We start from the raw sequence: 115,343 nt of genomic DNA, 5'->3' as shown, positions 1-115,343 counted from the left end.
CCGGGGGTACCCCAACTGGGCCCGAATCGTTGGTCGAATGGGTGGCCGAGAGACCGGCCACTGCCTAACATCGATCACCGCAAGACTTTGTGCGCCCGCCCGTCGCCCGACCACCACCCCAGGTGGAGGCGCTGCGCGCCGCAGGTTTAAGCACAATCTCCTCAGGAGGCTCACTTGCACCGCCGCCGTCGCACCGCGCTCGTTCTCTCCGCCGCAGCCGTCGCCGCGGCTCCCCTCCTCACCGCATGCGGCAGCGAGGCCCATCCGGGCGCCGCGGCCGTCGTGGGCGACGAGCGGATCACGGTCTCGCAGCTGGAGAGCCGGGTGAACGAGGTGCGCGACGCGCAGCGCGCCGCGATCCCGGACGAGCAGCAGTACGAGCAGGCCATCGCCAAGACCGGCGGCCTCACCCGCAGCACCCTGCACACGATGGTCCTGGACAAGGTCCTCCACCGCGCGGCGGCCGACGCGGGCGTCAGCGTCTCGCGCCGCGAGATCCAGACCCTGCGGGCCGGCCTCGAACAGCAGCAGGGCGGCAAGAAGGCCTTCGAACAGGGCTGGCTCCAGCAGTACAGCGTCGCACCGTCCCGTCTGAACGACAGCCTCCGTACGGAGATCGAGGCCCAGAAGCTGGCGAAGAAACTGGGCGCGGACATGAACGCCCCCGAGGGCCAGGCGATCTTCTGGAAGGCGCTCTCCAAGGCCTCCCGGAAGATGGACGTGGACCTGAACCCGCGCTACGGCAAGTGGGACGTGAAGAAGAGCCAGCGCGCGGACGCGAAGACGCCGTGGGTGCGCGAGGTGTCCGCGGACGCGTCGGCCAAGCCGCAGCAGGCGTAACCGCGGTGGCGGCGATCGCGGCAGGCATGACAAGCGCGGGGACAGTGCTGTCGGCGCTGTCGGTGGTGTCAGCGGCGTGGGTTACGTTCGACGGGTGACGAACGAAACCACGCCCCCGGCCGACGCCCACGGCCGCGTCATCCTGCTCACGACCAGCCACCGCGTGGCCCCCGGCCTCCTCTCCTGGCCCGCGTGGCAGGCCCTGCACGGGGCGGACGAGGTCCTGTGCGCCGACGCCGCGCACCCTCAGCTGCCGTATGTGCGCGAGGCGGGCGTGGACGTGGCCGTGGCATCCCCCGCGGCACAGGACCTGGTGGACGCCTGCGCGGGCGGCCGCACGGTCCTGGTGATCGCCACGGCCGAGGGCGACAGCGCCCTGACGGACGGCCTGGCGAGGCTCGCGGGCTCGGGCCGGGTCTCCATGCCGGACCTGGAACTGCTCCCGGCGTCGTACGACCTGCCGGGCGCGCGGCTCCTGGACCTCGTCCAGGTCATGGACCAGATCCGGGTGGAGTGCCCGTGGTCGTCCCAGCAGACGCACAAGGGCCTGGCGAAGTACGCGATCGAGGAGGCGTACGAACTCGTCGAGGCGATCGAGGAGGACGACAGGGAGGAACTGCGCGAGGAGCTCGGCGACGTCCTGCTCCAGGTGGTCTTCCACGCGCGGATCGCGGAGGACGACGAGGAGTCCCCGTTCTCGGTGGACGACGTGGCGGGCACGATCGTGGAGAAGCTGATCCACCGCCACCCGCACATCTTCGGCGACGACTCGGCGGACACCCCCGAGGAAGTGAAGGCGCACTGGCTGCGCACCAAGGCCGAGCAGAAACAGCGCTCCTCGGTCACGGAGGGCATCCCCCTGGGCCAGCCCGCCCTGGCCCTCGCCTCCAAACTGGCGTCACGAGCACGAACAGCGGGCCTCCCGGTGACACCCCCCTCGGGCGACGGAATCGGCTACGACCTCCTCGCACTGGCCCTGCGGGCAGAGTCGGAGGGCGTAGACCCCGAGGCGGCACTGCGAGCGGCGGCGCGTGCTTACCGGGATGCGGTGCTGGCGGCGGAGGGAGCGGAGGGGTAGGGGCCCCGGCCGCGGGTTTCCGGTCCACTCGCCGTTCCAGCCCGTCCGGCGTTTGAGGACGAACCCGGCGGAGCCGGTGATGACGGCAACCAAGGCCCAGGGGCCAGTAAAAAGCCGGGATAACGTCGACCCCATGCAAGACCAGCCACCAGCCCCCGCAGGGCACGCCGGGAACACCCCCGCAGCCTGCCCCGCAGGACCGCACGACCCCGCGCCCGAGGCCAAGGGGCCAGTACCCGAGCTCTTCTCGTGGGAGTTCGCCACCGACCCCTACCCCGCCTACGCCTGGCTCCGCGAGCACGCGCCCGTGCGCAAGACGCGGCTGCCCAGCGGTGTGGAGGCCTGGCTGGTCACCCGGTACGGCGACGCCAAGCAGGCTCTCGCCGATCCGCGGCTCAGCAAGAACCCGGCCCATCACGGCCAGCCCGCGCACGCGAAGAGCAAGACCGGCATCCCCGGCGAGCGCAGCGCCAACCTCATGACGCATCTGCTCAACATCGACCCGCCGGACCACACCCGGCTGCGCCGCCTCGTCTCCAAGGCCTTCACTCCCCGCCGCGTCGCCGAGTTCGCGCCCCGCGTGCAGGAGCTGACCGACCGGCTGATCGACCAGTTCGCGGAGAAGGGGCAGGCCGACCTCATCCACGACTTCGCCTTTCCGCTCCCCATTTACGCCATCTGCGACCTGCTCGGGGTGCCCCGCGAGGATCAGGACGACTTCCGCGACTGGGCGGGGATGATGATTCGTCACGGGGGCGGGCCGAGGGGCGGCGTCGCCCGGTCGGTGAAGAAGATGCGCGGCTACCTCGCCGAGCTGATCCACCGCAAGCGCCTCGAACCCGGTGACGACCTCATCTCCGGACTCATCCGTGCCTCCGACCACGGCGAGCACCTCACCGAGAACGAGGCCGCCGCGATGGCCTTCATCCTCCTTTTCGCCGGCTTCGAGACGACCGTCAACCTCATCGGCAACGGCACCTACGCCCTCCTCACCCACCCCGAACAGCGCGAGCGCCTCCAGGACTCCCTCAAGAGCGGCGACACCGGCCTCCTGGAGACCGGCATCGAGGAACTCCTCCGCTTCGACGGTCCCGTCGAACTCGCCACCTGGCGGTACGCCACCGAGCCGCTGACCGTCGGAGGGGAGGACATCGCCGCCGGCGACCCCGTCCTCGTCGTCCTCGCCGCCGCCGATCGCGACCCGGAGCGTTTCCGGTATCCGGACACGCTCGACCTCTCTCGCCGCGACAACCAGCACCTCGGCTACGGCCATGGCATTCATTACTGTCTCGGTGCTCCGCTCGCCAGGCTGGAAGGACAGACCGCCCTCGCGACCTTGCTGCGGCGCCTCCCTGACCTGCGACTCGCGGCGGAACCTGGTGATTTGCGGTGGCGCGGAGGGCTCATCATGCGTGGACTTCGCACGCTTCCCGTGGAGTTCGCACCCGCACAGCGGAGCAAATAGCAGACGTCTGTGACGCCGTCCAGCTGACATGCCGTCAAGACTGTGACTTTCACGTGATCTCCGCTGCATCGACTTGTGACAAGCGTTCGACTGCCGCTACGTTCACCGACGACTCGGCATCCCGTGCCGCAGTCGTCGCTCCAGTCACGCGAAAGGCAACCGCATGCTCTCCGGCAATGGTCGTCACCGACGCCCCCGCCAGGCCCCGGCCCTGATCGTCGCGGCAGGAGTCGCGGGATCCGCGATCGCCATCCCGCTGCTCGGCGCCACCAGCGCGAGCGCGGCGTCCACCGCCACGTGGGACAAGCTGGCGGAGTGCGAGAGCGGCGGAGCCTGGAGCGCGGACGAGGGTAACGGCTACTACGGCGGGCTCCAGCTCTCGCAGGAGGCATGGGAGAACTACGGGGGCCTCGACTACGCGCCGAGCGCCGACCAGGCCAGCCGCTCGCAGCAGATATCCGTCGCCGAGGCGGTTCTTGACGACCAGGGCCCCAAGGCCTGGCCGAGCTGTGCACCGATCGCCGGTCTTACCCAGGACGGCGCCGCCGCCGACGTCGATCCGGGTGCGCCGATCACCACGGTGCCTTCCGACGAAGCCTCGGAGTCCTCGGGTTCGTCTGATTCACCTGATGCGCCTGATTCACCTGATTCATCGGACTCGGCGAAGTCCGGCGGGTCGAAGGAGTCGGACGAACCGAGCACGTCGCCGAGCGAGTCGGCCGACCCCTCCGACAGCACCGACAGCACCGACAACGCCGAGTCTTCGGACAAGTCGCGAGACAAGAATCACGACGAGTCGGGCAAGTCGGGCGCGTCGGATGACTCCGCCAAGTCCGGGCGTGACGATGCCACTTCGTCCGACCCCGACCCCGACCCCGCCCCCTCCGCCGACGACGGCGCGGGCCGCCACCGCGGCGGCAGCGCGGACGACGAGGCGTCAGACGGCGCCTCTCGCGAGGGTTCGGGCCGGCATGCCTCCCGGGGCGACGAGCGTCAGGAGAACGGCTCCGAGGGGACGTACACGGTCCGCTCCGGGGACAACCTCTGGGCCATCGCCGACGACTTGGACGTGAAGGGCGGGTGGACCGAGCTGTACGCCGAGAACGAGGAGTCGGTCGGCTCCGACCCCGACCTCATCCTTCCCGGTCAGAGCCTCGATTTGGGCGAAAAGTAGGGGTAGTTGGCGAGTCGCTTTGCGCTTGTTGTCCCAATTGGCGCAAGTGAGACATGGGTCTCAGAAGCCCTGATCGTCTTTGGAATTCGGCCGTCGGCATGCCTACGGTCGTGACCGCTCGCCACAGCGGGCCCCGCCGGTCGGTACGCCGAGTCCTGCCAACGGCCGTTCGGGAACAGTCGTCGCGCAAGCGCCGTAGGCAGGAGCGGGGGACCCAAGGTTTCCGCCGGGCCCGGCCGTTGAACGGCCTCGCGAGAGCGAGGCGGGGAGACGGACGGGAACGGCTAGGGGTTAAGTCGCACTCAACGGAGTGCGGCCGGGCAACTTCATCGGCCCGAACCCGACAGCTCACCTCGCAGGCGTCGGTGAGGGGATCACTCATGCTGTTTTCCAGCAAGGGCAAGCACCGCCGCCCGTCCAAGGCCACCCGTGTCGCCACGCTCGCCGGCGTCACCGGTGTCGCGGTCGCAGCCCCGCTGATGGCGGCCGGCCAGGCCTCCGCCGCCACGAACTCCGAGTGGGACGCCGTCGCGCAGTGCGAGTCGGGCGGCAACTGGTCGATCAACACCGGCAACGGCTACACGGGCGGCCTGCAGTTCTCGTCGTCCACCTGGGCCGCGTACGGCGGCACGAAGTACGCGCCCACCGCCGACAAGGCCTCCAAGGCCCAGCAGATCGAGATCGGCGAGAAGGTTCTCGCGGGTCAGGGCAAGGGTGCCTGGCCGAGCTGCGGCGTCGGCCTGTCGAGCGCCTCCAACGAGGGTGGCGGTGCGCAGGAGAGCGCCCCGCAGCAGACTCAGGAGCAGCCCAAGAGCCAGCCCACGCCGCAGACGGAGCAGCCGCAGCAGAAGGCCGCTCCCAAGGCCGAGGCGCCCAAGACCGAGTCCAAGAAGACCGTCGAGACCCCGACCGGCAAGACGGTCAAGAAGGGCGACGGCGAGTACAAGGTCAAGAAGGGCGACACCCTCTCCAAGATCGCCTCGGCCGAGAAGGTCAAGGGCGGCTGGCACAAGGTGTACAAGCTCAACGGCGACATCATCGACAACGCCGACATGATCTACCCCGGCCAGCAGCTCCACCTGAGCTAGTCGTCGGCCCTGAGCCAGTCGCCGGCCCTGAGCCGGTCACTGGCGGGGGCGCCTCGCGGATCTTGTTGTCCGCGGGCGCCTCGTGGTTTGTCGCGCAGTTCCCCGCGCCCCTTCGGGCGCACACCCCGTCCCCACGGGTCCACCCCGCCCCGGTGCGCGTATCCCCCGTACGCACCGGGGCGGGGTATGTTTGTTCCGTTCGTAAACATTTTGCTCTCGGTTTGTCCACAGGACGGTCGGTCGGCTGGCTGTTGTCCGGGAGCCGGTTAGGCTCGTGTCCGCGAGGCCAACGCCTCGCGTACCCGCGTCACATCCCAGAAGGAGATGCTCGTGCCGTCCATCGACGTCGTCGTAGCCCGGGAAATCCTGGACTCCCGAGGCAACCCCACGGTCGAGGTCGAGGTCGGCCTCGACGACGGCAGCACGGGTCGTGCCGCCGTTCCGTCCGGTGCGTCCACCGGTGCTTTCGAGGCCATCGAACTCCGTGACGGTGACCCCAACCGTTACATGGGCAAGGGCGTGGAGAAGGCCGTCCTCGCCGTCATCGAGCAGATCGGCCCGGAGCTCGTCGGGTACGACGCCACCGAGCAGCGCCTGATCGACCAGGCGATGTTCGACCTCGACGCCACCGACAACAAGGGCTCGCTCGGCGCCAACGCCATCCTCGGCGTCTCGCTCGCCGTCGCGCACGCCGCGTCGGAGGCCTCCGACCTCCCGCTCTTCCGCTACCTCGGCGGCCCGAACGCGCACCTGCTGCCCGTTCCGATGATGAACATCCTGAACGGCGGGTCGCACGCGGACTCGAACGTCGACATCCAGGAGTTCATGATCGCGCCGATCGGCGCCGAGTCGTTCTCCGAGGCCCTGCGCTGGGGCACCGAGGTCTACCACACGCTGAAGAAGGTCCTGAAGGACAAGGGCCTGTCCACCGGCCTGGGCGACGAGGGCGGCTTCGCCCCGAACCTCGACTCCAACCGCGCCGCGCTCGACCTCATCCTCGAGGCCATCAAGCAGGCCGGTTACGTCCCCGGCGAGCAGATCGCGCTCGCGCTCGACGTCGCCGCGTCCGAGTTCTACAAGGACGGCAGCTACGACTTCGAGGGCAAGTCCCGCTCGGCCGCCGAGATGACCGAGTACTACGAGGAGCTCGTCGCCTCGTACCCCCTCGTCTCCATCGAGGATCCGCTGTTCGAGGACGACTGGGCCGGCTGGAACGTCATCACCGAGAAGCTGGGCGACAAGGTCCAGCTCGTCGGCGACGACCTCTTCGTCACCAACCCGGAGCGCCTCGCCCGCGGCATCGAGGAGAAGTCGGCCAACGCCCTCCTGGTGAAGGTCAACCAGATCGGCTCGCTGACCGAGACCCTCGACGCCGTCGAGATGGCCCAGCGCAGCGGCTTCAAGTGCATGATGTCGCACCGCTCCGGCGAGACCGAGGACGTCACCATCGCCGACCTCGCCGTCGCCACCAACTGCGGCCAGATCAAGACCGGCGCCCCGGCCCGCTCCGAGCGCGTCGCCAAGTACAACCAGCTCCTGCGCATCGAGGAGATCCTGGACGACGCCGCGGTCTACGCCGGCCGTTCGGCGTTCCCGCGCTTCAAGGGCTGAACATCGCGCGTCCTCGGCTCCGCTGAGTAGATACGTACGTCCCCGTACTCGGTCCCGTACCGTGTGCGGGGACGTTCGTACGTATCGGGGAGGCGGCACACATGGCCGTGAAGGACCGCGACCGGTTCTCCACCGCGACCAGGCTGCGGCTGCTCGGCGAGCAGACCGCGGAGCGTGTCTACCGCTCCCAGACCAAGCGCCAGGCGCGCCGCTCCCGGCTCACGGGCCGCGCGGCGCTGCTCGCGCTCGTGCTCTGCTCGCTGGTCGTCGCGCTCGCGTACCCGATAAGGCAGTACGTCTCCCAGCGCGCGGAGATCGCCGACCAGCGCAAGGAACAGGCCGAGCGGCGCGAGCACGTCGAGAGGCTGAAGGACGAGAAGGCCCGCTGGCGGGACGACGCGTACGCGGAGCAGCGCATCCGGGACCGGCTGCACTACGTGATGCCGGGCGAGACCGGCTATACGGTGATCGATCCCGCGGCGGCGGACAAGAAGCGGACCGACCAGGGGGCCGCCGCCAGGCCCTGGTACTCGAACGTCTGGGACGGCGTCGACAAGGCCGACCGCCCGGCCGACGACGACTGATTCAGCAGCACCTCTACGGAACCGATCGAAAGACAGGCATGGAAACGCCCCCGCCCACCACCCCGCGCACCGAGCCCACCGACGCCGACGTCGAGGCCTTCAAGCAGCAGCTCGGCCGTCCGCCGCGCGGCCTGCGGGCCATCGCCCACCGCTGCCCGTGCGGGCAGCCGGACGTCGTCGAGACGGCGCCGCGCCTGCCGGACGGGACGCCGTTCCCGACGACGTACTACCTGACGTGCCCGCGGGCCGCTTCCGCGATCGGCACCCTTGAGGCCAACGGCGTCATGAAGGAGATGTCGGAGCGGCTGAAGACGGACCCCGAGCTGGCCGCGGCGTACCGCGAGGCGCACGAGGACTACATCGCGCGCCGTGACGCCATCGAGGTCCTGGAGGGCTTCCCGAGCGCGGGCGGCATGCCGGACCGCGTGAAGTGCCTGCACGTCCTGGTCGGCCACTCCCTGGCCGCGGGCCCCGGCGTGAACCCCCTGGGCGACGAGGCGATCGCGATGCTGCCGGAGTGGTGGGCCAAGGGCCCGTGCGTCACGCCGTGCGCCGACAAGGAGCCCGCCAAGTGACTCGCGTGGCAGCCGTCGACTGCGGCACGAACTCGATCCGCCTGCTTGTGGCGGACGCCGATCCCGCGACCGGCGAGCTGGTGGACCTGGACCGCAGGATGACCATCGTCCGCCTGGGCCAGGGGGTGGACAAGACGGGCCGTCTTGCCCCGGAAGCCCTGGAGCGGACCTTCGCGGCCTGCCGCGAGTACGCGAGCGTCATCAAGGAGCACGGCGCCGAACGCCTCCGCTTCGTGGCGACCTCCGCCTCCCGCGACGCGGAGAACCGCGACGACTTCGTACGCGGGGTCCTGGACATCCTCGGCGTCGAGCCGGAGGTCATCACCGGCGACCAGGAGGCCGAGTTCTCCTTCACGGGCGCGACGAAGGAGCTGGCGGGCAGCGGCCACCTCGACAGGCCCTACCTCGTGGTGGACATCGGCGGCGGCTCGACGGAGTTCGTCGTCGGCGACGACCGGGTCCGCGCCGCCCGCTCCGTCGACATCGGCTGCGTACGCCTCACGGAGCGGCACATCCGCACCGACCCGCCCGCGCCCGCCGAACTCGACGCCGTCCGCGCCGACATCACGGCCGCGCTCGACCTCGCCGAGCAGACCGTGCCGATCGGCGATGCCCGCACTCTGGTGGGGCTCGCGGGCTCGGTGACGACGGTGGCCGCGATCGCGCTCGGCCTCGACGCGTACGACTCCGCGGCGATCCACCACTCCCGCGTCTCGTACGAGCAGGTGAGCGAGATCGCCGACCGCCTGAGCCGGGCGACGCACGACGAGCGGGCCGCGATTCCCGTGATGCATCCGGGCCGCGTGGACGTCATCGTGTCGGGCGCTCTCGTACTGCTGTCGATCATGGACAGGACCGGCGCGCGGGAGGTCGTCGTCAGCGAGCACGACATCCTCGACGGCATCGCCTGGTCGATCGCCTGAGCGCGTGATGTAGCGTCTGAGCGGCTGGTGGAGGGGTCGAAAGGCCCCTCGGCGACTTACTGTCGGGAAACTTCGTGAAGTTCTTCACAAGGAATTCGGCTCAGTTGGTCGATGTTCAGGGCCTCCGAGCCCCTGAATGTGACCTCTGAGGGCCTCGCGACCCATGACAGTGAAGGTTCAGGAGTGTGGCCGGAGCGTGAACCGGGGGAGTGGTCCACTGTCCCCGGGGCGCCAGAGCGGCAGCTCACAAGGGGTGCACAACGTCTCGGGTCGTGTCGTGGTTCCCCCGGGGCGCTATGGCCTGTGTCACGTGGGCGGCGAAGTGTAGCAGAGGGCCCACCCAAGCTTGTGAAGGGGCGCACGAGCGACCCCCCTCGGGCAGGTGGATACTCGATGGCATGAGCACCACGGAGCGTCCCAGGATCCTCGTAGTAGGCGGTGGGTACGTAGGCCTGTACGCAGCTCGGCGCATCCTCAAGAAGATGCGCTACGGAGAGGCGACCGTCACGGTCGTCGACCCCCGGTCGTACATGACCTACCAGCCCTTCCTCCCCGAAGCCGCCGCCGGCAGCATTTCGCCTCGGCACGTCGTCGTCCCGCTGCGACGCGTGCTGCCCAAGGCGGAAGTTCTGACCGGCCGGGTCACCACCATCGATCAGGACCGCAAGGTCGCCACGGTCGCCCCTCTCGTGGGCGAGGCGTACGAGCTGCCTTTCGACTACCTGGTCATCGCGATGGGCGCGGTCTCCCGCACCTTCCCGATCCCCGGCCTCGCCGAGCAGGGCATCGGCATGAAGGGCATCGAGGAGGCCATCGGCCTGCGCAACCACGTCCTCGAGCAGCTGGACAAGGCTGACTCCACGACGGACGAGGAGGTCCGCCGCAAGGCGCTGACCTTCGTCTTCGTCGGCGGTGGCTTCGCGGGTGCGGAGACCATCGGCGAGGTCGAGGACATGGCCCGCGACGCGGCCAAGTACTACAACAACGTGAAGCGCGAGGACATGCGCTTCGTGCTCGTCGACGTCGCGGACAAGATCCTCCCCGAGGTCGGCCCGAAGCTCGGCCAGTACGGCAAGGAGCACCTCGAGGGCCGCGGTGTCGAGGTCTACCTCAAGACCGGCATGGACTCCTGCGTGGACGGCCACGTGGTCCTGAACAACGGCCTGGAGGTCGACTCCAGCACCATCGTGTGGACGGCCGGCGTCAAGCCGAACCCGGCGCTCTCCCGCTTCGGTCTGCCGCTCGGCCCCCGTGGCCACGTCGACACCCAGACGACCCTCCAGGTCCAGGGCACCGACTACATCTGGGCCGCGGGCGACAACGCCCAGGTGCCGGACATGGTCGGCCGCAAGGCCGGCAACGAGAACGCCTGGTGCCCGCCGAACGCCCAGCACGCGCTGCGTCAGGCCAAGGTCCTCGGCGACAACGTGATCTCCGGTATGCGGGGCTTCCCGCAGAAGGAGTACAGCCACGCCAACAAGGGTGCGGTCGCCGGTCTCGGCCTGCACAAGGGCGTCGCGATGATCGTCATGGGCAAGATGAAGATCAAGCTCAAGGGCCGCCTGGCCTGGTACATGCACCGCGCGTACCACGGCATGGCGATGCCGACGTTCAACCGCAAGATCCGCGTCTTCGCGGACTGGACGCTCGCGGTCTTCCTCAAGCGCGAGGTCGTCTCGCTCGGCGCCATGGAGACTCCTCGCGAGGAGTTCTACGAGGCCGCCAAGCCCGCGCCGAAGCCCGCCGCGGCCAAGGCCGAGCCGGTCGCCGCCGGGTCCGAGGAGAAGGCCAAGGCCTCCTGACCTCCGGTCACTGAACGGTCCCGGAGGGGCCGCCCGCCATCCGTGGTGCGGGCGGCCCCTCCGGGTTTTTCCGGACCGTATACATGGCGGCTACATGTATTTTGCCGATCCGTGACGCGGCAACGGGACTGCGCAAGCGCCCCGTTGGTGTTTACGTGGTGTCGAACCTGTCCGGGATATCCCCGTCACGGAGGTGTGCACCATGCCCGATGCCGCGCTGCGGCTGAAGCACCTTGCCGAACAGATGCTGGGGGCTCCGCTCCCCGTACGTATGCGTGCCTGGGACGGTTCCGAAGCAGGCCCGCCGGACGGCCCCGTACTCGTCGTGCGCAATCGCCGGGCCCTGCGCCGCCTGATGTGGAAGCCGGGCGAGCTGGGTCTGGCCCGCGCCTGGGTGGCCGGGGATCTGGACGTCGAGGGCGATCTGTACGCGGCCCTGGACCGGCTCGCGGAGTTCATCTGGGAGCGGGCGGAGGACGCGAAGGGGCTCAGGGAGTCCCTGCGCGACCCGCGGTTCCGCGCCGCCGCCCGCTCCCTGATCGGCCTCGCCGCGCCCTTCCTGCCGCCGCCCCCGCCGCAGGAGGAGATGCGCGGGCGCAGCCGCCTCCATCTGCACACCAAGGGCAGCGACAAGCAGGCCATCAGCCACCACTACGACGTGGGCAACGACTTCTACGAGCTGGTGCTCGGCCCCTCGATGGTCTACTCGTGCGCATACTGGGGGGCCGGTGAAGAGGAAGCGTCCACCCTCGAAGACGCTCAGCGCGACAAGCTGGAGATCGTCTCCCGCAAGCTCGCCCTGAAGCCCGGCATGCGGCTGCTCGACGTCGGCTGCGGCTGGGGCTCCATGGCCATCCACGCGGCGCGCGAGCACGGCGTCACCGTCGTCGGCGTCACGCTCTCCCACGAGCAGGCCGCGTACGCCAGGAAGCGCATCGCGGAAGAGGGTCTGACCGATCGGGTCGAGATCCGCGTCCAGGACTACCGTGACGTGCGCGACGGTCCGTACGACGCCATCTCCTCCATCGGCATGGCCGAACATGTCGGCGCCGAGCGGTACTTGGAGTACGCACGCGACCTGCACGCTCTCCTGGCGCCGGGCGGCAGGCTCCTCAACCATCAGATCGCCCGGCGGCCGCAGGCCGACGAGTCGGCGTACGAGGTCGACGACTTCATCGACGCCTATGTCTTCCCCGGCGGCGAGCTCGCCCCGGTGGGGTCCACGGTCACGCAGCTGGAGCGCGCGGGGTTCGAGGTGCGTGACGTGGAGGCGATCCGTGAGCACTACGCCCTCACCCTGCGCCAATGGGTCGCCAACCTGGAGGCCCGCTGGCAGGAGGGCCAGCGGCTCACCTCGCCGGGCCGCGCCCGTATCTGGCGGCTCTACATGGCGGCCTCCGCGCTGTCCTTCGAGCGCAACCGCATCGGCGTCAACCAGGTCCTCGCGGTGAAGACCCCGGAGGCCGGCGCCTCCGGAATGCCGCTGCGGGCCCGCACCTGGCAGTAGGACGTACGCGAGCGGGGCCCCGGACGAAGGGTCGTCCGGGGCCCCGCTCCTGTCGCCTGCCGCCGGGGGCTACTCGCTCTTGATCGCCATCAGCGGGTTCAGCTTGGCCGCGCTGCGGGCCGGCCACATCGCCGCGAGGACACCCACGAGGCCTGCGATGCCGAGGAAGATCACGATGCGGCCGACCGGGACCTCCATGGTGTACGTCGCCACTGTGTCGGCGACGCTGTTGCCCACGGCCCAGCCCATGAAGAGGCCGAGACCGATGCCGAGCACCGCGCCGAACAGGGAGATCAGGATCGCCTCCAGGCGCACCATCTGCTTGACCTTCGCGCGGTCGAGGCCGATGGCCCGCATCATGCCGATCTCGTGCTTCCGCTCGAAGACCGACATGGCCAGGGTGTTGATGACGCCGAGCACCGCGATCAGGATGGCCATCGCGAGGAGGCCGTAGAGCATGTTCAGGACCATGTTGATCGCGCCGCCGACCTCGTTGCTGATCGCGTCCTTGTCCTGGATCTTCAGCGCCGGGTTGTCGCCGAGGGCCTTGACGATGGCGTCCTCGGCCTTGTCGGACGTGCCGCCCATCATCTTCACCAGGACCTGCTCGTCGGTGATCTTGGACAGATGCGGGTTCACGACGGACAGCGGCGTGAAGAGACCGCTGACCATCTCGTTCTGCCGGTAGATACCGGCGACCGTCAGCCGGGCCGTCTTGTCGTCCTCGAACTTCACCGGGACGGTGTCGCCCGTCTTGAGGCCCTGCTCGTCGGCGGTCTTCTTGTCGACGAGGGCGGAGTTGCCCTTGAGACCCGCCAGGGAGCCGCTGGTGAAGTCCAGGCTCGTCAGCTCGCCGAACGCCTTCTCGTCGACGCCGGACACCTGGCTGTACGAGCCGTCCACCTCGCCGTAGGCCGTGCGCAGCGGGCTGCTCGCCTCGACGTCCGGGAGCTTGGCCAGCTTCTCGCCGACCTCGGGGGCCAGCGGCTGGTAGTTCGCCATGGAGACGGTGTAGTCGGCCTTCAGGGAGCCCGCGGCCATCTTGTCGATGGCGCTGCTCATGGAGGTCGCCACCACGGTCATCGCGGTGATCAGGGTCAGGCCGATCATCAGGGCCGACGCGGTGGAGGCCGTACGGCGCGGGTTGCGCACCGCGTTGAGGCGGGACAGCTTGCCCGTGACCCCGAACGGCTTCAGGAGCGGGGCCGAGGCGGCGATGAACGGGCGCGACAGGAGCGGTGTGAGGACGATGATGCCGACGAGGATCACGGCGGCGCCCGCGGCCATCACGTAGTTGTCGTCGTTGAAGAGCAGGACCGTGCCGAGGGCGACGATGATCGAGCCGATGGTGTTGCGGACGACGAGACCGCGCGTCGTCGGCGTCGCGTGGACGCTGTTCATCGCGGCGACCGGCGGGATCTTCGCGGCGCGGCGGCCCGGCAGCCAGGCGGCCAGCATCGTCACGCAGACACCGATGACCAGGGCGACGGCGATCGTGGTCGGGGCGATGACGATCGGCCCGTCCGGCAGCGAGGCGCCCCCGGCGTTCATCAGGGACTCAAGGCCCATCGCCACGCCGATGCCGAGCGCGAAGCCGGTCACCGCGGCCACCAGGCCCACCAGGAACGCCTCGATCAGCACGGAGCGCGTCACCTGGCGGCGCGAGGCGCCGACGGCGCGCATCAGGGCCAGTTCCCGGGTGCGCTGGGCGACGAGCATGGTGAAGGTGTTGGCGATGATGAAGATGCCGACGAACAGCGCGATACCGGCGAAGATCAGCAGGACCTGGCTCATCGAGCTGGTCTGCTGCTCGATCATCCGCTCCTGGTCGTCCGAGAGCTGACCGCCGGTGACGGCGTCGATGCCCTCGCTGTCCTTCGGCAGGATCTTCTCGACCGAGCTCTTCAGCGCCGCCTCGGAGGTGCCCGCGGCGGCCTTCACGTCGATCTCGTCGTACTCGCTCTTGCCGAGGACCTTCAGCGCGGTGTCGTTGTCGAACACCACCAGGCTGCCGCCCGCGAGGACGCTGCCGTCCTCGGTGTCGAAGATGCCGCTGATCTTCGCCTGCTTCACCGGCCCGTCCGTGGAGTAGCGGACGGAGTCGCCGACCTGGTAGCCGGTGCGCCCGGCGGTCTTCGAGTCCAGGGCGATGTCACCGGCGGACTTGGGCGCCGCGCCGTCGGTGAAGTCGTACCGGGGGTCCTTGCCGTCCTTGCCGGGGTAGTAGTTGGCGCCGGTGGTGCCCCACTCCCCGCCGACGAGCTTGCCGTCCTTGTCGGCGACCGCGGTGAATCCGGTGACCGTGCCGATGGCCGATTCGGCGCCGGGCAGGTTCTGGCTCTTTTGGAGAAGGGCGTCGGTCAGGCGCGGCGGCTTCTTGGCCTCTTCTTCGTCGCTGCCGCCGGGCCCGTAGAAGGACGACCCGCCGTCGCCCTGGATGGCGACGGAGACGTGGTCGAAGCTCTTGGCCGACTTGTTCTTGTAGGCGTTGCCGAAGGTGTCGGTGAAGACCAGCGTGCCGGAGACGAAGGCGACGCCGAGCATGACGGCGAGCACGGTCATCAACAGCCTGGCCTTGTGCGCGAGCACGTTGCGCAGGGCGGTACGGAACATGGGTGTGAGTCCTGGTGGGGGAGAGAGGGAGAGCCCCGAAGGGGCGCGGGGAACTGCGCGACAAGCCACGGCGTACCCGCGGGCAAGAAAACCCGCCGACGCCGCTCGGCGCGCTAGCTCGTACGACCCTTGGCGTCGAAGTCCTTCATCCGGTCGAGGACGCCGTCCGCCGTCGGCGAGAGCATCTCGTCGACGATCCGCCCGTCGGCAAGGAAGATGACGCGATCCGCGTAGGCGGCGGCCACGGGGTCATGCGTGACCATGACGACCGTCTGTCCCAGTTCCCGTACGGAGTTCCGCAGGAAGCCGAGGACCTCCGCACCCGAGCGCGAGTCCAGGTTTCCCGTGGGCTCGTCGCCGAAGATGATGTCGGGCTGCGAGGCGAGCGCGCGGGCCACGGCCACGCGCTGCTGCTGGCCGCCGGAGAGCTCGGTGGGCCGGTGGGAGAGCCGCCCGGCCAGGCCGACCATGGAGATGACCTGCTCCAGCCACTGCTTGTCGGGCTTGCGGCCCGCGATGTCCATCGGCAGCGTGATGTTCTCCAGGGCCGTCAGCGTCGGCAGCAGGTTGAAGGCCTGGAAGATGAAGCCGATCTTGTCCCGGCGGAGCTTGGTGAGCTGCTTGTCCTTGAGGGTGGACAGCTCGGTCTCGCCGATCCGCACGGAGCCGCCGCTGAAGCTGTCGAGCCCCGCGACGCAGTGCATCAGGGTCGACTTGCCGGAGCCCGAGGGGCCCATGATCGCGGTGAACTCGCCCTGCCGGAAGTCGACGGAGACATGGTCCAGGGCGACCACCTGGGTCTCGCCCTGGCCGTACACCTTGGAGAGATCCGTGGCGCGCGCGGCCACTGCGGTGGTGCGGGCGGCGTAGGGGGTGGTGGTCACGGGGTGGTGCTCCTGTCGGGACGACGAGTGGGGACGTAATCCATCGTCCTTGCGGATCCGCGCCGTGTAGTCAGCCGCTGTTCCGGTTCCGGGGGCCCTCTCCAGTCGGACTCGAGTCGTCTGTGTCATACCTGGGGATGACCTCGGCCCCTGACACGGGTACCACCCGCCAGTGACGCGACGACATTCCGGAGGCAGCTAAATTACGTCATTCCGTACAGGAGGCCGCATGGCGGCGGAAGGGCCTGCGGCATGTACCGATGGCCAGGGCCGGTGGCTGATGCACCCTCAGACGTCAATAAAATAAGACAACATCGGGCTGTTGTTCCGCTGTTCGGGGGACGCCTCCCGATAGGGTCGAATCACCTTATGCGGAGCCCATTGCCTGCCCGGATGGTGGAATGCAGACACGGCGAGCTTAAACCTCGCTGCCCCTAGCGGGCGTGCCGGTTCAAGTCCGGCTCCGGGCACCTCCACTGTGACATCGGCGGGTACGTCCGCTACGGCATCGGTACGCCGTTGAAGCGTGCCGCCGTGTGCAGATCCGCCTCGATCGCCGCCGCCGTCCCGCGCAGCGCGGGCAGCAGCGCCTCGACGGTTGCTTCCAGCGGCGCGTTTCCCGCGTGCTGGGCCACGTTCAGCGCGGCGACCACGCGCCCCCGCGCGTCCTTCAGGGGTACGGCGACCGAGCGCAGCCCCTCTTCCAGTTCCTCGTCCGCGGTGGCGTACCCGTCGGCGGCGGCCCGGTCGAGCAGCCGCTCAAGAGCCGCCGGGTCGGTGACCGTGCGCCGGGTGAGGGGGCGGGGCGGCGCGGTCTCGATGACGCGGGCGCGGTCCCGCTCCGGGAGGCCGGCAAGGAGAACCCGGCCCATGGCGGTGGGATAGGCGGGGAAGCGGGTGCCGAGCGTGATGTGGACGCTCATGACGCGCGTCGTCGCCGCCCGCGCCACGTACAGGATGTCCGTGCCGTCGAGCACCGTCACCGACGCCGACTGGTGGACGCGGGCGGTCAGTTGGCGCAGATGCGGGTCGGCGATGTCGGCGAAGCCGAGGCCGGAGAGGCGGGCGTGGCCGAGCTCCAGGATGCGGGGGAGCGGGCGGTAGAGGCGGCCGTCGTGCGCCGCGTACCCCTGGAGTTCCAGGGTGTGCAGACAGCGGCGTGCGGTGGCCCGCGGCAGGTCGGTGGCGGCGGCGATCGCGGTCAGCGGGAGGCCGTCGCCGCGTGCCTCGCCGAGGGCGCGCAGGACGGCGAGGCCGCGGGCGAGCGACTGGAGGTAGCCGGGGCCGAGCTCGGCCTTGGCGTCGCCCGGCCGCTCACGCGGAGCGCCTTCATGAGCCTCCGTCACCTGGCTTGATACGCCGGGCAGTTGACCGGTCGGCAGGGACTCCAGATGCGCGGCCTCCGCCCGCAGGCGTGGCAGTACGAGCTCCGCGAGGCCCTTGGCCGTATGCCTGCTGGTGTGGCTCACCGCGGAAAGGGCGTACCGGACGCGGCCCGCCGCGTCGCGCACCGGGACCGCCGCCGCGATCAGGCCCGGCTCGATCAGCTGGTCGTCCAGGGCCCAGCCCGTCACGCGCGAGCGCTCCACGCGGTCCGCGAGATCCGGCGGCGGGCAGGCCGGGCCCGGCGGCAGCGCGGGGAAGGCCTCGCCCGCGGGGTCGGCGGCCAGCCGGGCCCGCCATGCCGCCCAGGCCGCCTCGTCCCACTCGGCGGCGAACAGAGCGCCCGGCGCGCACCGCTCGGCGGGCAGCAGATCGCCGATGCGGAAGGCCACCGACATCGCGCGGCGCCGGGCGGCCTGCGTGACGAAGCGGACCCCGTCGCCGTCCGGCACCGCGAGGGACACCGACTCGTCGAGGTCGTCGGCGAGCCGGGCGGTGCGCGCCGCGACCTCGCCGCTCAGGCCGCTCGCCGCGAGATAGGCGTTGCCGAGTTCCATCAGGCGGGGCGTGAGGCGGAGTTCCTGGCCGTGCTCGCGTACGTAGCCGATGCGGACCAGGGTCGCCACGACCCGGTCGACCGTCGAGCGGGCCAGGCCGGTCGCGCGCACCAGATCGCCGGCTCTGACCTGATCGCCGACGGCGAGGGCGCGCAGGACGGCGAGGCCGCGCTCCAGAGGGCGTACGGACTCTTCCGGCATGGCACTGCTCCTCGCACGGGTGGAAATCGGGGGCCCCGGAACCGTTGACAGCCGATGGGTCCGGTCGGAGACTCCCGTTCAGCACATTATGAACGAAAGTTCACCAGACGAACAAGGGGAGAGGTCGGCCGATGCGCACCACCGTCGGAATCATCGGAGCCGGACCGGCGGGGCTGCTCCTCGCCCGCCTGCTGCACAACGCCGGCATCGACTCCGTCGTCCTGGAGACCAAGGACCGCGCCTACGTCGAGCAGCGCCAGCGCGCCGGAATCCTGGAACAGGGCACCGTCGACGTCCTGCGCGAGGCGGGCGCCGCCGCGCGCATGGACCGCATGGGCATCCCGCACGACGGCATCGAGCTGCGCTTCGACCGCCGCAGGCACCGCGTCGACTTCCCCGCCCTCACCGGCGGCCGGTCCGTGATGGTCTACGCCCAGACCGAGGTCTGCAAGGACCTCATAGCCCTCCAGCTGGCCGCGGGCGGCCCGCTGCTCTTCGAGGCCGAGGCGCTGGCCGTGGAAGGCGCCGAGACGCGGAAACCCGGCATCCGCTTCCGCCACGAGGGCCGCGAGGACGTCCTGGAGTGCGACTACGTGGTGGGCTGCGACGGCTCCTGGGGCGTGGCCCGCAAGGCAGTGCCCGCCGATGTCTCGCAGGTCTTCGAGCGGACGTACCCCTTCGGGTGGCTCGGCATCCTCGCCGACGTACCGCCCTCGCACGACGAACTCGTCTACGCCCGCCACGACCGCGGCTTCGCCCTGCTCTCCATGCGCTCGCCGACCGTCACGCGCGCCTACCTCCAGGTCCCCGCGGGCACGGACGCCGCCGACTGGGGCGACGAGGAGATCTGGGACGAGCTCGACCGCCGTCTGGAGACCGACGACCCCGCCTGGACGCTGAAGCGCGGGCCCATCACCGCCAAGTCCGTCACGCCCATGCGCAGCCTCGTCCACGAGCCCATGCGGCACGGTCGCGTCTTCCTCGCCGGGGACGCGGCCCACATCGTCCCGCCCACCGGCGCCAAGGGCCTCAACCTCGCGGTCGGCGACGTCGTCACCTTCGCCCGCGCACTCGCCGAACTCCGCGAGACGGGCTCCGACGCCCGCCTGGAGGCGTACTCGCAGACCTGCCTGCGCCGCGTCTGGCAGGCCGAACGCTTCTCGTACGCGATGACCACGATGCTGCACCGCTCGCCCGAAGCCACCCCCTTCGACGACCGCGTCCAGCTCGCTCGGCTGGACCGCATCGCCACCTCGCGCTCGGCAGAGGCGGACCTCGCCGAGAGCTACACCGGATTCCCGCTCGACTAGCCCAGCACCCCCGTCCCCCACCCCCGTCCCCCGCCTGCGTCCCCCACCAGGTCCCACAAAGAAGTGAGAACCCCGTGACCGCTCCCCGAGGCGCCGCCCCCGAACGGACCTTCAGATCCGTCGCCCCCGTCATAGCCCTGTGCTGGCTCGTCGTCTTCTTCGACGGCATGGACGTCAACATCTACGGCGCCGTGATGCCCCACCTCATCGACGACAAGGGCTTCGGCTTCACCGCGTCGACCGCGGGCACCATCGGCTCCTGGACCACCTTCGGCATGCTCGTCGGCGCCCTCGGCTGCGGCACGCTCACCGACTGGATCGGCCGCAAGCCGATGGTGACGGGGAGCGTCGCGCTGTTCTCGCTGGGCTCCGCGGTCTGCGCGCTCGCGCCGAGCGCTGCCGTCTTCGGGGGCGGACGGTTCATCGCCGGGCTCGGGCTCGGCGGTCTGATGCCGATCAGCCTCGCGATCGTCGCCGAGTTCGCGCCGCCGCGCAGGGCCGCGCTCGCCACCGGCCTGATGATGACCTCGTACCACGCGGGCGGCATGGCGGCCACGGGCCTCGGGCTCTGGCTCGGCCCCGACCACGGGTGGCGCGTCGTCTTCTGGGCGGGCGTGATCCCCGCCGTCGTCGCCATCCCGCTCGTGGTGAAGTGGCTGCCCGAATCGCCGGGCGTGCTGCTCGCCAAGGGCAGGGCGAGCGAGGCCGAGGCCGTCGCCGCCCGCTACCACCTGCCGTCCCCGACGCCCGCCGAAGCCCCCGAAGCCGGCGCCAAGGGCCGCTTCGCCGCCGTCGCCTCGCTCTTCGCCCCCGGTCAGCGCCTTGCGACCCCGCTCCTGTGGCTCGCGTCCTTCGCCGGCCTCCTCCTCGTCTACGGGGTCTCCACCTGGCTTCCCGAGCTGATGCGCGCCTCCGGCTACTCGCTCTCCTCCTCCGTGACCTTCCTCATGGTGATCAACGCGGGCGGCATCGTCGGCATGCTGGTCGCGGGCCGGGCCGCCGACAAGTTCGGCGCCGTACGGATCTCCGCGATCTGGTTCCTGCTCACCGCCTGCGGAACCTTCCTCCTCAGGGCCGAGCTGCCCCTGGGCGTCGCCTACGCGATCGTCTTCGTCACCGGCATCTGGCTCTTCTCGGCGCAGGTGATGGTCTACGCCTCCGCGCCGTCCGTCTATACGCCGGCCCAGCGCGCCACCGGCCTCGGCTGGATCACCGGCGTCGGGCGCACCGGCGCGGTCGTCGGTCCGTGGCTGGGAGGCGCCGTCGTCTCCGGCGGGAACGCGTCCCTCGGATTCACCACGTTCGCCGTGGCCGCCGTGCTCGGCGCCGTCGCCATCTCGCTGGTGCCACTCGTCCGGCGCAGCCGCCCGATCCCCGCGAACGAGGGACCGTCCGCGCCCTCACCGGGAACAGAGAGCACCGGGTCAGGCGTTCTTGGTCACAAGGAGGGAAAGATCCTCCCCAAGCACTAGGGTCTTCCTTTTGCCTACGCATTACTCTTGAGCCAAAGCCACACACGGTGGCCATGGAGGAGTGAGATGAGGAGCAGTAACCCGGTCTTCTCGCGACGGGGGTTCAGCCGCGACAACGGCTACGCGGGCTTCGGCACGCAGCAGCCGCAGGCCGGGGGACCCGCGGGCGGGACACAGACCCAGCAGGGCAATCCGTACGCGACCGCGGGCCAGCAGGCCCCCGCCAACCCGTACGCGACGAATCCTTACGCCCAGCAAGACCTTCAGTACGGCGCGCCGCAGGCCCCCGTAACCACCGCGGGCCGCATGACGATGGACGACGTCGTCATGCGTACGGCCACCACGCTCGGCACGCTCCTGGTGACGGCCGCCCTCGCCTGGGCGCTGCTGCCGGTGGACGACGCCAACATCGGCAAGTCGTACGGCATCGCGATCGGCGCAGGTCTGATCGCGATGGTGCTCGGCCTGGTGCAGGCCTTCAAGCGCAAGGCATCGCCCGCGCTGATCCTGACGTACGCCGCCCTGGAAGGTGTCTTCCTCGGCGTCGTCTCCAGCGTCGTCGACAACCGCATCGCGGACGGCGCGGCCATGCAGGCCGTGCTCGGCACGATGGCCGTCTTCGCCGGTGTCCTGATCGCCTACAAGGCGGGCTGGATCCGCGTCAACCGTCGCTTCTACGGCTTCGTGATGGCCGCGGCGATGGGTTTCCTGCTGCTGACCGCCGTGAACCTGCTGTTCATGGTCTTCGGCGGCGGTGACGGTCTCGGCTTCCGCAGCGGCGGCCTCGGCATCGTCTTCGGCATCGTCGGCATCCTGCTCGGCGCGTGCTTCCTGGCCCTGGACTTCAAGCAGGTCGAGGACGGCATCGCGTACGGCGCGCCGAAGGAAGAGGCCTGGCTCGCGGCCTTCGGTCTGACGATGACGCTCGTCTGGATCTACCTCGAGTTCCTGCGCCTGATCGCCATCCTTCAGGGCAACGACTGACGCGGTCGGCACAGACAGCTGACACAGACAGCGGCGAAGGGCCCCGCGGAACGCACGTTCCGCGGGGCCCTTCGCCGTTGTTGTGAGGGGGACAGGGAGAGGGGCAGAGGAGTCAGCGCAGCTTGCGCGCGGCCCGCCGCAAGTCGTACTCGTGGATGATTGCCTTGGCGTGCCCGTACGCCAGGTTGTGTTCCGCGCGGAGCCAGCTGACCTTCTCTTCGAAGCGGAAGAGAGAAGGGCCTTCGTCTACGGCGCGAAGCCAGTCGGAAATCTCACGACCGGTGCAGTGGGGGATGCGGGCGATCAGATTGCGGTGGGTCTCCTCGGAGAAGACTTGGGACATCGGCGCCTCCGGACGCGTCGCGATGTGTTCCGTCCTTCACGACACCGTGCCTCAGCGTTGGGGCGTTGGCAACAGTCCCGTCCGGGCGCATAAGGTCGCCGGGTGCTTGATACGACGCCTTTGACGGCCGCAGTGGACCAATTCGCCGACCGCTTGCGGGCCGCCCCGCAGAGTCGCCTTCAGCGGGGGGCGGCGACCGAGGCGCTCGCTCTGGCCAGGGAACTGGCGGCGTGGGCACAGCGGATCGAGGTACCGGACGCGGAGCCGCGGGAGATGCCGGACGCCGGGATGTTCGCGGCGGCCGATCAAATCACGGTCGCGGGGCGGGATTTGGCCCTTGTGCTCGAGGATTCCGGCCAGCTCGCGGAAGCACTGACGCTCGTGGAGGAGGCGCAGAAGCGCGCCGGAGTGTGACCGGCGCGAGTGCCGGAGTGTGCTCCGACCCCGGCGGGTGCCGGGGTCGCTCCGGTCAGACCGAGGCGATGACGCGGTCGGCCAGGATGTAGACGTTCTCGGTGCCGCACTCGAAGGTCAGGGCGTAGGCGCCGGAGACTCCGGAGCCGCCGAGCAGGACCGGGGCGTGGCCGTCGCGCAGGGCGTCGGCGAGCAGCTCCGCGGTCTCGCGGTGGCCGGGCGTCATGCACAGCGTGGTGCCGTCGGCGAAGACGTAGACGTCCAGCGTGCCGAGCGGTCCGGGGCGGACGTCGGCGAGTGCCGTGCGGGCGCCGGCCAGTTCCTCGAGACAGGCGACGGTGCGCTCGTGGTCGCCGTTGACCGGCGACTGGACCGGGACGAAGTCCGGGTGCGAGGGGTGGCGGCGGCGGGCCGCGGCCAGCTCGGGGGAGTCGGCGGCGAACTCGTCGGCCGGGTCGCCGTACGGCTCGATGACCGGTTCCAGGCTGTCCGCCTCCAGGCCGCTGAGGTCCGCCTGGCGGGGCAGGAACAGCTCGTCGGCCATGTCGGAGAGGCCCGGCAGGCCGCTGAGCAGGGAGGGGGCGTCCGAGGCGTCGCGGGCTTCCTGGGCTGCCCAGAAGGCCCGCGCCTCGGCGAGCTCGCGCTCGCGCTCCTCGGCGAGGGCTTCGGCGACAGCCGTGCGTATCTCCTCGGTGTCCGCGGCCGTGCGGGCAGCGGGGACGGCGGCGTTCGCGTTCTCCGAGCGGCTCTCGGCGAGCTCGGCGCGCAGGGCGGTGATCTCTGCGAGCTGCTTTCGCAGGCCGTGTACGGCGTGCAGGGCGGCGGCGCCCACGACCGTGGCAGCGGCCGTGGAGAGCAGCAAGGCAATAGGCATGGCGCTCACTGACGTACTCCCGGTTTCAAGTCGACCCCCGACTTCCTACATCAGCTTGAAGGCTGCACGATCCACCTGTCAGTGCATTACGTCACGAATTGGACAGGTCTTTCGGCCCGGGGTTTTATCGCAGATGTGCTCTGACCTGGGCATATGCCTCTCCCCCAGGAGATAGGTCACATCCTGGGGGAGATTGAGTCACGAATCAATGGAGACGTGAGGGGTTTTCGGGGCCGGACGGGGCTCGTGGGGCGCCTGGCCGGGGGGCTTTAGCTGAGGCGCTCGATGACCATGGCCATGCCCTGGCCGCCGCCGACGCACATCGTCTCCAGGCCGAACTGCTTGTCGTGGAACTGGAGGCTGTTGATGAGCGTGCCGGTGATGCGGGCGCCGGTCATGCCGAAGGGGTGGCCCACCGCGATGGCGCCGCCGTTGACGTTCAGCTTGTCGATCGGGATGTTCAGGTCGCGGTAGGAGGGGATCACCTGGGCGGCGAAGGCCTCGTTGATCTCGAAGAGGTCGATGTCGTCGACGGTGAGGCCGGCGCGGGACAGGGCCTGCTTCGACGCCTCCACCGGGCCGAGGCCCATGATCTCGGGGGAGAGGCCGGTGACGCCGGTGGAGACGATGCGGGCCAGCGGGGTCAGGCCGAGCTCGCGGGCCTTGGTGTCGCTCATGATCACGAGGGCGGCGGCGCCGTCGTTGAGCGGGCAGCAGTTACCGGCGGTGACGAGGCCGTCGGGGCGGAAGACGGGCTTGAGGCCCTCGACGCCTTCGAGGGTGACGCCGGCGCGGGGGCCGTCGTCCTTGCTGACGACGGTCCCGTCGGGGGTCGTCACCGGGGTGATCTCGCGCTCCCAGAAGCCGTTCTTGATGGCTTCCTCGGCGAGGTTCTGGGACCGGACGCCGAACTCGTCCATGTCGCGGCGGGTGACGCCCTTGGAGCGGGCCAGGTTCTCGGCGGTCTGCCCCATCGCGATGTACGCGTCCGGGATCAGGCCGTCCTCGCGGGGGTCGTGCCAGGTCGAGCCCTCGGTCTTGGACACGGCCTCGGTGCGGGCCTCGGCGTCGGCGAAGAGGGGGTTGTGGGTGTCGGGCAGCCCGTCGCTGGAGCCCTTCACGCTGCGGGACACCATCTCCACGCCGGCGGAGATGAAGACGTCGCCCTCGCCGGCCTTGATGGCGTGCAGGGCCATGCGGGAGGTCTGGAGCGATGAGGAGCAGTACCGGGTGATGGTGCAGCCCGGCAGGTGGTCCATGCCCATCTGGACGGCGACGATACGACCGAGGTTGTGCCCCTGCTCGCCGCCGGGCAGACCGCAGCCGAGCATCAGGTCGTCGATGAGCTTCGGGTCCAGCTCGGGGACCTTGGCGAGGGCGGCCTCGATGATCGTGGCGGTCAGATCGTCCGGCCGCAGGTCCTTCAGGGAGCCCTTGAAGGCGCGGCCGATCGGTGTGCGGGCTGCGGAGACGATCACGGCTTCGGGCATCACGGCACTCCAGTGACGAGGGGGCGGGACTCCTTGGGAAGTTACCTGTACGTACAGCGGCGAGTCATCGTGCTGGGACTGTGATGCGGACCGCATTTTTCTAAGCGCTTGCTCAGCGTGGCGCCTGGCAAACGGGAAGCGCCCCGCAGCGCCCCACTGGCCAGGTGCGGGTCCGCTCAGCCGCCCGCAGGACTACCGCGGCAACGGGGACGGATCCTGGTCCGGAGCATGGTGAATACGGCGACGGCGCCGGCGCTTGAGGAGGGCCCAGGGACCGCGCGGACCCGTGGGCATCGCGGCCGCGACCTCCGTACCGCCCTCCGACGCGGCCTGCGCGGCCGCCCGGGCCACCGGCAGGAACCCCTCGCGCCGCGACACGTCGGGGCGCTCCTCCTCCGGCCACACGCCCAGCGCCGCGCACAGAGTCGGAAGCACCGCCATCGCCGCGGTGGCGTACCCCTCCGCGGAGGGGTGGTAATTGTCGGGACCGAACAGCTCCCGCGGATTCGCGAGGAACTCCGGACCGAGCAGGTCCCCGAGCGACACCGTCCGCCCGCCCTGCTCCACCACGCCGATCGTCTGCGCGGCGGCCAGCTGCCGCGAAACCCTGCGCGCCATCCACCGCAACGGCTGATAGACGTTCTCGACCGTCCCCAGGTCGGGACAGGTGCCGACCACCACTTCCGCCCCGGCCGTACGCAGCCTGCGCACCGCCGCCGAAAGATGGCGCACCGAGCGCGTCGCGGGCATCCGGTGCGTCACGTCGTTCGCGCCGATCATCACGACGCAGACGTCGGGCACCCAGCCAGGGGCTTCGGAGAGGATCAGCGTCGTCTGGCGGTCGAGGTCGTCCGACTGGGCCCCCGGAAGCGCCACGTTCCGCAGCTCCACCGGCCGCTCCGCCACCGCGGCGAGCCCCGCCGCGAGCAGCGACGCCGGAGTCTGCCGGGCCCGGTAGACCCCCTGACCCGCGGCGGTCGAATCGCCGAGCATCGCGAACCGCAGGGGCTCCGCGTCACCCGCGAACCCCCAGCCGTACAGCCCGTCCGCCCGCGGGGGAGCCGGATGCACCCCGCTGTTCCCGACCGACCGCTTCGCCAGCTGCACCTCGGCGAGGACCACTCCCACGGCCGCCGCCCCGAGCAGCCCGATGCCTCCGCCGCCGTACGCCGCGCCCGCCGCGATCCGCCTCGCCACCCTCGCCCTCGACATGCCCCGCAGCCACCTCCTCGTAGCCAATCCGCCATACATCAACTAATTGCCCCGTTAGGACGGTCGGCCAATCGCATACGGAGGTGAACGACTGAACGGGACCCTTACGCTGACGACACCCATTCGTCGCACTACATCGCAGCCCGGAGACAACGGTGCAATTCCACGACTCGATGATCAGTCTCGTCGGCAACACCCCGCTGGTGAGGCTCAACAACGTGACCACGGGCATTCAGGCGACCGTCCTGGCCAAGGTCGAGTACTTCAATCCCGGCGGTTCCGTGAAGGACCGCATCGCGCTGCGCATGATCGAGGCGGCCGAGCAGAGCGGGGAGCTCAAGCCCGGCGGCACGATCGTCGAACCCACGTCCGGCAACACCGGGGTCGGGCTCGCCATCGTGGCCCAGCAGAAGGGCTACAAGTGCATCTTCGTGTGCCCGGACAAGGTGTCTCTGGACAAGATCAATGTGCTGCGGGCCTACGGCGCCGATGTCGTCGTCTGCCCCACGGCCGTCGATCCCGAGCACCCGGACTCGTACTACAACGTCTCGGACCGTCTCGTGCGCGAGACCCCCGGCGCCTGGAAGCCCGACCAGTACAGCAACCCGAACAACCCGCTCTCCCACTACCACTCCACCGGCCCCGAGCTGTGGGAGCAGACGGAAGGGAAAATCACCCATTTCGTCGCGGGCATCGGGACGGGAGGCACGATCTCCGGTACGGGCGGCTACCTGAAGGAGATCTCTAAGGGCGCGGTCACGGTCGTCGGCGCCGACCCCGAGGGGTCCGTGTATTCCGGCGGTTCCGGGCGGCCCTATCTCGTCGAGGGCGTCGGTGAGGACTTCTGGCCGACGGCGTACGACCGGAACGTCACGGACGAGATCATCGCGGTCTCCGACAAGGACTCCTTCCAGATGACGCGGCGCCTCGCCAAGGAGGAGGGGCTGCTCGTCGGCGGCTCCTGCGGCATGGCCGTCGTGGCGGCGCTGCGGGTCGCGGAGCGGCTCGGTCCGGACGACGTCGTGGTCGTGCTCCTGCCGGACTCCGGGCGCGGCTACATGAGCAAGATTTTCAGCGACGAGTGGATGAACGACTACGGCTTCCTGGAGCAGGCGGGCGACCAGCCTCACGTGGGCGACGTACTGAGCCGCAAGGTCGGCGGCCGACTGCCCTCGCTCGTCCACATGCACCCGGAGGAGACGGTCGGCGAGGCCATCGACGTACTGCGTGAGTACGGCGTCTCGCAGATGCCGATCGTCAAGCCGGGCGCGGGTCACCCGGACGTGATGGCGGCCGAGGTCATCGGCTCCGTGGTGGAACGCGAACTCCTGGACGCCCTGTTCACGCAGCGCGCCTCGCTCTCCGACCCGCTGGAGAAGCACATGTCCGAGCCGCTGCCGCAGGTCGGCTCCGGTGAGCCCGTCGCCGACCTCATGTCGGTGCTCGGCGGGGCCGACGCGGCGATCGTCCTGGTCGAGGGCAAGCCGACCGGCGTCGTGAGCCGTCAGGACCTGCTGGCGTTCCTGGCCGAGCAGCAGGGCCAGTAACCGCAGGGGCGTGTGGTGAGCCGTGGTGAGCCGTGGTGCGAACTTCGCGGAAGTGGTACGAGCGCGTCACGTCCGCGCAGCACCCGCTTAACACGGCTCGGGCACATTGGTTGTTGTCGGCGTACAGGAACTCCGGAGCGGCTCCCGGACCTCTGAACGCCAGGACGCAGGCCCGGTCCTGACCCGGCCGGCGTCCCCCGCGGGGACCGCCGTCGTCCCGCCCCCTGGTTCATCCGGGGGTGCGGCGGTCCCCGCGCACGAACTTCGTATACGGCAACGGCCGGACGTGACGGTCGCAGGCAGGCTCAGTCGTCCCACTCCGACTTGCGGTCGCGGTCCTTGCCGCGGCCGAAGTTCACGCCGCGCAGCGAATGCACCGCGTTCACGCCGACGATGCCGCCCCAGGTGACGAAGAGGCCGGGCAGGTCCGCGTTGACCACGCCGATCGCCGAGAGCGGGATCGCCAGGATCAGCGAGACGATGCCGAAGCCGAAGCGCTCGCCCCAGGAGTCCACCGGGCTGTTCGGCGCGCGGGAGCCCCGGGCGACGACCATCTGCTGCTCGGCCATGTGCCGGCGCATCCGCCGGTCGATGGTGCCGTCAAGGCGTTGCTCGACCTTCCCGAGGAAAGAGTCGACCAGCGCGGACTCATACTCCTCGCCCAGTTCCCTGCGGGCGTGCAGAGTGGCGTCGAGTTCTTTTTTGAGTTCGGCGTCTCGGGCTTCCATAGCCTTTTAAGGTACGCAGCCGGTGCCGCCCTGACAGTGGGGCTATCCCCCCATTCTCAGCGGGCCCCAGCACCAGCCCGGGCCGCCGGCTCATGGCCCTCGGCGGGGATGTGCGACGTGTCGCGGCGGGCGAGCAGCCAGTACAGGGCCGCCGGGACCACCAGCCCCACGATCCAGGAGATGTCCGCCCCGCCGAGCGGCTCCACCAGCGGGCCGGTGTAGAAGTGCGTGACCAGGAAGGGGAGTTGGGCAAGGAGCCCGATCCCGTACACCGTCAGCGCGTCCCAGCGCCAGGCCCCGTAGCGTCCCTCGGGGTCGGAGAGGGCCGGGATGTCGTAGCGCTCCTTGGAGATCAGGTAGTAGTCGACCAGGTTGATCGCCGACCACGGCGTGAAGAACGTCAGGAGGAAGAGCAGGAAGTCCTTGAACGACGTCAGGAAGCTGTCCTTGCCGAGCAGCGCCACCACCGTGCCCGCCACCATGATCAGGGCGATGTACGCCGCCCTGCCGCGCGGCGACAGTGTCTTCTGGCCGCGGAATCCGCTGATGCTCGTCACCATCGACATGAAGCCGCCGTAGGTGTTGAGCACGTTGATGGTGAGCTTGCCGAGCGCGATCACGAAGTACAGGAACGACGCGATCAGGCCGGTGCCGCCCAGGCCGACGACGTATCCGACCTGGTTGTCGAGGAAGGCGCCGCCCGCGCTCGCCGCCACCAGGACTCCGAACGTCATCGACCACTGCGAGCCGATTGCGGAGCCCGACAGCGTCCACCAGAAGGTGGCCCGTCCCGACGTCGTACGCGGCAGATAGCGCGAGTAGTCCGCGACGTAAGGGCCGAAGGCGAGCTGCCAGGACGCCGAGAGCGAGACGGCGAGCAGGAACATCGGCAGGTCGAAGTGCGCGTCGTTCAGGAGCGCCGAGAGGTCCACGCGGTCCAGGAGGCGGATGCCCAGAAAGACGAAGGCGAGCGCGCAGATCACGCTCGCCACCCGGCCCAGGACGTGGATCACGCGGTAGCCGACGGCCGCCACGACCGCGGTGATCACCGCGAAGACGATGATGCCGGTGGTGTCGTTCGTGTGCGACAGCTGCGCCGTGGCCTGTCCGGCGAGGACGCTGCCGCTGGCGAAGAAGCCGACGTACATGAGGATGACGAGCAGGAGCGGCACGACCGCGCCGCGCACCCCGAACTGGGCGCGCGACTGGATCATCTGCGGCAGGCCGAGCTTCGGGCCCTGCGCCGAGTGCAGGGCCATCACCGCCCCGCCGAGCAGATTGCCGAGCAGCAGGCCGGTCACCGACCACACCACGTCGCCGCCGAAGACGACGGCGAGCGCGCCGGTGACGACCGCGGTGATCTGGAGGTTGGCGCCGAGCCAGAGCGTGAACTGGCTGAACGCGGTGCCGTGCCGTTCGTCGTCGGGGACGACGTCGATGGAGCGCCGCTCCACGAGGTCTTCAGCTGCCATGATCCGGTGAACTCCCTGCTGCCTGGTGGGCTGCCGCCCGGCGGATGGGCTACTTCTCGCTGATCCCGTGCCGCGCCGCCCAGTCGTTCGCGACGTCCTCGGGGTCCTTCTTGTCCTTGTCCACCAGGCGGTTCAGCTCGGTGAGGTCCTTGGTGGTCAGGGCGTTGCCCAGGCGCGCGAGCGCCTTGCGGACCGTCGAGTCGGCCTTGCGGTCGGCGATGAGCGGCACGACGTGCTGGCCGGGGATCAGGTTCTTGGGGTCGGTGAGCACGACCCACTTCTCGGCGACGATGTCCGTGTCGGTGGTGAAGAGGTTCGCCACGTCGACGTCGCCCTTCTTCAGGGCGCCCTTGACCAGCGGCCCCGAGGAGTCGAGGGACTTGAACTCCTTGAACTCCACGCCGTAGACGTCCTTGAGGCCCACCGAGCCGACCGTGCGCTTCTTGACCTCGGGGGCGGCGCCGATGACGAGCTTGCCGTTGTGCTTCGCGAGGTCCCCGAGGGTCTTGAGGCCGTACTTGTCGGCGGTCTCCCGGGTGACGGCGAAGGCGTCGGAGTCCTCGGCCTTTCCGTACGGGAGGATCTGCAGGCCGCGCGGCAGGACCATGGCGAGGGCGTTCTGCATCTCGCCCTCCTCCGTGGCCTTGGACTTGGCGTCGAGGTAGTGCAGGAGCGCGCCCTGGTACTCGGGCAGGAGGTCGATGTCGCCGCCCTTGAGGGCGGGGATGAGGATCTCGCGGGTGCCGAGGTTGGGGCGGACGGTCGTCTTGACGCCCTCCGCTTCGAGGGCGGCGGCGTAGAGGTAGCCGAGCACCTGGTTCTCGGTGAAGTTGGCGGTGCCGATGGTGACGCCGTCCTTGCTGGAGCCACCGCCTCCGGCGCCGGAACCTCCCCCGTCGAGGGAGGTGATGCCACCGCTGCATGCGGCGAGGGCGGGGACGGAGGCCGCGGCGAAGAGTCCGCCGAGGAGCGTCCTGCGGTTGATGCTGCTGGGGGCCATCTGGTGTGCTCCTAGGCCGACTTGGCGGGGCGGTGGCGGAAGAGGGCGCGCTGCAGTGCGGAGAGCGCGAGATCGAGGACGACGGCGACGACCGCCACGAGTACGGCACCGCCGAGCACCTGCACGAGGTCGCGCTGGGCGAGCCCGTCGAAGACGTACCGGCCGAGCCCGCCGAAGGAGACGTACGCGGCGATGGTGGCCGTCGCGACGACCTGGATGAGCGCGAGCCGGAGCCCGGTCATGATCAGGGGCATGGCGAGGGGCAGTTCGACCTGGAAGAGGACCTGGTGCCAGCGCATGCCCTGGCCGCGTGCCGCGTCCCGCACCTCGGGATCGACCGCGGTCATCCCGGCGTACGTGTTGGTGACGATGGAGGGGATGGCGAGGGCGACGAGCGCGATGTAGACGGGCCACATGGACAGGCCGCTGGCCAGGAAGACCAGCACGACGAGGCCGACCGTGGGCAGCGCGCGCCCGAAGCTGGAGAGGTTGATCGCGACGAAGGCGCCGCGCCCGGTGTGCCCGATGAGCAGCCCGACCGGCAGCGCGATCGCGGCGGCGATCAGGGTCGCGAGCAGCGAGTACTGGAGGTGCTCGGCGAGGCGGTGCCCGATGCCGTCGGACCCGGCCCACTGCTCGCCGCTGACCAGCCAGGCGCCGAGGTTCTTGAAGAGTTCGTACATGTCACGCGCTCCTCTTGCGGCGGGTCCAGGGCGTCAGGACGTACTGGAGGGTGACGAGCAGCGCGTCCGCGACGAGCGCGAGGAGCAGGGTCAGGACCACGCCGACGATGACGGGGGTGGGGAAGTTGCGCTGGAACCCGTCGGTGAAGAGCTGGCCGAGACCGCCGTCGCCGATGTACGTCGCCACGGAGACGAGGGAGATCGCCATGACCGTCGCGATCCGTACGCCCGCCATGATCACGGGGAGCGCGAGGGGGAGTTCGACGGTGAGGAGGGTGCGCAGGGGCCGGGTGCCCATGGCCTTGGCCGCTTCCTTCGTCTTCGCGGGGACGGAGTCCAGGCCCTCGACGGTGTTCCGCAGGAGCACGACGAGCGTGTAGATCGTCAGGCCGATGACGGTGGTGGTGCGGGTGAGTCCGCTGACCGGCAGGAGCAGCACGAAGATCGCGATGGAGGGGATGGTGAACAGGACGTTCGACAGGCCGAGGAGCAGTCCGCGCAGGGGGCGCACGCGGTGTGCGACGACGGCCAGGGGGAGCGAGACGACCAGGCCGAGGAGTACGGCGGTGAGGGCGGCCTGGAGGTGGGAGAGGGTGAGGGTGGTGAGGTCGTCGGTGTGGTCGGATATCCACGACCAGTCGACGGTCATGCGGAACGCTCCGCTGTGGTGGGAGCAGGGGCGCCGTCCGCGTCCGTGTCGCCGGTGCCGTCCTCCGCGCGCGGTTCCGTCTGCCCCGGTCCCTTCACCGGCGTGTGCGGGTCGTCTTGGGCCGCTCGCGCGGTTCCCCGCGCCCCTGACGGGACGCCCTCGCGGCCCTGCTCGTGCGCCACGCCCGCGTGCTCATGAATGTCGTCCCGGGACGACACTCCGGTCAGGACGCCCGCCGCGTCGACACGGGCGACCAGGCCGCTGGGCGCGGCTATCGACTCGTTGAGGGCCGACAGGAGCGAGTCCGTGTCGCGCAGGGGGCGTACGGGGATGTCCGCGGACTCGGCGTCCTTGTGCCGCCACGCCACCGGGGCCCCGGTGGCGTCGAGTCGCAGCGTCCAGGCGCCGCCTTCCGGGGCCGGGGCCTGCGGGACGTCCGCCAGGGTCGTCAGCGAGAGCAGCTTCAGGCCGCGCTCGGCGCCGAGGAAGTCCGCCACGAAGTCGTCCGCCGGGCGGGCCAGGAGCTCCGCGGGGCTCGCGCACTGGACGAGGTGGCCGCCGGTGCGGAAGACGGCTATGCGGTCGCCGAGCCGTACCGCCTCGTCGATGTCGTGCGTGACGAAAACAATGGTCTTGTTCAACTCGCGCTGGAGGCGCAGGAGTTCGTCCTGGAGCTGGGTGCGGACCACGGGGTCGACCGCGCCGAACGGCTCGTCCATCAGAAGCACCGGCGGGTCCGCGGCGAGCGCCCGCGCCACGCCGACCCGCTGCTGCTGGCCGCCCGAGAGCTGGTGCGGGTAGCGCTTCCCGGCGTCGGCGGCGAGGCCGACCGTCTCCAGGAGTTCCGCCGCCCGGGCCCGCGCCTTCCTGCGGCCCCAGCCGAGCAGCAGCGGCACGGTGGCGATGTTGTCCAGGACCGTGCGGTGCGGGAAGAGTCCGGACTGCTGGATCACGTAGCCGATGGAGCGGCGCAGCTCGGCTGCGTCCTGCTCCAGGACGTCCTTGCCGCCCACCCTGATCGTCCCTGAGGTCGGGTCGACCATTCGGTTGATCATGCGGAGCGTCGTCGTCTTGCCGCAACCGGAAGATCCGACGAGGACGGTTACGCCGCCTTCCGGCATATCGAGGGTCAGGTCGTGGACCGCGGTTGTGCCGTTCGGGAAGCGCTTGTGGACCGTATCGAATTGGATCATGAGGAGTCCCTTGCCCGGCTGTATATCGTCATGCAGAGTTCTTGGTGACTGAATAGATTGTCAATAGTTAGTCGGCGCCCAGGCGTAAATCGCGGGTTACAAGTAGCCGCTGGGCAAGACGAAGCGTCCGTTTGAGGAGGAAATTCGAGTGATGTCGTCTCATATCGCGGACAGGGTGACCGGCGACAGCGGCTCGGTCGTCGTCCTGGACGGACGCGGATTGATGGTCGCAGATGTCGTACGCATGGCCGAATCCAGTGCACGACCCGTCCCCGGTACGGACGGCATGAAGCGCGTGGAGAGCTCGTGGAACGCCGCGCGGGAGATCGCCTCCTGGGGTCGCGTCTACGGCCGCTCCACCGGCGTCGGCGCCAACCGGAACGAGTCCGTGCCGACCGAGGCGGCCGCCGACCACGGCCTGCGCCTGCTGCGCAGCCACGCCGGCGCGATCGGCGACGAGCTCCCGGCCAGGGAGGTGCGCGCGATGCTCGCGGTCCGCGCCAACCAGCTGCTCGCGGGCGGGGCGGGGCTGCGCCCCACCGTCGTCACGGCGCTCTGCGACGCCCTGACGACGGGCGCGTATCCGAAGGTCAACGAATTCGGCTCGGTCGGTACGGGCGACATCGCCGCGCTCGCGCAGATGGGCCTCGCGCTCGCGGGCGAGCACCCCTGGCAGGGGGCCGGTCTCGCCCCCGAGCCGCAGCCCCTCGACAACAACGACGCGCTCGCCCTGATCAGCAGCAACGCCCTCACCCTCGGCCAGTCCGCGCTCGCCCTGCACGAACTGCGCGGCCTCGTCGCGGCCACCCAGCTGGTGGCGGCGCTGACCCTGATGGCGGTGGACGGCTCGTACGAGGCGTACGCGCTGCCCGTGCACGAGGCCCGGCGCCACGCGGGTTCGTACGCCGTCGCCGAACGCATGCGCCGGATACTCGGCGCGCCCGACCGCCCCACGCCGCCGCTCGGCCGCATCCAGGACCCGTACGGTCTGCGCTGCGTGCCGCAGATCCACGGGCCCGCGCACGACGCGGCGGACGCCCTCGAAGAAGTCCTGACGGTCGAGATCAACGCGGCGGCCGAGAATCCGCTGATCTCGGCGGACGACATGGCGGCCTACCACCACGGCGGCTTCTATCTCGCCCAACTCGCCCTGTCCCTGGACCACTTCAGGCTCGCGGTGACGCAGGTGGCGCGCCTTTCGACCTCGCGCCTGTCCACCCTGAACGAACCGGGCTTCACGCGCCTGCGCCCTTTCCTCGCGGACGGCGAGCCGGCGTCGTCGGGCGTGATGATCCTGGAGTACGCGGCCGGGGCGGCGCTCGGCGATCTGCGGGCCTTCTCCGCGCCCGCCTCGCTCGGCCACGCGGTGCTCTCCCGCGGCGTCGAGGAACAGGCCAGCTTCGCCTCCCTCGCGGCGCGCCAGACGCTGCGGGCCTGCGGGGCGTACCGCATGGTCGTCGGCTGTGAACTGGTCGCTGCCGTACGGGCGTTGCGGCAGCGGGACATGCGTCTTGACCCGGAGCTGCCCGTCGGGCGGGCCTTCGCCCTGGCGGACTCGGTGCTCGACCCGGAGCTGGCCGACCGGCCCTTGACGGATGATGTGACGGTGGCGGCCGGGCTGCTCGACCGGTTCACGGAGCTGTGTCTTGACCTCGGGTCCGGTGACGGAACGGCCCACGAGGGCCAGGGTGTTGTGAGGGGAACGGCATGAGTGACAGTCCTGCGGCGCGGCTGCAAGTGCTCTTCGAGGGGCACCGCCTCACGCCCACGCAGCGGCGCATCGCGCACTGCATGGTGCGGCGGGCGGCGGACGTCCCCTTCCTCTCCAGCGTCGAACTGGCGGAGCTCGCCGGGGTGAGCCAGCCCTCGGTGACCCGGTTCGCCGTGGCGCTCGGCTTCGACGGCTATCCGGCGCTGCGCAGGCATCTGCGGGAGCTCGCGCCCGCCGAGGCGGCGGGCGAGGCCTCCCTCAACGAGTATCAGCAGGCGGTCGAGGCGGAGATCGAGAACCTGCGGCATCTGGCGGAGGTGCTCGCCGATCCCGCGCCGGTGGAGCGCGCGGGGCGCCTCCTCGCCTCCTCGCGCCCGCTTCCCGTACTCGGGCTGCGGGCCGCCGCGTCGCAGGCGTACGGGTTCTCGTACTTCGCGTCCAAGGTCCACCCCGACGTCCGTCTCCTCCACGAGGGCGGCACGATGCTGGCCGACCGGATCGACGGGGCGGTACGGGCGGGGGCGTCGGCGCTGCTCTGCTTCGCGCTCCCGCGCCATCCGCGTGAAGTGGTGGACGCGCTCGCCTACGCGCAGGGGGCGGGGCTCTCCGTGGTCACGGTCGCCGACTCCGCGTTCGCCCCCGTGGCGGCACACTCCGACCTCCTCCTGCCGGCGGCGGTCGGCACGGGCCTCGCCTTCGACACCGCGTGCGCGCCGATGCTGCTCGGCCGGGTGCTGCTTGAGGCCATGTGCGACGGGCTGCCGGACGCGCAGGCGCGGTTGGAGGAGTTCGACGCGGGCGCGGCGGCGCGGGGGCTGTTCGTGGAGTAGGGGCGGCCCCGGCGGTTCCGCGCGGCGGACTCTCACCGTCCCCTCAGAATTCCGCGCTAGCCTCCTGCGCCAAAAGCGAGGAGGAGGCGGCGACGTGGGACGCGGCGGGCAAGGGCTGGCGAGGGTGTCGGTGATCGTGCGGGCGGGGGCCGCGCCCCTGTGGTGGCCGGGGGTGCTCGCGGCAGGAATCGGGACGCTGCCGCCCGGCCTCACCGGGCGCCGTATCGGCGTGCTCGCGGGTGCGGCCCTGTTCATCCTGACGGCCGTCGCCGTCACGTACAGCCGCCGGAAGCGCTGCACCGCCCTGACCGCCGAGGCAACGCGCGCGGCCAAGCAGGACATCCTCCAGGACCGCGCCGTCACCGTACGGAACTGGCGGCGCGCCCATCGCTGGTGGCTCGCCGCGGGGTTCCTCGCCGCGCTGGCGAGCGCCTTCGTGGTGCCTGCCGCCGGCGGGATGGTCATGGCGGGGGCGGGTGCCGGGCTGTGGGCCAAGGCCGCCTGGCTCGGGCGCCGGGAGCGGGAACTCGACGCGCTCCTGTGGGTACGCGTCGACTGGCTGGGCCGCCGCGCCGGAGCCCCCGCGGGCAAGCAGGTCAAGGGCTACCGCTCCACCGGACTCTCCGCGGGAGACGCCGCCCCCGGCGGCGCCCGCCGCCGCCCGCAGCGCGTGGCCGCCTGAACGGCGTCCGGACCGCACGGCGGGCCGGACCCGAAGGCCCGGCCCGCCCCGCTCCGTTCACTCGGACGCCGTACTCAGACGTCGAGATTCGTCTCGATGCGCTTGAGCTGGTGCCGGGCCATGGCCAGATTGGCCCGGTCCTTGTCGAGGGCCACGTAGAGGAACAACCCGTTGTTGTTGCGCCCCTTGATCAGCCGGATCAGGTGGTACTGGCTGCTGAGCGAGATCAGGATGTCCTCGATGTCGTCCTTGAGGTTGAGCATCTCCATCGTGCGCAGCTTGGCGCGCACCACGTCGGTGTTCCCGGCCGCGGCGACGGACAGATCCAGATCCTTTCCGCCGCCGATGGTGCCCAGGGCCATGCCGCTCGTGTAGTCGACGAGGGCGGCGCCGATGACTCCTTCGATCGAGGTGGTGACTTCCTTGAGCGACGTTTCTGTGTTGGCCATGAATTTCGCACTTCCTTTCCGTCTGCTGGGTGTCCGCGGTGACGAGGACGATGAGGGTGTGGTGGGGGACATGGGTCAGATTTCCTCCGCTCGTTCGACGGCGGCGTCGACCAGCTCTCCGATGACCGCACTGGAACGGCGGCCCTCCAGATGGAGCCGGCCCACGTTGACGCGGGGCTCGGCGAGCAGGGTCAGCACGGCGGAGGAGCCGGCGGTGTACGTCGCCACGTAGCCGTCCTCGCCGCGGATGAGCAGTTCGCGGAAACCGCCCTGGCCCGTCGCGTCGGACAGCCGCAGGGCGACCCCGAGCGCCGCCGCGGTGAGGGCGCAGACGCCCTCCGCCTCGACGTCCGTCGCGTCCTGCGCGAGCAGGAGCCCGTCGACGCTGGCCGTCAGAGCGCCCCTGAGCTGAGGAATCCTGGTCCGCAGCCGTTTCAGTTCCACGAGTACGTCGGCTTCGGCAGCCATCAGCTCTCTCCTCCCGGGGCGCTTGAAGAGCGCGCGGAACTTCATGGGAACGGGGGCCAAGTCCATTGGCCCGTAAGGAGATTCACAGGCTCGCCTCCAGCGCGTCACGGACCCGGCGCAGCAGGGCGATGTCCGGCTCGGGGTTGTCTTCGGTCAGCGGGGCGGGGAACACCGGCGGAGCCGGGCCCTTTGTCCGCGGCGGTTCCACGAGACCGGCCGCGGCCAGCCGCCTGACCTCGATCAGGGTGTGGAAGGTGGGCCGGCCCAGGGCCCAGGCGATGGCCGTCGGCGTGCGGACACCGTCGGCGAGCCGCAGCAGCGCGACCTGGCGCCCGGTGAGCGTTTGGCCGGGCGCGGGCGGGCGCGGCACGACGGGGGAGGTGTCCAGCTCCGGGCAGGGCCAGACCCTGTCGAGCAGCGCCCTGCGCCGCCGGGTCTCGCGCTCCACGGTCTCGGCGGCCACCGGGCGCACCCGGCCGAGCCAGTGCGCGACGCCGTAACGGAACCGGGTAGGTCCGCTCGCCGGGCCGAGGACGAAGAACGCGGCGTCGAACAGCGCCCCGATGTGGCACATCTCCAGCTCGCCCGCCGTGACCCGGCCGCTGTCGACCAGGTGCCGCCCCACCTCGTGCCGGGTGCCCGCGAGCGAGAGGGCCTCCTGCCAGCCCTGCGGGGGCAGCGCCCCGCCGGCCGTGAGCAGGACGTCTATGCCCGGTGCCGCCGGGCTCTCCGCGTGCACGATGCGGCCGTCGACGAGATAGAGGGTGCCCTGGTCGCGCAGAAGGGCGCCGGTCGCCTGCTCGGCGGCCAGGCGCATCAGCATGGGCGAGATGGCGGACGCGGTGATGCGCATGGCGTTCACACCAGGACCAGTCGTTCGGAGAGGTCCCGCAGCCGTATGCGTGCCAGCGCGAGGTTGCCGGTGTGCCGGTCCAGCCAGAGGTAGAGGAAGACGCTGCTGTCGAAGGTCGTTTCGACGAAGCGGATCAGATGGAATCCGGTCCGCGTGGTGACCATGAGGTCCTCCACGGGGAGTCCCTTGCGGTCCGTGTCGCCGCGCGCGGTGTCCAGCGGGTCGTCCTTGGGCGCGAACGCCTGGTACTCGGCCGCGGACCGTGCCACCTCCGCGGTCTCCGCCGCGGTCGCCTCGTGGTCGCCGCCCGGCGGATCGCCGACCGAACCGAGGGCGAGCCCGCTGGTCCAGTCGACGATCGCCGCTCCGCGGGCACCGGGCAGTGTCATGGCTTCCAGCAGACACTCATCGATTCCGGGCACGCGGCTCCCCTTCCCCAGGGTTGAACCGGGTGGCCCCTACCACCCGACCGGGAGCTGCGCGCTTCCCGGTGTGAGGAAGGTAGGCGGAAGACGTGGAGTTTCCAGGGAAATAGGCACTTTCCAGGGGAACATGCCCGACCCCGACGGGATCGGTGCCAGGCGGGTTCGGGTAGGGCCCGAGCCTGACCGAATGTAGCGGCCTAGCGACCGATACGCCCCGGGGTCATTCCCACCGGGTCAACCCAGTGGTGTCACTTTCACCGGGTCACTCCTCGCCGCGCGCCTTGAGCACCACCTTGTTCACGATCCACAGGCCGATGCCGACGGCGAGCAATACCCCGGCCCGGACATAGACCTCCGCCGGGCGGTCCGCGAGGGGGCTCGCGAGGACCAGGGCGGTGGCGGCGCCGAGCACCGGCAGGATCGTCGGCGCCCGGAAGTGCTTGTGCTCCACGGGGTCGCGGCGCAGCACCAGGACCGCCACGTTGACCACCGCGAACACGCACAGGAGCAGGAACGCGGTCGTGTCGCCGAGCCCCTCGATCTCCCCGGTCGTCACCAGGCCGATCGCGATCAGCGAGACGAAGACGATGCCGACCACCGGCGTACGGCGGCGGGGCAGGACCCGGCCCATCGCGCGCGGCAGGATGCGTTCGTTGGCCATGCCGTAACAGAGCCGGGAGGCCATCATGATGTTGATCAGCGCCGAGTTGGTGACCGCGAACAGGGCGATCAGCGCGAAGAGTTTGTGCGGGAAGTCGATGCCGCCCGCCTTCACGACCTCGAGCAGCGGGCCGCTCGATCCTTCAAGGACCTTGTAGTCCACGAGCAGCGACGACACCAGCGCCACCAGGACATAGATGGTGCCCGTCACCGTGACACCGATGAAGATCGCCCGCGGGAACGTGCGCACCGGGTCCTTCGTCTCCTCGGCCATGTTCACCGAGTCCTCGAAGCCGACGAACGCGAAGAAGCCGAGTGCCGTCGCGCCCAGGACGCCCGTCATCAGGGCATAGCCCGTGCCGCCTCCGGCCTCGAACTCCGTCAGGCGGGACGGTTCGCCGTCCCCGCTCAGGACCGCGTAGGCGCCGATCGCGAGGATGACGGCCAGACCGGTCACCTCGACGAGCGTGAGGACCACGTTCGTCTTCACCGACTCCGAGACGCCCCGCAGGTTCAGTGCCGCGAGCGCGAGGATGAAGAGGATCGCGACCAGCGTCGGCGGGAGGGCGTTGCTCGTCAGCTCTCCGAGATAGTCGCCGCTGAACGCGCGGGCCGCGGCGCTCGCCGACGACAGGCCCGAGCACATCACCATGAAGGCGATGATGAAGGTCAAGAAGGGGACCTTGAAGGCCTTCTGGGTGTAGAGAGCGGCGCCCGCCGCCTTCGGATACTTGCCGACCAGTTCGGCGTACGACGCCGCCGTGAGGATCGCCACGACGAAGCCGATCGCGAAGGGCAGCCACAGCGCGCCGCCGACCTTTCCCGCGACCTTGCCGGTGGTGGCGTAGATACCGGTGCCGAGGATGTCGCCGATCACGAACAAGATCAGGAGCTTGGGTCCGATCGCGCGGCGCAGCGCGGGTTCTCCGTCGGGCGGTGGGGTGTCGGTGGTGGCATTGGGTGTCGTCACAGGATCATCTCCCCCGAGCGTGGGCCTGGAGGGAGGATGTGCCCCACAACGCCCGTGGCATGCGGGAGTTGAGGAACGTCAGAGGAACCTCAGGGGAATCCCGGGGGGCGCCCCGGAGGCAGCGGGACAGAACTTCGGGGGCGCCCCGGAGCGATTCAGAGGTCGCGCAACGCGTCCCGCCGCGCGCCCCCCGACTCGGCGACGATCTCCTCCAGCGTCTGCGGCTCGCGCACGGTCGCGAAGATGACCGACTCGGCCGCGCCCGCTTCCGTACCCACCCCGGTACCCGCCCCGGTGCCCGCCACCGTGTCCGTCTTCGTCGCGAAGCCGTAGATCCCCGGCCTGGCAAGGCTGTTGTACGAGTAGTGGTGCGCGAAGTAGTACGCGCCCGTGTCGAGCACCGCCGCGTAATCACCCTGTTCGAGCAGCGGGAGCGGCCGGTTCTCCGCGAGCAGGTCGCCCGCGAAACAGGCCGGGCCCGCGATGTCCTGGCCGACGTTCGGGCCGCTCTTCGGGCGCCCCTTCGCGTCGAACGCGGCGATCCGCAGCGGCCAGGACGCGGGCGCGTAGACGGTGCGCGCCGCCACCTGGACGCCCGCGTGCGTCACCGCGATGGGCCGGGTGCCCGCCGTCTTGGCGTACTCGACGCGGGCCAGGATCGTGCCGTGCTTGGCGAGCAGCGAGCGGCCGAACTCGGTGACGAGGCCGTAGCGCCCGTCGAGCAGCCCCGGCACGCGGGACTTCAGGCGACGCGCGTACTGCGCGTGCGTCGGAGTCTCCTCGTCCGAGCCGAAGTTGACCGGCAGACCGCCGCCGATGTCGATGGTGTCGATCTGCTGCCGCCCGGCCCGCCCGTTGATCTCCTCGGCCAGTTCGTACGTCGCCGCCACGCCCCGCACCATCATTTCGAGCGGCATGCCCTGCGACCCGGAGTGGGCGTGCAGGCGGGTCAGCCAGGGCCGGTCCAGGTACGCCTGGACGACCCACTCGCGGGCGCCGGCGTCGAGCAGTGCGACGCCGAACTTGGAGGTCGCCGTCGCGGTGGAGAGGGCGCCGATGGAGCCGCCGCCGATCTGCGGGTTCACGCGCAGGCCGATGGGGGAGGTGGTGGGCGCCGACCGGGTCAGCGCGTCGATGCGGGCGAGCTCCTGCGGATTGTCCGCGTTCACCGCGATGCCGAGGGCGAGGGCCTCGCGCAGTTCGGCCGGCGTCTTCGCGGGCGAGTCGAGGACCGTGTGCCCGGGCGGCACACCGGCGGCCCGCGCGAGAGCCAGTTCGCCGGGGCTCGCCACCTCGGCGCCGATGCCGGCGTCGCGGAGCAGCCGCAGGACCGGGACCAGGGGCGAGGCCTTCACCGCGAAGGCGTGCAGGACGGGTGTGCCGGGCGGTGTGACGGCCTCGAAGGCGGCGCGCAGCGAGGCGGCGGCCGAGCGGATGCCGGTGACGTCGAGGAGGCCGATGATCGGGGACGCGGGGTCCACGAGGCCCTGTTCGACTGCGGCGCGGACGGCTTGGTCCCGCCGGACGGCGCGGTCCGTCGGATCCTCTCTGTCCACTTCGGTTGCGTGTGCGGTCTCCGTGCCCTGATCGCTCATGTGTTCCAGCCAATCATCCGATACGTGGTATCGCTGCCCCGTCAACGTATTGACTAGCTCTATTCAACATCGCAGGATGTGAATAACAACGTCACAACAGAGCTTCACGCGAGGAGGCATCGCCATGTCAGGACCCCGCCCCGTACGGGCACCGCGCGGCAGTGGACTGAGCGCCCTGGGATGGCAGCAGGAAGCCGCCCTGCGCATGCTGCAGAACAACCTCGACCCCGAGGTCGCCGAGCACCCCGACCAGCTCGTCGTCTACGGCGGCACCGGCAAGGCGGCCCGCGACTGGCGCTCCTTCGACGCGATGGTCCGCACCCTGAAGACCCTCAAGCAGGACGAGACGATGCTCGTCCAGTCCGGCCGCCCCGTCGGCGTCATGCAGACCCACGAGTGGGCGCCGCGCGTCCTGATCGCCAACTCGAACCTCGTGGGCGACTGGGCGAACTGGGAGGAGTTCCGGCGCCTTGAGGCCCTCGGCCTCACGATGTACGGCCAGATGACCGCAGGTTCGTGGATCTACATCGGCACGCAGGGCATCCTCCAGGGCACGTACGAGACCTTCGCCGCCGTCGCCGCGAAGAAGTTCAACGGCACGCTCGCCGGGACGATCACGCTCACCGCCGGTCTCGGCGGCATGGGCGGCGCCCAGCCCCTCGCGGTGACGATGAACGACGGCGTCGCGATCTGTATCGACGTCGACCCGCGCGCCATCGAGCGCCGCATCGAGCACCGCTACCTGGACGTGAAGGCCGACTCCCTGGAGCACGCCCTTCAGCTGGCGGTAGAGGCCCGCGACCAGCGAAAGCCGCTCTCCATCGGCCTGCTCGGCAACGCGGCCGACCTGCTTCCGCGCATGCTCGCCGAGGGTGCCCCGATCGACATCGTGACCGACCAGACCTCGGCCCACGACCCGCTCGCCTACCTCCCCACCGGCGTCGACTTCGACGACATGCAGACGCTCGCGGCGAAGGACCCGGCGGGCTTCACCACCCGCGCCCGTGAGTCCATGGCCAAGCACGTCGAGGCGATGGTCGGCTTCATGGACGCGGGCGCCGAGGTCTTCGACTACGGCAACTCCATCCGCGGCGAAGCCCAACTCGCGGGCTACGGACGGGCGTTCGCCTTCCCCGGCTTCGTCCCCGCCTACATCCGCCCGCTCTTCTGCGAGGGCAAGGGCCCGTTCCGCTGGGCGGCACTCTCGGGCGAGGCATCGGACATCCACAAGACGGACAAGGCGCTCCTCGACCTCTTCCCGGAGAACGAGTCGCTGCACCGCTGGATCAAGATGGCGGGCGAGCGCGTCCACTTCCAGGGTCTGCCCGCGCGCATCTGCTGGCTGGGCCAGGGCGAGCGCGACAAGGCCGGCGACATGTTCAACGACATGGTCGGCAACGGCACCCTCGCCGCCCCCCTCGCCATCGGCCGCGACCACCTCGACTGCGGCTCGGTGGCCTCCCCGTACCGCGAGACGGAAGCCATGCTCGACGGCTCCGACGCGATCGCCGACTGGCCGCTCCTGAACGCCATGGTGAACGTCGCGTCCGGCGCCTCCTGGGTCTCCATCCACCACGGCGGCGGCGTCGGCATGGGCCGCTCGATCCACGCGGGCCAGGTCTCGGTGGCCGACGGCACGAAGCTGGCCGGCGAGAAGATCCGCCGCGTCCTCACGAACGACCCCGGCATGGGCGTCATCCGGCACGTCGACGCGGGCTACGACATCGCCGAGTCCGTGGCGGACGAGAAGGGCGTACGTATCCCGATGCGCGAGGGTGACGACGGCAGCGAGGGTGACCAGGCGTGAGCGACACGTTCCACGCCATGTGGCGCTCGCTGCGGCCCATCGGCCGCAGCGACGCCACGGGCGGCTACCGCCGTTACGCCTGGACCGCCGCCGACGCCGAGTGCCGCGTCTGGTTCCAGGCGCAGGCGGAGGCACGCGGCCTCGACTACGAGGTCGACCGCAACGGCAACCAGTGGGCCTGGCTCGGCGACCCGTCCCGCGGCGACGCGGTGGTCACGGGCTCGCACCTGGACTCCGTCCCGGACGGCGGCGCCTTCGACGGCCCGCTCGGGGTGGTCTCCTCCTTCGCGGCCCTGGACGAACTCCGCGCACGGAAGGTGTCGTTCCGCCGCCCGCTCGCCATCACCAACTTCGGCGACGAGGAGGGCGCCCGCTTCGGCCTGGCCTGCGTGGGCTCACGCCTGACCGCCGGACAGCTCACGCGGGAGAAGGCGTACGAGCTGACGGACGCGTCCGGAACCACGCTCCCGCAAGCCATGGAGGCGGCGGGCTACGACCCTTCGGCCATCGGCCCGGACCCGGAACGCCTCGCCCGCATCGGCGCGTTCGTCGAACTCCACGTGGAGCAGGGCCGCGCCCTCGACCTCACCGGCGACCCGGTCGGCATCGCCTCCGCCATCTGGCCGCACGGCCGCTGGCGCTTCGACTTCAGGGGCGAGGCCAACCACGCGGGCACCACCCGTCTGGCGGACCGCCGCGACCCGATGCTGTCGTACGCGGAGACGGTCCTCGCGGCCCGCAGGGAAGCCGAACTGGCGGGTGCGGTCGCCACCTTCGGTAAGATCGCGGTCGAACCGAACGGCGTCAACGCGATCCCGTCCCTGGTCAGGGGCTGGCTGGACTCACGTGCCGCGGACCAGGAGTCCCTGGACACGGTCGTGACGGGCATCGAGAAGGCGGCCCGCGAGTACGCGGACCGGCACGGCATCGACCTCGACGTCGTACGGGAGTCCTTCACGCCGGTGGTCGAGTTCGAGGACGCGCTGCGGGACGAGCTGGGCAGGCTTCTGGGCGGGGAGCGGCCGGTCCCGGTCCTCGGCACGGGCGCCGGACACGACGCGGGTATTTTGTCCGGCTCGATCCCCACCGCCATGCTGTTCGTACGGAACCCCACGGGCGTCTCGCACTCCCCGGCGGAGTTCGCCGCCGAGGACGACTGCGTCGCAGGGGTGACCGCACTGGCCGACGTACTGGAAGGGCTGGCGTGCAGGTGACGACGGATACGGCGAAGGCGACCACGTACTGGCTGGAGCATGCCTGGCTCGACACGAATGTCGAGCCGGGGGTCGCGGTCGATGTGACGGGCGACCGGATCACGGCCGTCCGCAAGGGCGTCGACGCGCCGCCGCCCGGCGCGACGGTGCTGCGCGGCCTGACGGTCCCCGGCCTGGCCAACGCCCACTCCCACGCCTTCCACCGGGCCCTGCGCGGCACGGTCCAGGTGGGCTCGGGCACGTTCTGGACGTGGCGCGAGGTCATGTACTCGGTGGCGGACCGCCTGACGCCGGAGACGTACCACGCCCTCGCCCGCGCGGTGTACGCGGAGATGGCCCTGGCGGGCATCACTACGGTGGGCGAATTCCACTACGTGCATCACGCGCGGGGCGGCGCTGCCTATGCGGACCCCAACGCGATGGGCGAGGCGCTGATCGAGGCGGCGGCGGAGGCGGGGATCCGCATCACGCTCCTGGACACGGCGTACGTGGCGTCCGGGCTGCTGACGGAGTCCCGTGGCGAGCCTCCGAACCGCCACCAGCTGCGCTTCTCCGACGGCACGACGGAGGCGTGGGCGGAGAGGGCCTCGGCCCTCAAGGACCGCGAACACGCACGGATCGGCGCGGCCATTCATTCCGTACGGGCGGTTCCCGCCCGGCAGTTGGGGGTCGTCGCTGAATGGGCCTCGTCCCGCCGGGCCCCCCTCCACGTACACCTCTCCGAGCAGAAGGCGGAGAACGAGGCGTGCGAGGCGGTGCACGGCTGCACCCCGACCCGCCTACTGGCGGACCACGGGGTCCTCGGCCCCCGCACGACGGGCGTGCACAACACGCACCTCACGGACGAGGACATCGCGCTGCTCGGCCGGTCCTCCACCGGCACGTGCATGTGCCCCACGACGGAGCGGGACCTGGCGGACGGCATCGGCCCGGCGGTGGCCCTGCAACGGGCGGGCAGCCCGCTCTCCCTGGGCAGCGACAGCCACGCGGTGATCGACATCCTCGAAGAGGCGCGGGCCATGGAGCTGAACGAACGCCTGCGCTCGCACACGCGGGGCCACTGGACGGCGGCGGCGCTGCTGCGGGCGGCTACCGCCGACGGGCATGCGGCCCTTGGCTGGCCTGACGCGGGCGTGATCGAGCCCGGCGCCCTCGCCGACTTCGCGACGGTGGCGTTGGACTCGGTCCGCACGGCGGGCCCGCTGCCTCGCCTGGCGGCGGAGACGGCGGTGTTCGCGGCCACGTCGGCGGACGTCCGCCACACCGTGGTGGGGGGCCGCCATGTCGTACGGGACGGGGAGCATGCCTCGATTCCGGACGTGGCCGGAGCGTTGGCCGGGGCGGTGGGGGCGCTGCGGGACTGACTCTCCCCGGGGGGCCGGGGCTCGACCCCGGCGCCCTTTCGCCGCCGCTCACGCGGGAACCTCCCCACCCACCCACCCGATCACCCGGCATCGATCCCGCACCCTGTCCCGACGCTTCGCGCGGGGACCTTCCCACCCACCCACCCACCCACCCGATTGCCCGGCATCCGTCCCGTGCCCCGTCCCGACGCTTCGCGCGGGAACCTTCCCGCCCACCCGCCCGATTGCCCCGCATCGACCCCGTGACCTGTCCCGACGCTTCGCGCCGGAGCTTTCCCGCCCATCCGCCCGATTGCCCCGCATCGCGCCGCGATGTCTTTTCAGCCCGTCCGGCGTTTGAGGACGAACTCGGCGGAGCCGGTGATGACGGTACGTACAAGGCCCTCGCGCCGGCGAGTTTTCGGGAAGGGGCGGGGTTGGGGAAAAGGAAACCGTCCATACCGCCACCGCCACCCCCCCCGGAGCCCCACATGCCCACCACCCTCATCACCAACATCGCCAGCCTCGTAACGAACGACCCCTCCCAGGGCGACGAAAGCCCCCTCGGCCTCCTCACGAACGCCGCCGTCGTCCTGGACGGCGAAAAGATCGTCTGGACAGGCCCCGCCGCCAAGGCCCCCGCGGCGGACGAGACGTACGACGCCGACGGCCGCGCCGCCATCCCCGGCTTCGTCGACTCCCACAGCCACCTCGTCTTCGCGGGCGACCGCACCCAGGAGTTCAACGCCCGCATGTCGGGCCGCGCCTACTCCGCGGGAGGCATCCGTACGACGGTCGCCGCCACCCGAGCCGCCACCGACGCGACCCTCGAAGCGAACCTCACCCACTACCTCGACGAGGCCCTCCGCCAGGGCACCACCACCTTCGAGACGAAGTCGGGCTACGGCCTGAACACGGACGACGAGGCCCGCGCCCTCCGCATCGCGGCACGGCACACCGACGAGGTGACGTTCCTCGGCGCCCACATCGTCTCCCCGGACTACGCGGACGACCCGGCAGCGTACGTAGACCTCGTCACCGGCGAGATGCTGGACGCCTGCGCCCCCCACGCCCGCTGGATCGACGTCTTCTGCGAGAAGGGCGCCTTCGACGGCGACCAGGCCCGCGCGATCCTGACGGCGGGCAAGGCGAAGGGCCTGCACCCCCGTATCCACGCCAACCAGCTCTCCTACGGCCCCGGCGTCCAACTGGCCGTAGAGCTGGACGCGGCGTCAGCAGACCACTGCACGCACCTCACGGACGCGGACGTCGACGCCCTCGCGAACAGCAACACCGTCGCGACGCTGCTCCCCGGCGCCGAGTTCTCCACCCGTGCCGAGTGGCCCGACGCCCGCCGCATCCTGGACGCGGGCGCCACGGTGGCCCTCTCCACGGACTGCAACCCCGGCTCGTCCTTCACCTCGTCCGTCCCCTTCTGCATCGCCCTCGCCGTACGGGACATGGGCATGACCCCGGACGAGGCGATCTGGTCCGCCACAGCGGGCGGCGCGGCGGCCCTGCGCCGCACTGACATCGGCGTGATCCGCGAGGGGGCCCGCGCCGACCTCGCCCTCCTCGCCGCCCCGAGCCACGTCCACCTGGCGTACCGCCCGGGCGTCCCGCTGGTCAGCGAGGTCTGGCGCCGGGGGACGCGGGTGGCGTGACGGGCCCGACCTGACGCCGATTGCGGAAAAGTCCCGCTGGATGGGCGGTATGCCCGTTATCCAGCGGGACTTTCCTGCAATACGTCGCTACTAGGCGCCCAGACGGCCGTGCGTGACCGCCGCGATGAAGGGGGCCCAGGCGGAGGCGGGGACGACGAGAGCGGGGCCGTGCGGAACCTTGGAGTCCCGAACGGGAACGACACCGGGGAGGCCGTCGGCGACCTCTAGGCACAGACCGCCGGAGCCGTTGCTGTAGCTGCTCTTACGCCAGGTGGTGTTGCTGAAGCCAGCGCTCGTACTTGCCATTTCCGTAGGCCTCCGCTGCCGTCTCGATCATCTTCAGGGATTGTTTTGGGGGCAATGCAGCAGCTCTGAGTCGACCGTATGCCCCCGCGTACTGCCCCACGAGCTCCGGTTCGTCGATGATCTGTCCGCTGTACATGCCCTCCGTGTACATGAGTGGCGGGGCGTCGGTGAAGGTCATGAGCCAGGTCGTGCCCATCATGAAGGGGTGCGGTCCGGCGTTCCACGGAAGGATCTGTGGAATGAAGCGGCGGTGTTGAGCGACGGCGACGATATGAGCGAGTTGCTCAGCCATCGCGTCCTCCCCGACGAGCGGCTGCCGAAGGATCGACTCGTGCAGGACGGCCCAGCACTCGGGTCCCTTAGGATCTTCAAAGAGCCAGGCTCGTTCCCGCCGCGCCTCGACCTTCGCCTTGACGGACTCCTCGGCCTCCCAAGGGTGTGCAGCGCGAATAACCGCCCGGATATACGGCTCTAGTTGCAGCGGACCAGGGATCAGGGTGGGGTTCCACTCCTCGATCTCCTTCGCGCGCTTCTCCAGCTCCACGATGTGCGCGAAGTACTCGGCGTGCTTGCTCCTCCGCGCCTTCTGCACATCTCCGCACCGCCGTTCGAAGAAGCCGTCCGTTTTTAGTAGCTGATCCACGTGCCGCGCTAGATCCACCGGCATTCGCCGCTGGCCTCGCTCGATCTCACTCAGGTACGACGCCCCGAAGTAGCTGCCCTCCACGGTCTCCGCGAGCGTGCGGCCCGCCGCCTCCCGCTTCCAGCGCAGCTCCTTGCCGTAGAAGGCGGGGACGCTCGCCGAGCCGTCGATGTCCTTGCGTGACGCCACAGTTGACCGCCTCCACACTTCGCGCTGTGGAACCCAAACCCCTGTCACGTTACGCCGAGCCACTGCACTGTGTGACCGAAACATCACAGAGCGCACGGAAGGCGTACCCCCCATGCCAGACCCCGCCCCCACCTCCAGGCCCGCCCCCACCTCCAGGCCCACCCCCGCCCCCACCCCCGACTTCGAACTCTCCCTGCTCGCCGTCCCCAAGGCAGTCCCCGAACTCCGCCGCACCCTGAGCTCGCGCCCCTACGGTCATGGCCCCCGCCCCGACCTCCAACTCTGCGTAAGCGAATTGCTCAGCAACGTGATCCGGCACCTCGGCGAGGGAACCCCCGTCACCGTCCGCGTCACCGGCGCGCAAGACGGCGGCCGGATCCGCGTGGCCGTCACCGACCCCGACCCCCGCGCCTGGCCCCTGCTGCGGCGGGCCGGGAGCGACGACGAGACGGGGCGCGGCCTGGCCCTGCTGGACGCGGTCTCCCTGCGCTGGGGCGTGGAGCAGGGGCCCGACAGCAAGACCGTGTGGTGCGAACTGGGGGAGGGGTAGATGCTGCGCCGTTCATTGCGACGCCTCCTCGCCCGGCTGCTGCCCGGCACGGGTACGCGCCGGCCCCGGGCCACCGCCGAGGCCCCGCCCCCGGAGCCCCCGCCCCGCCCCGAGCCGCCTGCCCGTCCCCTGCCACGCAGCCCCTACGCCCGCGAGGCCGCCGAGGACCGCCCTGTCGACGTCAGCGGCGTTCCCCTCGCGCGGCCCTACTACCGCGCCGCCGAGCGCTGCCTGCTCCAGGCGGAACGGCGGCTGGCCCTGGCCCTCGCGCTGGAGGGCGTGGACTACGGGCCGGCAGTCATTCACGGCGTCGCGCTCCCCGTCTGAGGCGGCCGTCGCGCGGGTGCGATCCTGGCCCGCATGAAGACAATCGGCCTCATCGGGGGCATGAGCTGGGAGTCGAGCGCCGAGTACTACCGGCTGCTCAACGAGCTGGTGCGGGAGCGGCTCGGGGGGCTGCACTCCGCCCGTTGCGTGCTGTACTCCGTGGACTTCGCGGAGATCGAGCGGCTACAGGTCGCGGGGCAGTGGGAGGAAGCGGGGGAGGTGCTCGCCAGGGCCGGCAAGGGGGTGGAGGCGGCCGGGGCGGATCTCGTGCTGATCTGCACCAACACCATGCACAAGGTCGCCGAGCAGGTCCAGGCGGCGCTCTCCGTGCCGCTCCTGCACCTGGCGGACGCGACCGCCGAGGCGGTGCTGCGCGGCGGCGTACGGCGCGTGGGGCTGCTCGGCACCGCGTTCACGATGGAGCAGGACTTCTACCGGGAGCGGCTGGCCTCGCACGGGCTCGACGTGCTCGTACCGGACGCGGAAGGCCGCGCGCTGGTGCACCGGGTGATCTACGAGGAGTTGTGCCTCGGGGTGGTGCATGAGGAGTCGAGGGTCGGGTACCAGAACGTCATCGAGGACCTTGTACGGGAAGGAGCTGAGGGCGTCATCCTGGGGTGCACCGAGATCGAGCTGCTGATCGGGCAGGAACACAGCCCCGTGCCGGTCTTCCCGACGACCCGTCTGCACGCGGAGGCGGCGGTAGCGGCAGCACTGGACCTTAATAGCTGAACAAAAACAACCCACCCGCTCGCCCCTGGACGCGGGGCAAACGGGTGGGTGGGTGGGGATGATCCGCCGCGAAGCGGCGGCCTGCTCGCCCGCGAAAACGCCGAGCGGCGCGAACCCTCACTCGTCGACGGTCAATCCCTTGCGAAGCTTGACGAGAGTTCGCGACAGGAGTCGCGAGACATGCATCTGCGAGATGCCGAGCTCGTCGCCTATCTCCGACTGCGTCATGTTGGCGACGAAGCGGAGCGAGAGGATCTTGCGGTCGCGCGCCGGGAGTTCGGCGATGAGCGGCTTCAACGACTCGACGTACTCGATGCCTTCGAGTCCGTGGTCCTCGTAGCCGATGCGGTCCGCGAGCGCGCCTTCGGAGTCGTCCTCCTCGGGCTGGGCGTCCAGCGAGCTGGCCGTGTAGGCGTTGGACGCGGCCATGCCCTCCACGACCTCGTCGTTGGAGATGCCCAGGCGCTCGGCGAGCTCGCCCACCGTGGGGGCGCGATCGAATTGCTGGGCGAGTTCGTCGCCCGCCTTGGCGAGGTCCAGTCGGAGTTCCTGCAGCCGGCGCGGGACGCGCACCGACCAACTCGTGTCGCGGAAGAAGCGCTTGATCTCGCCGACGATCGTCGGCATCGCGAAGGTGGGGAACTCGACGCCTCGGCTGAGCTCGAAGCGGTCGATCGCCTTGATCAGGCCGATGGTGCCGACCTGGATGATGTCCTCCATGGGCTCGCTGCGGGAGCGGAACCGGGAGGCGGCGAACTTGACCAGGGCGAGGTTGAGTTCGACGAGGGTGTTGCGCACGTACGCGTACTCGTGCGTGCCTTCCTCGAGCGTTTCGAGGCGTTCGAAGAGGGTCTTGGACAGGGCCCTCGCGTCCAGCGGCCCCACCTCGTCGTACGGCGGGATCTCGGGGAGATCGGTGAGCCCCTCGGGGACTTCCGTCTCCGGTACGGCGGTCAGGGCCGGGAACGCGTCCGGCGTGGCTTCCGTGCGGGGACCCGGGATCTCGGTCTCGATACGGTTCGGTGAGAGTGTCGACGTCGCTCGGTCAGTGCGCGATTCGTCGAGCCGGGGTGACATGGTGTCCTCCATCGTTCTCGGCATATGGCTGCCGATGCCAATACGTGCACTGCGGTGTGCGGCGCCTCCAAAGCCGTCCGTGTTGATTGCTGTCTCTTCTACCCCTACCCGGTTCCGCAGCCCGGTCGCAAGTGCGTTGTGCGGGTAAATGTCCGAATTCAGGGGCTTGTTCGGGTACCGGAGACCGTACGGAAGGCGTAATGTTCAGGGGCGTCATCAACAGCCACGACGGTCGGAAGTGAGTGACGGAATGGACCGCGGGACAGTCGGTAGCGCGCAGGGTGGCCGGCTTCTGGTCGAAGTCCGGGCCGAGGGCCCGAGCGTCGTCGTGACTCCGGCGGGTGAGTTGGATCACCACACCGCCGATTTGTTGCGTGAGCCGCTCGAGGCCTGCCTCGGCGACGGTTTTTCGCGGCTTGTGGTCGACTGTGCGCGTCTGGAATTCATGGACTCCACCGGACTCAATGTCCTTTTGGGGGCCCGGCTCAAGGCCGAGGCCGCGGGGGGCGGGGTGCATCTGGCCGCGATGCAGCCGGTGGTGGCCCGAGTCTTCGAGATCACTGGAGCCGATGCGGTCTTCACCGTCCACGACACGCTCGAAGCGGCGCTGGCCGACTGACGGGACGGCCTGTTGACGGAGCGTGCCAAGAGTTACGTGCCAGTTGTCTCTATGTGATCACCGCGTTACCAGCGTCACACGGTTGCGTCGAATAAGTGGGTGTTCTCACGGTTCGGCCGGGCAGGAGACACCCTGGATACGTCGGCAGAGTCCGCGGCGGTCCGCCGTAAAGCAATTGTTGCCAAATCAACAGCAGGAACGGCCGAGCAGCCGATGATCTCTCTTGGAGCCCCGCTACTTGTCCAGTTTCTTGTCCAGAGTCCTCTTGTCGGTGAGGTGAAGCGCTGATGAGCACCACCCGGCCTTGCTCGCCGGGCGATCGCGGTCCGGAGTCCGAGACCGTTGTCGCGGACGCTCCCGCGGACCAGGTCGCTGCGGCGGACCAGGTCGCCGCGGCGGCCACGGGCCGTCAGGGGCGCCAGGTCCGCAGGCTGAGCCTGAGCGGGGCGAGCGGCATCGTGCCGCTCGCCCGGGACTTCGCGCGCCAGGCGCTGCAGGCCTGGGGATGGCTGCCCGCGGCGGGCGCCGATCAGCGGGCGGCGGCGGAGGACGTCCTGCTGGTCGTGTCCGAGCTGGTGACCAACGCCTGCCTGCATGCCGAGGGGCCCGACGAGCTCTGGCTCTCCACGGACAGCAAGGTGCTGCGGATCGAGGTCTCCGACCGCGGCGCGGGGCAGCCCGCGCCTCGCACCCCGCACCGCGTCGGCCGCCCCGGCGGGCACGGAATGTTCATCGTCCAGCGGCTCTGCCTGGACTGGGGGGTCGTCCGTACGCCGGGAGCCCCCGGCAAGACGGTGTGGGCGGAGCTGAGCGCTCCCGTATAGGCCGCTCGGTTCCTCCCCACGGCTCCTCCCTCGGGTCGCCCGGGCAGTTCCCCCTTGGGTTACCCACGGTTCGTACGCGCGCCGGATCCACGAGATCCGGCGCGTTCTTTGTCTTCCCTCGACAAGGCCTCGGGCGTACCTTGAGCGCCCAATCTGATGTGCCGTCAGTAAATCCGCACCGCGGCACGCCACGACCGGCTGAGGGGAACCCGAGGTGTCGTACCAGAAACGAAGGGCCGCGCTCGCGCTTGCCACGGCCTTGGCCGGCGGCTCGGCGGTGCTGATGGCCGCCCCCGCCGCGCAGGCCGAGGTCCAGGACGTCAACTACCAGTGCAAGACGCCCATCGGGAACAAGGGCGCCGTATCGCCGATCGACATCAAGAGCGTGAAGAGCGGCAGCGGCTACAAACTCACCATGTCCTTCCAGAAAGGCGTCTCCTCCAGCCCCGTCGAGCTGGGCAAGGGCGCGATGAAACCGAGCGCGCTCATCAAGCTGGGCGGCGCCGAGAGCGGCACGGTGCCCGTCTCCGGGGCGCCCAACGACCAGGCGATCCCCGCCAACACCCCGATCAAGATCAGCGACCTGTCGGGGACGTACACCCCGAAGAAGAGCGGCAAGGTCACCTTCACCGCTGGTGTCCTGACCATCAAGGCGCTCGGCACGACGACGACGTGCACCCCGTCCAACAGTCCGAAGCCCTCGCTCTCGCTCGACGTGAAGGGCTCGGGCGGCGGCGGTACGGGTGGCGGCTCCGGCGGCGAGAGCGACGGCGGCGGCAGCGGCAGTGGCGGTGACAGCGGCTCCGGCGACGCCGCCGGCGCTCCCTCCGGCGGCGAGGAACTTCCGCAGACCGGCCCCGCGGACTCCGCCATCGCGCTCGGCACCCTCGGCGGCACGGTGCTGCTCGCGGGCGCGGCGGGCGCGCTCTGGCTGACCCGCAGGAACCAGGCGGCCCGGTCCCGCTAGGCGAGCGCGTACACGAGGGGCGCGTCCATCGCGTACGACGCGTCCACCACGTACGACGCGCACGTCGCGTAGGTCGCGCACCTCGCGTACGCCGCGTACGAAGATCCAGGAGCCGCCGATGCCGCCGATGCCGTCGCTGCTGTCCTTTGCCCGTGTTCTGGCCGTGGCCCTACTGGTGACGGTCGCCGCCGCGGCGGCTCCGGTGTACGCCGACGACTCCGGAGCGTGGTCCGTCGCGCCCTCCGCGGGCGGAGGGACACGGCCCGCGAAGGACGGACGGCCCTACTTCTACGTGGAGGGCACGCCCGGCTCCGTCCTGGAGGACACGGTGACGGTCACCAATCCGGGGCCGAAGCCGCGCACGGTGGAGCTGAGCGGCGCCGACGCGGACAACACGCGGGGCGGGGCGTTCTCCCTGGAGCGGGGCAGGCCGACCGACACCGGCTCCTGGATCACCTTCGCCCGGCGCACGGTGGAGGTGCCGCCGCGCACCCGCGCCGAGGTGCCGTTCAGCGTGAGCATCCCCGAGGGGGCCGTGCCGGGCGATCACCCCGGCGCGATCGTCGTGCGGGAGGGCGGTCGTGACGCCGGGGTGCGTGTGCATCTGCGGGTGAGCGGCCCGACGCTGTCCGCGCTGACGGTCGAGCGCGTCAGGGCCGAACGAGGGCGCATCTCGTACGACGTCGTCAACCGCGGCAACACCGTCCTGACCCCGCGCGTCGAGGTCCACGCGGAGGGTCTCTTCGGCCCGCTGCTCGACCGCGCGCCCCGCAAGCTGCCGGTGGAGCTGCTGCCCGGCCGCCGGATCACCCTGACGGAACCGTGGACGGGCGCGCCCGCGCTCGACTCCGTCGACGTCACCCTCACGGTCACGGCATCGGGCGGAGCCCGCGCCGAGGGCACGACTTCGGCCCGCTTCGTGCCGTGGGGAGCCGTCGCGGGGGCGGGCGCGGGGGTGCTCGGCCTGGCGGCGGCGGGGGTGTGGTTCGTACGCAGACGCGGAGAACCCGGCGACCCGCCGGGGGACGAGCCCGAACAGGGCAGTACGGAGCTGGAGTTGGCGGGCGCGGGCACGGGAAGGGGCGAGCAACTGTGAACGGCTACCCAAGCGGCAAGAGGTGCGCGGCCGCAGTCGCCGCGCTCGCGGTGCTCGCGTTCCTGCTGCTCCCGGCGAGCCAGGCCGCCGCCGCGGAGAAGCCGGTGGTCACCCTCTCCAAGACCCAGGCGGGCAAGGGCGGCGACATCACCGTCAAGGGCGAGGGATGGCGGCCGGACGCCCTGCTGATGATGCTGGTCTGCGGCCAGGCCACCCCCGCCAAGGGCGTGCCAGGCGGCACTAACTCCTGCGCCAACGACACCGGCCGCGCCGTCACCACGGACGGCGAGGGCGCCTTCAGCAAGAAACTCCCGGTGGCCGAGCCACCGAAGCCCTGCCCCTGCGTGGTCCACGTGGCCACCGTGACGGGGGAGAAGGCGCAGGCGGACGCCGCCTTCAAGGTCGCGGGCCATCCCGTTGCGCCCCTGCCCGAGCAGCAGGGCGGCGGAAAGCTCTCCGTCCTCACCGACACGCGGCTGGAAGGCTCAAGCGGCGTACTGACCTGGTTCGGCGCGCCGCCCTCCCGTACGTTCGTCTTCACGGTGGGCAACGTCGGCTCGGCCCCCGTCAAGAACCCGGTCTTCCAAGTCGGCACCTCCCACGGCGTGTTCGCCCCGCAGTGGGAGGAACAGCAGTGGCGCGGAACCATCGCTCCCGGCAAGAAGGCGCAGATCAAGCTACCGGTCGAGCTCTCGGCGGGGGCGCACGGCGACTACCTCGTCTCCCTGAAGTTCGGCGGAAAGGTCCTCGCCGAGCAGCCCTGGGGCGTCGGCCGCCCCTGGGGTGTCACCGTCTTCTGGATCCTGCTCTGCGTCGTCGTACCGGCTGCCGTCTTCCGTATCGGCATGGCGGTGGTGGACAAGCTCCGCCCCGACCGACGCCGTGGCGGACGCGGCAGTCGTGGCAGTCGCGGCAGTCGTCCGGCGGGGCGCCACCGCACCGGCAGGCTCTCCGAACTCACCGACCGCATGCCGAAGTTGCGGCTGCCTCAGGGGGCGGCCGCGGCGGACGGCGCGGCTCGTGCGCCGGGTACGGAACCGCCCCGCGAAACCGGCGGGCCCGGCAAGGGCACGGCCCCGAACACGACCACCCTCCCGTGGTTCACCCCTGACACAGACCCCGGCGCCGGGACCGGCCCCGCCGGACAGCTCTCCGCACCGTCAGACAACAGCCCGACGACGAAAGGAAACACGTGATCAGCACACGACGGAGAGCGGGCGCGGCCTCGGTGTCGCTGCTGCTCGGCGGGGCGGGCATCCTGCTGGGCGCGGGTCCCGCGCAGGCGGCCGAGACCGCGTACAAGACGGAGTGCATACCGCCGTCGATATCAGGGCTGCCGCCGGTGCAGGGCACCACGAAGGTGGAGATCACCGCGCCGGCCACCGCGAAGGTGGGCGACGAGGTCGAGGTCGTATGGAAGACCACGCAGGCCGCGTCCAAGAACCCGGACGTCCTCGACCTGGACAAGGACACGGTGAAGCCGACCGGCACGGTCAAGCTGGGCGGCGGGCAGACCGGTGACCTGGCGATGACGGGCGAGCGCGTGAATCCGCCGATCAAGAAGAACAGCCCGATGGTCCTGTCCGACATGAAGGGCAAGCTGAAGCTGACCAAGGCGGGCGACGTCACGCTCACTCCGGGCGCGTACAACATCAACGTCAGCAAGCCGGTGTCGACCGACACCAAGTGCTCGCCGAAGGAGGAGGTCAAGCCGGGGGCGACCATCAAGGTGACGGAGGGCGGCGGCAGTTCGGGCGGCACGACATCGGGCAGCACCTCTGGCAGTACGGGTGGCGGGAACACGTCAGGGAGCACCGGCGGGGACACGTCCGGCAGCGGCGGCGGCGATTCCACAGGCGGCGGCGACGGTGGCAAGACCGACTTCCCCGGCAAGGAAGTCCAGACCCCCTACAAGTGCAAGACGCCCATCGGCGACAAGGACGCCACCTCGCCCGTCCAGATCAACGCCAAGAAGGACGGCGGGAACTACGGCCTGACCGTCGAGTTCAAGAAGTCCGTCATGGACAGCCCCGCCGACATCCCCGCGGACTCGGTGAAGCCGTCGATGGAGGTCAAGCTGGGCGGCGCGGACAAGGGCACGGTGCATGTCGAGGGCGCCACCAACAAGGAGCCCATCAAGTCCGGCGACCCGATGACCATCCCTGACCTGACCGGCACGTACAAGCCGGGCGCCGACGGAAAGTCGACGCTGTCGCCGGGCGTCCTCACGGTCAAGGCGCTCGGTACGACGACGACGTGCACTCCGTCCAAGGCGGAGGTGTCCCTGGAGATCGACACGGCGGCGCAGCCAGGCGGTTCCGGCGCCGGCGGCAGCGGTTCCGCGGGGGGCCCTGCGTCTGCAGGCGGCGCGGGTGGTGGTGGCGACCTCGCTGAGACGGGCGCCGACGACAACGGTGCCTTGCGTGCCCTCGGCCTGGTCGCGGGCACTGTGATCCTCCTCGGCGGCGCGGTCTTCACGTTCCTCCCCGCGCGAAGGAGGGGCCTGCGCTGAAGCGCCCTTCAGGGGCGCGGGGAACTGCGCGAGCAACCCGACGAGACCCGCACTCGCCGTGGAACGGCTGTGGGCAGACGCGTCTGCGGGCCGGTCGTGGCGGGCCGCGCAGTTCCCCGCGCCCCTGCGGGGCGCGTCTGAGGGGCGCGGGGAACTGCGCGATCAGCCGTCGACGGCCTGTGGCGGCCAACGGTGCAGACGGCGCAGACGCGTCTGCCTGCGGCGGCCACGTGGCGGGCGCCGGCCCGATGTGGCTGGCCGCGCAGTTCCCCGCGCCCCTTACGGGGCGCTTCTCTTTCGGAGCCACTTCAGTACCGCCTGTGCGAGGGCCGGGTTCTTGAGGAGGGCGCCCCCATGCGCCGAGCCCGGTTCGATGCGTACCGTCACGTCTCGGCGGCCCGCCTCCGACTGGGCGTGGGCGAGGTCGGTGGAGTGCGCCACCGGCACGAAGTCCGCCGCCGCGTGCGTGAGGAACATCGGGGGGTCGTCCTTGCCCGAGGCGTGCGATTTGGCGGAGAGGTCCTCCCAGCGGGCCAGGCACCGCTGCCCGCCCCGCGCGGGCGAGCACCCCGCGAGCCGCTCGGCGGCCAGCCGCAGCCCGCGCTGGGCCGAGGACGCGGCGGTCAGCCCGCCGTCCGTCCAGGCGCGGTAGGGCGAGGCCACGGGGGAGAGCGCCGCCACGGCCCGGATCCGCTTGCGCCCGGCGCCGTAGGTACCGGCGCTGACGGCGAGGTGCCCCCCGGCGGACGACCCGAGCACCACGGGCGTGCCACCGCCCCGCCGCTTGACCCACCGCAGGGCCGCGAGCACGTCGTCGCGCTGCGCGGGCCAGGCGGCGTCGGAGGCCAGCCGGTAGTCGGTGTCGTACACGGTGAATCCGCGCGCCGCGAACCACCGCGCCCACCCGCTCCAGTCGGTGTCCCGCAGCCACGACCCGCCGTGCAGGATCATCAGGGCGGGGTGCCCGGACCGGTCGCCGTACACGGTGATGTTCTGCCGGGCGTACCTCCCGTACGAGAAAGTCGGCACCGCCCCCGGAGCGACCGGCCCCGGAGCGGCCTCGACCGGAGGCGCCCCCGGAGCGGCCTCGGCCGGCGGCGGCGGCTCGGGGGCGGCCTCGACGGCCGCACTGGACGACAGCAATGCCAGGCAGAGGGCGAGGACCGGCAACGTACGACGCATGGCCAGATGGTTCACCGCCCGGCACCGGCACCGCCGCGGAAACGTATCGCGTCACCGCCACGGGCTAGCGAACGACCCTCTGTTCGCGCGAGTGGTCGAACGAACGCGAGGGCCGCCGCACCCTCGGTGCGGCGGCCCTCGCCGTGTCCGTCAGCCCGCAACGGGCGTGATCGGCGTCAGTTCACGGAACCCATCAGTTCCTTGACCTTCTTGCGGTTCAGCCAGATGCCGAAGCCCGCGATGACCGCGATGACCGCCTCGACGGCGACCGCGCCCGAGTTGTTCAGGTCGACCCCGAGCTGCGGCGAGGTCAGCAGACCGGTGACGGAGTCGCCCGCGGTGACCGCGAGGAACCAGACACCCATCATCTGGGCGGTGTACTTCGCCGGGGCCATCTTCGTGGTGACCGAGAGGCCGACCGGGGAGAGGCAGAGCTCGCCGACGGTCTGGATGAAGTAGATCGCGACCAGCCACATCGGGCTGACCTTGCCGCCGTTGTTGGCGGTGTCGATCAGCGGGATGAGGAAGACGAGGAAGGAGATGCCGATCAGCGTGAGGCTGGAGGCGAACTTGACCGCCGTGCTCGGCTCCTTGCCCCGCTTGTTCAGCCACAGCCACGCCGAGGCGACCACGGGGGCGAGCGCCATGATGAAGATCGGGTTCAGCGACTGGTACCAGGAGGTCGGGAAGTCGAATCCGAGCAGGTGGTTCGTCGTGGAGTGCTCGCCGAAGATCGACAGGGTCGAGCCGTTCTGGTCGTAGATCATCCAGAAGACGGCGGCGACGATGAAGAACCAGACGTAGCCCGAGAGCTTGGACTGCTCCAGGTCCGTCAGCTCCTTGTCGCGCTTCATGCGGACCAGGACGGTGACGGGGATGACCAGGCCGGCGATGGTGAGCGGCATCAGCGCCCAGTCGGCGAAGTTTCCGGTGACGGCGAGGAACGTGTAGAGCGCGGCGGCCACGATCAGCCAGATCAGGCCGGTACGCAGGGCGGACCTGCGCTGCTCGGCCGTCGCGGGCTTGGAGACGACGCTGCTCTCGCCGCTCAGGTGGCGCGAGCCGAGCATGAACTGGGCGAGGCCGAGCGCCATGCCGATCGCGGCGAGCGCGAAGCCGAAGTGCCAGTTGACGTTCTCGCCCACGGTGCCGATCGTCAGCGGGGCGAGGAAGGCACCCATGTTGATGCCGATGTAGAACAGCGTGAAGCCACCGTCACGGCGCGGGTCCTCCGGGCCGTCGTAGAGGTGGCCGACCATCGTGGAGATGTTGGCCTTCAGGAGGCCGGAGCCGAGCGCGACGAGCGCGAGCCCCGCGAAGAAGGAGGCCGAGCTCGGCAGCGCGAGCGTGATGTGGCCGAGGATGACCACGCCGGCGCCGATGGCGACCGTCTTGCGCGGTCCCCAGAACCGGTCCGCGACCCAGCCGCCGGGCATGGCGAGCAGGTAGACCATCGACATGTAGACGGAGTAGATCGCCGTCGCCGTCGTGGCACTCATGTTCATGCCGCCGGGGGCGATCAAGTACAGCGGGAGAAGTGCCTTCATGCCGTAGAAGCTGTAGCGCTCCCACATCTCGGTCATGAAGAGTGTGGCCAGTCCGCGGGGGTGGCCGAAGAAGGTCTTCTCGGAGCCAGGGGTGCCGGCGGAGTCCTTCGTCAGGCTGGACGCCATGGGTCGATCCTCGTGAGTTCGGGACGCGCGGCAAGAGCGTGTGCGCGCCCGGTGGGGGGCGGTCGGCACCGGGGTCGTATCGTCCGCACACCCCCACGCCCGGGGGGAGTTCGCGCTCCGTTACGAGGAGGGCGCTGGTGGACGGCGACTCCGAGATCCACGCCCTGGCGCATACGCACGCGCAGGGCCCGACCACAGGTCATTCCTTCGAAGGCCGGCAGCAGAGCCGGCCTGCACATAAAAGAGACCTAAGGCCGCACAGCGGGCCATAGGTCCTTGCATAGTGCATCAGGCGTTGGGTCACCATACGCCATGTGAAGGGAGGATATGGAAGGACTTGAGAGATGGATCACAGGTTACGGTGGAACCGTCGCCCACATTTGAAGGTGATCCACAGGATCGCACCCCACAGCCGCAGGCGTCGACCGGCTGCGGGCGATCACCCCACGGCGGCCGTCCGGCGCGGACTACCATCACCCCATGACCCGTGTACTGCTCGCCGAGGACGACGCGTCCATCTCGGAGCCGCTGGCCCGTGCCCTGCGCAGGGAGGGGTACGAGGTCGAAGTGCGTGAGGACGGCCCGACCGCCCTCGACGCCGGGCTGCAGGGCAGCGTCGACCTCGTCGTACTCGACCTCGGGCTGCCCGGAATGGACGGCCTGGAAGTGGCCCGTCGCCTCCGTGCCGAGGGGCACACGGCGCCGATCCTCATCCTCACCGCCCGCGCCGACGAGGTGGACACCGTCGTCGGCCTGGACGCGGGCGCCGACGACTACGTCACCAAGCCCTTCCGCCTCGCCGAGCTGCTCGCCCGGGTCCGGGCCCTGCTCCGGCGCGGGGCCGCCGAGCCGCAGCAGGCGCCGGCCACGCACGGCGTACGGATCGACGTCGAGTCGCACCGGGCCTGGATGGGCGAGGAGGAGCTCCAGCTCACGGCCAAGGAGTTCGACCTGCTCCGGGTCCTGGTCCGCGACGCGGGCCGCGTGGTCACGCGGGACCAGCTGATGCGCGAGGTCTGGGACACCACGTGGTGGTCGTCCACCAAGACCCTGGACATGCACATCTCCTGGCTCCGCAAGAAACTGGGCGACGACGCGGCGAATCCCCGCTACATCGCGACGGTACGGGGCGTCGGCTTCCGCTTCGAAAAGAGTTAGCGACAGCGCCCCTTCAGGGGCGCGGGGAACTGCGCGAGCAACCCAAGACGACCCGCACCCGCCGTTGCTCCGCCGTGGGCAGACGCGTCCGCGGGCCCGTCGTGGCCGGCCGCGCAGTTCCCCGCGCCCCTGACGGGCGGCCCTGGCGGGCCCCCGCCAGTTCCCGATCCGGGACACTGGTGGCATGCGCCGCCGACTGATCAGCAGCACCCTCGCCGTAGTCCTCGTAGTGATCGCGGTCTTCGGGGTGAGCCTCGTCATCGTCGAGACGAGGACCATCAGCAGCAGCGCTCAGGAGCGAGTGACGAGCGAGGCGTTCCGCCTGGCCAGCATCGTGGACAGCAGGCTCATCAGCGACGAGCGGATCAGCGCCGAGATCCTGCGTGACGTGGCCGCGGTCGACACTGACCGCTACGCCCTCATCGAGATCCCCGGCCGCGCCCCCATCAAGATCGGCAGCCGCCCCACCGGCGACGTCATCCACGACACGGCCATGGGCGAGGAGGGCGAGAAGGTCACCGTCGAGGAGCCGCGCACCGCGGTCACCCAGGAAGTCGGCCGCACCCTGCTGATCATCGGCGCCGTGGCCCTGCTCGCGATCATCGCCGCCGTACTCCTCGCCGTACGCCAGGCCAACCGCCTGGCCTCGCCGCTCACCGACCTCGCGGAGACCGCCGAGCGTCTCGGCTCGGGCGACCCCAGGCCCCGCCACAAGCGGTACGGAGTGCCGGAGCTCGACCGTGTCGCGGACGTCCTGGACGGCAGTGCCGAGCGGATCGCCCGCATGCTGACCGCCGAGCGCCGGCTCGCCGCGGATGCCTCGCACCAGCTGCGTACGCCCCTGACGGCGCTGTCCATGCGCCTGGAGGAGATCACCGTCACCGATGACCTGGACACGGTGAAGGAGGAGGCCACGATCGCCCTCGCGCAGGTCGAGCGGCTTACCGACGTCGTACAGCGGCTGCTCACGAACTCACGCGACCCGCGCACCGGCTCCGCCGTCTCCTTCGACCTGGACGAGGTCATCAAGCAGCAGCTGGAGGAGTGGCGCCCGGCCTACCGCAGCGCGGGCCGCGCCATCGTCAGCTCGGGCAAGCGGCATCTGCGGGCCGTGGGCACGCCCGGCGCGGTCGCGCAGGTCCTCGCCGCGCTCATCGAGAACTCCCTCATGCACGGCGGCGGCACCGTGGCCCTGCGCACCCGCGTCACGGGCAACCAGACGGTCGTCGAGGTCACGGACGACGGCCCCGGCGTCCCCGCCGACCTCGGCGCGCGGATCTTCGAGCGCACCATCAGCGGCCGCAATTCGACGGGTATCGGCCTCGCGGTCGCCCGGGATCTGGCCGAGGCCGACGGCGGCCGCCTGGAGATGCTCCAGACCAAACCCCCGGTGTTCGGCCTGTTCCTGTCGCGTACGCCGCCGAAGCGGGCCGAGGAGCGCGAGGCGACGCTGCGCTAGCGCGCCGAAGAGCCCGGCAAGCCCGGCAGGTCAGGCAGGCTCAGCGCGTGCCCCGCGCCGCGGGCCGCTTCTCCTCGGCCTTCTCGGCCGTGACGGCCGGGGACTCGTCGTCCAGGAACGATTCCGCACGGGCGACGGCCTCCCGCGCGGGCAGCGTCTTGAAGACCCAGGTGCGATAGGACCAGAAGCGGAAGCAGGTGGCGATGCCGATGCCCACGAACTTGAAGATGTTGCGCTGGAGCGGGCTGTCCCAGTCGAAGCCGTAGATCGCCGCGTACAGGACGCCGTTCTCGATCACCAGGCCGACCGCGCTGAACATCAGGAACAGCGAGAGCTCCTTGGTGCGGGAGCTCTTGTCGCGGTCTCTGTACGTGAAGTAACGGAAACCGACGTAGTTGAAGGCGATGGCGACGACCGTGGCGATCACGTTCGCGCGCACGGCCTGGAGGTCCGTCGTGTGCCACAGCAGGTTGGAGACGCCGAAATTCACCAGCGTGCCCAGGGCTCCCACGGCCCCGAACTTGGCCACTTCGCGCGCGAGCTGCTCCATTCGCACCCGTAGTGCGCCACGTTCCGTCATGGTGGTCGCCCCAACCCCCGTCGTCGATTCGTTCGGTCGTCGTCTCGTCGACGTATTTGGTGATTCGGTCGCGTCAACCCCGCCATGCTAACCAGCGACCCCTGCCCGTCGCGCGTGGACGCTTCCACACTGTGGCGGCTCTGTGACGGGCGAGCCCGTACGGTGCACGGGAACCGGCCGTTCCGACATGGCTGATACAGGCCGATACCCTGGGGGTGTGACGTTCCCGGTAGTCGGCATGGTCGGCGGCGGTCAGCTCGCCCGCATGACCCACGAGGCGGGTATCCCCCTCGGCCTGAAATTCAAGCTCCTCAGTGACACCCCTCAGGACTCCGCGGCGCAGGTCGTCGGCGATGTCGTCATCGGCGACTATCGCGACCTCGACACGCTGCGCGAGTTCGCGAGGGGCTGCGACGTGATCACTTTCGATCACGAACACGTACCCACCGAGCATCTACGGGCCCTGGAGGCGGACGGCATCCCCGTGCGCCCGGGGCCCGACGCGCTGGTGCACGCCCAGGACAAGGGCGTCATGCGCGAGAAGCTCACGGAGATCGGCGTGCCGTGCCCGCGCCACCGGATCGTGAGGGACGTGGCCGATGTGGCCGCCTTCGCGGCCGAAGGCGACGGCTTCCCCGTGATCCTCAAGACGGTGCGTGGCGGCTATGACGGAAAGGGGGTGTGGTTCGTCCGTTCCGTCGAGGACGCCGAAGATCCCTTCCGGGCCGGTGTCCCGGTCCTGGCCGAGGAGAAGGTCGACTTCGTACGGGAACTCGCGGCGAACGTCGTGCGCTCGCCGCACGGCCAGGCCGTGGCCTACCCCGTCGTCGAGTCGCAGCAGGTCGACGGCGTCTGCGACACGGTGATCGCGCCGGCCCCCGGCCTCGCCGAGGACCTCGCGGGCGCGGCGCAGGAGCTGGCGCTTCGCATCGCCAAGGAACTCGACGTGGTCGGCCATCTCGCGGTCGAGCTCTTCGAGACGCGCGACGGCCGCATCCTGGTGAACGAGCTGGCGATGCGCCCGCACAACTCGGGCCACTGGACGCAGGACGGGGCGATCACGTCCCAGTTCGCCAACCACGTGCGCGCGGTGCTCGACCTGCCCCTCGGCGACCCGCGCCCGCGGGCGAAGTGGACGGTCATGGCCAATGTCCTGGGCGGCGACTACCCGGACATGTACCAGGCGTACCTGCACTGCATGGCGCGCGACCCGCAGCTGAAGATCCACATGTACGGCAAGGACGTGAAGCCCGGCCGCAAGGTCGGCCACGTCAACACCTACGGCGACGACCTGGACGACGTGCTGGAGCGCGCGCGTCACGCGGCCGGCTATCTCAGAGGAACGATCACCGAATGACCGCACCTGTAGGACCTGTAGTCGGCATCGTCATGGGCTCGGACTCCGACTGGCCCGTCATGGAGGCCGCGGCCAAGGCGCTCGACGAGTTCGAGATCCCCTACGAGGTCGACGTCGTGTCCGCGCACCGCATGCCGCGCGAGATGGTCGCGTACGGCGAGGAGGCGGCCGACCGCGGGCTCAAGACGATCATCGCGGGGGCCGGCGGCGCCGCGCATCTGCCCGGCATGCTCGCGTCGGTGACGCCGCTGCCGGTCATCGGTGTGCCCGTACCGCTGAAGTACCTCGACGGCATGGACTCGCTCCTGTCCATCGTGCAGATGCCCGCGGGCGTGCCGGTGGCCACGGTCTCGGTGGGCGGCGCGCGCAACGCGGGCCTGCTCGCGGCGCGCATCCTCGCCGCGCACGACCCCGAACTCCTCGGTCGTATGCGGGAGTTCCAGCAGGAGCTGAACGAACAGGCCACGGAGAAGGGCAAGCGCCTTCGTAGCAAGGTCGAGGGCGCGGGGTCCGGCTTCGGCTTCGGTTCGGGGAAGTGAGCGGGATGACGTCCCCGGACACGTCTTCGCTGGATGACGCCCGCGCTCTCCTCGCCGAGTTCCCGGTGGTCGACGGGCACAACGACCTGCCCTGGGCGCTGCGCGAGAAGGCGGGTTACGACATCGACCGCCTCGACATCGCGGCCGACCAGACGGGCAGCCTGCACACGGACATCGCTCGCCTGCGGGCGGGCGGTGTCGGTGCGCAGTTCTGGTCGGTGTACGTCCGCACCGACCTGACGGGCGACGCGGCGGTGAGCGCGACGCTCGAACAGGTCGACTGCGTCGAGCAGTTGCTCACGCGCTACCCCGCGGACCTGCGGCGCGCGCTGACGGCTGCGGACATGGAGGCGGCGCGGGCGGAGGGCCGTATCGCGTCGTTGATGGGCGCAGAGGGCGGCCACTCCATCAACAACTCCCTCGCCACGCTGCGGGCGTTGCACGCGCTCGGCGTCCGCTACATGACGCTGACGCACAACGACAACATCGCGTGGGCGGACTCGGCGACGGACGAGCCCGGCGTCGGCGGCCTCTCCGCGTTCGGCCATGAGGTCGTACGCGAGATGAACCGCAGCGGCATGCTCGTGGACCTCTCGCACGTGGCGGCGACGACGATGCGGGCGGCCCTGGACACCTCCGTGGCGCCGGTGATCTTCTCGCACTCCTCGGCGCGCGCGGTGTGCGACCACCCGCGCAACATCCCGGACGACGTCCTGGAGCGGCTGCCCGCCAACGGCGGCGTCGCGATGGCCACGTTCGTCCCGAAGTTCGTTCTCCAGGCGGCGGTCGACTGGACGGCGGCGGCCGACGAGAACATGCGGGCGCACGGTTTCCACCACCTGGACACGACGCCGGAGGCCATGAAGGTCCACGCGGCCTTCGAGGAGTCGACGCCGCGCCCCGTCGCCACGGCCGCGACGGTCGCCGACCACCTCGACCACATGCGCGAGGTGGCGGGCGTCGACCACATCGGCATCGGCGGCGACTACGACGGCACGGCGTTCACGCCGGACGGCCTCGACGATGTCGCCGGCTACCCGAACCTGATCGCGGAGCTCCTGGCCCGCGGCTGGTCGAAGCCGGACCTGGCCAAGCTGACGTGGCGGAACGCGGTGCGCGTGCTCGGCGCGGCCGAGGACGTGGCGCGGGACGAGCAGTCCCGGCGCGGTCCTTCGAACGCGACGCTCCAGCAGCTGGACGGCTGAGGGCGTACGGGCAGCGGGGTGGGGCGCGGCCGACCGGCCGCGCCCCACCCCGCTTTCTACGGCCCCCACGCCCCCCTACGTCACGAGCCCCCGCGCGAACCGCAGCGAGCTGACGAAAACCTCTTCCACCACGGCGTCGGGCGCTCCGTACCAGCCGTGGTCGGCGCCCGGCACCATGCGCAGTTCGACGCGGGTGCCCACCTCCCGCAGCCGCGCCGCGAGCGCCTCGCTGTGCGTGGCCGGGACCATCGTGTCCTGCTCGCCGTGGACCAGGAGGAAGGGCGGGGCGTCCCGGTGTGCCTGCGCGACGGGGCTGGCCGCGCGGGCACGCTCGGGCACGGATGCGGGCGCCGCGCCGAGCAGCAGAGCTTCCGGGGTCGCGGCGCTGTGCGGGTCGAACGGGCCGCGGGGGACGGTCAGGTCGCTCGGGGCGTACCAGATCACGGCTCCGGCGGCCGGGACCGCCGGGTCGAGCGCGAGCAGCGAGGCCAGGTGCCCGCCCGCGGACTCGCCCCACAGCACGGTGCGTGAGGTGTCGACGCCGAGCTCCGCCGCTCGGAGGGAGAGCCAGCGCAGCGCGGCCCGCAGGTCGTCGAGCGGGGCGGGAAAGCGGGCCTCGCCGCTGAGCCGGTAGTCGGCGCAGGCCACCGCGAAGCCCGCCGCGGCGATGCGTTGCAGCGGGCCGGGGGACCAGTGCCGGGTCCGCAGCCCCATGTCGTCACGGCGCCCGCGACGCCAGGCGCCGCCGTGCACGAAGAGGACCAGAGGGGCGGGCTCGTTTCCGGCGGCGGGCAGCCACAGGTCGAGTTCGAGCGGACGGCTGCCTTCGACTTCGCCGTACGGGACGCCGCGCAGGACCCGCACATCCGGCGCCGGGTGTGCGGCGGGCGGAAGGGGCGCGACGTCGGGGTGGGGTGCGGCGATCAGCTCCCGCAGGGCCGGGCCTGCCGGGCTCACCGGGTGCGCCACTGGTGCTCGGGCAGGAAGCGCACGTCGTACTGCTGGGGGACGGTGGCGAACTTGTCGGGCGTGGGCACGACGGGCTCGCGCGGCAGGCCGAGCCCTTCGGCGGGCGCCCCGAGCGTCTCGAAGAACCGCTCGAAGGTGCCGCCGGGGCCCGCGGCGACGCCGACGACCTGGCTGTGGTGGCGCTCCATGCGGTAGGCGTGCGGACAGTTCTTGGGCACGAAACCGAAGTCGCCGGGGGTCAGGAGCTTCTCCTGCTGCTCGCCGTCGAGGTCCTCGACGAAGAGGCGGACGGCGCCCTGGGTGACGTAGAAGACCTCGTACGTGTCGGGGTGCAGGTGGGCCGGGATGACGTTGCCCTTGGGGCCTTCGACGGTGAAGAAGTTGAAGCCGTTCTCGGTCTGCTCGCCGCCCGCGTAGATGGTGACCAGGTCGCCGAACAGATGGGCGCGGTCGCCCTCGCCCTTCTCGATGACGTAGGGCTTGCCCGGCTCGGCGGGGATGCGGGAGGCGCTCCGGTGGCGGGTGGCGTACTCGATCGTCATGGGCTCTCCCGGGGGTGCTGGAAAACGAGGGGATATCGAGGGGAAACGTCAGGCAGCCTGACATAGAGAGTCCATGAGGGGCAAGGGGCGACCGCTCCCGCGGACCCATAGGCTCTCGGCATGCACGCCACCGGCCGCAACCTCCCGCAACTCCTGGGCGACGCCCGCCGCTGGTTCGAGGACGCGCTCCTCGCGACCCTGGAGGAGGCGGGGGAGGCCCATGTCTCGCCGACCCAGGCGGGCCTCTTCGCCGTCCTCGACGAGCAGGGCACGACGGTCTCCGAGCTGGCCCGCCGGATGGGCGTCACCCGCCAGACGGCACACCAGGCGGTGCACGGCCTGGTCGCGGCGGGCCTCCTGGAGCAGGTCCCCGACCCCTCCTCCGGGCGCCAGCGGCTGATCCGCCGCACCGAGGAGGGCGCCCGTACGCACCACAGGGCGGAGCTGGTCCTGCGCCGCGTCGAGCGGGAGCTCGCCGACCGGATCGGCGAGCGGCAGGTGCGGGCGCTGCGGGCGGCGCTCGAACTCCCGTGGGGCGACCCGCCGGTCCTCGACCCGGTTGTCGCGCCGAACCAGGACCTGCGCAAAACGCAGCCGCCCTCCCCCTGAGGCAGGGGAAGGGCGGCTGATGCGGACCCGGGTACTGCTCCGGGTTACGGCAGGTTGCGGGCCATCACGATCCGCTGGACCTGGTTCGTGCCCTCGTAGATCTGCGTGATCTTCGCGTCGCGCATCATGCGCTCGACGGGGTAGTCACGGGTGTAGCCGTAGCCGCCGAGCAGCTGGACGGCGTCCGTGGTGACCTCCATCGCGACGTCCGAGGCGAAGCACTTGGCGGCAGCGCCCTGGAAGGTGAGGTCCGCGTCACCGCGCTCCGACTTGGCCGCCGCCGCGTACGTCAGCTGACGTGCGGCCTCGATCTTCATCGCCATGTCCGCGAGCATGAACTGCACGCCCTGGAAGTCGCCGATCGGCTTGCCGAACTGCTTGCGCTCCTGGACGTACCCCTTGGCGTAGTCCAGGGCGCCCTGCGCGATGCCGAGCGCCTGGGCCGCGATGGTGATGCGGGTGTGATCCAGGGTCTTCATCGCCGTGGCGAAGCCCGTGCCCTCCTCGCCGATCATGCGGTCGGCGGGGATGCGGACGTTGTCGAAGTAGACCTCGCGGGTCGGCGAACCCTTGATGCCGAGCTTCTTCTCCGGGGCGCCGAAGGAGACACCCTCGTCCGACTTCTCGACGACGAAGGCCGAGATGCCCTTCGAGCGCTTGGTCGGGTCGGTCACGGCCATCACCGTGTAGTACTCGGAGACGCCCGCGTTCGTGATCCAGCGCTTCACGCCGTTGAGGACCCAGGAGTCGCCGTCACGGACGGCCTTCGTCTTCATGCCCGCCGCGTCCGAACCGGCGTCCGGCTCGGAGAGGCAGTACGAGAACATGCCCTCGCCCTTGGCGAGCGGCGTCATGTACTTCTTCTTCAGCTCCTCGGACCCGGAGAGGATCACGGGGAGCGAGCCCAGCTTGTTCACGGCCGGGATCAGGGAGGACGAGGCACAGACGCGGGCCACCTCCTCGATCACGATGACCGTGGCGAGCGCGTCGGCGCCGGTGCCGCCGTAGCTCTCCGGTACGTGCACGGCGTGCAGGTCGGAGGAGACGAGGGCGTCGAGCGCCTCCTGCGGGAAGCGGGCCTCCTCGTCGACCGCGGCGGCGAAGGGTGCGATCTTCGCCTCGGAGAGCGATCGGATCGCGTCGCGGAGCATGTCGTGCTCCTCGGACGGGCGGTACAGGTCGAAATCAGCCGATCCGGCCAAGGTTTCTCACGCTCCAAGGACGCTAATTACCGTTAAGTAACCCAAATTTTAGAGGGCGGCTCACACGAGGGATACGTGAGCTTGCCGACAGCGGGCAGTCGGCGGTTGCCAATGGCGGAAACGTGCCCGGTCAAGGGCCCGACTATGCTCGGGCACCGCACTGACGGCCGTAGACCCCTGGAGCACCGCATGGCCCTCAAGATCACCGTGATCGGCACCGGCTACCTCGGTGCGACGCACGCCGCGGCCATGGCCGAGCTCGGTTTCGAGGTGCTCGGCCTCGACGTCGTGCCTGAGAAGATCGAGATGCTGCAGCGGGGCGAGGTCCCCATGTACGAGCCCGGCCTTGAGGAGCTGCTGCGCAAGCACGTCGCCGGGATCGAGGGCTCCAGCGGGCGGCTGCGCTTCACCATGGACTTCGCCGAGGTCGCGGCCTTCGGCGACGTGCACTTCGTCTGCGTGAACACCCCGCAGAAGCACGGCGAGTACGCCTGCGACATGAGCTACGTCGACAGCGCCTTCGCGCAGCTCGCCCCGCATCTGACGCGGCCCGCGCTGGTCGTCGGCAAGTCGACCGTGCCGGTCGGCTCGGCGGACCGCCTCGCGCGCGAGCTGGCCGCGAACGCTCCGGCGGGCGCCGAGGCCGAGCTGGCCTGGAACCCGGAGTTCCTCCGCGAGGGCTTCGCCGTGAAGGACACGCTGCACCCGGACCGCATCGTCGTCGGCGTCCGCAGCGCGCACGCCGAGAAGCTGCTCCGCGAGGTGTACGCGGGGCCGATCGGCGAGGGTTCGCCCTTCGTCGTGACGGACTTCCCGACCTCCGAGCTGGTGAAGACCGCGGCCAACTCCTTCCTGGCCACGAAGATCTCGTTCATCAACGCCATGGCCGAGGTGTGCGAGGCCGCGGGCGGCGATGTCGTGAAGCTGGCGGAGGCGCTCGGTTACGACGACCGGATCGGCAAGAAGTTCCTGCGGGCCGGCATCGGCTTCGGCGGCGGCTGCCTGCCCAAGGACATCCGGGCGTTCATGGCGCGGGCGGGCGAACTGGGCGCGGACCAGGCGCTGACGTTCCTCCGTGAGATCGACTCCATCAACATGCGCCGGCGCGGGCAGATGGTGGAGATGGCGCGCGAGGCACTGGGCGGCGGGTCCTTCCTGGGCAAGCGGGTCGCGGTCCTCGGGGCCACGTTCAAGCCGGACTCGGACGACGTACGTGACTCGCCCGCGCTGAACGTCGCCGGGCAGATCCACCTCCAGGGCGGCCAGGTCACCGTGTACGACCCCAAGGGCATGGAGAACGCGGGCAGGCTCTTCCCGACGCTGGCGTACGCGGAGTCGGCCGTGGAGGCGGTGCGGGGCGCGGACGTCGTGCTGCACCTGACCGAGTGGCGCGAATTCCGCGAGCTGGACGCGCAGGCCCTGGGCGAGGTGGCCTCGAACCGCCTCATCCTGGACGGCCGCAACGCGCTGGACCCGGAGATCTGGCGGGCGGCGGGGTGGACTTACCGGGCGATGGGCAGGCCGGGGGCCTGATCCAGCCCGTCCGGCGTTCGAGGACGAACCCGGCGGAGCCGGTGATCAACGGTGTGCACCGCTCCGTCAGGCCTTCCGTGCCCGGTACGCCCGCATTTTGGCGCGGGCCCCGCACACCCCCATGTCGCACCACCGGCTCCGGCCCGCCGGGCTGCGGTCGTAGTAGGCCCAGTGGCAGTCGGGGGCCTCGCAGGCCTTGAGGCGGGTCCAGGTGTCGGATGCCGCCCCCTCCGCGATGGCCGCCGCCACCCGTGACAGCAGCGGTGACGGGTCGGCCGGGGTGAGTGACGCCGAGCCGTCACCGGCGGAGATTCGCACCAACAGCGGTGCTGCGGCGAGGAGTTGACCCAGTGGCGGGGCGTCCGCGTGCGGCCCGTGTCCCGCGTGGGCCAGGCATGCCACGCGTAGCGACTCCCGTAGTTCGCGCGCGGCCGCCACCTCCGCGCCCGGCGCGAGGCCGAACGGCGCGCGTCCCTCCGCGGTGTCGAGTGCGTCCGCGCCCGACTCCAGGTCCAGCGTGTTCACCAGCGCCTGGATCAGCGCGAGGCCGCCCGGAGCGGGTGCTCTCTCATTCATGGTTGCGACGTTACCCCCAATGGGGGAGCATGCAGTAACCGCGTTACTCGTAGACATCGGCTACCGGTAACCAGACGGAGGAGAAGTCATGCCCCTCGCCAAACTCGGCGTCGTCGTACTCGACTGTCCCGACCCTCTCGCGCTCGCCGGCTTCTACGCCGCCGCCCTCGGCGGCACCCTCAAGGACGACGGTGACGGCTGGGTCGCCCTCGAAGGCCACGGCGGCACCCCGCTCGCCTTCCAGGCCGCCCCCGGCCACGTACCCCCGAAGTGGCCGGAGGCCGGCCGCTCGCAGCAGTTCCACCTGGACCTCGAAGTGCCGCGGGCGGAGCTCGACGCCGTCGAGAAGGAGGTGCTCGCGCTCGGCGCCACCGTGCTCGACGCCGAGGACCGCGCCCGCGGCTTCCGGGTGTACGCCGACCCGGCCGGACACCCGTTCTGCCTCTGCGCCTGCTAGCGGGCCGGCAGGAGCAGCCTGCTAGGAGGCGGCCTGCCGGCGCCGTCTCTCCCGCGCCGCCCGCGCCGCGAAGTCCGCGCCGCGCAGCACCCGTTGGACGTTGCCCCAGGTAAGGCGGGCGAGGTCCGCGTCGGGCCAGCCGCGCTCGACGAGCTCGGCGATGAGGTACGGGTAGTGCGAGGCGTCGCCCAGTCCGTCGGGGTGCGCGTCCGGGGTGTCGTACATCCCCGAGAGCCCCACGGACTCCGGCCCCGCGAGCCGGCGTACGTGTTCGAGATGGTCCGCCACCTCGCGGATCGAGGAACCCGTCTGCTCGGCCGCCAGGGGCACCAGGCACAGGCCCTTGGCGGCGCCGAGCGCGGCGAGCAGGTCGTCCGGCAGGTTCGCCGGTACGTCCCGCAGCGCGCGGGCCCCCGAGCGGGCGAAGAGCACCGGCGCCCTGGAGACGGCGAGCACCCGGCGGGCCGTGGCGTCGGAGGCCCCGGAAAGCTCGGCGAGCACCCCGAGCCGGTTCAGCTCGCGCACCACTTCATCGCCGAACGGACTCAGCCCCTGGGGGCCCGCCCATGACGTGCCGGAGAGCGTCAGCGAGCACAGGCCGAGGGCGTGCAGCGCGCGCAGGACGGCCAGCGAGTCACCGACGGCCTCGGCGCGCGCGGGGCCGAGCAGCGTGGCGATGCGGCCGCAGTGCCGGGCGTCGGCCACCTCGGACGCCGACGAGGCGAGGCGCAGCCCCTCGGAGTGGCCGCGGACGACCTGCTTGGCGAGGTCGAGCTGTTCGAGCGTCGCGCCGAGCACACGGTCACCGGTGACGGTCTCCGGGACGTGCAGGGACCAGAACTGCGCCCCCACGCCGCCTTCGCGCAGCCGCGGCACATCGCCGTCCACGGCGCTGTCACCGAGCTCCAGGTCGTACCAGGGAAGTGCCCGCAGCGCCCACGGCAGTCCGCTGTAGCCGTCGGCGACGGGATGCGCGGCGAGCAGCGCGCGGGCCCGCCCGAGCGGGTCGGGGACGCAGGGTTCCGGTTTGGGCAGCAGCTCTTCGAGCGCCGCTCCGGCCGCCTTTACGTGTACCGGTCCGGCTTCGAGGTCGTCGGATATGGGCGGGGTTCCAGGGGCCGGCCGGTCGAGAGCTCCGGCTGCGGCGGTGTCGTCGAGATCGACCTGCAGATCTGCCATTGGCGTGCTCCGGGCGTCAGGTGGGGTCCGGTCCACCGTGACACGCGGGAGCCGCGCCTTCGCGGCGGGCGGAGCGTTCGGGGTACGGCGCGGTGTCCGCGGCATGCGAGGGGGCCCCGCCGATCCCGGCGGGGCCCCCTCCACGTACGTGCGAAGCGCCTCGGACTCAGCCGCCCGAGACCGTCACCTTCTCGTCGTTGTTCAGCTGCTCCACCATCTGCTTGACCTTGGCCTTGTCCCACAGAAGGTTGCCGCCGGCGGAGCCCGCGAGCGGCATGTTCATGGACTTGCCGTCGCCGCCCGTGACGCCCTTCATCGCCCAGAACATGGACGCCACGTCGAACAGGCCCATGTCCTTGTCGACGATCAGCGTGTCCAGGCCCGCGCTCATCGTGGGGTAGAGCTTGAACGGGTTCATGACCGTGCCCGGCGTCGCCGCCTGGTTGGCCAGGGCCGCGAGGAACTTCTGCTGGTTCTTCGTGCGGTCCAGGTCGCTGCCCTTCAGGGCGTAACGCGTACGGACGAAGGCCAGGGCCTCCTTGCCGTCGAGGGTCTGCTTGCCCGCCTCGAAGTCGGCGCCGGACTTCTCGTCCTTGAAGCCCTCGGGGATGTCCATCTCGACGCCGCCGACCGCGTCCACGATCTCGGCGAAGCCGCCGAAGCCGATCTCGGCGTAGTGGTCGATCCTGAGGCCGGTGTTGTACTCGACGGTGCGCACGAGCAGCTCGGGGCCGTCCTCGGCGTACGCCGCGTTGAGCTTCGTCTGGCGGCCCTGGTTCGGGTAGAGCTTGCCGGACTCGGCGCCCTTGAAGGACGGGATCGTCACGTTCGAGTCGCGGGGGAGCGAGATCATCGTGTTCCCGCCGTCGTCCGCGACGTGCAGGATCATCATCGAGTCGGTGCGCTTGCCCTCGGCGGAGCCGGTGTGGAGGTCCTTCTTGTCCTGGTCGGACATGCCCTCGCGGCTGTCGGAGCCGACGATCAGGTAGTTCGTGCCGTCGCCGCCGTCGGGGCGCTCGATGACCTTGGAGAGGTCGACCTCGCGCTTGAGCTTGGAGTCGGCCCAGAAGTACGTGCCGACGGAGACCGCGACAAGGACCACGACCAGGGTGATCGAGCCGATCTTGATGCGGCGCCGCCAGTTCGGGGCGGGGCGCGGGGCACGGGTGGCGTAACCGTCGCCGCCGCCCTGGCCGCCGTTGCCCTGGCCGTTCGGCGAGCCGTAGACCTGACCGGTGTTGTAGCCGCTGTCGTACCCGTCGTCGTACGAGCCCTGGCGGGGCGTGCGGGGCTCGAACATGTCGTCGCGCGCGTCGCCGTACCGCTGGCCGGAGCCGTCGTCGTACGAGTGCTGCTGCGGGACACCGCCCGCCTGCTGCCGGCCCGGCCGGCCGGACGGGCCGCCGCGCTGGACATGCCGCATCCTGCGGGCGCCCTCAGGCTGTGCGCTCCCGCTGCCACGGCCGTATCCTCGGCCGCCCTGGTCGTCAGGCCAATCGCTCATGCGGACCAGTGTGCCGTCTGCGGGAGGGCGCCTCACAGGGCAGGGGGGATTTCGGTTCAGGGCTGTTGCAGAGCTGATGCAAAGCGACCGGGGGCGGCCCGGGCAGGTGCCGGACATAGGGTGGAGCCCATGACAGACCTGGCCCCCGGCACGGAATCGAATATTCCGGGCAAGCCGACTTCGGCGTCCCGTACGACTCTCAGCCACATCATGACCCACGCCGACACCAACCTCCTCGGGACGGTGCACGGCGGTGTGATCATGAAACTGGTGGACGACGCGGCGGGGGCCGTGGCGGGACGGCACTCGGGCGGGCCCGCGGTCACCGCGTCCATGGACGAGATGGCGTTCCTGGAGCCGGTGCGCGTCGGCGACCTCGTCCATGTGAAGGCGCAGGTGAACTGGACCGGGCGCAGCTCCATGGAGGTCGGCGTCCGGGTGCTCGCCGAGCGCTGGAACGAGTCGACGCCCGCGCAGCAGGTGGGCTCCGCGTATCTCGTCTTCGCCGCCGTCGACGCGGACGGCAAACCGCGGACCGTGCCGCCGGTGCTCCCGGAGACCGAGCGGGACCGGCGCCGGTACCAGGAGGCGCAGATCCGGCGCACGCACCGTCTCGCGCGGCGCCGGGCCATCAAGGAGCTGCGGCAGGCGCGTGCCGCCGAGGGGCTCCAGGACTGAGCCCCCGGCACTCCCGGCCTAGCGGCACGTCACCTGGTCGCCGGTCAGCGCGCCGAACTCGCCCTGATAGGCGTCCTCCGCCTGTACCGGCCTGACCTGCTTGAAGTCCTGGCCCGCGAACACCTTCAGGGTCGAGCCGAGGCCGTTCACCGGCTTCATGATGCTGCCGGGCAGCGCGGTCGCCAGGGACTTCGCCGAACGGTCCCAGCGCGGGTCGTACGCCACGACCGTGCGCTTGAGCGGCGCGCCCGGCCAGTTGCCCGGAGCCCGCGTCGTCCGGAAGCCGGTGGACCGCAGCGCGCTGTCGACCAGCTTGCCGAGGCCGGGCTTGCCCGTGCCGTTGTCGACCTGCACGCGGATCTGCTGCGGGGACACGTCGACGATGGCCCGCTTGGCGTGGTGCGCGGCGAGGGGACGGTCCGCGCGGATCGCGTCGAAGAGTTTCACGGACTTCTCCGGGTCCCACTTCAGCGTCGACCCGATGCCCGGCACGTTCACGCCCTTGTCGAGCAGCGGCACCGTGGTGAACTCCGACGAACGCGGCGAGAAGCCGCGCATCGCACGGCCCAGCGAGAGCATTTCGTTCGTGCCGAAGCCGCCGTCGGCCCGGACCGAGCTGAGCAGCGTCCTGGTCACGTCGCGGAACTTGAGCGGGTTGAGCAGCACCCCGCTGCCGGTGGCCTTGGAGATCAGCGCCGCCAGGAACCGCTGCTGGCGGCGCATCCGCCCCAGGTCGGACGAGCCGTCGACGTGCCGCGTGCGGACGTACTGCAGTGCGGCGCCGCCGTTGAGGGTGTGCATGCCGACGGGCAGGTTGAGTCCGGTGTACGAGTCCTTGAGCGGGCGGGCCGTGCAGATCTCGACGCCGCCGAGCACGTCCACGGTCTTCATGAAGCTGGTGAAGTCGACCTCCAGATAGTGGTCGATCTTTACCTTCGTCATGTTCTCGACGGTCCGCACGGTGAGGTTGGCGCCGCCCTCCGCGTACGCCGCGTTCATCTTGACCGGATGCGGCTTGTGCTTCTCGCCGGAGTTCCGGTCGACGTGCTCGGGCATCTCGGCGTAACTGTCCCGGGGCAGGCTCACGACGCTGGCGCGGTTCCTGTCCTCCGAGATGTGCACGATCATGATCGTGTCCGTGCAGTGGCAGGGCGCTCCGCCCAGGCGGTACTTCTGCTTGTCCGCATCGGTGATCTTGTCGCGGCCGTCGGTGCCCACCAGCAGGAAGTTCATGCCGGTGCCCCCCTTCGGCCGGTTCTTCATGTCCTTGAAGGCGTCGACCCGGTCGATCTTGGTGTCGAGGCTCGTGACGACGGCGTGCCCGATCCCGGCCGCCGCGAGCACCGTCACGGAGAACACCGTCGCCGCCCGCGTGACCCAGCGTGGCCGCCTGCGCCGCTTGACCTGCCGACCCGCGGGCTGCTGCACGGGCTGCCTCGCGCGTGGCGGGCGTTGGCCACGCGGTGGCGGGGTCGGGTAGCGGCGGGGCGGTGTGGGCACGTGAGAGGACACCTCCGCGGTGACGGGCCTGGCCGGAACGGGTGGGGGAAGGTCTCGATGGGCCGGGGGATGCCAGAACCGTAGGCCCATACGATCTGCGACCCGGGGCAGCAGGCCGGGCGGCGCGCGCCGGTGTCCCCCATTCGCGGTAACGTGACGCCGATGAACGCGACGCCCCACGTGCAGCTTCCTGCCGTTTCCGTGATCATGCCGGTGCTCAACGAGGAACGGCATCTGCGTGCTGCCGTCTCCGCGATCCTCGAACAGGATTACGACGGTGAGATGGAGGTCGTCGTCGCGCTCGGTCCCTCCACGGACCGCACCGACGAGATCGCCGCCGAACTGGTCGCCGAGACCGCGGGCAACCGCGCGAAGGTGCAGACCGTCCCGAACCCCACGGGCCGCACGCCCGCGGCCCTGAACGCCGCGATCAAGGCCTCAAGCCACCCGATCGTGGTGCGCGTGGACGGCCACGGCATCCTCTCGCCCGGCTACATCGCGACGGCCGTACGCCTCCTGGAGGAGACCGGCGCGCAGAACGTCGGCGGCATCATGCACGCCGAGGGCGAGAACGACTGGGAGCACGCGGTCGCCGCCGCCATGACGTCGAAGATCGGCGTGGGCAACGCGGCCTTCCACACCGGTGGCGAGGCCCAGCAGGCGGAGACCGTGTATCTGGGGGTCTTCCGCCGCGAGGCCCTCGAACAGCAGGGCGGCTACAACGAAGAGTTCATCCGCGCCCAGGACTGGGAGCTGAACTTCCGCATCCGCGAGGCGGGCGGCCTCATCTGGTTCTCGCCCGAGCTGAAGGTGCAGTACCGCCCCCGGCCGAGCGTGAAGGCCCTCGCCAAGCAGTACAAGGACTACGGCCGCTGGCGGCACGTCGTCGCCCGCTACCACGAGGGCTCCATCAACCTGCGCTACCTCGCGCCGCCGACCGCGGTCTGCGCGATCGCGGCGGGTGTGGTCGTCGGCGCCCTGGTCACCCCCTGGGGCTTCGTCGTCCCCGGCGGCTACTTGGCGGCGATCGTGGCGGGCTCGCTGCCCGCGGGCAAGGGGCTTCCGCTGAAGGCGCGCCTCCAGATCCCGGTGGCGCTCGCGACCATGCACATGTCGTGGGGCTGGGGCTTCCTGACCAGCCCGCGCTCGCTCGCCAAGAAGGTCATCGCCTCCCGGCGCCCGGCTGTCCTCAGCGAGGCCTGAGGCACCGTTCCGGCCAGGCCCGGACACAGCCGGAGAGACCCGGCCCGCCACCGGCGGGCCGGGTCTCTCCGTGTCACTCCCAGGTGAACTTCGGGTTCACGTGCATGCAGGCCTTCTTGTCCGAGCCGTTGAGCGCGTCGGCCGAATCAGGCGTCTTGTCGTCCTGCTTCTGCTTGGGGTAGGTGTTGCCCTCCCGCCAGTCGGCGCCGACGACCAGGGTCACCCCGGAGACGTCCGTCGACTTCTTCACCGAACTCAGCTTCATGCCGAGGGACTTGGCGACCCGCTGGGCGTCGCCCTCCAGTTCGGCGCTGGGGAACATGACGACGGTCTTCTCCCGAGCGAGGACCGTCGTCGAATCGGCCGTCGCCTTGGCGAAGCCCTTCCCCGCGAGGAGCTGGGTGATCGTGGACGCCCGCCCGCTCACCGGGGGCTCGGTGTCCGAACGGGTGCCGTTCTGCACTCGCACCGCGATTTCGGCGTCGTCGGCCGCCGGGTCGTCCGAGACCTTCTCCTTGGCGGGCTTCTTCCTGCCCTTGCCGTCCAGCGGGATGTCGTCGCGTACGAGGCGGAAGAGCTGCTCGGCGTCGCCCGGCTTGGGGATCACGCGCGCGCCCACGTACTCGTACGGCATGGTCGTCATCGTGGTCCGCTCCGGCGAGACCTTCTTGAGCTCGTTGCTCAGGTCGAAGAGCTTCTTCACGCTGCCGAGGCCCTCGTCGACCTTGAGCGCGCCGGTAGCGGTCTCGGCGAGCTTGCGCAGCTTGTTGGGGCTGCTCAGACCGGCGTTCTCGCGCAGCTCGCGCACGAGCGAGTTCATGTACATGTGCTGGGCCTTGGCGCGGCTGATGTCGCTGCCGTCGTCGAAGCCGTAGCGCGTACGCAGCCACTGCAGGGCCTGTTCGCCCTTGATGGACGTGGTGCCCTTCTCGAGCTTCAGTCCCGAACCGTGGCCCTGGCTGTCGCGCGAGTGGATGTTGGCGTCCACGCAGACGGGCACGCCGCCGATGGCGTCGGCCATGTCGACCACACCCGCGAAGTCCACCTCCATGAAGTGGTTGATGTGGATGTTCGTGAGCTTCTCCCAGGTGGCCACCGTGCAGCCGGGGCCGCCGCGGCCGAGCGTCTGGTTCGTCATCGTCCGCTGCGTGGACGCCTCGTAGACCTTGCCGTCGTCGGGGTCGGTGCACTTGGGGATGTCCAGGAGCGTGTCGCGCGGCATGCTGATGACCGACATGTTGGTGCGGTCGGCCGACAGGTGCAGCAGCATCTGGACGTCGGCGAGCGGCGTGCCGCCGAAGGTCTCCTTGGCGCCGCCGAGCTTCTGGTTCTCCTTGGAGTCCCGCGCGTCCGAGCCGATGAGCAGGATGTTCAGCGGAGTCTGCCCCGCGGCGTTCGGCGTGGGTTCGGGGGCCCGGTCCTCGCCGATGTTCAGCTCGTCGGTCTCCAGGTTGTTGTTCAGGTGCTGGTACCAGAGGTATCCGACGCCGGCCGTGCCGAGGATCAGCACCGACAGGATCGTCGCCGACCAGCGGAGTATCCGGCGTCTGGGACGCGGTGCCCGCGGGCCGCCGTTCCCGCCGCGGTGCCGCTGCTTCCCGCCGTCCGCCGACGGTTTCCCGCCCTCGTCCCGCGGGCCTTCTTCCAAGCCAAGATCACTGGCGTGCGGGGCGCGTTGTCGCGCCCCCTCCCCACGCACGCTGCTCTTCCCCATCCCCTGCCCCTCCCCGCGCCCCCCGGCGCTCCCCGCGCCAGCCCGAATTACGGCCATCCTGCGCCTTGTCAGACGCAGAATGGCCGCTTCAGGTCACTTGGCACACACAGTCTTGTCCGCTTCGACCTTCTGGATGTCCTTCGGCGCCTTCGCCGGAGCACTGATCGAAACCCCGGCTCCCTTGAAGTCGCCGCCGAGCGTCAGTTTGATGGCGGGGAGACCCTGCGAGTTCTTCTCGCTCTTGCCGGGCTTCATCGCGGAGCCGGAGAGCCCCATGACGTCGGCGAGCCGCCGGGCCTGATCGGCCTGGTCGGGGGCGTACTCCAGCGTCGTCTTCTTGAGTTCGGACGGCGCGTTGCCGAGCTGGCTGGCTTTGGACATGCCCTCAGTGTTCTGCAAGTACGTGAGAGTTGCCTGAGCGGCGCCGGTCTTGCCGCTGCCGTTGTAGATGTTGACCCGCACATCGGCGGCGGCGGACTTCTTGCCCTTGAGGCGTGCGGCGACCGCCGCCTTCTCCTTCTTCTCCTTCTTCTTCACCGCGGTGAGCGACTCGTCGGCGCGCATCATGGCGAACAGCGGGTCGGCCTTGGCCTTGTTCACCACGACCGTCGTGTGGACCTTCTCCGCCGGGTTGTCGACCACGGGCACGGTCGCGAACGTCAGGTTCTTCATGTCGAGCTTGCCGAGCTCCATGCCCAGGTCACGGAGTCTCATTATGTCAGCGATCTTGGAGTCGACCGTGAGCGCCTCGGTGCCCGCTTCCGCGAGGTCGATCATCTTCTTCGGGTTCGTGAGCGTGTCGTTCGACTTGAGCTTGCGCATCAGCGAGCTGAGGAACTGCTGCTGGAGCTCGATGCGGCTCAAGTCGCCGCCGGTGCCCACGGAGTGCCGCGTACGGACGAACGCCAGGGCCTGCTCGCCCTCGATGGTGTGCTCGCCCTTGGGCAGCTTCAGGTGCGAGTCCGGGTCGTCGATGTCCTTGGCAAGACAGACGTCCACGCCGCCGACCGCGCTGGAGAGCGTCTTGACCGCGTTGAAGTCCGCCACCATGAAGTGGTCGGGGACTATCCCGGTGATCTCCGTGACCGTACGCATGGTGCAGCTCGGCGTGCGGTCCTTCTGCCCGAGGCTCTCGTTGAAGCGAGCGCCCTTCGTGCCGGTGATCGTCTTCTTGCTGCCGTCCTCCATCGTCGTCGGGCAGTCCGGAATGTCCGTGATCATGTCACGCGGAATGCTCAACGCGGTGGCGTTCGTGCGGTCCTTGGAGACGTGCAGCAGGATCGTCGTGTCGGCGTGGCCGACGCTCCCCTTGTCGCCGTACTTCTCGTTGCCCTCGCCGCTGCGCTTGTCCGTGCCCATCACCAGGATGTTGATGGCGCGGTCCTTGCTGAAGCCGCCGGTGCTCGCGCCGTCGTCGGCGATCGAATTGATGTTGTCGTTGAGGTGCTGGTAGTAGAGGTACCCGCCGGTGCCCGCGGCGACCAGGGCGAAGGCGAGGGAGCCGCCCGTCCACATCAGGGCCTTCTTGCCCTTGGACTTCTTCGGCTTCTGCTTGCGCCGTCCGCCCGCGGCCTCCGGCTGCGGAGGCCGCCGTCTGCGCTGCGGCGGCACGTCCCGCTGCTCGTCACGGCGCTCGTCGCGGCGGCCGTCACGGCCGCGCGTTCCCTGGCGTGGCGAGGACCGCGTAGATCTGCGGGGTCCGGGCACCGCCGACTGCCCTCCGGAGGGGGTCAGTCGCAGTTCGTAGTCGCCGGTGTTCGGGTTGAGCACCCACTGGTCTGCGGGATCGATGTTCTCCGCCCGCCCACGGCCTTGCGCGTCCACGGTTGTTTGCGTCCTCCGTCGGGGCCACGCGGCGCCTTTCCCCCCTCAGTCAAGGCGCTCGGTCAGTCGTCAAGCGGTGCGCGGCCGCGAAGGGCCGGGCGCACCGGATCGCTCACACTATCCGGCCAGTTCAGCGCTGAACGACGTCGGTGACAAATTCCACTCCCCTACAACTGGGCAATCCGCCCTATTTCTTTGTGCGGGCGGTCTTGCGCTTGAGCATGGCTTTACTCGCAGGTCGTTCCGGCAGCCGTGTTGCCGCGGAATGTGGGAGCGGGGCTCGGCGTATCGGCGGGGTCGTCCGGCTTCTCGTCGCTCTCGTAGTCGTACTCGTCGTATCCGTCGGACTCGCTGTACTCGTCGTCCCCGCCGGGCTCCGATGTGCCGCTCCGGCCGCTCTCCGCCTGTTCGTTGCCGGTGCTCGGCTCGGGCTCCTCGGGTGACACCTGGAGGGGTTCGTCCGTGCGCAGACGCGAGAAAAGGCCGGACGCCGCGGGCTGGACGAGTTCATCCCGATTGGCGTCGTAGGCATAGGACCGCCGCGGCACCGTGAGGAACTGCACCTGTTCTGTGGGGATGTTGCGCATGCCGCGCACCAGTTCGTACAAACCACGCAAACTCGCCAGCGCGGGGTCCGTCGTCAGCGAAGAAGTGGCCGCGTCGAGTACGGGATAGAGCTTCCCCGGATTGAGCAGGACGTCATTGCTCTGCACCTTGTTGACGAGTGCCGCGAGGAACTGCTGCTGGCGGTCCATCCGGTCGGTGTCGCTGCCGTTGCCGATGCTCTTGCGGGCCCGCACATAGCCGAGCGCCTGTTCGCCGTTGAGGGTCTGCATGCCCGCGGCGATCTTCAGATGGGCGTCGGAGTCGTTGATCGGCCGCCTGAGGCAGACCTGTACGCCGTCGACCGCGTCGACCATGTCCTTGAACCCGGCGAAGTCCACGACCATGTGATGGTCGACACGGATCTTCGTCATCTTCTCGATCGTACGAATGGTGCAGGCCGTCCCGCCGGCTTGGTACGCCCAGTTGAACTGGGCGAACCGCGCCCGCGTCCGCGAGCCGTCCGGCTTGCGGCAACTGGGCAGGTCCACCATCACGTCCCGCGGGATCGACACCGCGGTCGCGCTCTTCCGGTCGGCCGCCAGGTGCAGCAGGATCGTGGTGTCCGAGCGCTGGGTGCCCCGATCGCGGCCGTACTTCTTGTTGCCCCGGCCGGCCCGGGTGTCGGAGCCGATGAGCAGGATGTTCTGCGCGCCGTGCACCAGGGCTGTCGGGCGTTCCTTCTCGTAGCGGGCCAGCTCGGCGGCGGCGTCCGTGTCCTTGGTGATGTTGCCGTCGAGCTTCTTGTAGATCGCCCACCCGGCGCCCCCGGCCACCAGGACGACCCCGGCCGCCCCCACGGCCGTCCAGCGCAGCCAGCGCCGCCTGCGCCGGGCGATGCCCTCACCGGTGGGGCTGGAGCCCGCGCCGGGTGCGTGTGTGCCCGGCGGCTCAGGCAGGGCCCCGTCCGGGTCCGGGCGATCCGGTCCGGCGGGCATGCCTGCGGTGTCGGACACGTATACGTCCACCCCTCATCGCGACGTCGGTGCAAGGTGCGCTTCTACGACCATGGACCGACGTGACGCCGGGGGCCTCCGGGCCAGGGGCCCTGGTGGGCCGAACGGGGGGTGTCAGCCGGTCTTTGCGGTGACCCGCTCGTCCTCGATCCGCTTCGCGAGGCCGTCCCCGGACAGCTGGTCGAGATGGCGGCAGAGCACCACGGAGCCGCCCGCCGCCAGCGGGGCGTACAGGCCGGAGCTCAGGCCCTCCCAGGTGTCGTACGAAAGACCCGAGAGCAGCCTGGAGCCGGGCGCGAGCCCCAGGGCCCCGGCATCGGCGCGGGCCCGCTCCACCAGCTCGGCACCCGTCAGCTCGCCTGCGCCGCCGACGGCGAGGGCGGTCTCGTCCGGGTCGACGGGCGCGTACGGGGCGAAGCGGTCGCCCTGGCCCGGCACCTCGACGGCGTAGTCGGCGAAGCCTTCGGGGGTCTGCGGAAAACGCCCCCCGAGCGGCCGGAGCGCGAGTGCGACCCGCTCCCCGGAGCAGGCCCGCGCGGCGTCGAGCGATCCGGGCCCGCTGACGACGAGGTCGGCGCCGGCCGGGTCGCCGCCCACGTCCGCGACGACGCCGACGGACGAACAGGCGAGCAGCCATACGGCCGTCTGCCAGTGCGCGGGCAGCAGCAGGGCGAGCCGGTCGCCGGGCTCGGCGGCGAGATCGCCCTGGAGCAGATTGGCGGTCTTGGCCACCCAATTGGCGAAGGTGGCCACGGACAATTCCACGCGCTCGCCGGTGGCGTCGTCGTAGAAGGTGATGAGCGGGCGGCCCGGGTCCGCGGCGAGCGCGGATCGCAGCAGGTCGGCAGGGGTGCGGTCGGTGGCGTTCACGGGCGCAAGGGTACGCGCGCGCTTCGTCGGCCCGGGCGTGGCGGGGGAGCGCGGGCCACCGGTTCGGAGGACACGAACAGACGACCCGTCAATTCCGCAATGGACAGAAATGCTCATCTATGCCAACTATCAGTCGTATGCGTGGATTTCTTGCTTCCTCGATCGGCGTCACATGCGCTGCCGCCCTGGCGCTCCCTCTCACCCTGCCGTCGTCCGACGCCCGTGCCGGGACTCCGGCCCGGTCGCAGGCCGGGCGGTCCGCGGAGTCGGTTGCGGGCAGTACCCAGTCGCTCCGGCTCGGCCCGCTCGGCTCCGACCGCTCACCGGGCGGCGGCTCCTCCAACGAACAGGGCCTGCTCCAGCGAGAGGTCCGGCCCTTCTCCCTCGTCGGCGTCATCTGGGACGACCCGGAGGCCGAACTGCACGGCAGCGTCCAGGTCCGCACGCGTGCCTCCGGCACCGACAACTGGTCCGCCTGGCAGTCCGTGGAGACGCACAACCACGAGCACGCCGCCGACCCGGACGCCGAGGAGCGTGCCTCGGGCCGGGTCCGCGGCTCCACCGCACCACTGTGGGTCGGCGACTCGGACGGGGTCGAGATCCGCGTACGGGGCGAGGCGGCCCAACGGCACGGAAGCGAGGCCGACCGGCACCGCGCGCTCGCGGGGGTGCCCGCCGACCAGGTCCTTCCGGAAGGCCTGCGCGTCGAACTCGTCGACCCCGGCGCCGAGCCGGCCCCGCAGGACGCCGGGCCGGCCGGTGCCCACTCGGCGGCCATGACCGGCGAGAACGCCGCCGTCCTTCCCGCGCTCAGCAAGGCGGAGACGGAGGCCGAGCTCACCGCGACCCGCGGCGCCCCGGAACGGGCCGACGACAAGGGCAAGCCCTACGTGGGGCCCCGGCCGCGCATCATCACGCGCAAGGGCTGGGGCGCGGACGAGAAACTGCGCGAGAAGAAGTTCGCGTACACCAAGACGGTGAAGGCCGCCTTCGTCCACCACAGCGCGTCCGGGAACAACTATCGCTGCTCACAGGCGGGATCCGTGCTGCGCAGCATTTACCGCTACCACGTCAAGAGCAGCGGCTGGCGTGACTTCGGCTACAACTTCGCGGTCGACAAGTGCGGAAACATCTACGAAGGGCGTGCCGGAGGTGTGGCCAAGCCCGTCCTCGGGGCCCACACTCTCGGTTTCAACACCAACAGCACGGGCATCGCCGTCATCGGCAGCTACAGCTCCGTCAACCCGCCCACGGCCGCGGTGAACGCGATCGCCCGCCTGACCGCATGGAAACTCGGCCTGTACGGAGCGAACCCGCGAGGAACGACATATCTGAAGTCCGGGGGTGGCAATCTGTACAAGAAAGGCAAGAACGTCCGCCTCCAGGTAATCTCCGGGCACCGTGACGGTTTCCGTACGGAATGCCCCGGTGTCCGGCTCTACAAGAAGCTGGGCAGCACCCGGTCGACCTCGGCCCGCCTCCAGGGCCGCTGAGGCCGGAGCGCGCCGCACGACCCGCACACCGCACGACCCGCACAGCGCACTGCACGATCTGCAAAGCCATCTGCATACACTGGCCGGCCGCGACTCAAGTTCGGCCGGCCCCAGCAGGAAGCAGAGACGACAGGTGACAGAAGCGATCCTCCTGGTCGGCGGCAAGGGCACCCGGCTGCGTCCGCTCACGGTGCACACACCCAAACCGATGGTTCCGGCGGCAGGCGTCCCGTTCCTCACCCACCAGCTGGCGCGGGCCCGCGCGGCAGGCGTGGAGCACATCGTCCTGGCGACCTCGTACCTCGCCGAGGTCTTCGAGCCGTACTTCGGCGACGGCTCGGCGCTCGGTCTCCACATCGAGTACGTCACGGAGACCGAGCCCCTCGGCACGGGCGGCGCGATCCGCAACGTGGCATCGCGCCTGCGCTCGGGGCCCGAGGACCCGGTCCTGATCTTCAACGGCGACATCCTCACCGGCCTCGACATCCGCGCCCTGGTCGCGACGCACGAGGAGTCGGGGGCGGACGTCTCCCTGCACCTCACGAAGGTCGACGATCCCCGCGCGTACGGCCTCGTGCCGACCGACGGAACGGGACGGGTGCAGGCCTTCCTGGAGAAGCCGCAGACGCCCGAGGAGATCGTCACCGACCAGATCAACGCGGGCGCGTACGTGTTCCGCCGCTCGGTCATCGACACGATCCCGGCAGGCCGCCCGGTCTCGGTCGAACGCGAGACGTTCCCCGACCTGCTCGCCTCCGGAGCCCACCTCCAGGGCATGGTCGACTCCACGTACTGGCTGGACCTGGGCACGCCCCGGGCCTTCGTACGCGGCTCCGCCGACCTGGTACTCGGCCGCGCCCCGTCCCCCGCGATCCCCGGCCGCTGCGGCGACAGCCTGGTCCTGCCGACCGCCACGGTCGCACCGGACGCGAAGCTCACCGGCGGCACGGTCGTCGGCGAGCACGCGGTGATCGGCGAAGGAGCCAGGGTGGACGGCAGCACGATCCTCGCGGGCGCGGTCGTCGAACCCAACGCCGTGATCACGGAGTCCCTGATCGGCGAGGGCGCGAGGGTGGGCGCCCGCACGGTCCTGGCGGGCGCGGTCATCGGCGACGGCGCGGACGTCGGCCCCGACAACGAACTCCGCGAGGGCGTACGGGTGTGGTGCGGGGCGGGGCTGCCGGCGGGGGCGGTGCGTTTCTCGTCGGACCAGTGACGACCCCGGCGTAGCCGGTGATGTGTGACACGCGAGGCCCGGGCGCCCGGCCGGTTTCCGGGAAGGGGCGCAGCCGGGGAACGGGAAAGGGCGGAGCCGGGTAAACAGAAGCCCTTACCCTCATACAGATGTCATCCCGTTTCGCCCCCCGCTCCACCCCCACCCGCACCACGGTGCGCGGCGGCGAAACGGTCGTACCCAGGGGAGTGCCCCGTCGCCCTTCGGCGGGACAGACCCGGACATGGACCCCGCCCTACCCCCTGAACCTGGGCCTGACCCTGGGCCCGCTGCGAAGGGGACCCGCGGACCCCACGTTCCGGGCGACCCCCGACGGCTCGGCCTGGCGAGCCAGCCGCACCCCGGAAGGCCCCGGCACGCTGCGGGTCGCCCAGCGCGCGGAGTCGGTGGAGGCGGAGGCGTGGGGCCCGGGAGCCGCCTGGCTCCTGGACCAACTCCCCGACCTCCTTGGCGAATCGGACGCCCCGGAGGCGTTCGTCCCCCGCCACCGCCTCCTCGCGGTGACGGCACACCGGCGCCCCGGCCTCCGCCTGATCCGTACGGGCCTGGTCCTGGAGTCCCTGATCCCGTCGATCCTGGAACAGAAGGTCACGACGGACGAGGCGTACCGCGCGTGGCGCCTCCTGGTCCGCAAGTTCGGCGAAGCGGCCCCCGGTCCGGTCCCCGCCCAGCTGCGCATGCACGTCATGCCGGAGCCGAGGACATGGACCCTGATCCCGTCCTGGGAGTGGCACAAGGCGGGCGTGGACGACAAACGCGCGTCGACGATCCTGCGGGCGGCACGCGTGGCCGCGCGCATGGAGGAGGCGGCGACGATGCAGCCGCTCCAGGCGCAGGCCCGCCTGGAACTGATCCCGGGGATCGGCCCGTGGACGTCGGCGGAGACGATCCAGCGCAGCAACGGCGCCCCGGACGCGGTCACGGTGGGCGATCTCCATCTGCCGGGCATCATCGGCCACGCCCTGGCGGACGACCGCACGGCGGACGACGAGGAAATGCTGCGCCTCCTGACCCCCTACGCGGGCCAGCGCCACCGGGCGGCCCGCCTGATCCTCCTGAGCGGCCGAATCCCGTCCCGCAGAAAACCGGGAATGCCAAAGTTCGACATCTCCAAACTCTGACTCTCTGCAAGGGAGCCAGGGGAGAACACCAGGAGCCCCGTAAGGGGTCCGCGGGGAACGAGCCCCGTAAGGGGCGCGGGGAACGCCGCGAGCAACGACGACGAGCCCGCGGCCGAGGGGCGGCCGGGGCCCCGTAAGGGGCGCGGGGAACGGCGTGAGGACCGACGACGAGCCCGCGGCCGAGGGGCGGCCGGGGCCCCGTAAGGGGCGCGGGGAACGGCGCGAGCAACCACGACGCACCCGCAGCCGAAGAAGCAGCCTTTTCAGGGGCGCGGGGAACTGCGCGACAAGCCCCCACCAGCCCGCAGCCAAGCGAAAAGCCCCAAGCCCCCCGAGCCCCCCGGGCCCCCAGTTCCAACGCCCCCCGGCGAGATCAAAGCACCCGGACGAAGCCCCCCACACCCCGCGCAGCCCGAGCCGCAGGCTCCCCCGCCGCATGCCCCACGGCCACCGCCCCCATCGGGTCCCACGACCCCGGAAGCCCGAGAACCTCCCGTACGACATCCCGGCAGAACATCGTCGACGAGACCCACGCGGACCCCAGCCGCTCCCCGGCGAGAGCCACAAGGAAGTTCTGCACCCCGGCCCCCGCGGCGACCACGAACATCTCCCGCTCGGCCGCGTCCCGCCGCTCGTCCCCGTACGTATGGGAGCCGTCCATGACCATGCAGGGCACCACCAGATAGGGCGCCCTGCGCAGGACGTCCCCCCGCCGCACCCGCTTCGCGATGGACTCCGCGGACTTGCCGTCCCGCCGCAGGTCCGCGACCCACGCGTCCCGCATCGCGTCGAGCAGCCGCACCCGCGACTCCTCGGACTCCAGCAGGACGAACCGCCACGGCGTCGTGTGATGCGGCGCCGGTGCGGTCACGGCCGCCGCCACGGCCCGCCTGACGGCCCCGGGGTCCACCGGCTCGTCCGTGAACTCCCGGACGGTCCGCCGCTGCGTCACGGCCTCCCGTACGGCCTCGGACGTCCCGAGCCGGAACATGTCGTCCCGCGAACTACGCACCATGGCGCGAGCCCCGCCAGCAGACCCACCAGCCCCGTCACCGGACGACGACGCACCAGCCCCGTCACCGGACGGCAACGCACCAGCCCCGTCCACCACATGCGAAAGCCCCCGGACCACCGCCACCGGCAGCCCCGCAGCCTTCCCCTTGACCAGATCCCCGGCGGCGGCCAACTCGTCAGCGGTGGCGACGACCGTCGCGCTCAGCGGATTGCCGTACGCGTCGACGCCCCCGCGCAGATCGTCGAGGACCCGCACGCCCGCCGCCCCGATGGCGACATCGGTCAGGCCATTGCGCCAGGGCCGCCCGAAGGTGTCCGTGACCACGACCCCGACGTCCACGCCCAGCACGTCCCGCAGCCCGTCCCGCACCGCGCGCGCCGAGGCGTCGGCGTCCTCGGGCAGCAACAGCACGGTCCCGGCGGGAGTGTTGGAGGCGTCGACACCGGCGGCGGCCATGACAAGGCCCTGCCGGTTCTCGACGATGCGCAGAGTGCCGCGCCGCGCCACCACCCGCACCGTCTCCGCGTCGATCGCCGCCTCGCGGTCGCTCGCCTCGACGATCCGCCCCTCGGCCTTGCTGACGATCTTCGAGGTGACCAGGAGCACGTCACCGTCGGCGAGCCCCGGCTCGGCGGCGGCGATCAGCTTGGCGAGATCGTCCCCCTGCCGCACCTCGGGCAGCCCGGGAACGGCCCACACCCGAAACGACGGCGAAGCCCCGGCATCCACATCCGTGTCAGAACCCGCGTCCGAGCCCGTGTCCGAATCAGCGTCCGAGAAGCTCACGCGCGCACATCCTCCGCCAAAGCGAGCGCCGCCCGCGCCATCTCGGCGGTGGCGTCGGCGTCGCTCATCATCAGCGGAATCGCCCGGCACCGGATGCCCGCCGACTCGACCCGCTCCACGACCCCGGCGTCCACCGTGTCGACGAGCCACCCGTCAAGCAGCCCGCTTCCGTAGTGCTCGGCGACCGCGGCGGCCGAGGACTCCACGCCCACCGCGGCGAGCACCTTGTCGGCCATGCCCCGCACGGGCGCGTCCCCGACGATGGGGGAGAGCCCGACGACGGGCACGCCCGCGTCGGCGATGGCCTCGCGGATCCCCGGCACGGCGAGGATCGTGCCGACGCTCACCACGGGGTTGGACGGCGGGAAGAGCACGATGTCCGCCTCGGCGATGGCCTCCAGGACGCCGGGCGCGGGCTTGGCCTGTTCCGCGCCGACCGGCACGACGGCCTGCGCGTCCACGGACGCCCTCAGGCGCACCCAGTACTCCTGGAAGTGCACGGCCTTCTGCTCGCCGTCGATCGTGACGGCGACATGCGTCTCGACGCGGTCGTCCGACATCGGGATGAGCCGCACGCCCGGCTGCCAGCGCTCGCACAGCGCTTCCGTCACCGCGCTGAGCGGGTATCCGGCGGCCAGCATCTGCGTCCGCACGATGTGGGTGGCGAAGTCCCTGTCGCCGAGCCCGAACCACTCGGGCCCCACTCCGTAGGCGGCGAGTTCTTCCTTGACCTTGAATGTCTCGTCCGTACGACCCCAGCCCTGCTCTTCGTTGATGCCGCCGCCGAGGGTGTACATCACGGTGTCGAGGTCGGGGCAGACCTTGAGGCCGAACAGGTGGATGTCGTCACCGGTGTTGCCGATGACGGTGATGTCCGCGTCAGGCGCGGCTTTCTTGAGCCCGCGGAGGAAACGGGCGCCGCCGATACCGCCGGCCAGGACCACAATGCGCATGAGCCCAAGCATGTCAGGCACATACGACAGCGCGTCAGGCGGTTACGACATCTCCGGCCGCCGGAGCGGTCTCCCGTACGCCGCACCGCGCCGCGTGCATCGGCATGTCGGTCAGGCCGGGGTAGTAGACGTGCAGGCTGACGGCGGGCTCCAGGGAGTCGTTGACGACGTCGTGGACGTAGCCGGGCGCGAACACACGCTGGGCGCCCGCGCCGAGCGCACGCTGTCCGCGCTCCGTACGCTCCGTCAGTTCGCCCTCCAGGACGGTGAGTACGCCGGAGGAGGGCCCGTGGTCGTGCGGCCCGCTGCCCTGTCCGGGTACCCAGGAGAGCAGCCAGACCTCGTATCCCGGCCCCGTGCGCAGGCGGTGGTACCACCGGCTCGTCGCGTCGTACTCGACGAGGTGGGCCCACTGGGCGCGGTCGGCCGCGATCGTGCGGGCCATGCCGACGAACTCGGCCACCGTGGCCGGGTGCTCGCGGGCGGGCTGCAGGAGGTGCGTGACTTCGAGGATGTCGCCGGCGATCTGGAGGTCGCTGTCGCTGTTCATGGTGCGGTGGTTCCTCAACGTGAGTGTCGGGAGTCGCTGGAGCAAATGCGAGGGAACAGAAGGAGGCCGCAGGGCCAAGGACGGGAAAAGCGGCTCGGGCGGCGATACGGCGCCTAAGCGGGCTCAACAGCCGGAAGCGGGCAGCCTCAACAGCTGGAACAGGAACAACGACAGCGCGCGTGGACAGCACCGAGGAGCCCGCTGGTGCGGGTCGTCGAGAGTGTCAAGTTCGCGAGCATGCCCACTAGAAGACCGGCTCACACCTTCTCTGTCAACTCTATGTCCGCTATGCGAGATATGTTTCACCTCATCCGGTTGTTCTGTGAGGTGAAAGGTTTGTGCACGGGGTACACGGGACACCCAGGGGACACGTTGGGCTTCAACCGGCGCGACCGGCTCGTAAACCCCGTTGTGATCCCGTGACCCGAATGTGATCCGCTTCGCTTCGGGGGGCCGGTCGCAACGGCACCGATCTCCGTGGCGTCCTTCCCTGGTGAAGGCGTCCGGTGAGAGCGGTTGCGGGGCGCCTCGGGATGGACGCTGACGGCTGTCAGGGTTTATGCCGATTTGAACACTTTCCGCATTACCTTGGTTCCGCAGGGTGAATAAGGGGCCCAATAGCAGATCTCGGCTTGACTGGCCCGGATCGGCACACTTGTAATTTCACTCGTGTCGTTCAGCCGAAATCGGTAACGGCAAGCACCACGGGGACGCACAGACAGACGAGGGGCGCACATGACCGAGCTGGTTCAGGAACTGCTGGTCGAGGACGCGGACGAGGAACTCGGCTGGCAGGAGCGCGCGCTGTGCGCCCAGACCGATCCCGAGTCCTTCTTCCCCGAGAAGGGCGGCTCCACGCGAGAGGCCAAGAAGGTCTGCCTCGCCTGTGAGGTTCGCTCGGAATGCCTTGAGTACGCACTGGCGAACGACGAGCGGTTCGGAATCTGGGGCGGTCTTTCGGAGCGCGAGCGCCGCCGGCTGAAGAAGGCCGCCGTCTGAACACCGGCCAGTTCGCAGCGGACAGGAGACCCCGCGCAAGAGCCTGTCCGGCCCGAACAAACGGCGCACACCCCTACGTAAAGAACAGCCCGCCGCCAGTGGGTTATCCACAGGCGGCGGGCTGTTGTGATGCCAGCCGTTAGTGTGGGGCCCCGTCCGAGACGCCCCGGCGCCCCCATGAAGCGCAGGCGTCCACCGCAGTCCATATCGAACCGGGGCCCGTACCTCGATGTCCGTGCACAGCCATTCGGCAGCCGCTCACCACGACGCTGCCGCTCCTGAGTTCCCGCGGCACGTCGTCACCGCCGTGATCGTCTCCCACGACGGCGCCCGCTGGCTGCCCGACGCCCTGGCCGGCCTGCTCGGCCAGGAGCGCCCGGTGCAGAACGCCGTGGCCGCGGACACCGGCAGCGCGGACGACTCCGCCCGCCTGGTCACCGAGGCACTCGGCCCCGACCGCGTCCTGCACCTGGCCCGCCGCTCCGGCTTCGGCACCGCCGTCGACGAGGCGAACCGCACCGCCGGCGTGCTGACTCCGGAGGAGCTGCCGTATCTGAAGCGCCCCAGCGGCTGGGACCCGGTCAGCCGGACCTGGCGGGACGAGGCGTACGACCTCCCGGAGTTGCCCCACGGCGAGCCCGAGCAGTGGCTGTGGCTGCTGCACGACGACTGCGCGCCCGAGCCGGGCGCCCTCGCCGAACTGCTCCGCGTCGTGGAGAACGAACGCGAGGTCGGCAAGGACGTCGCGATCGTCGGCCCCAAGCTCCGCGGCTGGTACGACCGCCGTCAGCTCCTCGAAGTCGGCGTCTCCATCGCCAACAGCGGCCGCCGCTGGACCGGCATCGACCGCCGCGAACAGGACCAGGGCCAGCACGACCACGTACGACCGGTCCTCTCCGTGTCCACCGCGGGCATGCTCATCCGGCGTGACGTCTTCGACGAACTGGGCGGCTTCGACCGGCACCTTCCGCTCATGCGGGACGACGTCGACCTGTGCTGGCGCGCGCAGAACGCCGGCCACCGCGTCCTGGTCGCCCCCGAAGCCGTCGTACGGCACGCCGAGGCCTCATCCCGCGAGCGCCGCACCGTCGACTGCGTCGGCCGTACGTCGACGTCGCCGCACCGCGTGGACAAGGCGGGCGCCGCCTACACCCTGCTCGTCAACGCCCGTGCGGCCGTGCTGCCCTGGTTGCTGTTCCGGCTCGTGGTGGGCACCCTGCTGCGCACCGTCGCGTATCTGGTCGGCAAGGTGCCCGGCCAGGCCGTCGACGAGGTCGCCGGTCTCCTCGGCACGCTGCTGCGGCCCGGACGGATCACCGCCGCCCGCAAGAAGCGCGGCAAGCCGGCGCTCGAACCGGCCGAGCTGCGGCCGCTGTTCCCGCCGCCGGGCGCCACCGTGCGCGCCACCGTCGAACAGGTCGCGGGCAATGTGGTCGGCCGTTCCGACCCCGAGGCCGTCACCGGCGCGGGGCGGCACGGAACCGTCGAATCCGGACCCGGCGGGGACGACGCGGACTTCCTCCAGGTCGAGCAGTTCGCACGTCTGAAGCGCCTGGCCCGCAAGCCGGGCCCGATGCTCTTCGTGCTGCTCCTCTTCGCCTCGCTCATCGCCTGCCGCGAACTCCTCGGCAGCGGCGCGCTCGCGGGCGGCGCACTGCTTCCCGCCCCCGGCGACTCCTCCGGCCTCTGGGCGCGCTATCTCGACGCCTGGCACCCCGTGGGGACCGGCGGCACGCAGTCGGCCCCGCCCTACATCGCGCTCGTCGCGGGGCTCAGCACCCTGATGTTCGGGTCCACCGGACTCGCGGTCACCGTGCTCCTCGTCGGCTCGGTGCCGCTGGCCGGGTTCGCCGCCTACTTCGCCTCGCGCCCGCTGGTCGAGTCGCGCCTGCTGCGCGCCTGGGCCTCGGTCGCCTACGCCTTCCTGCCGGCCGCCACGGGCGCGCTCGCGGGCGGCCGCATCGGCACCGCCGTCCTGGCGATCCTGCTGCCGCTCATGGCGCGCGCGGGCATCGCGGCGAGCGGACTGGCCTCCGCCGAGGGCAACCGCGGCAGCTGGCGCGCCTCCTGGGCGTTCGCCCTGCTCCTGACGATCACCACCGCCTTCACGCCGGTCGTGTGGCCGATCGCACTGGTGCTCGGCCTCGCGCTCCTCGTGGTGCGCAGGGGCGACATCGCGGCGTACGGCCTGCGCTTCCTCGCCGCACTGGGCACCCCGCTCCTGATCCTCGCGCCCTGGTCGCTCTCGCTGCTGCCCTTCGGCTTCTTCACCGAGGCCGGGCTCGAATTCGGCACCGGCTCCGCGACCGGGCTCGATCTGCTCGGCGGCAGCCCCGGCGGCCCCGGCACCGTGGACGGGCTGCTGCTCGTCGGCATCGTGCTCGCCGCCCTTGCCGCGCTCCTGCGCACCGAGCGGCAGCTCGCCGTCCGTACCGCCTGGCTCGCCGCACTGGTCTCGCTGGTCTTCGCCGCGCTCTCGAACGGCTCGGCGTGGGCCGGGCCCGCCACCCTCGGCTACGGCCTCGCGCTCCTCGCCGCCGCCGCGCTCGGCGCCGACGGCGCACGCACGCGTGTCGCCGAGCAGAGCTTCGGCTGGCGCCAGCCGGTCGCCGTCCTCATCGCCTTCGCCGCCGCCGCGGGACCGCTCCTCGTCGCCGCCGGGTGGATGATCCGCGGCGCCGACGGCCCCCTGGAGCGGCGCGATCCGGTGCAGGTGCCCGCGTTCGTCGCCGAGGAGAGCGGCACGCAGGACCAGGCCCGCACGCTCGTCCTGGACAGCGAGTCGGCCGCCCGCGTCTCGTACACCCTCGTGCGCGGCTCCGGTGCCCGGCTCGGTGACGCCGAACTCGCCGAGGCGGGCGGCTCGAACCAGCACCTCGACAAGATCGTCGCCCGGCTCCTCGCGGGCTCCGGCGCCGACCAGGCGGACCAGCTCGGCGGCTTCGCCGTGCGCTACGTCCTCGTACGCGACGGCGCGCCCCGCCAGATGAGCCGCACCCTGGACTCCACGCCCGGCCTCACCCGGCTCAGCCAGGAGGACGGCAGCGCCCTGTGGCGCGTGGACCGGCAGGTCTCGCGCGCCGCGATCGTGCCCGGCTCCGGCGACCCCCAGCCGGTCGCCGCGGGCCCCGTGGAGCTGCACACGAACATCCCGGCCGGCGACGAGGGCCGCACGCTGCGGCTCGCCGACGCGGCCGACGAGGGCTGGACGGCCACCCTGGACGGCCGCCCGCTGACCGGGACCACCCTGGACGGCTGGGCGCAGGGCTTCGAACTGCCCGCGACGGGCGGCCGGCTCGACGTCACGTACGACGCGCCGGTGGGCCACACGGGGTGGCTGTGGGCGCAGGGCGCGCTCGCCGTGGTCCTGGTGGTCATGGCCCTTCCCGGCCGCCGCCGTCACGTGGACGACGACCTCCCGGACGAGCCCGTCATCCCGGCCCAGCCGGTCGAGGGCGAGGGGCGCAGGGCGCGCAGGCTGCGGGCCGCCCAGGCCGAGCAGGAAGCCGCGCAGGCGCAGGCGGGCGCCGGGCAGGACGACGCCGGGGCGCTTTCGCCCTCGCCCCCGCCGCCTCCGCTTCCGCTTCCGGAGGAAGAAGCCTTCGCCGCGGTGCCCCAGCAGCAGTCGTACGAGGAGTGGGAGGCCCCCGCGCACCCCGCGCACCCCGCGGACACGGGCGCCGACTACGGCACGTACCAGGGCGGGCAGCAGTACCAGGAGGCGCAGTACCAGGACGCGCAGTACCAGGCGGGCGGCTACGACCAGTCCGACCAGCCCGGGTACCAGGACCCCTACCAGGGCGGCCAGTACGACCCGTACGCCTACGGAGGCGCGCAGGGCGGCGCCGAGCAGTACGGGCAGTCGTACGACCCCGTGTACGGGCACCAGCAGCCTCCGGTACCGCCACAGCCCCCGCAGCCGCCGCACGGCACCGACAGTGAGCGCCCCGACGGGAGCCAGCAGTGAACCGCACGACCCAGTCCCTGATCGCCGCGGTGGCCGCGCTCGCCGCCGTCACCGGATTCGCCGTGGCCAACGAGCCCGACGGCAGCGGCGACGACGGAGCGAAGGCGGCCGCGCGGCTGCCCGTCGAGCGCACCAGTCTGCTCTGCCCGGTGCCCAGTTCGTCCGACCTCGCCGAGACCTCGTACACGGCGTTCACGCCCGCGGGCGAGGGCTCCGGCAAGACGGGCAAGGCGCAACTGCTGCCCGCCACCAGGGCGTTGAAGGTCACACCGGAGGGTGCCGCCAGGGAAGAGAAGAAGGACGACAAGCCCTTCCTGACCTCGAAGGCGCCGGGCAAGCCCGTCACCGGCGAGGAGTCCGGGGGCGACGTGCCCGCGCTCATCGGCACCGCGGACGGCAGACTCGCTCCCGGCTGGACGGTCCAGCAGACCACCAAGTACGCGGTGGGCAGCGGCCGCGGTGTCCAGGGCACCAACTGCACGGCCCCCGACACGGACTTCTGGTTCCCCGGCGCGAGTACCGACAAGGACCGCAGCGACTACGTCCACCTGACCAACCCGGACGACACGGCGGCCATCGTCGACGTCGAGCTGTACGGCAAGGACGGCGCCCTCAAGACCGAGGTGGGCGAGGCGATCCAGGTCCAGCCGCACTCCAGCGTCCCGGTCCTGCTCTCCACGCTCTCGCCCAAGGAGCAGACCAACCTCACGATGCACGTGACCGCGCGCAGCGGCCGGGTCGCGGCCGCCGTGCAGTCCTCGGACGACAAGCTCGGCGGCGACTGGCTGCCCGCGTCCGCGGACCCCGCGAGCCGCCTGGTCCTGCCCGGCATCCCCGAGGACGCCACTTCGGTACGTCTGGTGGCCTTCGCGCCCGGCGCCGACGACGCCGACCTGAAGGTCCAACTGGCCTCGCCCACCGGCTCGATCAGCCCGGCCGGACACGCGAACCTGCACGTCAAGTCCGGCATGACGAGCGCCGTCGACCTGGGTGACGTCACCAAGGGCGAGGCGGGCTCGCTGATCCTGACGCCGACCGAGGACGCGGCGCCGGTGGTGGCGGCCCTGCGCGTCACCCGGGGCAAGGGCGCCGACCAGGAGACGGCGTTCATCCCCGCCACGAACGCGATCGGCACGCGCGCGACGGTGGCCGACAACCGGGCCAAGGGTTCCACGCTGTCCCTCGTGGCCCCCGGCAAGACCGGGAAGGTCAAGGTCACGGCGTCCGAAGGCTCCGAGGGCGGCTCGCCGACGAGCAAGACGTACACGGTCAAGGGCGGTACGACGCTGGGGGTCAAGGCCCCCGTCCCGAGCGGCCTCAAGGGCACGTACGCGATCACGGTGGAGCCGGTCTCCGGAGGCGACGTCCACGCCTCCCGCATGCTGGAGTCCCCGGAGGACGGCATCCCCATGTTCACCGTCCAGACCCTGCCGGACGACAGGGGGACGGTGTCGGTGCCGGAGGCGGAGCAGGACCTGAAGGTGCTGCAGAAGTAGCCCGGCCGGGGTAGGGGCCAGGGGGTCGCGGGATCGCGGGGGAGGGGTTCAGTCTTCCCCGTAGCGCGGGTCCACCGACTCGGGCGAGAGGCCGAGGAGCTCGGCGACCTGCTCGACCACCACTTCGTGGACGAGCGCGGCCCGTTCGTCGCGGCCCTTGGTGCGGATCTCCACCGGGCGCCGGTAGATGACGACGCGGGCGGGCCGTCCGTCGGACGCCTCGATCGTGCCCCCGAGCGGCACGATGCCGTCGCTCCAGTCGTCCTCGCCCGGGCCGGAACCGGATGCCCGGCCCGGGGAGGGCACCTCGAGCACCAGGAACTCGATCTCGGTCAGCTGCGGCCACCGCCGCTCGAGCCGCTCCACGGAGTCCTGCACCAGGTCGGTGAAGACCTCGGCGCGGCTGGCTGACAGCGGCACCTGGGGAGGCGCGACGGGACCGCGCATGCCCCTGCCGTGGCGGTCGCGGCGGCGGGGCCTCGGGTCGGAGGTGGGGGGCTGTACGGGGTCGTCCATCACTGAGGAAGCGTAGTCCTCGAGATCGCTGTTTCCGCACAGCTTCGACCGGGCTTCCGCAAGGCTTGCGTAGGGCGTCTGTACGAGGCGCGACATGTCGCCGGATGACCATTCCGGTCAGGCTCGGGCCCGATTCTGTCTCTCCCCGAGACAGTCGATCTCGCGATGAATGACGTGTTTTGCGCCAAGTGGTGACCGGATTCAACACCACTGACCCTCCAGGCTCTTTGTGTCATCGCAGGTCAGAAAGGCGTCCCGGCAGCGCGCCGTGGCGCGGATCACAGCACGACACGGTGGGGTGACCTCGCGGGGCGTCGTCGCGGCCCGCTCAAGAGTGCGGTACCGTCCAACATCGTGAGCCCTGTACGTCGCTGTTCGCGCACCGCTTGCGGCCGTCCCGCCGTCGCGACGCTGACGTACGTCTACGCCGACTCGACCGCGGTCCTCGGCCCCCTCGCCACCTACGCCGAACCCCACTGTTACGACCTGTGCGCCGAGCACTCCGAGCGCCTCACCGCGCCCCGCGGCTGGGAGGTCGTCCGCCTCGCCGACGCCTCAGGGCCCGCGCGCCCCAGCGGTGACGACCTCGAAGCGCTCGCCAACGCGGTGCGTGAGGCGGCCCGCCCGCAGGAGCGCGCGGCGGAGGCGGGCGGCGGTGCCCGCAGGGCGGACCCGATGGAGGTCGCGCGCCGCGGCCATCTGCGGGTGCTGCGCTCGCCGGACTCCTGAGGGACTGCGTCTTCCGCTTCCGGGCTCCTGAGCGGCTTCCGTCCCGCCCGCCCGAGTGTCGTCCCGCCCGCACCCCCTCTCCGTAGACACCTGTCGTTTACCGATGAACAAGTTCTCCCGCACGACCCATTGACGTGCACACGTCGCCGAGATGACCATTCCCCCAGTCGTGAGAGATCACCTTCCGCATCACGGAAACCGGGGAGCCGCCCGTGTACGTGCAGCAGCTGGAGCCCGTGGCCGACTCGCTCGGTCTGTCCGCCCTCGTCGCGACCCTGCCCCTCCTGACCGTGCTCGTCCTGCTCGGCGTCGTCCGCATGAAGGCCCACCGCGCGGGCCTCATCGGGCTCGGCGTCGCCGCCCTGGTCGCCTGGCTCGTCTACGGGATGCCGCTCGGCCAGACGGCGTCCGGCGCCGCGCAAGGCGTCCTCTTCGGGTTTTTCCCCATCCTGTGGATCGTCGTCAACGCCCTGTGGGTGTACCGGATGACCGTCCGCACCCGGCACTTCGACATCCTGCGCCGCTCCTTCGGGCGGCTCTCGGACGATCCGCGCATCCAGGCCCTCGTCGTGGCCTTCTGCTTCGGGGCGCTCCTGGAGGCACTCGCCGGCTTCGGTGCGCCCGTCGCCATTTCCGCGGTGATGTTGGTGGCGCTCGGCTTCGACCCGGTGAAGGCCGCCGTCGTCGCCCTCGTGGCCAACACGGCGCCCGTCGCCTTCGGCGCCATGGGTACCCCCGTGGTGACGCTCGCCCAGGTCACCGGGCTTCCGCTGGACACCGTCGCCACGGTCGTCGGCCGCCAGACACCGCTGCTCGCCCTGGTCGTGCCGCTGCTCCTGGTCTTCCTGGTGGACGGGCGGCGCGGCCTGCGCGAGACCTGGGTGCCCGCCCTGGCCTGCGGATTCGCCTTCGCCGCCGCGCAGTTCGCCGCGTCCAACTATGTCTCCGCGCAGCTGGCCGACATCGGTGCCGCCCTGGCGGGCGCGGGCGCCCTTGTGGCGGTGCCGAGCGCACGCAGGCCCGCATCGGAACCCGTACGCGTCGCGGTCCTCACCGGCGTACGCAGCGAAGACCTGGACCACGACGACCCGCGCCCCGAGATCCTGCGCGCCTATGCCCCGTACGCGCTCATCGTCGCCATCTTCTCGCTCGCCCAGATCCCGCCCGTGAAGGACCTGCTGGCCAAGGCGACGCAGACCTTCGACTGGCCCTTCCTGAACGTCGCCGGCCCTGACGGGGACCCGGTCGGCGGCAACCTCTTCTCGCTGCCGCTCGTGGCGACGGGTGGCACCCTCGTGCTGCTCGCCGGGGTGGCGACGGCGGCCGTACTCGGGGTGCACGCGCGCGTGGCGGCGCGGGAATGGGCGGCGACCGTGCACGAACTGCGGTTCGCGATCCTCACGGTGACCTCCGTGCTCGCCCTCGCGTACGTCATGAACCTGTCCGGGCAGGCCGCCACCATCGGCCACTACGTGGCGGCGGCGGGCGCGGGGCTCGCCTTCCTCTCGCCGGTGCTCGGTTGGTTCGGCGTCGCGGTCTCCGGCTCCGACACCTCCGCCAACGCGCTCTTCGGCGCGCTCCAGGTGACGGCGGCCCAGCAGTCGGGGCTCTCGCCCGAACTGCTCGCGGCCGCCAACAGCTCGGGTGGCGTGCTCGGCAAGATGATCTCCCCGCAGAACCTCACGATCGCCTGCGCCGCGGTCGGGCTCGCGGGCAAGGAGGGCGACCTGCTGCGCAAGGTGCTGCCCTGGAGCCTCGCCTTGCTCCTCGTGATGTGTCTGATCGTGGTGGGGCAGAGCACGGCGGTGCTCGGATGGATGCTGCCGTGATCCAGGAGACCCGGAGATCCAGGAGACCCGGGAGATCCGGAAGCAACGATCTTGGCTTCATGACGTTCACGGCTGGTTGTCGGCAGTTGCGGGTAGTTTGGGGTGGCCGACGAGTACTCGCCGGAATCGCTGAACTCGCAGAACCTGCAGAGAGGGTTGGCCGTGACTGCTGATCTGTCCCAGATCGTGAAGGCGTACGACGTGCGCGGGGTGGTCCCGGACCAGTGGGACGAGTCCTTGGCCGAGCTGTTCGGCGCGGCCTTCGCGAAGGTGACGGACGCGGACGCCATCGTCACCGGGCACGACATGCGGCCGTCGTCGCCCGGTCTGGCCCGCGCCTTCGCACGCGGGGCCGCGGCGCTCGGCGTGAACGTCACCGAGATCGGCCTGTGCTCGACGGACCAGCTCTACTACGCGTCGGGGGCGCTCAACCTGCCGGGCGCGATGTTCACGGCCTCGCACAACCCCGCGCAGTACAACGGCATCAAGATGTGCCGCGCGGGCGCCGCCCCGGTCGGCCAGGACACCGGTCTCGCCGAGATCCGCGCCCTGGTGGAGGGCTGGTCGGAGTCGGGCGCCCCGGAGCCCGCGGCCACGCCCGGCACGCTCACGCAGCGGGACACCCTGGGGGACTACGCCGCGCACCTGCGCGGCCTGGTGGACCTCACCGCCATCCGCCCCCTCAAGATCGTCGTCGACGCGGGCAACGGCATGGGCGGGCACACCGTCCCGACGGTCTTCGAGGGCCTGCCGCTCACGCTCGTACCGATGTACTTCGAGCTGGACGGCACGTTCCCGAACCACGAGGCCAATCCGCTGGACCCGGCGAACATCGTGGACCTGCAGGAGCGGGTGCGCGCCGAGGGCGCCGACCTCGGTGTCGCCTTCGACGGCGACGCGGACCGCTGCTTCGTCGTCGACCAGGACGGCGCCCCGGTCTCCCCGTCGGCGATCACCGCCCTGGTCGCCTCGCGCGAGCTCGCCCGCAACGGCGGCAAGGGCACGGTCATCCACAACCTCATCACCTCGTGGTCGGTGCCCGAGGTCGTGCGCGAGAACGGCGGCACGCCCGTGCGCACGCGCGTGGGTCACTCCTTCATCAAGGAGGAGATGGCCAAGACCGGCGCCATCTTCGGCGGCGAGCACTCCGCGCACTACTACTTCCGTGACTTCTGGAACGCGGACACGGGCATGCTGGCCGCCCTCCACGTCCTCGCGGCCCTCGGCGAGCAGGAGGGCCCGCTGTCGGCCCTCGTCGCCCAGTACGACCGCTATGCCGCCTCCGGCGAGATCAACTCCACGGTCCACGACCAGACGGCACGGCTCGCCGCGATCAAGGCCAGGTACGAGGCCGAGGAGGGCGTCACCATCGACGAACTCGACGGCCTCACGGTCACGGCCGCCGACTGGTGGTTCAACGTCCGCGCCTCCAACACGGAACCGCTGCTGCGCCTGAACGTAGAGGCAAGGGACGAGCAGACGATGACCAAGACGCGAGACGAGGCCCTGGCAATCATCAGGGGCTAGCCGCAGCGTTCGCGGGCAGGCTGCGCAAGGGCGTTTGCGGGCAGGCGTTCCGCAGGGCTGCGGGCCGGTGGGCACAAACGCCCCACCGGCCCGCAGCCGGAGAACGACGTGAGGCCGCACCCGAGGGGGCGGGGGCGAAGCCCCGCCGGTACACACCCCGATGCCCGGGGGCCAGAGGTACGCTGAGCAGGCGACATTCCGCACCCCCACCCGCTCGAAGGGACCCACCCCATGCCGCTCGAAGCCGGCCTCCTGGAGATCCTCGCCTGCCCGGCCTGCCACGCTCCCCTCAAGGAGGCGGACACGGAGCTGGTCTGCACGGCGGAAGGCAAGGACTGCGGCCTCGCCTACCCCGTCCGGGACGGCATCCCCGTACTCCTCGTCGACGAGGCCCGCCGCCCCGCGTAAAGCCGAAAGCCGTCGCAAGGCCGGCGCAGGGTCACGCAAGGCCCGGGGGCCCCGAAGAAGGCAACGACAAGAAGCGCGGCCGGCGGCCCCCGCCCCGTCGCCCGGCGAATCGGAGGCCCGACCCCATGCTCGACGAATCGCTGCTCGACGCTCCCGAGGCCCTCGCGGTGGCGGACCGCCGCGGCCTCCTCCGCGGCGTCGCGGAGGCAGGAGCCCGCGTCCGCACGGCGGTCCGGCACGCCACCGAGGCCGGCCTCACGCAGCTCAAGCCGGACGGCCGCCCCCGCGCCATCCTGATCGCGGGCCCCGGCACCGCCGCCACCTGCGTCGCCGACGTGCTCGGCACCCTCGCGGGAGCAGGCTGCCCCGTGATCCGCCTCGCCCCCACCGGCGTGGCCCCCGCGGCAGGCGCCCTGCGCTGGGCGCTCCCCGGCTGGGCGGGCCCCCTCGACCTGCTGCTCGTCGCCACCCCGGACGGCACGGAGCCAGGACTCGAACTCCTCGCCGAGCAGGCGTACCGCCGCGGCTGCACCGTCGTCGCCGTCGCCCCCGCGCGTACCCCGCTCGCCGAGGGCGTGGAGGGCTCGCACGGCCTCACGGTCCCGATGGCCACATCGCCGTACGGGGAGTACGAGGCCCCGCACGACGGAGAGCGCGCCTCCGAGTCGTACGAAGCGCGCCGCCTGGACGACGAGGCCGCCGCGTCCCTCCCCGCGACCCTCTGGGCGCTGCTCGTCCCGCTGCTCGTCCTCCTGGACCGCACCGGCCTGATCACCGCGCCGCCCGAGACCCTGGAGAAGATCGCCGACCGCCTCGACGACATCGCGGAACGCTGCGGTCCGGTCGTCGCGACGCACAGCAACCCCGCCAAGACGCTCGCCGCCGAACTGGCCGACGCCCTGCCGGTGATCTGGACCGAGGGAAAGCTCGCGGGCCCCGTCGGCCGGCGCTTCGCCGCCACGCTCGCCGAGCTGGCCGGACACCCGTCGGTCGCGGGCGAACTGCCCGAGGCGCTGCCCGCGCACGGCGCTCTGCTCGCCGGCAGCCTGGCCCCCGCCGCCGACGGCGACGACTTCTTCCGCGACCGCGTCGAGGAACCCCAGCACCTGCGCGCCCGCGTCGTCCTGCTCCGCGACCGCCCGGTGGACGCGGGGGGTCTCAGCGCCGCCCCCGCGGCCCGCGAGCTCGCCCACGGCCACGACGTCGCGATCAGCGAGCTGGAGCCGGAGGACGGCGACGACCTGGAGACCCTCGCGGAGCTGATCGCCGTCACGGATTTCGCCGCCGTTTACCTGGCGCTCGCCCCGAGGGACGGATCATGACCGCAGCCCGTTCATGAGCGGCACGAGCTGGACGAGCTAATCGAGCTAGACGAGCTGCACGAGCTGCCTGACCTTCATGCAGCTGCACGAGCTGGACGAGCTTCATGACCCCGCACTCGCCAACGAACGCCCCGCACCGCGTACGTACGTAAGGGAGAACCCCTCCGTGGACCGCCTCACCAACACCATCCGCCCCTACGCCTGGGGTTCCACCACCGCCATCGCGGAACTCATCGGCGTCGAGCCGACCGGTGAGCCGCAGGCGGAGATGTGGATGGGCGCCCACCCCGGCGCGCCCTCGCGCACCGAGCGCGGCCCGCTCGACGAGGTGATCGACGCGGACCCGGCGCGCGAGCTCGGCAGGGCGTCGGTCGCCAGGTTCGGCCCGCGCCTGCCCTTCCTCCTCAAGCTCCTGGCGGCGGGCGCCCCGCTCTCCCTCCAGGTGCACCCCGACCTGGAGCAGGCCAGGGAGGGTTACGAGGACGAGGAGAGCCGCGGCGTCCCGGTCGACGCCCCGCACCGCAACTACAAGGACGCCAACCACAAGCCCGAACTGATCTGCGCCCTCACGGAGTTCGACGGCCTCTGCGGCTTCCGCGACCCCGTCGAGGCCGCCGACCTGCTCGCCGGCCTCGGCGTCGACTCCGTGAAGCCGTACGTCGACCTCCTGCACGCCAAGCCCGGCGACGGCGCCCTGCGCGAGGTCCTGACGGCCGTACTGACCGCGGACCGGGACGAGATGGCGGCGACCGTCACCGAGGTCACCGAGGCCGCCGAACGCCTCGGCGGCGCCTACACCCCGTACGCGGGCATCGCCCACCACTACCCCGGCGACCCCGGCGTCATCGCGGCGATGCTCCTCAACCACGTCCGCCTGCAACCCGGCGAGGCCCTGTTCCTCGGCGCCGGAGTCCCGCACGCCTACCTCGACGGCCTCGGCGTCGAGATCATGGCCAACTCGGACAACGTGCTGCGCTGCGGCCTGACCCCCAAGCACGTCGACGTGCCCGAACTCCTGCGCATCGTGCGCTTCGAGCCGACCGACCCCGGAGTCCTGCGCCCCGAGGCGTCACCGGACGGCGAAGAGGTCTACGAGACCCCGATCGACGAGTTCCGCCTCTCCCGCTTCGTCCTGCCCGAGGGCGCGGCGGCACCACACGACCTCACGGCGGCGACACCGCAGATCCTGCTCTGCGTCGCGGGCTCGGTCCGGGTGGGCGACGCCGGGGAACTCACGCCCGGGCAGTCCGTGTTCGTCCCCGCGGACGAAAAGGCCGAAGTGTCCGGAGTGGGCACGCTCTTCCGTGCCACTGTGGTGGCCTGACTCACCACCAGCGCCTCTTGCTGCAACAATGACCCACCGCAAAGGGCGGGCAAAGCAGCGCCCACCGCTCCGGCAGCGCTGCCGGAGCGGTGCTCGAGGAACGTACGCAGTCGAAGGGACAACGGGCACACATGAGCGCGTCAGGCGGAACAAAGGCGATTGTCGCGGCACTCGCCGCGAACCTCGCGATCGCGGTGGCGAAGTTCGTCGCGTTCATCTTCAGCGGTTCGTCGTCGATGCTCGCCGAGAGCGTGCACTCGCTCGCGGACTCGGGCAACCAGGGGCTGCTGCTCCTCGGCGGCAAGAAGGCACAGCGCGAGGCCACCCCGCAACACCCCTTCGGATACGGCCGCGAGCGCTACATCTACGCCTTCCTGGTCTCCATCGTGCTCTTCTCGGTCGGCGGCATGTTCGCGATCTACGAGGGCTACGAGAAGATCAAGCACCCGCACGAGATCGAGCACTGGTACTGGCCGGTCGGCGTCCTGGTGTTCGCCATCATCGCCGAGACCTTCTCCTTCCGTACGGCCATCAAGGAGTCGAACCAGACGCGCGGCAGCCTCACGTGGACGCAGTTCGTCCGCCGCGCCAAGGCCCCCGAGCTGCCGGTCGTGCTCCTGGAGGACCTGGGCGCCCTGGTCGGCCTGATCCTGGCCCTGATCGGCGTCGGCCTCGCGCTCGGCACGGGCGACGGCGTCTGGGACGGCATCGGCACCCTCTGCATCGGTGTCCTGCTCATCCTGATCGCGATCGTCCTCGCCCTGGAGACCAAGTCGCTGCTCCTCGGCGAGGCCGCGGGCACGGATGAGGTCGAGAAGATCGAGAAGGCCCTGGTCGACGGCGACACCGTCACCCGCGTCATCCACATGCGCACGCTGCACCTCGGCCCCGAGGAGCTCCTCGTCGCCGCCAAGATCGCCGTCCACCAGAACGAAACGGCCGCCCAGGTGGCCGCCGCGATAAACGCCGCCGAGGAGCGCATCCGTACGGCGGTCCCGATCGCCCGCGTGATCTACCTTGAGCCGGACATCTACAGCGAGACGGCCGCCGCCGACGGCGCGAACCCGGCGAAGACGCCCGGCGGTCACTGACTTCTCCGGGATGTACGTGGATGGGGCCCCGCACCTGCACGGTGCGGGGCCCCATCTCTGTACGGGAGCTGCGAAGTCACTGAACCTCGCGCAGCACCCCGAGGATCGCCGCCTCGTCCGGCGCCGCCTCAAGGCGCTCCCGGAAGCCGGTGTCCATCAGCTTGCGCGAGAGCAGCGCGAGAATGCGCAGGTGCTCGTCGCCCGCGGCCGACTCCGGCACGGAGATCATGAAGATCAGCTTGGCCTTCGTACCGTCGATGGCACCCCACTCGATGCCCTCGGACGACCGTGCGAACCCGACGACCGGGGAGGTCACCGCGTCCGTCTTGGCGTGGGGGATGGCGATCTCCTCGCCGAGCCCCGTGGTGCCCTGTGCCTCGCGGCGCAGAGCGGTCTCCACGAGCTCCTCCACGTCGGCGACCTTGCCGGTGGCGGCGAGGAGGTGCGCCATCTCGCGGATCGCGGAGTCCTTGTCGGCGGAGTCGAGATCGACCTTCACGGTCTGCTCGGTGAGATAGCCGGAGAGGACTTCGTCTTCTGCGGGAGCGGGAGCGGGAGCCGGGGCGGGCGCGGAAGGTGCCTTCGCCGGGGCCGCGGACGCCCCGGAGGCGACGGCTCCGGCGTCCGCTCCCACTCCCGCTCCCGCTCCCACGCCCACGAGCACCGGCTCGGCCCCGCCCGGCACCTCGACGACCGGCGCCCCGCGCCGCTTGCGCTCGCTGAGGTCGACCAGCGTGACGGTGGTGAGGGCGGTGACGACGGTGCCGACGGCGATGGCGAGGAAGAACATCGGCACGCCGCCGACGGCACCGAGCACGGCCACGATCGGACCGCCGTGCGGCACCGCGTCCTTCACGCTCGCGAGCCCCGCGATCGCACCGGCGACGGCGCCGCCGAGCATGTTCGCCGGGATGACCTGCGCGGGCCGCGCGGCGGCGAAGGGGATCGCACCCTCCGAGATGCCGAACAACCCCATGAACAGTGCCGCCATGCCGGTCTCCCGCTCCTGCTGGGAGTAGAGCCGCCGCCTGATCAGCGTGGCGAGGCCCTGGCCGAGCGGCATGACCGGGATCGCCGCGGCGCACATGCCCATGACGGTCTGGTTGCCGGTCGCGATGAGACCGGTGCCGAACAGGAACGCCGTCTTGTTGACCGGACCGCCCATGTCGAACGCGATCATGAGCCCGAGAATCGCGCCGAGCAGGATCGCGCTGGTCCCGGTCATGCCGCTGAGCCAGCTCGTCAGATGCTCGAAGATCCACGAGATCGGTTTGCCGATGACGTAGATGAAGAAGAGGCCGAGTGCCGTGGTCGCGACGATGGGGATCACGATGATCGGCATGATCGGCTGGGCGAACTTCGGGACCTTGACCTTCTTGATCCACAGCACCAGATAACCGGCGAGGAAACCGGTCACGATGGCCCCGATGAAGCCCGCGCCCGCCTTGGAGTCGTACAGCTCACCGGTGTTGGCGATCCAGCCGCCGATCATGCCGGGCACGAGCGCGGGCCGGTCGCCGATCGCGTAGGCGATATAGCCGGAGAGGATCGGCACCATCAAGGTGAAGCCGATGACGCCGATGGCGTTGACGTGTGCCCAGAAGGTGCCTTCGGGGATCACATAGCCCTTGGCGGTCGCGTCACCGCCGAGCGCCAGCGAGATCGCGATCAACAGCCCGCCGACCACGACGAACGGAATCATGTACGAGACGCCGTTCATCAGCGCCTTGTACGCGAGGCTCCGCTCCTTGCCGCCTGCACCGCCTCCGCCGGTGGTCTGCTCGGCGGAACCGCCGCCCGCGCCGCCGCCGTGTGCGGGTGCGCCCCGCACCTGCTCGATCAGCCGCTCGGGGTGGCTGATGCCCTCGGACACCCCGACGGACAGCACGCGCTTGCCCACGAAACGGCCGCGGTCGACATCCTTGTCGGCCGCGATGATGATGCCGTCAGCCTCTCTGACATCGTTGTCAGTCAAGACATTCTCGGCCCCGATGGAGCCCTGCGTCTCCACCTTCATGTCGATGCCGAGGCTCTCGGCGGCCTGCGAAAGCTTCTCCGCCGCCATGTACGTGTGGGCGATACCGGTCGGACAGGCGGTCACGGCGAGCAGCTTGAGCTTCCTTTGCTCGCCGCCGCTCCCGCCTATGGGGGGATCGGCCGGACGGGTCACGTGGTCTCCTAACGCCTTCAAGGTTCGAGGCCTTCAGCGCCTCAACGCCTTCGTCGAACAAGATCGCGCAAATGTTCCCGATCTCAAGGCATCCTGCAACACGCGCGCGCATGTTCAAAAGCGCAAAGGTCCCGAACGCGCAGGTACGAGGCCCTGTCCGTGTCGTTGCCCGTTGGCCGCCCCACCCGCCCGGACACTTGAGGGACAAGTCCCGGCCGCCCTGGAGGCAAGGTCCAGCCACTCTCGAGACGGGCTCGGACACCCTGGAGGCGGGCTGGGGCTCGCTGGGCCAATCGGTGTAGCTTTGTGACCGAGCCAGACGTCGCTGCTGATGGCGGTCGGGCGGTGCCTGTACGGGCGCCGTCCGAGGGAGAGAGGGCCTCCGACGGACTGCGCTGCTGCGCGCCGGTGCTCTTCTGTGCCGTTGTCGCAGGTCAGCCATGTCCATCCACCCTCGATCAACCCCCACGAGGAGCAGCTCACCAAATGTCGACTCTCATCAATGGCAAGGACTTCAAGGTCGCCGATCTCTCCCTGGCCGAGTTCGGCCGCAAGGAGATCACCCTCGCCGAGCACGAGATGCCCGGCCTGATGTCGATCCGCAAGGAATTCGCCGCCGCACAGCCGCTGGCCGGCGCACGCATCATGGGCTCGCTGCACATGACCGTGCAGACCGCCGTCCTCATCGAGACCCTGGTCGCCCTCGGCGCCGAGGTCCGCTGGGTCTCCTGCAACATCTTCTCGACCCAGGACCACGCCGCCGCGGCCATCGCCGTCGGCCCGAACGGCACCCCGGACGACCCCCAGGGCATCCCGGTCTTCGCCTGGAAGGGCGAGACTCTCGAGGAGTACTGGTGGTGCACGGAGCAGGCGCTGACCTGGCCGAACACCCCCACCGGCGGCCCGAACATGATCCTGGACGACGGTGGCGACGCCACCCTCCTCGTCCACAAGGGCGTCGAGTACGAGAAGGCCGGCAAGGTCCCCTCCGAGGACACCGCCGAGTCGGACGAGCACCGCGTCATCCTGCAGCTCCTCAACCGCACCATCACCGAGGGCTCGCAGAAGTGGACCCAGCTCGCCTCGGAGATCCGCGGCGTGACCGAGGAGACCACGACGGGCGTCCACCGCCTGTACGAGATGCACCGCGACGGCACCCTCCTCTTCCCGGCGATCAACGTGAACGACGCCGTCACGAAGTCGAAGTTCGACAACAAGTACGGCTGCCGCCACTCCCTGATCGACGGCATCAACCGCGCCACGGACGTCCTGATCGGCGGCAAGACCGCCCTCGTCTGCGGTTACGGCGATGTCGGCAAGGGCTGCGCCGAGTCGCTCCGCGGCCAGGGCGCGCGCGTGATCATCACCGAGGTCGACCCCATCTGCGCCCTCCAGGCGGCGATGGACGGCTTCCAGGTCACGACGCTGGACGAGGTCGTCGACAAGGTCGACATCTTCGTCACCACGACCGGCAACAAGGACATCATCATGGCCTCGGACATGGCCAAGATGAAGCACCAGGCGATCGTCGGCAACATCGGCCACTTCGACAACGAGATCGACATGGCCGGCCTCGCCAAGATCCCCGGCATCGTCAAGGACGAGGTCAAGCCGCAGGTCCACACCTGGACGTTCCCCGACGGCAAGGTGCTCATCGTCCTCTCCGAGGGCCGCCTGCTGAACCTGGGCAACGCGACCGGCCACCCGTCCTTCGTGATGTCCAACTCCTTCGCGGACCAGACCCTGGCCCAGATCGAGCTGTTCACCAAGCAGGACGAGTACCCGACCGACGTCTACGTCCTCCCCAAGCACCTGGACGAGAAGGTCGCCCGCCTCCACCTGGACTCGCTCGGCGTCAAGCTCACGACCCTGCGCCCCGAGCAGGCCGCGTACATCGGCGTAGAGGTAGAGGGCCCGTACAAGCCGGACCACTACCGCTACTGAGCAACCCCGGCCGCGGCCACTCCACGCCCCGGCCCCAAGCTCACCGCAGGCCCTCGCCCACCCGGGCGGGGGCCTGCGCCCGTGAGTGCCGGACGGAGCACCTTGCGCCCGGCACCACTGCTCCGACAGAGCCCGAGGCGTCCGGCTGCGGCCCGCACTCGGCCCCAGGGCAACCCTGACGACCCGCCAGAAGACCCCCAGAACTCAAAAGCTGCCGGACTCACGAGTTGCTGCCAGGACTCAGGAACTGGGTATGGATGCGCCCCCGCCCCGCCTCTTCACCCCGCACCGCTTGCCCCGGCCGAGGCCCGGCAGGCTGCCACCCGCAGGTACCGCCGGGCCCCAAAGCGCCCCGGAATCACGGCTGGCCTACCTTGGGTCCGGGGCGGACCCTTGGGTCCGGGGCGGACCGAGCAGCCCCTCCCTACAGCGGGCCCCGGCCAACAGCCGACCGAAGGCCCGCCCCGGCCCTCGGACGAGAACCCGCCCCCGACAAGGACCGAGCCCCATGCCCCGCGGCCACTATTCGCTTCACGATCCGCACGACCACACCCCCCTCGGTGAAGAGCACTTCCACTGCGCCCCCGGCCCTTCCGGCTGGCGCTACGTTTCCCAGCGCACCGCGCCCTCGGGCGAACCCGCCGGCTCCGTCGACCTGGCCCTCGACGAACTCGGCCGCCCCATCCGCCTCGAACTCCACGCGGGGGACTGGCAGATCCGCGCCGCGGCTATCGACGGCGTCACCTGGGTCCGCTCCGAACCCACCGGCGCCCACGCCACGGAAGACAACGCCCCCGCCCACGCCTTCACCGGCACATCCCCCGCTTTCCTCATCGCGACCACACGCCTGCTACGCCTCACCCCCGCTTCCCCCGCGACCCGCGTCCGCCTCGTCGCCTTCACCGATCCGGTCCTCGCCCCCCGCACACTCGACCAGTCCTGGGCCCTGCTGAAAAGCGAAGCACACGCCACTGACAACGGCCCGTTGATCGTGGACGAATACCAGGTCACGGCCCTGGACACCGGCGAGCAGCACGCCATCCACATCGCGGGCGACGTCGTACTCTCGGCCCCCGGCATCGAGCTCGAGAACCTCGAATCCCCGCCCTCGACGTTCGCCTGACGCCGGCCCCGCCGACCTACGCGGGCGGCACGAACCCAGTGCCGGGCGACGAGCCCTCCGCACCGTCCCGCCCGGCGACCGGCCCCGCATCACGCGGCTCCTGCGGCTCCTGCCTACCCACCGCCTCCGCCGCCCCCACCGGGTAACTCGGGTATGCCGGGATAGAGACAGGCCCCACCGACCCGCCCCCGCCCGGATACCCCGCCACAGCCCCCGGCCCGGCGTGCGCAGGCGGCGCCGCCTGCCCGCCGCCGAACGCCCGCCGAGCGTCCCGCGCCTGCCGCTCCTGCACGACCGCCGCCAGATACGCGGCAGGCGGCACACCCTGCGGAGCCGGCGCCCCCGTACGCTCCGCGAGATCCCCGGCGAGCCGCTCGGCCATCGCCCAGCCGACCTGCGGATCCAGCTGCCCCATCCGCGTCAGGTACTGCCGGATGGCCAGCCAAAGACCCTCGGGCACCCCGGACAGATCAAGCTCGGAGAACCGCCCCGCGAGCCAGGGCGGCGGCGGAGGAATGAAAGCCGCCTCCCCGGTGGGCACCCGCTCCCGTACGACAAGCGTCCCCGCGAACACATCCCCCAGCCGCCGCCCCCGCGCCGACACCAGCGAGGCGATACAGGCGACGACCCCGAACGTCAGCAGAATCTCGATGACCCCCACCGCACCCCGCACCAACGCGTGCCGGAAACGAATCGGCCCCCCGTCGTCCCGCACCACCCGCAGCCCGCACGCCATCTTGCCCAGCGACCTGCCATGGCTGAGCGTCTCCACCGCGATCGGCCCACCGACCAGGATCAGTACGAAGCTGGCGACAGCGACCGCCGCGGCAGCAGCGTCGTCCAAGGAAGAGGTAGAGGCCACGATCCCCACGGTCACCCCGAGGTAGACCGCCCAGACGACCGCCAGGTCGATCAGTACGGCGAGCCCTCGGCTCGGCAGCTTCGCCGGGCGCAGCTCGAGCGCCACCGCCTCGCCCGTCACAAGCTCACTCACGCCAGCCGCCCTTCCCCGCCTGCCCTCGGAACCGCCAGTCTGCCAAGCTGAAGCAGCATCCGCGCCGCAGTACGAGGAGCAGCCACCTGATGGACCTCGACGTCTTCGTCTCCGCCCACCGAGCCGAGTGGGACCGACTCGACGCCCTGCTGCGCCGCCAGCGCCGCCTCAACGGAGCCGAGACCGACGAACTCGTCGCCCTCTACCAACGCACGGCCACGCACCTCTCGCTGATCCAGTCCAGCGCCCCGGACCCGCAGCTCACCGGCCGCCTCACCCGCCTCGTGGCACGCGCGCGCAGCGCGGTGACGGGCACCCGCCGCGCTTCCTGGCGCGACGCCACGCACTTCCTGACCCACGGTTTCCCGGCAGCGGTCTACCGCTCCCGCCACTGGTGGGTCCCCACAGCCCTGCTCTCGACGCTGCTCGCGGTCGTCATCGGCTGGTGGATCGCCACGCATCCGGAGGTTCAGTCCTCCATCGCGGCCCCCGACGAACTGCGCGAACTCACCCGCCCCGGCGGCGAGTACGAGACGTACTACTCGAGCCACCCAGCGGCATCGTTCGCCGCCCAGGTATGGACGAACAACGCCCAAGCAGCGGCGATGTGCCTGGTCCTGGGCGCCTTCCTCTGCTTCCCGGTCATCTGGATCCTCTTCCAGAACATGCTGAACGTGGGCGTAGGCATCGGCCTGATGTCCTCCGCGGACCGCCTCGACACCTTCCTGGGCTTGATCCTCCCGCACGGCCTCCTCGAACTGACCGCGGTCTTCGTGGCCGCCGGCACGGGCCTGCGTCTCGGCTGGACCCTCATCGATCCGGGCCCGCGCTCACGCCGAACGGCCCTCGCGGAAGAGGGCCGAGCGGCCCTCGGCATGGCGGTCGGCCTGGCCCTGGTCCTCTTCGTCTCCGGCGCCATCGAAGGCTTCGTCACCCCGTCCGGCCTGCCGACATGGGCCCGCATCAGCATCGGAATAGCCGCTGAACTGGCCTTCCTCGTTTACGTCTACGTCCTGGGCGGCAGAGCGGCACGGGCCGGCACCACGGGCGACCTGGAACCCGCGGAACGCAGCGCCACCGTGCCCACCGCAGCTTGATGTGCGTCAGCCCCTGCTGACCTGCTAGTGTCCTCGACGCCCCAGAAAAACCGTTGACACGGAAGGACTGGGGAGGTAGATTCGAACAGTTGCCTAGAGCTGGACAAGTCCAGCGGCGGCAGTTAATATCTGCCTGCTTCTTGATTCTCATAAGCCAAGAAGCCCCTCCCGATAAATCGGAAACCGCAGCCGGTAAGACCGGCCGAAAACTTCTGATAAAGTCGGAACCGCCGGAAAGGGAAACGCGAAAGCCGAAAGGCCGGAGCGGGAACCGGAAAGGCACCGAGGAAATCGGACACGAAAGAGTCTGATAGAGTCGGAAACGCAAGACAGCAAGACAAAATGAAACACCGAAGGGAAGCGCCCGGAGGAAAGCCCGAGAGGGTGAGTACAAAGGAAGCGTCCGTTCCTTGA

100 protein-coding genes, 1 tRNA gene and 1 riboswitch are annotated in these 115,343 nt (G+C 70.7%); of the genes, 59 read left to right on the top strand and 42 right to left on the bottom strand.

Annotated features, from left to right (window positions below):
- The first annotated feature begins 174 nt into the window (after positions 1–174).
- From IE226_RS24515 to IE226_RS24465, 11 genes are all read left to right on the top strand, one after another.
- A complete protein-coding gene (locus tag IE226_RS24515) occupies positions 175–840 on the top strand; it encodes a SurA N-terminal domain-containing protein (RefSeq protein WP_190083509.1) in 666 nt (221 codons plus the stop codon).
- A gap of 94 nt (positions 841–934) precedes the next feature.
- On the top strand, positions 935–1,918 hold the full coding sequence (locus IE226_RS24510; protein WP_229871514.1) for a nucleoside triphosphate pyrophosphohydrolase: 984 nt from the start codon (positions 935–937) through the stop codon (positions 1,916–1,918).
- Positions 1,919–2,051: 133 nt separating this feature from the next.
- Positions 2,052–3,383, top strand: a complete 1,332-nt coding sequence (locus tag IE226_RS24505; RefSeq protein ID WP_190083507.1) for a cytochrome P450 family protein — start codon at positions 2,052–2,054, stop codon at positions 3,381–3,383.
- Between the two features lie 163 nt (positions 3,384–3,546).
- Entirely contained in the window at positions 3,547–4,557 is a 1,011-nt protein-coding gene (locus IE226_RS24500; RefSeq protein WP_190083506.1) for a LysM peptidoglycan-binding domain-containing protein, read from the top strand.
- A gap of 181 nt (positions 4,558–4,738) precedes the next feature.
- Positions 4,739–4,934, top strand: a riboswitch (cyclic di-AMP (ydaO/yuaA leader).
- 3 nt (positions 4,935–4,937) lie between these two features.
- Entirely contained in the window at positions 4,938–5,645 is a 708-nt protein-coding gene (locus IE226_RS24495) for a transglycosylase family protein (protein ID WP_190083505.1), read from the top strand.
- 330 nt (positions 5,646–5,975) lie between these two features.
- Positions 5,976–7,256, top strand: a complete 1,281-nt coding sequence (gene eno, locus IE226_RS24490; RefSeq protein WP_190083504.1) for a phosphopyruvate hydratase — start codon at positions 5,976–5,978, stop codon at positions 7,254–7,256.
- Between the two features lie 101 nt (positions 7,257–7,357).
- Complete coding sequence (locus IE226_RS24485) at positions 7,358–7,840, top strand: FtsB family cell division protein (RefSeq protein ID WP_190083503.1); 483 nt, start codon at positions 7,358–7,360, stop codon at positions 7,838–7,840.
- A 38-nt stretch (positions 7,841–7,878) separates the two neighbouring features.
- Positions 7,879–8,415 (top strand): DUF501 domain-containing protein, encoded by a 537-nt coding sequence (locus tag IE226_RS24480; RefSeq protein WP_190083502.1) that lies wholly within the window; start codon positions 7,879–7,881, stop codon positions 8,413–8,415.
- Positions 8,412–9,338 (top strand): Ppx/GppA phosphatase family protein, encoded by a 927-nt coding sequence (locus IE226_RS24475; protein ID WP_190083501.1) that lies wholly within the window; start codon positions 8,412–8,414, stop codon positions 9,336–9,338. Before IE226_RS24480 ends, IE226_RS24475 begins: the two co-directional genes overlap by 4 nt.
- Positions 9,339–9,736: 398 nt before the next feature.
- Entirely contained in the window at positions 9,737–11,140 is a 1,404-nt protein-coding gene (locus tag IE226_RS24470; protein WP_190083500.1) for an NAD(P)/FAD-dependent oxidoreductase, read from the top strand.
- A 202-nt stretch (positions 11,141–11,342) separates the two neighbouring features.
- Positions 11,343–12,647, top strand: a complete 1,305-nt coding sequence (locus IE226_RS24465; protein WP_190083499.1) for a class I SAM-dependent methyltransferase — start codon at positions 11,343–11,345, stop codon at positions 12,645–12,647.
- Between the two features lie 69 nt (positions 12,648–12,716).
- Here IE226_RS24465 and IE226_RS24460 read toward each other — a convergent pair whose 3' ends face one another.
- Positions 12,717–15,260, bottom strand: a complete 2,544-nt coding sequence (locus IE226_RS24460; RefSeq protein ID WP_190083498.1) for an ABC transporter permease — start codon at positions 15,258–15,260, stop codon at positions 12,717–12,719.
- A gap of 113 nt (positions 15,261–15,373) precedes the next feature.
- Complete coding sequence (locus IE226_RS24455; protein ID WP_190083497.1) at positions 15,374–16,144, bottom strand: ABC transporter ATP-binding protein; 771 nt, start codon at positions 16,142–16,144, stop codon at positions 15,374–15,376.
- A gap of 387 nt (positions 16,145–16,531) precedes the next feature.
- Between IE226_RS24455 and IE226_RS24450 the strand changes: the two genes are divergently transcribed.
- Positions 16,532–16,614: transfer RNA gene (locus IE226_RS24450), tRNA-Leu, on the top strand.
- A 30-nt stretch (positions 16,615–16,644) separates the two neighbouring features.
- Here IE226_RS24450 and IE226_RS24445 read toward each other — a convergent pair.
- Positions 16,645–18,285, bottom strand: a complete 1,641-nt coding sequence (locus tag IE226_RS24445) for an IclR family transcriptional regulator domain-containing protein (protein ID WP_190083496.1) — start codon at positions 18,283–18,285, stop codon at positions 16,645–16,647.
- A gap of 131 nt (positions 18,286–18,416) precedes the next feature.
- Here IE226_RS24445 and IE226_RS24440 point away from each other — a divergent pair, with 131 nt between their 5' ends.
- The 3 genes from IE226_RS24440 (at position 18,417) to IE226_RS24430 (ending at position 22,051) form a co-directional block, all read left to right on the top strand.
- Positions 18,417–19,595, top strand: a complete 1,179-nt coding sequence (locus tag IE226_RS24440; RefSeq protein ID WP_190083495.1) for a 4-hydroxybenzoate 3-monooxygenase — start codon at positions 18,417–18,419, stop codon at positions 19,593–19,595.
- 74 nt (positions 19,596–19,669) lie between these two features.
- Positions 19,670–21,067, top strand: a complete 1,398-nt coding sequence (locus IE226_RS24435; protein WP_229871513.1) for an MFS transporter — start codon at positions 19,670–19,672, stop codon at positions 21,065–21,067.
- A gap of 66 nt (positions 21,068–21,133) precedes the next feature.
- Positions 21,134–22,051: a Bax inhibitor-1/YccA family protein gene (locus IE226_RS24430; protein WP_190083494.1), complete on the top strand. Its 918-nt coding sequence runs from the start codon at positions 21,134–21,136 to the stop codon at positions 22,049–22,051.
- Positions 22,052–22,163: 112 nt separating this feature from the next.
- Here the strand turns inward: IE226_RS24430 and IE226_RS24425 are convergent, their stop codons facing one another.
- A complete protein-coding gene (locus IE226_RS24425) occupies positions 22,164–22,394 on the bottom strand; it encodes a DUF4287 domain-containing protein (RefSeq protein WP_190083493.1) in 231 nt (76 codons plus the stop codon).
- Between the two features lie 102 nt (positions 22,395–22,496).
- On the opposite strand from IE226_RS24425, the gene IE226_RS24420 reads away from it, so the two are divergent.
- Entirely contained in the window at positions 22,497–22,808 is a 312-nt protein-coding gene (locus IE226_RS24420) for a hypothetical protein (protein ID WP_229871512.1), read from the top strand.
- A gap of 55 nt (positions 22,809–22,863) precedes the next feature.
- Here IE226_RS24420 and IE226_RS24415 read toward each other — a convergent pair whose 3' ends face one another.
- The 3 genes from IE226_RS24415 to IE226_RS24405 all read right to left on the bottom strand — a co-directional run bounded on the left by IE226_RS24415 (position 22,864) and on the right by IE226_RS24405 (position 26,384).
- Positions 22,864–23,682, bottom strand: a complete 819-nt coding sequence (locus tag IE226_RS24415) for a hypothetical protein (RefSeq protein ID WP_190083492.1) — start codon at positions 23,680–23,682, stop codon at positions 22,864–22,866.
- A 269-nt stretch (positions 23,683–23,951) separates the two neighbouring features.
- Positions 23,952–25,172 (bottom strand): acetyl-CoA C-acetyltransferase, encoded by a 1,221-nt coding sequence (locus IE226_RS24410; protein ID WP_190083491.1) that lies wholly within the window; start codon positions 25,170–25,172, stop codon positions 23,952–23,954.
- Between the two features lie 192 nt (positions 25,173–25,364).
- Entirely contained in the window at positions 25,365–26,384 is a 1,020-nt protein-coding gene (locus IE226_RS24405; protein WP_190083490.1) for an SGNH/GDSL hydrolase family protein, read from the bottom strand.
- 155 nt (positions 26,385–26,539) lie between these two features.
- On the opposite strand from IE226_RS24405, the gene IE226_RS24400 reads away from it, so the two are divergent.
- Positions 26,540–27,931, top strand: a complete 1,392-nt coding sequence (locus IE226_RS24400; protein WP_190083489.1) for a cystathionine beta-synthase — start codon at positions 26,540–26,542, stop codon at positions 27,929–27,931.
- Positions 27,932–28,236: 305 nt separating this feature from the next.
- Here IE226_RS24400 and IE226_RS24395 read toward each other — a convergent pair whose 3' ends face one another.
- The 6 genes from IE226_RS24395 to IE226_RS24370 are packed head-to-tail and all read right to left on the bottom strand — an operon-like array spanning position 28,237 to position 33,656.
- Positions 28,237–28,659, bottom strand: coding sequence for a hypothetical protein (locus tag IE226_RS24395; RefSeq protein ID WP_190083488.1), 423 nt, complete (start codon positions 28,657–28,659; stop codon positions 28,237–28,239).
- A 56-nt stretch (positions 28,660–28,715) separates the two neighbouring features.
- A complete protein-coding gene (locus IE226_RS24390) occupies positions 28,716–30,131 on the bottom strand; it encodes a purine-cytosine permease family protein (protein WP_190083487.1) in 1,416 nt (471 codons plus the stop codon).
- Positions 30,132–30,180: 49 nt separating this feature from the next.
- On the bottom strand, positions 30,181–31,116 hold the full coding sequence (locus IE226_RS24385) for an ABC transporter substrate-binding protein (protein WP_190083646.1): 936 nt from the start codon (positions 31,114–31,116) through the stop codon (positions 30,181–30,183).
- A gap of 26 nt (positions 31,117–31,142) precedes the next feature.
- Complete coding sequence (locus IE226_RS24380; protein WP_190083486.1) at positions 31,143–31,814, bottom strand: ABC transporter permease; 672 nt, start codon at positions 31,812–31,814, stop codon at positions 31,143–31,145.
- Between the two features lies 1 nt (position 31,815).
- A complete protein-coding gene (locus tag IE226_RS24375) occupies positions 31,816–32,463 on the bottom strand; it encodes an ABC transporter permease (RefSeq protein WP_190083485.1) in 648 nt (215 codons plus the stop codon).
- On the bottom strand, positions 32,460–33,656 hold the full coding sequence (locus IE226_RS24370) for an ABC transporter ATP-binding protein (protein WP_229871511.1): 1,197 nt from the start codon (positions 33,654–33,656) through the stop codon (positions 32,460–32,462). The genes IE226_RS24375 and IE226_RS24370 overlap by 4 nt, the downstream gene beginning before the upstream one ends.
- 151 nt (positions 33,657–33,807) lie before the next feature.
- Here IE226_RS24370 and IE226_RS24365 point away from each other — a divergent pair, with 151 nt between their 5' ends.
- The 3 genes from IE226_RS24365 to IE226_RS24355 all read left to right on the top strand — a co-directional run bounded on the left by IE226_RS24365 (position 33,808) and on the right by IE226_RS24355 (position 36,879).
- Positions 33,808–35,367: an aromatic amino acid ammonia-lyase gene (locus IE226_RS24365; RefSeq protein WP_190083484.1), complete on the top strand. Its 1,560-nt coding sequence runs from the start codon at positions 33,808–33,810 to the stop codon at positions 35,365–35,367.
- Positions 35,364–36,197: a MurR/RpiR family transcriptional regulator gene (locus tag IE226_RS24360; protein ID WP_190083483.1), complete on the top strand. Its 834-nt coding sequence runs from the start codon at positions 35,364–35,366 to the stop codon at positions 36,195–36,197. The genes IE226_RS24365 and IE226_RS24360 overlap by 4 nt, the downstream gene beginning before the upstream one ends.
- A gap of 94 nt (positions 36,198–36,291) precedes the next feature.
- The gene (locus tag IE226_RS24355) at positions 36,292–36,879 is read left to right on the top strand and encodes a hypothetical protein (RefSeq protein ID WP_190083482.1); all 588 of its coding nucleotides are present in this window, start codon (positions 36,292–36,294) and stop codon (positions 36,877–36,879) included.
- A gap of 74 nt (positions 36,880–36,953) precedes the next feature.
- On the opposite strand, the gene IE226_RS24350 is transcribed toward IE226_RS24355, so the two are convergent.
- The 6 genes from IE226_RS24350 to IE226_RS24325 form a co-directional block, all read right to left on the bottom strand.
- Positions 36,954–37,328, bottom strand: a complete 375-nt coding sequence (locus tag IE226_RS24350; RefSeq protein ID WP_190083481.1) for a roadblock/LC7 domain-containing protein — start codon at positions 37,326–37,328, stop codon at positions 36,954–36,956.
- Positions 37,329–37,403: 75 nt separating this feature from the next.
- A complete protein-coding gene (locus IE226_RS24345) occupies positions 37,404–37,796 on the bottom strand; it encodes a roadblock/LC7 domain-containing protein (RefSeq protein WP_190083480.1) in 393 nt (130 codons plus the stop codon).
- An 82-nt stretch (positions 37,797–37,878) separates the two neighbouring features.
- On the bottom strand, positions 37,879–38,649 hold the full coding sequence (locus IE226_RS24340) for a transcriptional regulator (protein ID WP_190083479.1): 771 nt from the start codon (positions 38,647–38,649) through the stop codon (positions 37,879–37,881).
- A gap of 5 nt (positions 38,650–38,654) precedes the next feature.
- Positions 38,655–39,071 (bottom strand): hypothetical protein, encoded by a 417-nt coding sequence (locus IE226_RS24335; protein ID WP_190083478.1) that lies wholly within the window; start codon positions 39,069–39,071, stop codon positions 38,655–38,657.
- 265 nt (positions 39,072–39,336) lie between these two features.
- The gene (locus tag IE226_RS24330; protein ID WP_229871510.1) at positions 39,337–40,704 is read right to left on the bottom strand and encodes an APC family permease; all 1,368 of its coding nucleotides are present in this window, start codon (positions 40,702–40,704) and stop codon (positions 39,337–39,339) included.
- 155 nt (positions 40,705–40,859) lie between these two features.
- Positions 40,860–42,299 (bottom strand): type III PLP-dependent enzyme domain-containing protein, encoded by a 1,440-nt coding sequence (locus IE226_RS24325; protein ID WP_190083477.1) that lies wholly within the window; start codon positions 42,297–42,299, stop codon positions 40,860–40,862.
- A gap of 124 nt (positions 42,300–42,423) precedes the next feature.
- Between IE226_RS24325 and hutU the strand changes: the two genes are divergently transcribed.
- From hutU to hutI, 4 genes are all read left to right on the top strand, one after another.
- Positions 42,424–44,106 (top strand): urocanate hydratase, encoded by a 1,683-nt coding sequence (gene hutU / locus IE226_RS24320; protein ID WP_190083476.1) that lies wholly within the window; start codon positions 42,424–42,426, stop codon positions 44,104–44,106.
- Between the two features lie 17 nt (positions 44,107–44,123).
- Positions 44,124–45,320, top strand: a complete 1,197-nt coding sequence (locus tag IE226_RS24315; protein ID WP_190083644.1) for an allantoate amidohydrolase — start codon at positions 44,124–44,126, stop codon at positions 45,318–45,320.
- Positions 45,317–46,684, top strand: a complete 1,368-nt coding sequence (locus IE226_RS24310; protein ID WP_190083475.1) for a formimidoylglutamate deiminase — start codon at positions 45,317–45,319, stop codon at positions 46,682–46,684. Before IE226_RS24315 ends, IE226_RS24310 begins: the two co-directional genes overlap by 4 nt.
- A gap of 470 nt (positions 46,685–47,154) precedes the next feature.
- The gene (hutI, locus tag IE226_RS24305; RefSeq protein ID WP_190083474.1) at positions 47,155–48,327 is read left to right on the top strand and encodes an imidazolonepropionase; all 1,173 of its coding nucleotides are present in this window, start codon (positions 47,155–47,157) and stop codon (positions 48,325–48,327) included.
- 90 nt (positions 48,328–48,417) lie between these two features.
- On the opposite strand, the gene IE226_RS24300 is transcribed toward hutI, so the two are convergent.
- Both IE226_RS24300 and IE226_RS24295 read right to left on the bottom strand, forming a co-directional pair.
- Positions 48,418–48,633, bottom strand: coding sequence for a DUF397 domain-containing protein (locus tag IE226_RS24300; RefSeq protein ID WP_190083473.1), 216 nt, complete (start codon positions 48,631–48,633; stop codon positions 48,418–48,420).
- Positions 48,590–49,465 (bottom strand): helix-turn-helix domain-containing protein, encoded by an 876-nt coding sequence (locus tag IE226_RS24295; RefSeq protein WP_190083472.1) that lies wholly within the window; start codon positions 49,463–49,465, stop codon positions 48,590–48,592. Before IE226_RS24295 ends, IE226_RS24300 begins: the two co-directional genes overlap by 44 nt.
- A 112-nt stretch (positions 49,466–49,577) precedes the next feature.
- Between IE226_RS24295 and IE226_RS24290 the strand changes: the two genes are divergently transcribed.
- The 3 genes from IE226_RS24290 to IE226_RS24280 are packed head-to-tail and all read left to right on the top strand — an operon-like array spanning position 49,578 to position 51,074.
- Entirely contained in the window at positions 49,578–50,015 is a 438-nt protein-coding gene (locus IE226_RS24290) for an ATP-binding protein (protein ID WP_190083471.1), read from the top strand.
- Positions 50,016–50,342, top strand: coding sequence for a hypothetical protein (locus IE226_RS24285; RefSeq protein ID WP_190083470.1), 327 nt, complete (start codon positions 50,016–50,018; stop codon positions 50,340–50,342). It abuts the gene before it with no gap.
- 33 nt (positions 50,343–50,375) lie between these two features.
- Entirely contained in the window at positions 50,376–51,074 is a 699-nt protein-coding gene (locus IE226_RS24280; protein ID WP_190083469.1) for an aspartate/glutamate racemase family protein, read from the top strand.
- Between the two features lie 117 nt (positions 51,075–51,191).
- Here the strand turns inward: IE226_RS24280 and IE226_RS24275 are convergent, their stop codons facing one another.
- A complete protein-coding gene (locus IE226_RS24275; protein ID WP_373307025.1) occupies positions 51,192–52,151 on the bottom strand; it encodes an RNA polymerase sigma factor SigF in 960 nt (319 codons plus the stop codon).
- Positions 52,152–52,401: 250 nt separating this feature from the next.
- Between IE226_RS24275 and IE226_RS24270 the strand changes: the two genes are divergently transcribed.
- From IE226_RS24270 to IE226_RS24245, 6 genes are all read left to right on the top strand, one after another.
- On the top strand, positions 52,402–52,770 hold the full coding sequence (locus tag IE226_RS24270) for an STAS domain-containing protein (RefSeq protein ID WP_190083467.1): 369 nt from the start codon (positions 52,402–52,404) through the stop codon (positions 52,768–52,770).
- A 287-nt stretch (positions 52,771–53,057) separates the two neighbouring features.
- Positions 53,058–53,594 carry an ATP-binding protein gene (locus tag IE226_RS24265; RefSeq protein WP_190083466.1) on the top strand — a complete coding sequence of 179 codons (537 nt, stop codon included), beginning with the start codon at positions 53,058–53,060 and terminating at the stop codon, positions 53,592–53,594.
- Positions 53,595–53,808: 214 nt separating this feature from the next.
- Positions 53,809–54,561, top strand: coding sequence for an LPXTG cell wall anchor domain-containing protein (locus IE226_RS24260; protein WP_229871509.1), 753 nt, complete (start codon positions 53,809–53,811; stop codon positions 54,559–54,561).
- A gap of 118 nt (positions 54,562–54,679) precedes the next feature.
- Positions 54,680–55,657 (top strand): COG1470 family protein, encoded by a 978-nt coding sequence (locus IE226_RS24255; RefSeq protein ID WP_229871508.1) that lies wholly within the window; start codon positions 54,680–54,682, stop codon positions 55,655–55,657.
- Positions 55,654–56,853 carry a hypothetical protein gene (locus IE226_RS24250; RefSeq protein WP_190083465.1) on the top strand — a complete coding sequence of 400 codons (1,200 nt, stop codon included), beginning with the start codon at positions 55,654–55,656 and terminating at the stop codon, positions 56,851–56,853. Before IE226_RS24255 ends, IE226_RS24250 begins: the two co-directional genes overlap by 4 nt.
- On the top strand, positions 56,853–58,169 hold the full coding sequence (locus tag IE226_RS24245) for a hypothetical protein (protein ID WP_229871525.1): 1,317 nt from the start codon (positions 56,853–56,855) through the stop codon (positions 58,167–58,169). The genes IE226_RS24250 and IE226_RS24245 overlap by 1 nt, the downstream gene beginning before the upstream one ends.
- Before the next feature lie 279 nt (positions 58,170–58,448).
- On the opposite strand, the gene IE226_RS24240 is transcribed toward IE226_RS24245, so the two are convergent.
- Together IE226_RS24240 and IE226_RS24235 are read right to left on the bottom strand one after the other, a co-directional pair.
- Entirely contained in the window at positions 58,449–59,351 is a 903-nt protein-coding gene (locus tag IE226_RS24240) for an alpha/beta hydrolase (RefSeq protein ID WP_190083464.1), read from the bottom strand.
- A gap of 176 nt (positions 59,352–59,527) precedes the next feature.
- Positions 59,528–61,024, bottom strand: coding sequence for a peptide MFS transporter (locus IE226_RS24235; protein ID WP_190083463.1), 1,497 nt, complete (start codon positions 61,022–61,024; stop codon positions 59,528–59,530).
- 480 nt (positions 61,025–61,504) lie between these two features.
- Between IE226_RS24235 and IE226_RS24230 the strand changes: the two genes are divergently transcribed.
- Positions 61,505–62,182, top strand: coding sequence for a response regulator transcription factor (locus IE226_RS24230; RefSeq protein WP_190083462.1), 678 nt, complete (start codon positions 61,505–61,507; stop codon positions 62,180–62,182).
- Positions 62,183–62,366: 184 nt separating this feature from the next.
- The gene (locus tag IE226_RS24225) at positions 62,367–63,641 is read left to right on the top strand and encodes a sensor histidine kinase (protein ID WP_190083461.1); all 1,275 of its coding nucleotides are present in this window, start codon (positions 62,367–62,369) and stop codon (positions 63,639–63,641) included.
- 40 nt (positions 63,642–63,681) lie between these two features.
- On the opposite strand, the gene IE226_RS24220 is transcribed toward IE226_RS24225, so the two are convergent.
- On the bottom strand, positions 63,682–64,221 hold the full coding sequence (locus IE226_RS24220) for a GtrA family protein (RefSeq protein ID WP_190083460.1): 540 nt from the start codon (positions 64,219–64,221) through the stop codon (positions 63,682–63,684).
- 187 nt (positions 64,222–64,408) lie between these two features.
- Here IE226_RS24220 and IE226_RS24215 point away from each other — a divergent pair, with 187 nt between their 5' ends.
- Genes IE226_RS24215 through IE226_RS24205 form a run of 3 tightly spaced genes read left to right on the top strand, consistent with a single transcriptional unit; the run spans position 64,409 to position 67,322 of the window.
- The gene (locus IE226_RS24215) at positions 64,409–65,578 is read left to right on the top strand and encodes a 5-(carboxyamino)imidazole ribonucleotide synthase (RefSeq protein ID WP_190083459.1); all 1,170 of its coding nucleotides are present in this window, start codon (positions 64,409–64,411) and stop codon (positions 65,576–65,578) included.
- On the top strand, positions 65,575–66,117 hold the full coding sequence (gene purE, locus IE226_RS24210) for a 5-(carboxyamino)imidazole ribonucleotide mutase (protein ID WP_190083458.1): 543 nt from the start codon (positions 65,575–65,577) through the stop codon (positions 66,115–66,117). The genes IE226_RS24215 and purE overlap by 4 nt, the downstream gene beginning before the upstream one ends.
- A 5-nt stretch (positions 66,118–66,122) precedes the next feature.
- Positions 66,123–67,322, top strand: a complete 1,200-nt coding sequence (locus IE226_RS24205) for a dipeptidase (protein WP_190083457.1) — start codon at positions 66,123–66,125, stop codon at positions 67,320–67,322.
- Positions 67,323–67,397: 75 nt separating this feature from the next.
- Here the strand turns inward: IE226_RS24205 and IE226_RS24200 are convergent, their stop codons facing one another.
- Together IE226_RS24200 and IE226_RS24195 are read right to left on the bottom strand one after the other, a co-directional pair.
- Complete coding sequence (locus tag IE226_RS24200) at positions 67,398–68,279, bottom strand: alpha/beta hydrolase (protein WP_190083456.1); 882 nt, start codon at positions 68,277–68,279, stop codon at positions 67,398–67,400.
- Entirely contained in the window at positions 68,276–68,833 is a 558-nt protein-coding gene (locus IE226_RS24195; RefSeq protein WP_190083455.1) for a quercetin 2,3-dioxygenase, read from the bottom strand. Before IE226_RS24195 ends, IE226_RS24200 begins: the two co-directional genes overlap by 4 nt.
- A gap of 120 nt (positions 68,834–68,953) precedes the next feature.
- On the opposite strand from IE226_RS24195, the gene IE226_RS24190 reads away from it, so the two are divergent.
- Positions 68,954–69,442: a MarR family winged helix-turn-helix transcriptional regulator gene (locus IE226_RS24190; RefSeq protein WP_190083454.1), complete on the top strand. Its 489-nt coding sequence runs from the start codon at positions 68,954–68,956 to the stop codon at positions 69,440–69,442.
- 44 nt (positions 69,443–69,486) lie between these two features.
- Here IE226_RS24190 and IE226_RS24185 read toward each other — a convergent pair whose 3' ends face one another.
- Positions 69,487–70,644, bottom strand: a complete 1,158-nt coding sequence (locus tag IE226_RS24185) for an acyl-CoA dehydrogenase (protein WP_190083453.1) — start codon at positions 70,642–70,644, stop codon at positions 69,487–69,489.
- A 189-nt stretch (positions 70,645–70,833) separates the two neighbouring features.
- Between IE226_RS24185 and IE226_RS24180 the strand changes: the two genes are divergently transcribed.
- On the top strand, positions 70,834–72,177 hold the full coding sequence (locus IE226_RS24180) for a UDP-glucose dehydrogenase family protein (RefSeq protein ID WP_190083452.1): 1,344 nt from the start codon (positions 70,834–70,836) through the stop codon (positions 72,175–72,177).
- A 66-nt stretch (positions 72,178–72,243) separates the two neighbouring features.
- Here IE226_RS24180 and IE226_RS24175 read toward each other — a convergent pair whose 3' ends face one another.
- Positions 72,244–72,753: a CGNR zinc finger domain-containing protein gene (locus IE226_RS24175; RefSeq protein WP_190083451.1), complete on the bottom strand. Its 510-nt coding sequence runs from the start codon at positions 72,751–72,753 to the stop codon at positions 72,244–72,246.
- 88 nt (positions 72,754–72,841) lie between these two features.
- Here IE226_RS24175 and IE226_RS24170 point away from each other — a divergent pair, with 88 nt between their 5' ends.
- Positions 72,842–73,210: a VOC family protein gene (locus IE226_RS24170; RefSeq protein WP_190083450.1), complete on the top strand. Its 369-nt coding sequence runs from the start codon at positions 72,842–72,844 to the stop codon at positions 73,208–73,210.
- 21 nt (positions 73,211–73,231) lie between these two features.
- Here the strand turns inward: IE226_RS24170 and IE226_RS24165 are convergent, their stop codons facing one another.
- Positions 73,232–74,389 (bottom strand): dipeptidase, encoded by a 1,158-nt coding sequence (locus tag IE226_RS24165; protein WP_190083449.1) that lies wholly within the window; start codon positions 74,387–74,389, stop codon positions 73,232–73,234.
- Positions 74,390–74,555: 166 nt separating this feature from the next.
- Entirely contained in the window at positions 74,556–75,893 is a 1,338-nt protein-coding gene (locus IE226_RS24160; RefSeq protein WP_190083448.1) for an LCP family protein, read from the bottom strand.
- Positions 75,894–76,022: 129 nt separating this feature from the next.
- Here IE226_RS24160 and IE226_RS24155 point away from each other — a divergent pair, with 129 nt between their 5' ends.
- Positions 76,023–76,571 (top strand): acyl-CoA thioesterase, encoded by a 549-nt coding sequence (locus tag IE226_RS24155; protein ID WP_190083447.1) that lies wholly within the window; start codon positions 76,023–76,025, stop codon positions 76,569–76,571.
- A gap of 18 nt (positions 76,572–76,589) precedes the next feature.
- On the opposite strand, the gene IE226_RS24150 is transcribed toward IE226_RS24155, so the two are convergent.
- Positions 76,590–78,071: an LCP family protein gene (locus IE226_RS24150; RefSeq protein WP_444546083.1), complete on the bottom strand. Its 1,482-nt coding sequence runs from the start codon at positions 78,069–78,071 to the stop codon at positions 76,590–76,592.
- Between the two features lie 162 nt (positions 78,072–78,233).
- Between IE226_RS24150 and IE226_RS24145 the strand changes: the two genes are divergently transcribed.
- The gene (locus IE226_RS24145; protein WP_190083445.1) at positions 78,234–79,274 is read left to right on the top strand and encodes a glycosyltransferase family 2 protein; all 1,041 of its coding nucleotides are present in this window, start codon (positions 78,234–78,236) and stop codon (positions 79,272–79,274) included.
- A 73-nt stretch (positions 79,275–79,347) separates the two neighbouring features.
- Here IE226_RS24145 and IE226_RS24140 read toward each other — a convergent pair whose 3' ends face one another.
- From IE226_RS24140 to IE226_RS24125, 4 genes are all read right to left on the bottom strand, one after another.
- The gene (locus tag IE226_RS24140) at positions 79,348–80,988 is read right to left on the bottom strand and encodes an LCP family protein (RefSeq protein WP_190083444.1); all 1,641 of its coding nucleotides are present in this window, start codon (positions 80,986–80,988) and stop codon (positions 79,348–79,350) included.
- A 93-nt stretch (positions 80,989–81,081) separates the two neighbouring features.
- Positions 81,082–82,812, bottom strand: coding sequence for an LCP family protein (locus tag IE226_RS24135; RefSeq protein ID WP_190083443.1), 1,731 nt, complete (start codon positions 82,810–82,812; stop codon positions 81,082–81,084).
- Between the two features lie 227 nt (positions 82,813–83,039).
- Entirely contained in the window at positions 83,040–84,371 is a 1,332-nt protein-coding gene (locus IE226_RS24130; protein ID WP_229871507.1) for an LCP family protein, read from the bottom strand.
- Between the two features lie 114 nt (positions 84,372–84,485).
- Entirely contained in the window at positions 84,486–85,241 is a 756-nt protein-coding gene (locus tag IE226_RS24125; protein ID WP_190083442.1) for a TIGR03089 family protein, read from the bottom strand.
- A gap of 137 nt (positions 85,242–85,378) precedes the next feature.
- Between IE226_RS24125 and IE226_RS24120 the strand changes: the two genes are divergently transcribed.
- From IE226_RS24120 to IE226_RS24110, 3 genes are all read left to right on the top strand, one after another.
- Positions 85,379–86,734 carry a peptidoglycan recognition protein family protein gene (locus IE226_RS24120; RefSeq protein ID WP_190083441.1) on the top strand — a complete coding sequence of 452 codons (1,356 nt, stop codon included), beginning with the start codon at positions 85,379–85,381 and terminating at the stop codon, positions 86,732–86,734.
- A gap of 133 nt (positions 86,735–86,867) precedes the next feature.
- Positions 86,868–87,950 carry a mannose-1-phosphate guanylyltransferase gene (gene manB, locus IE226_RS24115; protein ID WP_190083440.1) on the top strand — a complete coding sequence of 361 codons (1,083 nt, stop codon included), beginning with the start codon at positions 86,868–86,870 and terminating at the stop codon, positions 87,948–87,950.
- A gap of 128 nt (positions 87,951–88,078) precedes the next feature.
- Entirely contained in the window at positions 88,079–89,089 is a 1,011-nt protein-coding gene (locus tag IE226_RS24110; RefSeq protein ID WP_190083439.1) for a DNA-3-methyladenine glycosylase family protein, read from the top strand.
- Between the two features lie 373 nt (positions 89,090–89,462).
- On the opposite strand, the gene IE226_RS24105 is transcribed toward IE226_RS24110, so the two are convergent.
- The 3 genes from IE226_RS24105 to IE226_RS24095 are packed head-to-tail and all read right to left on the bottom strand — an operon-like array spanning position 89,463 to position 92,393.
- Positions 89,463–90,833 carry a coenzyme F420-0:L-glutamate ligase gene (locus IE226_RS24105; RefSeq protein ID WP_190083639.1) on the bottom strand — a complete coding sequence of 457 codons (1,371 nt, stop codon included), beginning with the start codon at positions 90,831–90,833 and terminating at the stop codon, positions 89,463–89,465.
- Between the two features lie 53 nt (positions 90,834–90,886).
- Positions 90,887–91,843, bottom strand: coding sequence for a 2-phospho-L-lactate transferase (gene cofD / locus IE226_RS24100; protein WP_190083438.1), 957 nt, complete (start codon positions 91,841–91,843; stop codon positions 90,887–90,889).
- A 34-nt stretch (positions 91,844–91,877) separates the two neighbouring features.
- Positions 91,878–92,393: a cysteine dioxygenase gene (locus IE226_RS24095; protein ID WP_190083437.1), complete on the bottom strand. Its 516-nt coding sequence runs from the start codon at positions 92,391–92,393 to the stop codon at positions 91,878–91,880.
- A 735-nt stretch (positions 92,394–93,128) separates the two neighbouring features.
- Here IE226_RS24095 and IE226_RS24090 point away from each other — a divergent pair.
- From IE226_RS24090 to IE226_RS24080, 3 genes are all read left to right on the top strand, one after another.
- On the top strand, positions 93,129–93,392 hold the full coding sequence (locus IE226_RS24090) for a WhiB family transcriptional regulator (RefSeq protein ID WP_016642094.1): 264 nt from the start codon (positions 93,129–93,131) through the stop codon (positions 93,390–93,392).
- A gap of 229 nt (positions 93,393–93,621) precedes the next feature.
- Positions 93,622–97,359, top strand: a complete 3,738-nt coding sequence (locus tag IE226_RS24085; protein ID WP_190083436.1) for a glycosyltransferase family 2 protein — start codon at positions 93,622–93,624, stop codon at positions 97,357–97,359.
- Positions 97,356–98,855, top strand: coding sequence for a DUF5719 family protein (locus IE226_RS24080; protein ID WP_190083435.1), 1,500 nt, complete (start codon positions 97,356–97,358; stop codon positions 98,853–98,855). Before IE226_RS24085 ends, IE226_RS24080 begins: the two co-directional genes overlap by 4 nt.
- A gap of 48 nt (positions 98,856–98,903) precedes the next feature.
- Here IE226_RS24080 and IE226_RS24075 read toward each other — a convergent pair whose 3' ends face one another.
- Positions 98,904–99,371, bottom strand: a complete 468-nt coding sequence (locus tag IE226_RS24075) for a metallopeptidase family protein (protein ID WP_190083434.1) — start codon at positions 99,369–99,371, stop codon at positions 98,904–98,906.
- A gap of 354 nt (positions 99,372–99,725) precedes the next feature.
- On the opposite strand from IE226_RS24075, the gene IE226_RS24070 reads away from it, so the two are divergent.
- From IE226_RS24070 to IE226_RS24040, 7 genes are all read left to right on the top strand, one after another.
- Positions 99,726–100,100 (top strand): DUF3499 domain-containing protein, encoded by a 375-nt coding sequence (locus IE226_RS24070; protein WP_030793262.1) that lies wholly within the window; start codon positions 99,726–99,728, stop codon positions 100,098–100,100.
- 212 nt (positions 100,101–100,312) lie between these two features.
- On the top strand, positions 100,313–101,929 hold the full coding sequence (locus IE226_RS24065; RefSeq protein WP_190083433.1) for an L-lactate permease: 1,617 nt from the start codon (positions 100,313–100,315) through the stop codon (positions 101,927–101,929).
- Between the two features lie 162 nt (positions 101,930–102,091).
- Positions 102,092–103,456: a phosphomannomutase/phosphoglucomutase gene (locus IE226_RS24060; protein ID WP_190083432.1), complete on the top strand. Its 1,365-nt coding sequence runs from the start codon at positions 102,092–102,094 to the stop codon at positions 103,454–103,456.
- A gap of 231 nt (positions 103,457–103,687) precedes the next feature.
- A complete protein-coding gene (locus IE226_RS24055; protein WP_190083431.1) occupies positions 103,688–103,864 on the top strand; it encodes a Trm112 family protein in 177 nt (58 codons plus the stop codon).
- 125 nt (positions 103,865–103,989) lie between these two features.
- A complete protein-coding gene (locus tag IE226_RS24050; RefSeq protein WP_190083430.1) occupies positions 103,990–105,186 on the top strand; it encodes an SIS domain-containing protein in 1,197 nt (398 codons plus the stop codon).
- A 166-nt stretch (positions 105,187–105,352) separates the two neighbouring features.
- Positions 105,353–106,510, top strand: a complete 1,158-nt coding sequence (gene manA / locus IE226_RS24045) for a mannose-6-phosphate isomerase, class I (protein WP_190083638.1) — start codon at positions 105,353–105,355, stop codon at positions 106,508–106,510.
- Positions 106,511–106,641: 131 nt separating this feature from the next.
- Positions 106,642–107,601: a cation diffusion facilitator family transporter gene (locus IE226_RS24040; protein WP_190083429.1), complete on the top strand. Its 960-nt coding sequence runs from the start codon at positions 106,642–106,644 to the stop codon at positions 107,599–107,601.
- Positions 107,602–107,677: 76 nt separating this feature from the next.
- On the opposite strand, the gene IE226_RS24035 is transcribed toward IE226_RS24040, so the two are convergent.
- Complete coding sequence (locus IE226_RS24035) at positions 107,678–109,771, bottom strand: fructose-specific PTS transporter subunit EIIC (RefSeq protein ID WP_190083428.1); 2,094 nt, start codon at positions 109,769–109,771, stop codon at positions 107,678–107,680.
- Positions 109,772–110,257: 486 nt separating this feature from the next.
- Here IE226_RS24035 and ahcY point away from each other — a divergent pair, with 486 nt between their 5' ends.
- Both ahcY and IE226_RS24025 read left to right on the top strand, forming a co-directional pair.
- Positions 110,258–111,715, top strand: a complete 1,458-nt coding sequence (gene ahcY / locus IE226_RS24030; protein WP_190083427.1) for an adenosylhomocysteinase — start codon at positions 110,258–110,260, stop codon at positions 111,713–111,715.
- Between the two features lie 508 nt (positions 111,716–112,223).
- Positions 112,224–112,838, top strand: coding sequence for a hypothetical protein (locus tag IE226_RS24025; protein ID WP_190083426.1), 615 nt, complete (start codon positions 112,224–112,226; stop codon positions 112,836–112,838).
- A gap of 16 nt (positions 112,839–112,854) precedes the next feature.
- On the opposite strand, the gene IE226_RS24020 is transcribed toward IE226_RS24025, so the two are convergent.
- Positions 112,855–113,832 carry an RDD family protein gene (locus IE226_RS24020; RefSeq protein WP_190083425.1) on the bottom strand — a complete coding sequence of 326 codons (978 nt, stop codon included), beginning with the start codon at positions 113,830–113,832 and terminating at the stop codon, positions 112,855–112,857.
- Between the two features lie 89 nt (positions 113,833–113,921).
- On the opposite strand from IE226_RS24020, the gene IE226_RS24015 reads away from it, so the two are divergent.
- The gene (locus IE226_RS24015; RefSeq protein ID WP_190083424.1) at positions 113,922–114,929 is read left to right on the top strand and encodes a stage II sporulation protein M; all 1,008 of its coding nucleotides are present in this window, start codon (positions 113,922–113,924) and stop codon (positions 114,927–114,929) included.
- The last annotated feature ends 414 nt before the right edge of the window (positions 114,930–115,343 follow it).

This window comes from Streptomyces longisporoflavus, from assembly GCF_014649775.1.
GTDB classification, from domain to species: domain Bacteria; phylum Actinomycetota; class Actinomycetes; order Streptomycetales; family Streptomycetaceae; genus Streptomyces; species Streptomyces longisporoflavus.
The sequence above is the reverse complement of the archived record's forward strand: the minus strand, read 5'-3'. Positions and strand labels throughout refer to the sequence as shown.

Bases quoted from the DNA above. Each gene is read 5' to 3' on its own strand.
- hutU (WP_190083476.1), top strand. From the start codon at position 42,424: ATGTCAGGACCCCGCCCCGTACGGGCACCGCGCGGCAGTGGACTGAGC.
- IE226_RS24345 (WP_190083480.1), bottom strand. From the start codon at position 37,796: ATGGCTGCCGAAGCCGACGTACTCGTGGAACTGAAACGGCTGCGGACC.
- IE226_RS24350 (WP_190083481.1), bottom strand. From the start codon at position 37,328: ATGGCCAACACAGAAACGTCGCTCAAGGAAGTCACCACCTCGATCGAA.
- IE226_RS24050 (WP_190083430.1), top strand. From the start codon at position 103,990: ATGCTCGACGAATCGCTGCTCGACGCTCCCGAGGCCCTCGCGGTGGCG.
- IE226_RS24220 (WP_190083460.1), bottom strand. From the start codon at position 64,221: ATGACGGAACGTGGCGCACTACGGGTGCGAATGGAGCAGCTCGCGCGC.
- purE (WP_190083458.1), top strand. From the start codon at position 65,575: ATGACCGCACCTGTAGGACCTGTAGTCGGCATCGTCATGGGCTCGGAC.
- cofD (WP_190083438.1), bottom strand. From the start codon at position 91,843: ATGCGCATTGTGGTCCTGGCCGGCGGTATCGGCGGCGCCCGTTTCCTC.
- IE226_RS24395 (WP_190083488.1), bottom strand. From the start codon at position 28,659: ATGGAAGCCCGAGACGCCGAACTCAAAAAAGAACTCGACGCCACTCTG.
- IE226_RS24480 (WP_190083502.1), top strand. From the start codon at position 7,879: ATGGAAACGCCCCCGCCCACCACCCCGCGCACCGAGCCCACCGACGCC.
- IE226_RS24175 (WP_190083451.1), bottom strand. From the start codon at position 72,753: ATGAATGAGAGAGCACCCGCTCCGGGCGGCCTCGCGCTGATCCAGGCG.
- IE226_RS24280 (WP_190083469.1), top strand. From the start codon at position 50,376: ATGAAGACAATCGGCCTCATCGGGGGCATGAGCTGGGAGTCGAGCGCC.
- IE226_RS24505 (WP_190083507.1), top strand. From the start codon at position 2,052: ATGCAAGACCAGCCACCAGCCCCCGCAGGGCACGCCGGGAACACCCCC.
- IE226_RS24465 (WP_190083499.1), top strand. From the start codon at position 11,343: ATGCCCGATGCCGCGCTGCGGCTGAAGCACCTTGCCGAACAGATGCTG.
- IE226_RS24235 (WP_190083463.1), bottom strand. From the start codon at position 61,024: ATGGCGTCCAGCCTGACGAAGGACTCCGCCGGCACCCCTGGCTCCGAG.
- IE226_RS24425 (WP_190083493.1), bottom strand. From the start codon at position 22,394: ATGTCCCAAGTCTTCTCCGAGGAGACCCACCGCAATCTGATCGCCCGC.
- IE226_RS24195 (WP_190083455.1), bottom strand. From the start codon at position 68,833: ATGACGATCGAGTACGCCACCCGCCACCGGAGCGCCTCCCGCATCCCC.
- IE226_RS24215 (WP_190083459.1), top strand. From the start codon at position 64,409: ATGGCTGATACAGGCCGATACCCTGGGGGTGTGACGTTCCCGGTAGTC.
- IE226_RS24090 (WP_016642094.1), top strand. From the start codon at position 93,129: ATGACCGAGCTGGTTCAGGAACTGCTGGTCGAGGACGCGGACGAGGAA.
- IE226_RS24205 (WP_190083457.1), top strand. From the start codon at position 66,123: ATGACGTCCCCGGACACGTCTTCGCTGGATGACGCCCGCGCTCTCCTC.
- IE226_RS24095 (WP_190083437.1), bottom strand. From the start codon at position 92,393: ATGAACAGCGACAGCGACCTCCAGATCGCCGGCGACATCCTCGAAGTC.
- IE226_RS24155 (WP_190083447.1), top strand. From the start codon at position 76,023: ATGACAGACCTGGCCCCCGGCACGGAATCGAATATTCCGGGCAAGCCG.
- IE226_RS24440 (WP_190083495.1), top strand. From the start codon at position 18,417: ATGCGCACCACCGTCGGAATCATCGGAGCCGGACCGGCGGGGCTGCTC.
- IE226_RS24290 (WP_190083471.1), top strand. From the start codon at position 49,578: ATGCCAGACCCCGCCCCCACCTCCAGGCCCGCCCCCACCTCCAGGCCC.
- IE226_RS24170 (WP_190083450.1), top strand. From the start codon at position 72,842: ATGCCCCTCGCCAAACTCGGCGTCGTCGTACTCGACTGTCCCGACCCT.
- IE226_RS24160 (WP_190083448.1), bottom strand. From the start codon at position 75,893: ATGAGCGATTGGCCTGACGACCAGGGCGGCCGAGGATACGGCCGTGGC.
- IE226_RS24460 (WP_190083498.1), bottom strand. From the start codon at position 15,260: ATGTTCCGTACCGCCCTGCGCAACGTGCTCGCGCACAAGGCCAGGCTG.
- IE226_RS24180 (WP_190083452.1), top strand. From the start codon at position 70,834: ATGGCCCTCAAGATCACCGTGATCGGCACCGGCTACCTCGGTGCGACG.
- IE226_RS24325 (WP_190083477.1), bottom strand. From the start codon at position 42,299: ATGAGCGATCAGGGCACGGAGACCGCACACGCAACCGAAGTGGACAGA.
- IE226_RS24445 (WP_190083496.1), bottom strand. From the start codon at position 18,285: ATGCCGGAAGAGTCCGTACGCCCTCTGGAGCGCGGCCTCGCCGTCCTG.
- IE226_RS24380 (WP_190083486.1), bottom strand. From the start codon at position 31,814: ATGTACGAACTCTTCAAGAACCTCGGCGCCTGGCTGGTCAGCGGCGAG.
- IE226_RS24145 (WP_190083445.1), top strand. From the start codon at position 78,234: ATGAACGCGACGCCCCACGTGCAGCTTCCTGCCGTTTCCGTGATCATG.
- IE226_RS24025 (WP_190083426.1), top strand. From the start codon at position 112,224: ATGCCCCGCGGCCACTATTCGCTTCACGATCCGCACGACCACACCCCC.
- IE226_RS24300 (WP_190083473.1), bottom strand. From the start codon at position 48,633: ATGGCAAGTACGAGCGCTGGCTTCAGCAACACCACCTGGCGTAAGAGC.
- IE226_RS24365 (WP_190083484.1), top strand. From the start codon at position 33,808: ATGTCGTCTCATATCGCGGACAGGGTGACCGGCGACAGCGGCTCGGTC.
- IE226_RS24255 (WP_229871508.1), top strand. From the start codon at position 54,680: ATGCCGCCGATGCCGTCGCTGCTGTCCTTTGCCCGTGTTCTGGCCGTG.
- IE226_RS24230 (WP_190083462.1), top strand. From the start codon at position 61,505: ATGACCCGTGTACTGCTCGCCGAGGACGACGCGTCCATCTCGGAGCCG.
- IE226_RS24140 (WP_190083444.1), bottom strand. From the start codon at position 80,988: ATGGGGAAGAGCAGCGTGCGTGGGGAGGGGGCGCGACAACGCGCCCCG.
- IE226_RS24265 (WP_190083466.1), top strand. From the start codon at position 53,058: ATGAGCACCACCCGGCCTTGCTCGCCGGGCGATCGCGGTCCGGAGTCC.
- IE226_RS24405 (WP_190083490.1), bottom strand. From the start codon at position 26,384: ATGTCGAGGGCGAGGGTGGCGAGGCGGATCGCGGCGGGCGCGGCGTAC.
- IE226_RS24415 (WP_190083492.1), bottom strand. From the start codon at position 23,682: ATGCCTATTGCCTTGCTGCTCTCCACGGCCGCTGCCACGGTCGTGGGC.
- IE226_RS24120 (WP_190083441.1), top strand. From the start codon at position 85,379: ATGCGTGGATTTCTTGCTTCCTCGATCGGCGTCACATGCGCTGCCGCC.
- IE226_RS24430 (WP_190083494.1), top strand. From the start codon at position 21,134: ATGAGGAGCAGTAACCCGGTCTTCTCGCGACGGGGGTTCAGCCGCGAC.
- IE226_RS24370 (WP_229871511.1), bottom strand. From the start codon at position 33,656: ATGATCCAATTCGATACGGTCCACAAGCGCTTCCCGAACGGCACAACC.
- IE226_RS24485 (WP_190083503.1), top strand. From the start codon at position 7,358: ATGGCCGTGAAGGACCGCGACCGGTTCTCCACCGCGACCAGGCTGCGG.
- IE226_RS24315 (WP_190083644.1), top strand. From the start codon at position 44,124: ATGTGGCGCTCGCTGCGGCCCATCGGCCGCAGCGACGCCACGGGCGGC.
- IE226_RS24470 (WP_190083500.1), top strand. From the start codon at position 9,737: ATGAGCACCACGGAGCGTCCCAGGATCCTCGTAGTAGGCGGTGGGTAC.
- IE226_RS24085 (WP_190083436.1), top strand. From the start codon at position 93,622: ATGTCCGTGCACAGCCATTCGGCAGCCGCTCACCACGACGCTGCCGCT.
- IE226_RS24075 (WP_190083434.1), bottom strand. From the start codon at position 99,371: ATGGACGACCCCGTACAGCCCCCCACCTCCGACCCGAGGCCCCGCCGC.
- IE226_RS24040 (WP_190083429.1), top strand. From the start codon at position 106,642: ATGAGCGCGTCAGGCGGAACAAAGGCGATTGTCGCGGCACTCGCCGCG.
- IE226_RS24055 (WP_190083431.1), top strand. From the start codon at position 103,688: ATGCCGCTCGAAGCCGGCCTCCTGGAGATCCTCGCCTGCCCGGCCTGC.
- IE226_RS24190 (WP_190083454.1), top strand. From the start codon at position 68,954: ATGCACGCCACCGGCCGCAACCTCCCGCAACTCCTGGGCGACGCCCGC.
- ahcY (WP_190083427.1), top strand. From the start codon at position 110,258: ATGTCGACTCTCATCAATGGCAAGGACTTCAAGGTCGCCGATCTCTCC.
- IE226_RS24285 (WP_190083470.1), top strand. From the start codon at position 50,016: ATGCTGCGCCGTTCATTGCGACGCCTCCTCGCCCGGCTGCTGCCCGGC.
- IE226_RS24500 (WP_190083506.1), top strand. From the start codon at position 3,547: ATGCTCTCCGGCAATGGTCGTCACCGACGCCCCCGCCAGGCCCCGGCC.
- IE226_RS24015 (WP_190083424.1), top strand. From the start codon at position 113,922: ATGGACCTCGACGTCTTCGTCTCCGCCCACCGAGCCGAGTGGGACCGA.
- IE226_RS24375 (WP_190083485.1), bottom strand. From the start codon at position 32,463: ATGACCGTCGACTGGTCGTGGATATCCGACCACACCGACGACCTCACC.
- IE226_RS24360 (WP_190083483.1), top strand. From the start codon at position 35,364: ATGAGTGACAGTCCTGCGGCGCGGCTGCAAGTGCTCTTCGAGGGGCAC.
- IE226_RS24240 (WP_190083464.1), bottom strand. From the start codon at position 59,351: ATGCGTCGTACGTTGCCGGTCCTCGCCCTCTGCCTGGCATTGCTGTCG.
- IE226_RS24390 (WP_190083487.1), bottom strand. From the start codon at position 30,131: ATGGCAGCTGAAGACCTCGTGGAGCGGCGCTCCATCGACGTCGTCCCC.
- IE226_RS24340 (WP_190083479.1), bottom strand. From the start codon at position 38,649: ATGCGCATCACCGCGTCCGCCATCTCGCCCATGCTGATGCGCCTGGCC.
- hutI (WP_190083474.1), top strand. From the start codon at position 47,155: ATGCCCACCACCCTCATCACCAACATCGCCAGCCTCGTAACGAACGAC.
- IE226_RS24495 (WP_190083505.1), top strand. From the start codon at position 4,938: ATGCTGTTTTCCAGCAAGGGCAAGCACCGCCGCCCGTCCAAGGCCACC.
- IE226_RS24110 (WP_190083439.1), top strand. From the start codon at position 88,079: ATGTCATCCCGTTTCGCCCCCCGCTCCACCCCCACCCGCACCACGGTG.
- IE226_RS24165 (WP_190083449.1), bottom strand. From the start codon at position 74,389: ATGGCAGATCTGCAGGTCGATCTCGACGACACCGCCGCAGCCGGAGCT.
- IE226_RS24275 (WP_373307025.1), bottom strand. From the start codon at position 52,151: ATGTCACCCCGGCTCGACGAATCGCGCACTGACCGAGCGACGTCGACA.
- IE226_RS24225 (WP_190083461.1), top strand. From the start codon at position 62,367: ATGCGCCGCCGACTGATCAGCAGCACCCTCGCCGTAGTCCTCGTAGTG.
- IE226_RS24410 (WP_190083491.1), bottom strand. From the start codon at position 25,172: ATGCCCGAAGCCGTGATCGTCTCCGCAGCCCGCACACCGATCGGCCGC.
- IE226_RS24270 (WP_190083467.1), top strand. From the start codon at position 52,402: ATGGACCGCGGGACAGTCGGTAGCGCGCAGGGTGGCCGGCTTCTGGTC.